Genomic DNA, 110,622 nt, shown 5'->3' on the forward strand with positions numbered 1-110,622 from the left:
GGTCCATCCGCGGCTTACACGGTTGCCATGACACGGCCGTTTCTGCCGGTTCGGCCGGGTGACTTCCACGACGTGCACGTTCTCGGCAAGCAGGTAGCGGGTCAGTCCGGCTCCGTAGGAGCCGGTTCCTTCCACCCCGATCGCGGCGATCGGGCCGAACCCGCGCAGCCAGGCCAGCAGCGCCTGGTAACCGGCGCGGGTCGCGGGGAACCGGCGGGTTCCCAGCACCCGGCCCAGGGCGTCGCGGGCCGCGGCCCAGTGGAAGTCGCGGTGGGTGTCCACTCCCGCGACGACCCCGCCCGGCTCGGGGGCGGGGTGGGATTCCGGCGTGTGGTTTGCCATGCTGATCGGTGTCGTTCCTTCTCGGAGGGTTCTGGGCGGGCAACGGCGCCCCACCGGACCGCGGCGAGCGGACAACACTGTGATCAGCGGCCTGCGGCTACAGGCTCCTATCAGGTCACAACCCCGCGCCCGGTGAGGACAAGCGGGGTCGCCGGACCGGCCGACAGATCATTGGCCAGACACCACGGTCGGTGGCATTTCGAGTCAGACCGGACCGGTGACCCCGCACCCCCACATCCTCACAGTGGCATTGGGTGCATCCCACGCACCGAACGCCACATTGGGTGCATCTGACGCACCCAATGCCACATTGGGGCGCTAGCCCCCGCCATCAACCACACCCGCACCGCTGCACCCACGCATCGAAGGCCCCAGCCGCAGCACCCAACCATCGAGACACCCCGCCGCACCCGGTGCACCCGGCGATCAAGGCACCCAGCCGCACCCGGTGCACCCAACCATCGAGACACCCAACCGCAGCCGATGCACCCGCTATCGAGGCACCCAGCCCCTCCCCCGCACCCCGATACGAAGCGCATCTGCGGTTCGGGGGTGCTTGTCAAGGCATCTTTCCCGCCTTGACAAGCACCCCCGAACCGTCAGCACAATCAAGCTTCGGGGTGCCCCACGCAACCACAAGCCGATGTCGCCGCCAGGCGACGAGGCCACCCGTCAGTCAGTCACAATCGGAGCCCACTCCGGCCCAGTCTCGCCCAACTTCGGATCGAGCTTCGTGAACAACGGAGTCGGCTTCTCCAACGGCCGCCCAACCTCAACCGGCTTCGACTCCCACCGAGCCTGCTCCCCGGCGTAATCCCCGGTCAAAATAGGATTAACCCGATCCGGCACATCAAGATCCGGAACCTCCTGCAGCTCAGGCTGCGCAGCCCAAACCCCAGTCCCGCCAAGCGCCTCATGCACCTTCTGCGCCGAGTGCGGCAGGAACGGCGTCAGCAACGTATTAGCGTCACTGACCACCTGCAACGCCGTGTGCAACACCGCGTCCCGCCGATCCGGGTCGTCCTTGAGCTTCCAAGGCTCCTGATCCGACAGATACCGGTTCGCCGCCGTGACCACCCGCATCGCCTCAGCCGCAGCCAGCTTGAACCGCGACCGGGCAAGATGCCCGCCAGCAGTCTCGAACGCCTGCCGAGACAAGGACTTCAACTCCTCATCCGCGGGCGCAGGCGCAGTCGGAGCAGGGATCGCCCCATTGTTCTTGTGCGCCATCGAGATCGACCGGTTGACGAGGTTCCCCCACTCGTTGGCCAGCTCGAAGTTGGTCCGCCGCACGAACTCGTCCCACGTGAAGTCCGTGTCCTGCGTCTCCGGCCCGGCCACCGAGATGAAGTACCGCAGCGCGTCCGGCCCGAACTCGCGCAGGAAGTCGTGCACGTAGATGACCGTGCCCCGCGAAGTCGAGAACTTCGACCCGCTCATGGTCAGGAACTCGCTGGACACGATCTCGTCCGGCAGGTGCAGCTTGCCGTACTTGCCGGGCTCGCCGCCGCGGTCGCCGCCGCCGTTCTGGCCGAGCAGCAGCGCGGGCCAGATCTGGGCGTGGAAGGTGATGTTGTCCTTGCCCATGAAGTAGTAGGCGCGCGCGTCGGGGTTGGCCCACCACTCCTGCCAGGCGTCCGGCGTGCCGTTGCGGCGCGCCCATTCGACGCTGGCGGAGAAGTAGCCGATGACCGCGTCGAACCACACGTAGAACCGCTTGAGCGGCTGGTCGCGCCAGCCGTCCAGCGGGATCTTCACGCCCCAGTCGAGGTCGCGGGTGATCGGCCGCGGGCGCATGTCGTCGATCAGGTTCTTGGTGAAGTTGAGGACGTTCGGGCGCCAGTCGGTCTTGGTGCCCAGCCAGTCGCCGAGGGTCTGGGTGAACGCGGGCAGGTCGAGGAAGTAGTGCTCGGTCTCGACGAACTTCGGCGTCTCGCCGTTGATCCGCGACTTCGGGTTGATCAGCTCGGCGGCGTCGAGCTGGTTGCCGCAGTTGTCGCACTGGTCGCCGCGCGCGCCGTCGTAGCCGCAGATCGGGCAGGTGCCCTCGATGTAGCGGTCGGGCAGCGTGCGGCCGGTGGACGGGCTGATCGCGCCGCGGGTGGTCTTCGGGACGACGTAGCCGTTGCGGTTGAGCGCGAGGAAGATCTCCTGCGTGACCGCGGCGTGGTTGCCGGTGGTGGTGCGGGTGAACAGGTCGTAGGAGAGGCCGAGGCCGCGCAGGTCCTCGTCGATCTGGCGGGTGTACTTGTCCGCGGTCTGCTGCGGGGTCATCCCCTCTTTGTCCGCCTGGACGGTGATCGGCGTGCCGTGTTCGTCGGTCCCGGACACCATGAGCACCCGGTTGCCGGCCATTCGCTGGTAGCGGGAGAAGACGTCGGACGGGACGCCGAATCCGGACACGTGGCCGATGTGGCGGGGGCCGTTGGCGTAGGGCCAGGCCACCGCGGTCAACACAGGGGTGCTCATACCTGTTTAGCCTACGGATGCGCTCCAGGGCGTTTCCTGGCGGTCGGGGAAGGGAGAGCCGGTGTCGGCGACGCGTCTGCTGGTGCTCGGGGTCGTGCGGATGTTCGGCCGCGCGCACGGCTACCAGGTGCGCCGCGAACTGCTGTCGTGGTCGGCGGACAAGTGGGCGAACGTCCAGCCCGGTTCGATCTACCACGCGCTCAAGAAGATGACCGCCGAGGACCTGCTGGAGAAGATCGACGTCGAACCGGGCGACGGCGGCCCGGACCGGGTCGCCTACCGGCTCTCGCCCGCGGGCGAGCAGGAGTTCCAGATCCTCATTGCGAAGGGCTTGTCCGATCCGGCCGCCAGCAACGCGGAACTGTGCGCGGCGGTGAGCCTGATGCCCGCGCTCCCGCGGAAGTACACGATCAGCCTGCTCAGGCAGAACCTGGTCCACTTCGAGGCGGAAGAGCGCCGGTCGCGGTTGAGCCTCGAGGACGACACCTGGGGCAAACCGGCGCACGTGACCGAACTGTTCCGGCTGTGGGGCGGGATCGCCAGCGCGAGCCGGGAATGGCTCACCGGGTTGATCACCCGGCTCGAGGCGGGCGAGTACGTGATGGCCGACGATCCGGGCTCGGCGTTCGGCCAACCGGCCCAGTAATCAAATTTGACTAACTCGCTCTTGCTCGGGCACAGTGTGCGCGTCAACTAGTCAAGCTTGACTAGTTGATCTTCTGGGAGGAGAGGGGTTTCCATGATCACGGCACGCGGACTCGAGCGGCGGTTCCGCCGCAAGGGCCGAGCCGGTGGCGAGGTGCACGCGGTGAAGGGGGTCGACCTCGACGTCGAGGCGGGCGAGCTGGTCGGGTTCCTCGGCCCGAACGGGGCGGGCAAGACCACCACGCTGCGCATGCTCACCACCTTGCTGAAACCGACCGCGGGCACGGCGACCGTCGGCGGGCACGACCTGCTCACCGACGCGGCCGGGGTGCGCCGCAACATCGGGTACGTCGCCCAGGGCGGCGGGACCGCGCCCGAATCGCGCGTCGGCGAAGAGCTGGAGCTGCAGGGCAGGCTGTACCGGATGAGCAAGGCCGACGCGATCGCGCGCGGCAAGGTGCTCGCCGGCCAGCTCGACCTGACCGGGCTCGAACAGCGCGCCACGAAGACGCTGTCCGGGGGTCAGCGGCGCAGGCTCGACATCGCGCTGGGGCTGATCCATTCGCCCGGCCTGGTGTTCCTGGACGAACCGTCCACCGGGCTCGACCCGCAGAGCCGGGCGAACCTGTGGGAGCACATCCGGCGCTTGCGCGCGGAGCAGGGCGTCACGATCTTCCTGACCACACATTACCTCGACGAGGCGGACGCGCTGGCCGACCGGCTGATCGTGATCGACGACGGCCGGATCGTCGCCGACGGGCATCCGGACGCGCTCAAGGAGCAGGTCTCCGGCGACGGCGTCGCGATCGAGGTCGATCCGGAATCCGCCGCGGCCGCCGCGGACCTGGCCCGGCAGCTGCCCGGCGCGCACGAGTTCGCGGTGCGCGAGGGCTCGATCAGGTTCCGGGTGCCGCGCGGCGACACCGCGATGCCGGAACTGCTGCGCGCGCTCGACGCCAAGGAAATCGCGACGACCTCGATGCAGGTCACGCGACCGACCTTGGACGACGTGTTCCTCGCGCTCACCGGCCGGTCGCTGCGCGAAGCCGAGCAGCCCGCGCCGGCGGGACCGGAGGTGTCCGATGCTGCGTGACACCTGGCTGATCTTCCGCCGCGACATGGCGGGCGCGTTGCGAAATCCGGCGTGGCTGCTGATCGGGCTCGCCCAGCCGCTGCTGTACCTGTTCTTCTTCGGCCCGCTGCTGGTGAAGTCGCTCAGCGCGCAGGGGATGTCCGAGGTCGACGGCTGGATGGTGCTCACGCCCGCGCTGATCGCGCAACTGGCGCTGTTCGGCAGTTCGTTCGTGGGCTTCGGGCTGCTGGCCGAGTTCCGGTCCGGCGTGGTCGAGCGGCTGCGCGTCACCCCGGTGCACCGGGCCGCGCTGCTGCTCGGGAAGGTGCTGGCGAACGCGTTGCAGGCGACCGTGCAATCGGTGCTGATCATCCTGCTCGCCTACCTGGTGTTCGACCTGAACGCGCCGTTCAGCGGCGTGCTGCTGAGCCTCGCGATCGTGTTCCTGCTCGCGCTCACGCTGGCGTCGTGCTCCTACGCGCTGGCGCTCACGCTCAAGAGCGAGGAGTCGTTCCCGGCGCTGCTCAACGCGGTGCTCATGCCGTTGCTGCTGCTGTCCGGGATCCTCATCCCGATCACCTCGGGACTGGCTCCGAAGTGGCTGTACACGATCTCGCAGATCAACCCGTTCCGGCACGTGGTCGACGTGGAACGCAACAGCTTCCGCGGCGACTTCTCGATGGACGCGCTGTTCACCGGCAGCGTGGTCGTGCTGGTCATGGCCGTTGTGGCGATTTGGTGGGGAACGCGCACCTTCCAGCGGGAAAACGCCTGATCAAAGCCCATCGACACGCCGGGAAAGGTCACCCCGCTCCGGAATTCCGGACGTAGGGTGGCCTTTCACCCGTCGTGGGGCTTGTCAGGGGTGCGAGGTGGCGGAACCGGAGAGTGGGCGCGGACTCACGCTCACTCATCGCGAGCAGGTGCTCGACTGGACGGCGGTGCGCGGCGCCGACGTGCGGTTCGCCTCGGTCACGATCAGTGAAAACGTCAACTGGAGCGATCCGGGCGCGGAGCGGATGCTCGCCGCGGCCCAGCACGCGGGCATCCACACCGGGGCCAGGCACTACGCCCGGCCCGGCGCGGTGCACGACCAGGCCGACCATTTCGTCCGGACGGCGAGCAGGCTCGGCGCGTTCGCGCCCGGATCGCTCGCCCCCGCGCTGGAGGTGGACGCGCAGAGCGTCGACGACCGGTTCGTGAAGGCGTGGATCAAGCACGTGCGGCACGCCGCGAAGATCAGCCGGGTGCTCGTGTACGCCGGGCACGACTGCTGGGCGCACCGGCTGCACCCGGACCGCTGGGCCGATTCCGAGGTCGTGCTCTGGCTCGTGCGGCACAACGGCATCCCCGGGCGGCCCGGCTGGTTCCATTCGCGGCTCGGGCTGCACCAGCACGCCTTCGCGCCGGACGTGCCCGGAGTCGACGGACCGGTGGCGCAGGACGCGGTGGTGTATCCGTTCGCCCTGTCCGATGTGCTGCTCTGATCACCTTCTCCGCTGGTCACCGCCGGTTTCCGGCACAATGGCGCGATGCGTTTCCAGCGGCTGCGGACCGACCTGACCCCTTCTCGGGCGCTCGTTCTGCTGTCCGCGTACGCGCGGGCGCACGGCCTGCCCGAACCCGCCGCGGTGTGCGGGAACTGGTTCGGATCGCGCGCGGTGGTGGCGCCGTTCGTGTCGGTGACTCCGCGACCGTTCCCGTCGGCCTTTTCCGCCTCGGGGCCTTCGGGCCGGATCGGCGGCGGGTGGTTCGGATTTCTGGCTTACGACCAGGCCGATCCGTCCGGCCGCTCCACCGGGGTTCCAACGTCGGCCTGGGGCTGGGCGGATCACGTGCTGCGCTGGGACGCGGCGGGCGGGTGCTGGTTCGAGTCGCTCGAAGGCGACGCGGACGCACAGCTCGCCGTGGTGGAACGTGCGTTGGCCGGGTCCGCGGAGTTGTCGTGGTCCGCTAGTGCGCTGGACCGGCCGTCCGGGCACGAGCAGGCGGTGAAGGCGTGCGTGCACGAGATCGAGGCCGGCGAACTGTTCCAGGCGAACGTCTGCTCGCGGTTCACCGGGACGTTCGAGGGCTCGCCCGCCGCGCTGTTCGCCGAGGGAGTGCGGCGGCTGGCTCCACAGCGGGCGGCTTACGTCACCGGTGAATGGGGTTCGGTGGTTTCGCTGTCGCCGGAGCTGTTTTTGGAACGCCACGGCCGCCGCGTGCGGTCGTCGCCGATCAAGGGCACGCTGCCCCGTCGCGGCCCGGCGGACGACGGGAACGCATCGCGGTTGCGGCAGTCGGCGAAGGACGTCGCGGAGAACGTGATGATCACCGACCTGGTGCGCAACGACCTCGGGCGGGTGTGCGAGGTCGGCAGCGTCGTGGTGCCGGAACTGCTCGCGGTGCACCCGGCTCCCGGGGTGTGGCATCTGGCGTCCACTGTGGAGGGTGCGCTCGCGGACGGGGTCACCGATGCCGGGTTGCTGGCGGCGACGTTCCCGCCGGGGTCGGTTACCGGGGCACCGAAGATCCGGGCGCTGGACCTGATCGCCGAGCTGGAACCGGCCGCGCGCGGCGTGTACACCGGCGCGGTCGGGTTGCTGTCGCCGTTGGCGGGGCTGGAGCTGAACGTGGCGATCCGGACCTTCGAGATCGCCGAAGGCCGGATCGCGCTGGGGGTCGGCGGCGGGATCACGGCGGACTCGGACAGCGCCGCGGAGTGGCAGGAGTGCCTGCACAAAGCGGCGCCGTTGGAGTCCTTGCTCGCCAGCCCCCGGGAGTGCTAGCGCCGCGGGTCGAGCAGCAGTTTTCCAGTCGTGCCACGGGAACGCAGCGCTTCGTGGGCCTTCCGGGCGTCCGCCAGCGCGTACTCGCCGCCCGCGATCGCGCGGAGCTTCCCGTCCAGCACCATGGTGAACAGATCGGCCAGCGCGGTGCCGAAAACGTTGCCCGGCAAGCGGAACACGTGCGGCAGCCACATCCCGGCGACGGTCGTGCTGTGGCCGAGCAGGTTGCGCAACTCGATCGGCTTCGGCGAGCGGCGGCCGGCCATCCCGTAAAACACCAGACGGCCGAACGGGGCGAGCGCGGCGATGCTCTGGTCGGTCGTCGTGCCGCCGACCATGTCGAGAACGATGTCGACCCGCTTGCCGCCGTTGGCTTCCCGCAGGACTTCGGTCATGTTCTCGGCACGCGAATCGACCGCGACGTCCGCGCCGAGTTCGATCGCCAGCTCGCGCTTTTCCTCGCTGCTCGCGGTCGCGATGACGCGACCCGCGCCCCACGCGTTCGCCAGCTGCACCGCGATCGACCCGACCCCGCCGGCCGCGGCGTGCACGACCACGGTCTCGCCGGGCTCGAGGTGGGCGTTCTTGCGCAGCATGATCCACGCGGTCGCGCCCTGGACCAGCATCGAAAGCGCGTTGAGGTCGTCGACGCCGTCCGGCACCGGGAAGGTCATGGCTTCGTCGGCCGCGACGCGCTCGGCGTACCCGCCGCCGTCGTTGAGCAGCGCCACCACGCGCTTGCCGTCCGCCGTGCGCCCGACGACCTCGCCGCCCGGCACGAGCGGCAGTTTGCTCGGGGCGAGATACGAGTTCTCCGCCTGATGCGTATCCGCGTAATTCAGCCCGACGCGGTCGACCTCGATCAGCACCTGCCCCGGCCCGGCCACCGGATCGGGCAGCTCGACCGGCTTCAGCACCTCGGGACCGCCGAACTCGGTCACCTGCACAGCACGCATCTTCGCGGCTCCTCTCGCTCTTCGTGAGACATTCTGCCATATGTCTCACCGATGGAACACTTTCTGCTAACGTCTCACTCATCGACACGCCACTGTCCACCCGAACCTCGCGACCCGACGCCGTCGCGGCCTTCCGCCTCGCCCGCGCCCGGTTCCTCGCCGGAGACCGCGTCGACATGCGCGACCTGGCCGCCGACCTCGGCGTCAGCCGCGCGACCCTGCACCGCTGGGTCGGCAGCCGCGATCATCTGCTGAGCGAAATCCTGTGGGCGGAGACGTCCTCGGTGCTGGATAACGTCAGTTATGCAGGCCGCGGCGGAGACGGCATCGCGGAGGCGATCGGGGCGTTCGTGCGGACGGTCAACGCTTCCTCGCCGTTCCGAGCCTTCCTGCGCCGGGAGCCCGAGCGCGCGCTGCGGTTGCTGACGACCAAGGCGAGCTTGGTGCAGTCGCGGACCATCGAGAAGGTGCAGGCGTTGCTGTCCGACGAGGTCGCGGCCGGGCGGCTGGAGTCTCCGTTGCCGGTAGCGGATCTGGCGTATCTGCTGGTGCGGGTCGGCGAGTCGTTCATCTACACCGACGCGATCACCGGCGAGGAGCCGGACGCGGAGAAGGCCTTAATAGCGGCCAAAATGCTGTTGCGCAGTCGCTAAAGTCTTCTGGTGACCGCTGTCCAGGCCATCGCCCGGATCCCCGCCGCTTCGATCGGCGAGCTGGTATCCCATCCGAAACTGCCGCTCGTCGCCGGGATCGACCAGGAGCGGCCCGCGGTGCATCTCTACTACGCTGAGAAAGTGCTGCGCGAAATCGGCGCGGTGGGGGCGGATTCCGCGGAGTACGGGAAGTTCGGCCGCTGGCCCGTCGTCGCCTGGCATCCGGAACGGCCGGAACTGGTCGTGCCCGGCAGCGGGGAAACGGTGCGCTGGACCCGGAACGGCACCTCCGTGCTGGATGTCGCCGTCTCTCTCGACGTGGCGTTCAGCCCGGACGGCCAGTCGCTGTGGACCTCGCCGACCCCACCCGAGCGCTACGACCGTTCGGACGTCATCGATCTCGACACCGGGGCCGTCACGCCTGCCCCGATGTGGGACGGCGGCATCGCCGCGCATCCGGCGGGAGGGCTGATCGCCACGAAGCAAAGCGACCAGGGCGCGAGCTTTGTGCTCTTCTCCCGTCCAGGCGACCGGCTGCGGTTCCTGGACCGGGCGCTGATTCTGGAGGCCAACTGCTGGGGCCTTCCGGTCTTCAGCTCCGACGGGCGGTACCTGGCGATTCGCGGCAACACCTACGAACACCAGGTCCTGGTATTCGAGTTCCCTTCGCTGCGCCGAATCCTGAAGACCTCGCTCAAAAGGTATTCCATCTCGTCCCAGCTCACCATCGCCTTCGGTGCACGGCCCGGCGCACTGTGGATCGGGACACCGTCCGGCACCTTGCTGGAGGTGGACGTCGAGCGCGACCGAACCAAGAAGCACAAACTGCTCCGCTCGGCAGTGACCGCGCTGGTCGCGACGTCGAACGGCGACCTCGTGGTCGCCGGAGACGGCGAACTCGCACTGGTGCCCGTTCCTTCTCCCCGCACCGTCGCGGATCCGGCCACCGTCGCCGAGTTCCTTGCCAGCACCAAGGAAATTCCCGACGACGGCCTGACGGAAGACCACGTCGTGCACACCGACGGTGTCGGCACTTGGCGGCCGGAGGAACTGGCCACGATCACTAAAACCGCGCCGGGCGACCCGCACTGGCTGCGGCTTCTAGCCGAAGGCAACGCCCGGAGGAGCTGACTCACTTCCGAGCCGCGAGCACCGCCGCATAAAGCTCCTTCGTAGACACCCCAGCCGCACCAGCCACCTCGGCCGCCACGGTCTTCAGTCGCTCCCCCGACGCGACCCGCTCCGCCACCTCCGGCACCAAATCCGACACCGACGCCTGCCGAGGCGTCGCGCCCTCCAGCACCACCGAGATCTCGCCGCGCACCCCGTCCGCTGCCCACTCGGCAAGTTCCGCGAGTGTGCCGCGTTTGACCTCTTCGTACGTCTTCGTCAGCTCCCGGCACACCGCAGCCCGCCGCGAACCGCCCAGTGCGGCGGCAGCGTCGGACAGCAGGGACGCGATCCGGTGCGGCGATTCGAAGAACACGACGGTCCGGCGTTCGCTCACTAACTCCGCGAACCACTTCGACCGCTCGCCGGGCTTGCGCGGCGCGAAGCCCTCGAAGCAGAACCGGTCGCACGGCAGCCCCGACAACGCGAGCGCCGTCGTCACCGCCGACGGGCCGGGGAGGCAGGTGATCGGCAGGTCCTCCTCGACGCAAGCGGCCACGAGACGGAAGCCCGGATCGGACACGCTCGGCATCCCGGCGTCGGTCACGACCAGCACCGTCTCTCCCCCGTGCAGTGCCTCCAGCAGCTTCGGCAACCGGGCGGTCTCGACGTCTTCGTAGAAGCTGACCACCCGCCCGGTTGGCGACACGCCGAGCGCGGAAGTGAGCCCGCGCAGGCGCCGGGTGTCCTCGGCCGCGATCACGTCCGCCGAGCCCAGCGCCTCGATCAGCCGGGCGGACGCGTCGCCGGGATCGCCCAGCGGGGTGGCGGCGAGGACGAGCCGTCCGGGCGCAGAAGTCATGGCAGTCAGCCTAACCAGACGCCGCCGGTGGATCAGGCCGTACTATCGGGCCCCGTGACCGCGCTGCTGACCCGTGCCGACGACGAGAGCGTGCGGCCGGACCCGGTCGACGCGCGCCGTCCCCCGACCGACCGCGAAGCCACCCTGCTCGGCCGGGCCATGCCCGGCGACCGGCTGCGCGGCTGGATCGTCACGATCGTGCTGACCGTGATCGGCGGCGTCGTCCGGCTGCAGAACCTTGGCCTGCCCACTGACCACGGCAGTCCCGTCTTCGACGAGAAGCACTACGTGCCCCAGGCCGCGCAGATGCTGCGCAACGGCGGGTACGAGGACAACGCCGGGTACGAGCTGATCGTGCACCCGCCGCTGGCCAAGGACTTCATCGCCTTCGGCGAGTGGCTCTTCGGCTACAACGGCTGGGGCTGGCGGCTGATGTCGGCGGTGGCAGGCACGTTGATCGTGCTGCTCACCGTGCGCGTCGCGCGCCGGCTGACCCGCTCGACGCTGCTCGGCGGCATCGCGGGCGTGCTGGTGATCTGCGACGGCGTGCTGCACCTGCAGTCGCGGATGGGGATGCTGGACATCTTCATCGCGTTCTTCGTGCTCGCCGCGTTCGCCTGCGTGCTCTGCGACCGCGACCAGGTGCGGCAGCGGCTGGCCGCCGCGGTGCGCGAGGGCTGGATCGGCGAATCGCAGTGGGGGCCGAAGCTCGGCTTCCGCTGGTGGCGGTTCGCGGCCGGGCTGATGATCGGCCTGACCTTCGGCGTCAAATGGTCGGCGCTGTACTACATCGCGGCGTTCGGCCTGCTCACCGTGTTCTTCGACGTCGCGGCCCGGCGCGCGGCGGGCGTGCAGCGGCCGTGGGTCGGGACGATCCGGCGCGACGTCGCGCCCGCGCTGTGGGCGATCCTGGTCGTGCCGGTGCTGATGTACCTGGCGGCGTACTGGGCGTGGTTCGCCAGCGAGACCGCGACCGACCGGCACTACACCGAGATCAAGAACCTCGACCCGGGCATGTTCGGCTGGATCCCGCCCGCGCTGCGCTCGCTCGGCAGCTACACCGCCAACGTGCTGCATTTCCACGAAACCCTGCTGACGCCCAAGGACAATCCGCATCCGTGGGAGTCGAAGCCGTGGACGTGGCCGATGGGCCTGCGGCCGATGCTCTACTACTACGACGGCGACGTCACCGGCTGCGGCGAATCGCGCTGCCTCGGCGCGACGATGCTGATCGGCACGCCCGCGATGTGGTGGCTGGCCGTCCCGATGCTCGGCTGGGGCCTGTGGCGCTGGTTCTTCCGCGCGGACTGGCGCTACGCCGCCGTGCTCACCGGCTACTTCGCCGGCTACCTGCCCTGGTTCACCAACATCGACCGGCAGATGTACTTCTTCTACGCCACGCCGATGGCCCCGTTCCTCGTGCTCGGGCTGGTGCTGGCGCTCGGGCAGATCCTCGGCAGCGCCAAACGCGGATTCGAACGCCGGGGCACCGGTCTGCTCGTCGTGTCGCTCTACGTCGGGCTGGTGGTCGCGAACTTCGCCTGGCTGTGGCCGATCCTCAACGGAATCCCGATCACGAACGCCCATTGGCAGGCGGAAATGTGGCTGCCTTCGTGGCGCTGAAGTAAGCGCCCGGCGGCACCCCCACCGCCCGGCGGAAGGCGGCGACGAACGCGCTGGCCGTCGCGTACCCGACCCGGTGCGCGACGGTCGTCATCGGCGTTCCCTTCGCCAGCAACGGCAAGGCCGCGCGCAGCCGGGCTTGCGTGCGCCAGGTCCCGAACGTCATCCGGCAGTCGCGGACGAACGCGCGGGCCAGCGTCCGCTCGCTCGCGCCGACTTCGCGGCCCAGCTCGGCCAGGCTGCGCGAGTCCGCGGGGTCGGCGAGCACCGCGTCGGCGACGTCCCGCGCTCGCGGATCGGCGGGCGCGGGGACCACGATCGGCGCTACGTCCATCGGCTCCAGCAGATCGAACGCGACGGCTTCGGCGCGGCGTCGGGCGGCGTCGCTGATTCCGTCCGCGGACAGGTGCTCCAGCAGCTCCCGCAGCAACGGCCGGACGATGACGATTCGCGGGGACGGCCAGTCGACCGGGCACTGTTCGGGATCGGCGTAGATGCCGCGCAGTTCGACGTTCCCAGCCGCGCCGGTGCGATGCCGGACCCCGGCCGGGATCCAGAGCGCGCGCGTGGACGGCAGCACCCACTGCGCGTCGCCGACCATCACCGCGGCGACCCCGCGCGCGGCCCAGACGAGCTGGTGCGCGGGATGTTCGTGCCAGGGGAACCAGGCTCCGGGCGCGATCGGGAGGTCACCGAGCAGCATCGCGCCGGTTTGACCGTACTGCGACATGAGGTGACAGCCTATCGTCTTCCGGTCAGCCAGGCCCGTCCCTAGCGTCGGGGCCATGCCGATGAACCTGATGCACCGCAAGCTCTGCAGCTCGGAGAAGTGGGCCGCCGCGGTCGCCGAGGTGCTGCCGGACTGGCTCGCCCGCTTCGAACTGGGCGACGACGTGCTCGAGATCGGACCGGGTTTCGGGGCCACCACGAGGGTGTTGATCGACGCTCTCCCACGGCTGACCGCGCTGGAAATCGACCCGGCGTCGACCCGGTTGTTGCGGGAGAAATACGGGGACCGGGCGGACATCGTGGAGGGCAGCGGCGCGGAGATGCCGTTCGAGGACGGCCGGTTCTCTGGGGTCGTGTGCTTCACGATGCTGCACCACGTGCCGACCGACGAGCTGCAGGACCGGATCTTCGCGGAGGCGTACCGGGTGCTGCGGCCCGGCGGCACCTACTGCGGCGTGGACAGCCAGCTCAGCTTCGGATTCCGGCTTCTGCACCTTGGAGACACGATGAACGTCCTCGACGCGGGCACGCTGCCGGGGCGGCTGGCGGCGGCCGGGTTTGAGCAGGTGCGGTTGGGGATCGAGCGCAAGCGGCTGGAGTTTTCCGCGGTGAAGCCGTCGTGAGCGGCTGCGCCGGTTAGAACCGGCTGCTGAGTCTCAGGACGTCGCGGACACTGACCGGCCTGTCGGCGTGGTGACCATGGTCTTTGTGGTGATCATGCGGCGACGGGCAGAGCAGGGTTTTCGATGGGATCCTGAGTTCGTCGCCGCGGTCGCCCGGGCGGCTCACGGCGATAAGGTCAACGTGGTGCGGTTCTGCCGCGAGCACGGCCTGTCCCGGGACGCGCACCTGGGCCGGACACACCGCCACCGTCTACTGGCAAGGCGACCGCGTCACCGTCATGACCGGTGGCACCCTCGTCCGCCAGCTCACCCTCGGCAGATCAGTACGCTACCAACGCCTCACCAGCCAAAGACTGTCCGGAAAGTCCTGAGACTGGCCTGTCCGTGAGGTCCTGAGACAGGACAGCCAGTTAGAACCGGACTAGCCGCTCACGAGACTCAGCGGGACGACCGGCGCGGCACGATCTGCGTGACCGGCCCGTCCAGTGCCTTGCCCTGCCTGCTCAGCCAGCCGTCGACCTCGCGCCGCACCGAGTTCAGTGTCGGGCGGCGGCGCGGCTCCGGGTCCAGCGACGCCGCCAGGATCCGGGCGTGCACCGAACGCTGCGGCAGGTGCGTGACCGGATCGGCCCGCGCCGCGGCCATCAGCGCGGCCATCGGCGTCTCGCGGGTGCCGCGCGGAGGCTGGCCAGACAGCGCGTAGCTGACCGTGGCGGCGAGCTGCCAGGCGTCCGACGCCGGGCTCGCCGGGGAACCCATCGCCTGCTCCGGCGCGACGAAATCGGGCGTGCCGATCATCATCCCGGTGGCGGTCATCTTGGAGTCGCCCTGGCTGCGGGCGATGCCGAAGTCGATGAGGTGCGCGATGCCCGCCGGGTCGAGGATGACGTTGGACGGCTTCACGTCGCGGTGCAGCACGCCCCGCTCGTGCGCCGCGACCAGCGCGCCCGCCATCGTGGACCACAGCCGGCCGGCGGCGACGTCGTCGATCGGGCCCTGTCCGTCGACCACCTCGGCGAGCGGGCGGCCCTGCAGGTACTCCATCACGAGCGCGAGCCCGTCCGGCTCCTCGACCAGGTCGTACACGCGGACGCAGTTGGGGTGGTTCACCACGGCCAGCGCCCGTGCCTCACGCTGCATGCGCTCCTCGGTGTCGCGGTCGGGCGCGTGCGCGATCTTGAGCGCGACAGTGCGGTTGAGCTGCGTGTCGACGGCTTCCCAGACCGTGCCGAACCCGCCGTGCCCGAGCTGGCGGACGCGCCGGTACCGGCTGCTGCCCGCGTTGCGCGAACCGGGCGGCGGCGGGATCGCGCCGGGCGCGGCGGCCAGCATCCCGGCGGGCGGCGGCTCCGGAGCGGACGCCAGCGCGGTGGCCGGGTACTGCTTGTTCTGCGGCGGCGGAGGCGGCGGCAGCTGCTCCCGGCGCGGCGGAGGCGGCGCGGCGGGCGGCTCGTCGCGGCGCGGCTCCGGCCGGTTGATCACCGACCACGGCGGCGGGCCGACCAGCGCGACCGGGATCAGTCCCAGGATGCTGAACGGCAGGAACCCGAGCCAGAAGTGCACGGCGGTGTTGGCCGACATGCCCGAACTCGCGACCGCCATGACCACGAAGGGAATCCAGAAGAACCGCGACGGCCACTTCGGCCCGCGACGGAACGCGGTGCGCGCCTGCAGCATCACGAACAGCAGCGAACCGACGGGCAGCACGGTGAAGGCGAGCAGGTACAGCGCGTACGACAGCTTGAGGCCGCGCGGGTAGAAGAGCGTCTCGAAGACGTTCGGCCCGCCGCCGAGGTAGGTCTTCTGCACGCCGATGAACGAGCAGTAGTTCGTGCTCAGCTTGGCGGTTTCGGAGGCGGACAGCCCGCTCGCGCTGCCCGCGTTGGCCGCGCGGAAGGTCTCCGAGATGCCCGAGGCCATCAGCCACGGCAGCACCAGCACGCTGACCACGCCGATGAGCCCGAACACGGTGAGCGTCGTCGCGTCGTACCGGTTGCCGGTCCCCTTGCGGACGATCGCCACGATCAGCGCACCGGCCGCCGGGAAGAGCGCGACGAGCGCACCCGCTGTGGTCGTCGCCCACACCCAGTCGCCGGGGCAGAACCCCGGGCCGAACAAGGTGTGCGCGAGCGAGAGCAGCGCGCTCGCGATTCCGCTCACCGGCTGGTTCCCCTCACTGTCAGTGTCGTCCTGGTGCCGCTGCGCGGCTGTTCCCCACGGTCCAGCTTAGGACGCACACGGCCTTCGCGGGGTTGCCGGGTCGCGCCGGGATCGTGATCCACTGCATCGTTCTCGCCTGACCTCGCTGACCTGCGTTCCGCCGGGGGAAAGGCCATCATGAGGGCAGATTCGGCCGTCGGAAGTCAAAGGAGACCTCGTGGGCGCGTACACCGAGACGTATCGACGCAGTCTGGACGACCCCGAGCGGTTCTGGCTCGAAGCGGCCCGGGCGATCGACTGGACGCAGCGGCCCACCCGCGCGCTCGACTCGTCCGCCGCGCCGTTCTACCGCTGGTATCCCGACGGCGAGCTGAACACCTCCTACAACGCGCTCGACCGGCACGCGGACGGCGGCCGCGGCGCGCAGGACGCGCTGATCTGGGACTCGCCGGTCACCGGACGCAAACGCCGCTACACCTATGCCGAGTTGCGGGACGAGGTCGCGACCTTCGCCGGCGCGCTCGCGTCGCTCGGGGTGACCCGCGGCGACCGCGTGATCCTTTACCTGCCGATGATCCCGCAGGCCGTCATCGCGATGCTCGCCTGCGCGCGGATCGGCGCGGTGCACTCCGTGGTGTTCGGCGGGTTCGCGCCGAAGGAACTGGCCGCGCGGATCGAGGACGCCAAGCCGAAGCTGATCCTCGCCGCGTCGTGCGGGATCGAGCCGACCCGGGTCGTCGAGTACAAGCCGATCATCGACGCCGCTCTCGAGACCACCGAGCACCAGCCGGAGCACGTCGTGGTGTTCCAGCGCGAGCAGGCGCGCGCGGAACTGTCCGGCGCCGACCTCGACTGGACCGAACTCGTCGCCGACGCCGACCCGGTCGATCCGGTTCCGGTGAAGGCGACCGACCCGCTGTACATCCTCTACACGTCCGGCACCACCGGGCGGCCGAAGGGCGTGGTCCGCGACGCGGGCGGGCACGCGGTCGCGCTGGCATGGTCGATGGGCGCGCTGTACGACGTCCACGCCGGGGACGTCTGGTGGACGGCTTCCGACGTCGGCTGGGTCGTCGGGCATTCGTACATCGTCTACGCGCCGCTGCTGGTCGGCGCGACAACCGTGCTGTACGAAGGAAAACCCGTCGGGACCCCGGACGCGGGCGCGTTCTGGCGGGTCATCTCCGAGCACGGCGTGCAGGCGCTGTTCACCGCGCCGACGGCGTTGCGCGCGGTCAAGAAGGTGGACCCGGACGCGGACGAGCTCAAGAAGTACGACCTGTCGCGGTTCCGCACCCTGTTCATGGCGGGCGAGCGGCTCGACCCGGAGACCTACCACTGGGCGCACGACATCCTCGGCACCCCGGTCGTCGACCACTGGTGGCAGACCGAAACCGGCTGGCCGATCGCGGCGAACCCGCGCGGGCTCGAACCGATGCCGGTCAAACCCGGGTCGGCGACGAAACCGGTGCCCGGCTGGGACGTGCGCATCCTCGACCAGGCGGGCGAAGAACTCCCGGCGGGCCGCGAGGGCGCGATCACGTTGAAACTGCCGCTGCCGCCGGGTTCGCTGCCGACGCTGTGGGGCGACGACGAGCGCTACCGCGAGGCGTACCTGTCGCGCTACCCCGGCTACTACCTGACCGGCGATTCGGGATACCTCGACGAGGACGGCTACCTGTTCGTCATGGGCCGCACCGACGACGTGATCAACGTGGCCGGACACCGGCTGTCGACCGGCTCGATGGAAGCCGTGCTGGCCTCGCACCCGGCGGTCGCGGAGTGTGCGGTGATCGGGGTCGCGGACCAGCTGAAGGGGCAGGTGCCGCGTGGTTTCGTCGTGCTGAAGTCCGGGGTGGAGGTGCCCGAGGAGCAGTTGCGGGACGAACTGGTGGCGCTGGTCCGCCGGGACATCGGGCCGGTGGCGGCGTTCCGGGACGTGTCGGTGGTCAGCGCGTTGCCGAAGACGCGCTCGGGGAAGATCCTGCGCAAGACGATGCGCGGGATCGCCGACGGACGCGACGAGGCGGTTCCGTCGACTATCGAGGATCCGTCGGTGCTCGACGCGTTGCGGGCGATTCTGCGACCCTGAGGACCCGCCAGGCAGGGCGAAAGTACGTGAGGGGAACCCTGAGGGAATCTGATTCCCTCAGGGTTCCCCTCACGTACTTCACCGGGACCACCCAGCCCCGCTGCCGGGAAACCCCGTCCCGGCGAACGGGACATCACGTGCCAGCCGCCCCTTTCGGGCGTTGTCAGCCCGCCCGGAGTGGTCTATACCTCTTGGAGTCCGCCTTCTCCGCGACGCGACCGGAGGTATGCCGTGAGGAAGACCCTGTCCAGGGCCGTGCTTGGGGTGACCGTGCTCGGGCTCGCCGCGGTGGGAGTGCCCGGGCCGGCCGCGGCGAGTCCCGCGCCCAGTGAACGGCAGGTCACCGACCTCGTACCGGTCCCGGTGCATGCCGTGGCGAAGGCGGACGCCACCTTCCGGCTCACTCCGCTGACGGTGATCCGCGCCGGGCACGGCACCGGCGACGTCGCCGGGTACCTGCGCGGCCTGTTGCGGCCCGCGACCGGGTTCCCGCTGCCGGTCGTCCCGGTGAGTCCGGGGCTGTCCGCGATCTCGCTCGACCTCGGCCACGCCGACCCGCGCGTCGGCGACGAGGGGTATCAGCTCGACGTCACGAAGAACGGCGTCCGGCTGCGCGCCAACACCTCCGCCGGGCTGTTCACCGGCGTCCAGTCGCTGCGGCAGCTGCTGCCGTCGGCGATCGAGGCGAAGACCGTGCAGCACCGCGCGTGGACGATCGCCGGCGGCAGCGTCCTCGACTACCCGCGCTTCGCCCACCGCGGCGCGATGCTCGACGTCGCGCGGCATTTCTTCACGCCGGCGCAGGTGAAGAAGTACATCGACCAGATCGTCCAGTACAAGATCAACACGCTGCACCTGCACCTCAGCGACGACCAGGGCTGGCGCATCGAGATCAAAAGCTGGCCGCGGCTGGCGACCGAAGGCGGCAAGACCGCGGCCTACGGCGACCCGGGCGGTTACTACACGCAGGAGCAGTACCGCGACATCGTCGCCTACGCCGCGAGCCGGCACGTGACGGTCGTGCCGGAGATCGACATGCCCGGCCACACCAACGCCGCCCAGTCGGTCTACGCGGAACTGAACTGCGACGGCGTCGCGGTCCCGCCGCGCACCGACATCGAGGTCGGTTACAGCTCGCTGTGCATCAACTCGCCCACCACGTACCGATTCGTGGAGGACGTGATCCGCGAACTCGCCGCGATCACGCCCGGCAAATACATCGGGATCGGCGGCGACGAAGCACATTCGACGCCCGCCGCGGACTACAAAACCTTCTACGAGAAGGTAAGCCCGATGGTCGCGAAGTACGGCAAGCTGATCACCGGCTGGCACGAAATCGCGAAGACTCCGTTGCCGACGTCCGCCGTGCCGCAGTACTGGGACCAGGGCGGCCCGAACGAGGACGTGGCCGCCGCCGCGGCGCGCGGGAACAAGTTCGTCATGTCGCCCGCCAACCACGCGTATCTCGACATGAAGTACACGGAATCGACGAAACTGGGCCAGGATTGGGCCGGTCTGGTCGAAGTCCGCGACGCCTACGAATGGGACCCGGCGACGCTCGTTCCGGGGGTCGAGGAGAAGTCCGTGGCCGGGGTCGAAGCTCCACTGTGGACGGAAACCATCCGGACCAACGACGACATCGAGTACATGGCCTTCCCGCGCCTGCCCGGCGTCGCGGAAATCGGCTGGTCGCCGCGAGCGTCCCGGACCTGGGACGGCTACCGGGACCGCATCGCCAAGCAGGCGCCGCGCTGGGAGGCGCAGGGAATCGACTTCTACCGTTCACCCCAGGTCGACTGGAAGTAACCCCTTCGCTCGGTCCACTTTGGACTTGATCCCTTTGCGATAGCTTTCGGGCAGCGCGGTCGACGTCAGCACGCGCTCGGCCAGCTCCAGCATCGGCGCCGGGTCAGGCAACTGCGCGTAATTCGCCGAAGCGACCAGGAAGGTCTCCGCGACGGTCGGTCCCTCGGCCCGCTCCACGACCTCGAGCGGACCGGCCGTCGGGACCGTACCCGGCCGCAGCACGCGCAGGTACCAGCCGCAGCGATTCGTGCTGATCATCGCGGGAACGACGTCCTTGCGCCCGGTCCGCATCGCGAGCTTGAAACACGGGTGCCGCGGCTGGGCGATCTGCACGAGTGCTTCGCCCCAGGCCCAGACGTCGCCGATCCGCGCGTCGGTCTCGAGCGCGCCTTCGACGGACAGGTTCTCGCCGAAGTCACCGTGCGCCACGGAGTACCCCTCGGAGGTCCACACCGGGTAGTGCTCGATCGGGTAGACGTAGACGGCTTTGTCGGGCCCGCCGTGCACGGAGAGGTCCGCTTGACGGTCACCGGTGAGGTTGAGTTCGGACAGTGCCAGCTCCGGAGCGGTGACCCGGGTTTTCCGGATGGCGCTCAGAACGGGCTGGTCCCGCTGGTGGCCGAGGACGGTCGGCTCGCCTGCGTAGACGTCTTTCAGCGACAGCATGGGATGAACCTAGCAAGGGGCCCCGACTATTTCGACGGGTCCGGGAAGCCAGAGGTCAGACTGCGCGCGTAGACCGTCTCCTCGATGCCCGGCTTCACGAATACCGAAAACTTCGCGTGGTACGGCGTCTCGAGGTGGGTGTACAGGTCCGCCTTCGCCTTGGGATCGCAGGTCCAGCCGAACTGCCGCATCTCGTCCGCGTCGAACGGAGGCCGCGGCTCGGGGTCGCTGACCGGCCACTTGCGGGTCGGGTTCGCCGGATCGTCGCCGTACTGCTTCAGGAACTTGTCCACGCAGGACTTCGACGCGACAAAGGAGAACGCGAGCCGTTCGGTGAGCCTGGGCTGGACGTCGAAATGGAACTCCTTGACCGGACAGGACGGCAGCGTCATCTGGAACCTGGCCGAGGCTTCTTCCCAGCTGACGCCGTCCTCACTGCCCGGATACGCCCGCGGGTCCGGCTGGCCACCGCATCCGGCGACTACCGCGACGGAAAAGAGAATCGCGGCTATCGATTTCTTTGTCATTTTCCCTGCGGCGATTACTAGTTCGGGTAACCGGTCGTCAGACTATAGGCGTACACCGTCTCCTCGGCACCCTGTTTGACGAACACCCAGAACGACGAGCCATTCGGTGTCCGGAAACCGTGGTACAGAGCGGAGCGCTGCTTCAAGTCATAGGTCCAGCCGTATCGCTCCGACTTGTCCGCTCCGAACGGCGGAAAGTTGTCGTCCCGAGGCCATTTCAGCCCCGGGTGAGCAGGGTCCGCACCGTACTTCGTCAAAAAGCCGTCCACGCAGGAATTCGCGGCCTCGAAAGTGAAAATGAGATGGTCCCGAAGCCGGGGCTGCACGTCGAACCGGAAAGCCTTGGTCGGACACGACGGCAACGCGATCGCGTACCGCGCAGCAGCCTCTTCCCAGCTCACTCCGTCCTCGCTGCCGGGATACGCCCGAGGATCCGGCGGCCCGCTACACCCGGCCGCCACCAGGGCGAGAAGAACGACAACAGCAGGCTTCTTCAACACTTCTGCTCGCAGAAATCAGTCAACCCCCGAACCACAAGGAAGCTTAATGGCGCGCTCAACCAGCCGTCAACAAACAAACGGCGGCACCCGGTGAGCGGGAAACACTCACCGGGCGCCGCCGTAGCGGACCTGTCCGGTTATCCGTTCAGCTCAGCCGACTCCTCGTCGCTGAGCAACCGGGACCGGATCAGGAACCGCACCCCCTCCGGAGCCTCCAAAGAGAACCCGCTCCCCCGTCCCGGCACCACGTCGATCGTCAGGTGCGTATGCCGCCAGTACTCGAATTGCGGACCGGACATCCATACCGGCACCGCGTCGATGCCCTCCACCGTCAGGTCGCCCAGATGGACGTCGCGAGCTCCGACCCGGAATTCGCCGGCCGGGTAGCACATCGGGGCGCTGCCGTCGCAGCATCCGCCGGACTGGTGGAACATCACCGGTCCGTGGACTGGCACCAGCCGCCGCAGGAGGTCGGCGGCGGCTGGGGTCAGGTCCACCCGCTGCGGCATCAGAAGAAGCCCAGCGCCTGGTCGGAGTAGGAGACCAGCATGTTCTTCGTCTGCTGGTAGTGGTCCAGCATCATCTTGTGGTTCTCGCGGCCGATGCCGGACGCCTTGTAGCCGCCGAAGGCCGCGTGTGCCGGGTAGGCGTGGTAGTTGTTCACCCACACGCGGCCGGCCTGGATGTCGCGGCCCGCGCGGTAGGCGGTGTTGCCGTCGCGGGACCAGACGCCGGCGCCGAGGCCGTACAGGGTGTCGTTGGCGATCTTCAGCGCGTCGTCGTAGTCGTCGAACTTCGCCACGGACACCACCGGGCCGAAGATCTCCTCCTGGAAGATGCGCATCTTGTTGTCGCCCTCGAAGACCGTCGGCTGCACGTAGTAGCCGCCGGACAGGTCGCCGCCGAGGTCGGACTGCGCGCCGCCGGTCAGGACCTTCGCGCCCTCCTGCTTGCCGATGTCGATGTAGGACAGGATTTTCTCGAGCTGGTCGTTCGAGGCCTGCGCGCCGATCATCGTCTCGGTGTCGAGCGGGTTGCCCTGCTTGATCTTCTTCACGCGCTCGACCGCGTCGCCGAGGAACCGGTCGTAGATGCCGGACTGGATCAGCGCGCGCGACGGGCAGGTGCAGACCTCGCCCTGGTTCAGTGCGAAGAGCGCGAAGCCCTCCTGCGCCTTGTCGTAGAACGCGTCGTTGGCCGCGGCGACGTCGTCGAAGAAGATGTTCGGGCTCTTGCCGCCCAGTTCGACCGTCACCGGGATGATGTTTTCGCTGGCGTACTGCAGAATCAGCCGCCCGGTGGTGGTCTCGCCGGTGAACGCGACCTTGCGCACGCGGTTGCTCGACGCGAGCGGTTTGCCCGCCTCGACGCCGAAGCCGTTGACGATGTTCAGCACGCCCGGCGGGATCAGGTCGCCGATGATCGACAGCAGCAGGTGGATCGACGCCGGGGTCTGCTCGGCGGGCTTCAGCACGATCGCGTTGCCCGCGGCCAGCGCCGGGGCGAGCTTCCAGACCGCCATCAGCAGCGGGAAGTTCCACGGGATGATCTGCGCGACGACGCCGAGCGGCTCGTGGAAGTGATAGGCGACGGTGTTGTCGTCGATCTGCGAGATGCCGCCCTCCTGGGCGCGCAGCGCGCCGGCGAAGTAGCGGAAGTGGTCGATCGCGAGCGGGATGTCCGCGGCGAGGGTCTCGCGGACCGGCTTGCCGTTCTCCCAGGACTCGGCGACCGCGATCTTCTCGAGGTTCTGCTCCATCCGGTCGGCGATCTTGAGCAGGATGTTCGCGCGCTCCTCGGGCGAGGTGCGGCCCCACGCGGGCGCGGCGCCCTCGGCCGCGTCGAGCGCCCGGTCGATGTCGGCCGCCGTCCCGCGGGCGATCTCGGTGAAGGTCTTCCCGGTCACCGGCGTCGGGTTCTCGAAGTACTGCCCGCCGGCCGGCGCGACGTATTCGCCGCCGATGTAGTGGTCGTAGCGGGTCTCGTAGTCGACGACGGAGCCGTCGGTGTTCGGTGCGGCGTATACGGCCATCTTGCCCTGCCTCGTTGCTGGTCGGTGACGGTCGGCGGCGACCGTAGGCCGGGCAACGTTGCGCCGACGTTGCAGCCTTGTGACCAGGGTCTCTACTCTCGTTGACGTGGCAGAGGCGCCCGAACCCGACCTGTTGCGCGATCCGGAGTCGTACGCGCGGCTGCTCCGGCATGTCCGCGAGGCGGTGCTGTCCGGGTCCACCTCGCCGCGTTCGCCGCGCTCGGTGGTGTCAGCGTCGTGGGAACGCTCGCTGGCCGCGCGCGTCGACCCGGACGCCGGCGAGGCCCCGCTGATCTGCGAGGCGGACGAGCTCTCCGACCTGCGCGCGGAACATCCGCTGGCCCCGGTGCTGCCGCTGTTGCGCGAGATGCTGGTGAGCATCGCCGACGACGCCGAGCACATGATGATCGTGACCGACGCGAACGGGCTCATCCTGTGGCGGGAGGGCGCGACCGGCGTGCTGCTGCGCGCGGACCAGGTCGCGCTCACCGAGGGCACGCGGTGGAGCGAAGAGGCGATCGGCACGAACGCGATGGGCACCACGCTCGCGACCGGGCAGCCGGTGCAGATCTACTCCGCCGAACACCTCGTCCGCCGCTATCACACGTGGACCTGCGCGGCGGCCCCCGTACGCGATCCGGACACCGGCGCGTTGCTCGGTTCGATCGACGTCAGCGGACCTCTGCGCACGGTGCATCCGGCGATGTTGTCGCTGGTCACGGCCACCGCGCAGCTCGCCGAGGGGCGGTTGCGAGCGCAGCTGGCGGTCCGCGACGAGAAGGTGCGGCGGGCGAACATGCCGCACCTGGCGTCGTTGCGCGGACGCCCCGGCGCGCTCCTTTCAGCGGGCGGACGGGTGCTGGCCGCCGAAGCGTGCACCCTTCCGTCCACTGTGGAGGTACGGAAAGGCGGCGGCACCGTGACGCTCCCGGACGGCCGGATCGCCACCGTCGACCCGCTCGACGAGGGCTACCTCCTGCGGATCGCCACGTCCGGCTCCGCGACCCGGCGGAAGTTGTCGCTCGAGTACCTCACCGATGGCCCTGGATCGACCACTGTGGACGGTCGGGACATCCCGTTCACCCTGCGGCACGCCGAATTGCTGACTCTGCTTGCGCTTCAGCCGCGCGGTTTGTCGGCGGAGAAGCTGGCGCTGCAGCTGTACGGCGAGACCGGCAATCCGGTGACCGTGCGCGCCGAGATCCACCGGTTGCGCACCCAGCTCGGCACCGGGGTGCTGCAGACGCGCCCGTACCGCCTCGCGGCCACGGTGGACGCGGATTTCCTGCGCGCCAAAGCAGCTCTGCGCGCCGGGGACGCCGCGGCGGCGGTCCGGTCGTTCCAGGGCCCGCTGCTCGCGGAGTCGGAATCGCCCGCGATCCTGGAGGAACGCGAGTCGATCAGCGCGCAGGTCCGGCAGCTCGCGTTGAACAGCCGGGACGCGGACACGTTGTGGGCGTTCTGGGAAACCTCCTGTGGTGTCGATGATCTGGCGATCCTGGACGCGCTGGCCTCGGTGCTCGAACCGTCGGATCCGCGGTTGGCGGCGGTGCGGACGCATCGGGCCCGGCTGGGTTGATTCTTACCGTGCCACAGCAGTCTCCCTGATCGCCTCGTCCACCGGAGCCGGGTAATTCAGCTCCAAATACAACTCCCGCAGCAACAAGCCGTCCATGTGCTGCACCGTCAGCCCCGGCTGTTTTCCGCTCAGCCCGTTGAGAAATCCGCCGAGCTTGAACGCACCGCGCACCGGCCAGGAGGGCATGGGCCGGACCCGGCGCGGTCGTCCCGCTGCTGCCGCCAGCCGGGCGAACATGTCCGCCCACTGGAGATTTTCCTCTGCTACCGGGACATCCGCGCCGGATGCTTGCTCCAGCGCGTCCACCGTCGCGACGCCAACGCCGCGCGCACTCGTCGCCGCGGTCCCGCCGGGAGGCGCGAAGAGCGGCGAGTTGGAACGGACCCACTTGACGATCGGCACCGACCACTGCGGCACCCGGTCCTCCGCAACGCCGAAGACAAACGGCACCTCGATCACCGCCACCTGCAACCCCGGCCCAGCCGTTTCGCGCGCGACGCGGGCCTGCTCCAGCCGACTACGCACGTACGGATGCTTCGCGGCCAACCCCCACTCAGGGTGTACGCGGTCGAAGTACGTGTAGTACGACCCGAGCACCGCCGCGCGCGTACAGCCTGCTTCGCGCGCCGCGCGCAACAACGCGGCGACAGGCGCGACATTGCCCGCGCGCAGCCGAGGCTCGACCGGTCCGCGTCCGACCGCACGGTCGTCCATGCCACCGGCGAAGACGACACCATCCTGTCCGTCGAGTGCTTCGCGCAGCTCGGCGTGCGAAGCCTTCGAGACGTCGAGCGTCCGGTCGACTCCTGCACGCGCCGTCCGCGCGACGGCGGTCGTCTCGTGCCCGCGGTTCCGCAGTTCGTCGAGCACGTGCTGGCCCAGCAGTCCGCTGCCGCCCACCACCAAGATCTTCATGGTCCGTTCCATTCGGGCTTGTCGTCAGCCGCACTGCATCAAGCAGCGGGCAGCGTCGAACCGGCCTGCCTTCAAATCGTCCGGCCGGATGAGCCAGTACAACATTCCGACGTCGCCCCACATCATGTCGGTTTCCTCGGCGCTGTCGAACTGGGCGAGCAGCACCCAGCGGGCCGCTTCCTCCTTGTGCCGCGGATCTTCCCACCCGCCCTCGAGCACTTCCGCCGCGATCTCGTTCTCCACGGCACCCTGGACTGGTGCGGCAAGGCCGCCGACCTGATGCCGCCGCGTGCCCTGGGCGACTTCCCACGTCATCTCCCCGAACACATCGGTGCCTGCCCGCCCAGGACCGAGGACCGTCTTGACCGCTTCGGCCAGAGACTCTCCGCTCGCGATCGTGGTGTGGTCCAGCAGGAAGTGCTCTCGTTCCGGCGCGGTGGCCACGATTTCCGCGACAACGTCCCGGCGCGGGTACGGATCGAGGCCGGACGGGGGCGTTCGTTCGGCGACGGGAGTGCCTGCGGGCACGAAGAGCACTCGGTACCCGTCGGCGTCGCGGGGCAGATCGTGCTGGTAGCGATCGGGGGTGTAGCGGCCGTCGAAGCAGAAGAACAACAGCGTTCCGGCCTCCGGCAGCGGGATGGTCACGAACTCGCGCGGCAGCGTCGCGCAGTCCACCGCGGCGACGAACGTCAGCGGCCCATGGTCCGCCCAGGCAGGCCATTCCACCGCTTCCGGCAACGCCGGGTTTCCGCCGAGCTGCCCCACCCGTGGACCGGTGCCGCGGGACACCAGCCGGATTCCGGGTTGAAACAACTCGATCCATTTGGCCGCCACCTCAGCGGGCAGCCGATCCTGAGCGAGAGCGCTGAGTCGATCTTTCCATGCCGTCACTCCGTCATGATGGCGCGGCACACCGACAAAAACGCTCGAGCAGCTTGCCCGGCAGAGGTCTTCGCCGCCCCTGCCGGGCGCCGCGATCAGGGGAAGATCACGTCCGAGCAGGAGTAGAAGGCCTCGCCGGAATCGGGCCAATGGCGTTGCCAGATCGAGTAAATCAAGTGCCGGCCGGTGCGCCCGGCGGGGATGTTCGCCTGGAGCTGATAGGCGTTGCCCGCGATCGGCGGGTTGTCCTGCTTGTAGAACGGGGTGTCTTCGAGGTCGGACCACTTGAGCGGTTTCGTCGGGTCGTAGCCCGGCTTGGTGACGTACAGCTCGAAGGTGCCCTCGTGCGCGGCGGTCAGCTGGTACTGGAAGGTGTACGGGCCGCCGCTCGGCAACGTGGTCGCCGGCCAGTCGTCGCGGGCGAGGTCGAGCCCCTTGTACTTGTCCCGGCCGGCGCTGCACAGCTTGCCGTCCGGAATGATCTCGCGGCTGCGGCCGCTGGCGTCGCCGATGTTGACCTCGTCCCAGTCGTAGATCGGCCAGCTGTCGCCGACCGCGATGGCGGCCTTGCACGCGGCGGACTGCGGATTCTCCGGACCCTCCTGGAAACACTGCATGATCCGGCTGATCGGGTTGCCCATCGAACCGTGCGCGAGGGCGGGGACGGCGGTGAACACCGAAACCGTCCCGAGCACGGCGGTCAGTATCCCGACTTTGACGGCGGAGCGGGAAAACTTCATCGCGGGTTCCTCTCATGAGAGGTCTAGACCACACCCAAGGGTAAGGGAGCGGCAGCGGCGCGCTGTAGACCCGAAAGTCGGACGCCCCCGAGGTAGACACCGTCTACCTACTTTGATAGACAGTGTCTACAAGATGAACCAGGGGTTACGGAGAGCGGAATGGGTTTCCACACGTTCGTCGCCGTCGGCGACAGCTGCGCGGAGGGGCTGGACGATCCCTACCCGGATCACAGCCGGTACCGCGGCTGGGCGGATTACGTCGCCGGGCGGCTCGCGCGCGACGAAACCGCTTTCCGCTACGCCAATCTCGCCGTTCGCGGGCGGCGGCTGGACCAGATCGCCGCGGAGCAGCTGCCTGCGGCCGAACGGCACGAACCGGATCTGATCGCGTTGTTCGGCGGCGGCAATGACGTGATGAGCCGCGGCTGGGACGCTCGCACGGTCGCTCGGCGCGTCGACACCGCGATCCGGCAGTGCACCCAGATCGCGCCCACCGTCGTCACCTTCACCTTGAGCGACATCGCGCATCGCATGCCGCTCGGCGGGCGGATGCGACCGCGGGTCACCGCGCTCAACGACGCGATCCGCGAGGCCTCGGTCAGCTACGGCGCGAAGCTCGTCGACCTGTGGCCGGACCAGGCCGCGCACGATTCGCGCTACTTCGGGCCGGACCGGCTGCACCTGTCGCAGGCCGGGCATCTGCGCGTCGCCGGGCACGTGCTCGACCGGCTCGGCGTCACGCACGACGGCAGCTGGCTGGAGCCGCTTCCCGGCGCTCCGGCGCAGGGCAGCGCGATCGCCGACCTGCGCTGGCTGTGGCAGGAGGTGCTGCCGGTCGGGATCACGCGGCTGCGCAACCGGCTCACCGGCCGGTCCCCTGGCGACGGCTTCCTGCCGAAGCGTCCGGAGCTGCTGCCGGTGGCCTTCTCCGAAGCTCAGGTATGAGCGCGCGACAGCGGTTGATCCGCACCGCAGCGGATCTGCTCGTCGGCTCCGGCGTCGAGGCCGTGACGTTGCGCGGTATCGCGAAGGCGGCAGGCGTGTCGCACGGTGCACCGCTTCGCCACTTCTCGGGACGCGCGGAGTTGCTGTCCGCCGTAGCGACGCTTGGCTTCACACAGCTGCTCCATCGCGGCGCACAGTTGCCCGACGGCACCCCGCGCGAACGCGTCACGGCCGCCTGTCACGCGTACGTCGACTTCGCGGTGGCGAACCCCGCCATGTTCGAGCTGATGTTCCGTCGCGACCTCATCGACCCGGAGGAGCCAGGGCTGGTCGCGGCCAGCAGCGCCGTCTTCGACACCTTCGCCGAACTAGTGCGGCTCGACCGCGCCGAAGCGGACGACGATCGACTGCGTCCGGGTACGGATCCTCGGCTGGTCGCGGCGTCGCTGTGGGCCGCGTTGCACGGTCTCGCGCAGCTGTGGTTGTGGGGCGGGCTGGCCGGAGCCAGCTTCGCGCCTTCGCCGGAATCGGCGTTGGCGGTGACGCTCGACGCGTATCTGGGGTGAAGCTCAGCGGAGAGCCCGGAATCCTCCCCACCCCTGGCTCTCCGCCGAACAGCGGGAATGGATGACCATTCAAAAACGACCGTAACCGCTCGATCGCGTCCGCGGAATCCGCCCTTCGCCGCAGCCTCGGGTAAACCCTGGCGGTAGGCGGCCTGCCGCGATCGCGGTACGGAATTGGGAAACCGCCGGTCAGGCAGGTAGTTTCGGGCGCGTGATGCGGATCCTGCGGGCGCGGCCGCTGTGCACGGATTCGCTGCTGGCAGCCGCGGTCGGACTATTCCTGTTTGCCGGAGCGGCGGTCCACCACGGCTCCCTCGGCGACCGGCCGGGGCTGTTCGGGCTGCTGCTCGCCGCGGCGGGCGCGGCACCGCTGGTGATCCGCCGGCGCTACCCGATCACCGTGCTGCTCGCGGTGACCCTGCTGGTCGGCGCGTTCGCACTGGCCGGGTACCGCGCGACGCTCGGCCGTCCTGACCTGCTGATCGCCGCGTACACCGTGTGGGCGCGCTATCCGGTTCGGCAAGCCTGGCCGCCGTCGCTGTTCGCGGTGGCCGGCTTCGAGGTCACGATGCTCGTCGGCGACAGTTCGAATCCGATCGGCGACACGGTGATCGCGGTGCTGCAAGCGTCCGCGACCGTCCTTATTGGACACTCGGTCTACCTCCGCGGGCTCGCCCTGCACGCGACCGCGGAACGGGCCGACCGCGCCGAACTGGCGGTCGTCGAGGAGCGGCTGCGCATCGCCCGCGAACTGCACGACGTTGTCTCGCACCATCTGTCGGTGATCTCCGTGCAGGCCAACCTCGCGCGGTACGTCTTCGAGTCCGCGCCGGACACCGCACGCGGCGCGCTCGACACGATCACCGGCACGACCACCGAGGCGCTGGACGAACTCCGCCGCCTGCTCAGCGTGCTGCGGCCGCCGCACCACGAGCCGGGCGAATACCGTCCACAGCCGGGTCTCGAAGAGCTTCCCTCGCTGGTCAGCCGGGTCCGCGAGGCCGGGCTGACCGTGCGGATGCGGGTCGCCGGAACGCCGCGGACGTTGCCGTCGGGGCAGCAGCTGTGCGCGTACCGGGTCGCGCAGGAAGCGCTGACGAACGTCTTGAAGCACGCGCCGGAATCTTTCGCGACGCTGGACGTCGAGTACCTGTCCGACGCACTGCGGCTGAGCGTCGCCGACTCCGGCGGCGGACCGCGCACCGACGGCAATCCCGCCGGTCACGGCCTCGTCGGCATGCGGGAACGGGCGCGTATGTACGGTGGCGAGATCGAAATCGGGCCTCGCGAACCGGCGGGGTTCGAGGTGGTGCTGACCCTCCCGTACTCGGACCGGACCGGCGGAGAACCGAAGTGACCAGTGTGCTCGTGGTGGACGACCAGGATCTCGTCCGCGCTGGCCTCGTCGCGCTGCTCAACGCCGCGCCGGGCGTCGAGGTCGTCGGCGAGGCGCGCGACGGGATCGAGGCCGTGCACGAGGCGGCGCGACTGCGGCCCGAGGTGATCCTGATGGACATCCGGCTGCCCGGTCTCGACGGCGTGTCGGCCACCGCCCGCATCCTCGCCGGGCCGGACCACCCGCGCGTACTGATCCTGACCGTCTTCGACCTCGACGAATACGTGTACCGCGCGCTGCGGGCCGGCGCGGCCGGATTCCTGCTGAAGGACAGCCCGCCGGAGACGCTGATCTCCGGCATCCAGGCGGTGGCGCGCGGGGACATGCTGTTCGGCCCGACGATCACGCGGCGGCTGGTCGAGGCTTACACGAGCGCGCCGCCCGCGGAGCCCGCGCCGGAACTGAGCGGGCTGACCGAACGCGAACGCGAGGTGCTCCGGCTGGTCGGCACGGGAATGCCGAACGCGGAGATCGCGGCCCGGTTGCTGGTCAGCGAGGCGACGGTGAAGACGCACCTCAACCGGCTGATGCCCAAACTCGGCATCTCCAGCCGGGCGCAGGCGGTCGTCGTCGCTTACGAAACCGGTTTGGTCCGGCCAGGGCGGTAGCCGAATTCGCGGCGCAGCACGCGTTCTCCTCGGCTCTCGTCCATCCAATGTGGACAGTAACCCTCGGCTGACAGCCGCGACCAGGCCGTTCAGACCCGAGCCGGCCACGGCTGCGACGAACCGGGCGCCCAGTGTCACTCCCGAACATCTGATCGAATATTGTCGTACCCCACGCCTACCGTGCACCCCATGCCGGTCCGCACGGGCCGCGCCTGCTGGAGAGGGGGGTCATGCCCGACCACGACACGTTGCTGGAGCGCGTGCGGAAGCTGCTGGCCAAGGCCGAGGACCCGGCCGTCACGCCCGCCGAAGCCGAGCTGTACAACACCAAAGCGGCGCAGCTGATCGCGCGGCACGGGATCGACAACGCGATGCTGGCCGCGTCCGGGCAAAGCGGCGACGACATCACGGTGCTGAAGCTGCCGATCTCCAATCCGTACAGCCGTGACAAAGCCAGCCTGCTCACCAGCATCGCGTACCCGTTGCGCTGCCGGACCTTGCTGCACCGGGTCGGCCAAGGGGTCGAAGAGGTCACCGTGTTCGGCTTCCGCACCGACCTCGCTCGGGTCGAGCTGCTGTTCACCAGCCTGTTGCTGCAGGCGAGCACGCAGCTCACCCGGGTGCGGCCGGAGGAACGGGTGTTCCGCGAATCGCTGGCGGCGTACCGGCGGACGTGGCTGCACGGTTTCGCGCGCGCGGTGCACGAACGGCTGACCGCGGCGGAGGAGAACGCCGCGCGGACGTACTCCGACGTCGCCGGCGGGAAGTCGGCGGAACTGGTGGTGCGGGACCGGACGGCGCTGGTGCAGCAAGCCTTCGACCGCGAGTACGGCGATCTGCGCTCGGCGGCTCCGCGACGGTTGTCGGGGTCCGGGTACCGGGAGGGGCACCGGGCCGGGACCCGGGCGAATCTCGACCCGGCGGCGCTGGGAAGGCGGCGGTCAGCGCTCCCGGTGCGCTGACCTGGAGGGTGTCGTGCTGCGCATCGAAGACCTCGCCGCCCGGCCGGAGCTGCGCGTTCCCGCGCTCCAGCTGGGATTCGTCGGCGGGGAGTTCCTCGGTCAGGGCCTCACCGCCGGGCTGGCGAGCTCGAGGCGGATCGCCCCGGAGTTTTTCCTGGTCCTCCTCGACGACAATGTTCCGGTAGCGCGGGCGGCGGCGATACCCGTCGCCTTCCCCACCTCAGAGCGGACTGAACTGCCTGACCACGGCTGGGACGGTGCTCTCGTCTGGGCCGCCGAAGACCACCTCGACGGACGGGAACCCACCACGCTGGTCGCGCTGGAGGTGTACGTCGCGGAATCCGCGCGCGGGCAAGGGATTGCCGCCCAAGCGCTCGTGGAGTTGCAGAACCGGGCGCGCCGGGCTGGGCTTTCCCGGCTGGTCGTGCCGGTGCGGCCCACCGGCAAACCGCCCTTGGAGTCCATTGTGGACTATCTCGGCCGAGGCACCGATCCGTGGCTGCGCAGTCACGAGCGGCTGGGCGCGAAATTCCGGAAGATCGCGCCGTTCGCGATGACCGTCACCGGCACGCTCGCGCAGTGGGAGCAGTGGACCGGCATCCGGCTCGAAGACGGCCACACCGTCGTGCCCGGCGGAATCGCCCCGGTGCTGGCGTCGACGGAACAGGATCTGGGCGTGTACGTCGAGCCGAACGTCTGGTACGAGCACCCGCTCTGACTACGCCTGCTCCCAGCCAGGCAGCCAAACCCCGTCCCCTGGTTCCTGCCCGGTCACCAGGTGATCGCGCAGCTTCCGCACGTCCGGATGCGCGGGCTCGCGCCGCCACAGCAGCGACATCGGGTACACCGGCGTCGGGTCGACCACCAGCACGCGGCGGAGGTCGTACTCGTCCGGCCAGAAGTAGCGCGAGCCAGCGCCCACGAACGTCGCCAGGTCCGGCGAGGTCGCCAGTTCGTCCAGCATCGTTTCGTTGCCGAAGACCGGACCGGACACGTCGATGGTCAGGTCGAACGCCTCGGCCAGCTCCGCGTAGTACGCGCCCCATTCCATGCTCGCCGACAGCCCCGGCATCCAGATCCGATGGCCGACGAGTTTCGCGATCGGCACCGACGGCAGGTCGGCGAACGGGTGGCGCGGGCCGACCAGCAGCTCGTGCGCGTCGTAGTCCACCACCCCGCTCGTCACGCCGCCCGGCAGGTCGCGCTTCGGCACCCCGCGGAACGCCGCGTCGACCGAACCGGCCGCGACCGCGGCGACGGCGGCGTCAAAGCTCAACTCGGCGCCGGTGGTCACGATCTCCAGCTCCACCTCCGGGAACGCCCGGTGGAAGCTCAGTGCCAGCTGCGCCGACTTGGTCCGCCGGTTCAGCACGTCCACCCGCAACGGCCGCTGCTCCGGGCGCACCGCGGCGAGCGCGCTTTTCTCGGCGTCGAGCAGTACCCGGGCGTGCGGCAGGAACGCCTCGCCGTCGCTGCTCAACCGGGCCCCGCGCGCGGTGCGGGTGAACAACTGCACCCCTAGCTCGCGTTCCAGCGCGCCGACGCGTTTGGACACTGCTTGCTGCGTGATCCCCAGCTCCGCGGCCGCTTCCTGGAACTGCCCTCCGTCCACGACGGCGACGAAGGTCCGCACGAATTCCAGCTCCACGGGCCAATCCTAAGCGCTCGCGCCGCCCGCCGTGGCGAGTCAGCCCAACCCCGCTACTTGTCTGAGGAGTTGTGCTACGCTCCGCCTCGATGTTCACGCGCTTCCTTCTCCTTCGCCGCCACGGCGGGGCCTGACCGGACCGGCCCCCCGCCGTGGGGCAAGCACGCGCGCCGGTCGGCTCCCGACCACTCGAAGGACCGCAGATGAACACCGTTTGGAACCGGCAGCGACCCTCTCGCATGCCGTCGTACCGCTACCGCGACGTCTACCAGCGCGTCGACGTCCCCAACACCGGCCGCGCCTGGCCCGGCAACCGGATCACGCAAGCCCCGCTCTGGGTGCCGGTCGACCTGCGCGACGGCAACCAGGCGCTGGCCGAACCGATGGACCCGGCGCGCAAACGCCGGTTCTTCGAGCTGATGATCAGCATGGGGTACAAGGAAATCGAGGTCGGCTACCCGTCCGCCTCGCAGACCGACTACGACTTCGTCCGGCTGCTCGCGGACACCGACCTGGCTCCGGAAGACGTCACCATCGTCGTGTTCACCCTGGCACGGCGGGACCTGATCGAGCGCACCGTCGAGTCCGTCCGCGGCATCCGCAACGACGTCGTGATCCACCTGTACACCGCCACCGCGCCGACCTGGCGCACGGTGGTCCTCGGCCACGATCGAGCGTCGCTGAAAGAACTGATCCTCGACGGCGCCCGCGACGTTCTGCGCGCGGCCGGCGACCGGCCGAACATCCGCTTCGAGTTCTCCCCCGAGGTCTTCAACCTCACCGAACCCGACTACGTCCTGGAAGTCTGCGACGCGGTCACCGAAACCTGGCAGGCGAGCCCGGACCGTCCGGTGATCCTCAACCTGCCGGCGACCGTCGAGATCGCGACGCCCAACGTGTACGCCGACCAGATCGAATACATGCACCGCAACCTCGCGCGCCGCGATTCGGTAATCCTCTCCGTGCACCCGCACAACGACCGCGGCACCGGCGTCGCCTGCGCCGAACTCGCCGTGCTGGCCGGTGCCGAGCGCGTCGAGGGCTGCATTTTCGGCAACGGCGAGCGCACCGGGAACGTCGACTTGACGACGCTCGCGCTGAACCTGCACGCACAGGGCGTCGACCCGATGATCGACTTCTCGGACATCGACGAGATCCGCCGCACCGTCGAGTACTGCAACCGGATCGAGGTCCACGCGCGGCATCCGTACGTCGGCGACCTCGTGCACACCGCGTTCAGCGGCACCCATCAGGACGCGATCAAGAAGGGGTTCGCCGAACATCACGCACGCGCCGCGGAAACCGGTGTGCCCGCCCGCGATCTGGACTGGCGCGTCCCGTACCTGCCGATCGACCCGGCCGACCTAGGCCGCGATTACGCCGCCGTGATCCGGGTCAATTCGCAGTCCGGCAAGGGCGGAATCGCTTATCTGCTGGAAAACGAGTACGGCATCGCGCTGCCGCGGCGGCTGCAGATCGACTTCGCGCGCCGCGTCCAAGGCCACACCGACGGCTCCGGACACGAGGTGACCGCGACCGAACTGTGGCAACTCTTCGAAGCCGCCTACCTCCAGCCGAACCCGGTAATCACGTTGTCCCGCTTCGAAAACTCAGCCGACGAGCACACCAGCATCACCCTGCGCGTCGACGGGATCGAGCACACCAGCACGCACACCGGAACCGGGCCGGTCGAAGCGCTCACCGCGGCGCTCGGCGAGCACGGGCGGAAGGTGGACATCGTGGCCTTGCACCAGACGAGCATCGGCTCCGGCAACGACAGCGAAGCGTTGACGCTGCTGGAATATCGCACTGACAGCGGTACACAATGGACAGCCGGACGCGACCGTTCGGTGCTCGCGGCCAGCCTCACCGCAGTGGTAAACGCGGCATAAGCTCAGCGGTGCGAGCGCGACCTGCGCTCGCACCGCCTCAGCCGTTACCGCGAAGAAAAGCCAGCACCGCCAGCACTCGCCGATTCCCGTCGTCCGTCGGCGGGAGGTCGAGTTTCGCCAGGATGCTTCCGACGTGCTTGCCCACCGCGGCGTCGGACACCACCAGCCGCCGGGCGATCGACGCGTTCGAGTGCCCCTCGGCGATCAGCGACAGGACTTCCCGTTCCCGCGCCGACAGCCGGGCGAGCGGGTCGGCCCGGCGGCGCAGCAACTGGCGCACCACCTGCGGATCCACCGCCGTTCCGCCGTCGACGACCTGGCGCAGCGTGGCGACGAATTCCTCGACGTCGACCACCCGGTCCTTCAGCAGGTAGCCGACGCCGCGTCCTTCGGCGGAGTCGAGCAGTTCGGCCGCGTGGTGGTGTTCGACGTATTGGCTCAGCACCACCACAGCCAGCTCCGGCCGCGTGCGCCGCAGTTCGACCGCGGCGCGCAGGCCCTCGTCGGAATGGCCGGGCGGCATCCGGATGTCGGTGAGCACCAGGTCCGGACCGTGCTCGCGCACCGCGGCGTGCAACCCCTCGGCATCACCGACCGCGGCGACGACCTCGAACCCGAACCGCTCCAGCAACCCGCACAATCCCTCGCGCAGCAGCACCTCGTCTTCGGCGAGGACGACCCGCATCGACTCTCCCCTCAGCACGGCAGCTCCACTCGCACGACGGTCGGCCCGCCGACCGGACTGCGCACCCACATCCGGCCGCCCAGCACGGCGACCCGGTCGCTCAACCCGGTGATCCCCGTGCCGCGCGACGGCTCAGCACCGCCCGCTCCGTTGTCCCATACCTCAATGGTAAGCACCCGACCGACAATTCCGGCGGTCACCGAGGCGCAACTGGCCGCGGAATGCTTGGCGACGTTGGTCAGCGACTCGGCCACCACGAAGTACGCCGTGGACTCCACCGACTCCGGCAACCGCACCGGCACCGACACGTCCACGGTGACCGGCACCGCGCATCCGTCGGCGAGCTCCTCCAACGCGGCAGGCAAGCCGAGTTCAGCGAGCGCGCGCGGATGGATTCCGTTGATCAGCTCGCGCAGCTCGACCATCAGCTTCTTGGCCTGGTCATGTGCGTCCGACACGGCCTTCGCTGCTGCGGAATCCGGCGGCAGATCGACCTTCGCGAGCCCGAGCTGCAGACTCAGCCCGACCAGCCGCTGCTGCGCGCCGTCGTGCAGATCGCGTTCGATGCGCTTGCGTTCCGCGTCGAACGCCGACAGCAGCCGGGTCCGCGATTGCGACACCTCGGTCAGCTCGCCGCGGAGCTTCTCGGCGGCCCCGTCGGTGAGCAGCGAACGCGCCAGCATCGCGTGCAGGCCAGCGAACCCGGACAGCAGATAGCCGGACAGAACGAGCAGCACCACCCCAGCCAACGCGTACGGCACCGCCCCGCCAGGGGTGGATACCTCAGTGAAGCCAACAGAAATCGTGTCATGCTCGTTGACGAGCAGCGGGCTCGCCACCAGAACCACCGCGAACAACGCGACCATGCCAGCCACCGAGTACAGCGCGGGAATCGCGGTGCACAACAGCACCGCGTACCCGAGTTCACGCCACGCCGCCGGTTCGGTGTAACGCGTCCGCATTCGGGGCCACCAGCCCGGTTCACTGATCGGTCCAAACGGGACGGTCACCGGGTTGAGGTCGACCATGCGCAACCGCTGCCGTTCAACCCCGGCGACCACCGCCGCCCACGCTGGGCCCGCGCTCAGGAACAGCAGCATGCCGCACACCGAGAACGCCGCGACGAGCCCCAGATCGGAAGTCTGTCCATGCACGACGCGGCTGACCAGCACCGCGAGCGGCAGCAGGCAGAACCCGAACGGAAGGCCGAACAGCAGCGTCATCGGGCCGGTGCTGAGCCCGTACAGCAGCGCCCGCCACGGCCAGGAGGAAATCAGGAATGTCCGATGCGACAAAGCATCCAGCACAGTACGCGGTTTCGAGGTTGTCGAGACGGTAGCCACGAGATCCAGATTAGCCAGCGTGCTGCCCGGTTTCGATCAGCTTGCCCGTAGTCTCGGAGGTAGGGCTAGGCATACCCGGCACGCGGTCCTGGCCTTGACTTCAAGTTAAGTTGAAGTTCTACCTTCGGCGTCGTGACCGAAACGACTGACGCCGGAGTGCGGCGCCCACCGAGATCTCTGCTGGCGACGTTGCTCGGCGTCAGCACCATGACCATCATGGCCAGTGCCACGATCACACCCGCGTTGCCAGGCATGCAGCAGCACTTCGCCGCGGAACCGCACGCGGAGCTTCTCGTCCGGCTGGTGCTGACGTTGCCGGGGCTGGCGATCATGGTGTCCGCGCCGTTGCTCGCCAAGCTGAGCGGCCGGACCGGACGTGTGCCGCTGCTGCTCGCCTGCCTCGCCCTGTACACCGTCGGCGGCGGGTCCGGTCTGCTGCTGGACTCGCTTCCCGCACTGCTCGTCGGACGGGCCGTGCTCGGCATCGGCATCGCCGGGATCATGACCACGTCCACCGCGTTGATCGCCGACCATCACGACCCCGAGGAACACGGCCGCGTGCTCGGATTGCAAGGCGCGGCAATGGGTTTCGGCGGCGTCGTGGCGCTGCTGCTCGGCGGCTTGCTGGCCGCGCTGGACTGGCGCGGTCCGTTCGCCATTTACCTGCTCGCGATTCCGATGCTGGCCCTCGTGCTGCGATTCGTGCCGGACGCGCCCGTCCAGCCGACCGATCCGGCGGACACCACCACGGCCGCGTCGCCGTGGCAGCCACGCCTGCTCGGGTTGTACGCGCTGATCTTCATCGGCGTCGTGGTCTTCTACACCGTTCCGACGCAGGCACCGTTCTGGCTGGCCGAAGTCGGCGGTGCGGGACCGGCGGTCGCGGGAGCCTTGATCGCCGCGGTCAATCTCGTGATGACCTTGGTGGGCCTGAACTTCCGCCGACTGCGGGCCCGTTGGTCCTTCCCCGCGCTGACCATCGCGATGTTCGCCGCGTTCGCCGTCGGGCTGGTCGTCCTCGGTACCGCGAGTGCATTGTGGACGGCCGCGCTGGGCATGGTCGTAGTCGGACTTGGCATTGGGCTGCAGAACCCGACCGTGAACGGCTGGCTGGTCTCCACCGCCTCCCCTGGGGTACGGACCAGGTCGCTGGGGTTGCTGACCTCCGCGTTGTTCCTCGGCCAGTTCTCATCGCCGCTGATCGCGCAGCCGGTGATCGATGCCGTCGGGATGGGGACGACGTTCGTCCTGGCTGGAGCGTTAGCCGCGGCCATCGGGATTGTCGTCGCTGTCATCCATCGGCGATGACACGTAGTCGACGACCTGCGCGTGCGTAGCGAACCAAACCCCGTCGTGCGAAGCGATGTGCTCCAGCAGCTCGGTGAGAATCGTGATGCGGGAACGATGTCCGATGATGTGCGGGTGCATGGTGAGTTGGAAAAGGCCGCCCTCGGCCAAGGCGAGGTCGAACTCGTCACGCCAGATCGGCAGCACTTCCCGCGGCGGGGTGTACGGGCGCTGCGAGCCGAAGCGGTTCATCGTGAAGTACGGCGCGTCGTCGCGGATCCATTCCACCGGAAGCTCGACGATGCCGGTCGGTTCGCCGTCGGCGAGGATCTCGTAGCAGTCGTTGTCCGCCATCAACGAGGAGTCGTAGGCGAGGCCCAGTTCGCGGATGATCGCGAGGGAGCTTTCGGAGAAGTCCCACGACGGCGTGCGGATGCCGACCGGACGCGTGCCGGTGAGCCGCTCCAGCGTGTCGGCGGCCCGGAAGGTGAGATCACGTTCAGCGGTGATCGGCAGTTGGGCGTTGCTTTCGTGGATCCAGCCGTGCAACGCGACCTCGTGCCCATCGTCCACATAGGACTGTGCCTCGCCGTCGTGCAGCAACGCCGACACCGCGGGCATGAAGAACGTCGACGGCACCCCGAACCGCTCAAGCAGCTTCAACACCCGCGGCACGCCGACCCGCGAGCCGTACTCCCCTTGCGAGAGCTTGCCCGGCAGCACGTGGCCGTCGCGCAACGAGATCGTCTCGTGGTCGGAGTCGAACGACAACGCCACGGCCACCCGCGCCCCGCCCGGCCAGGAGTCCGGCCGCAGCGGCCGCCCGGCACGCACGCGCTCGACGTGACCCCGCCAGGTTTGCTCGCTCCACTGCCACGGTTCGGTCATGCTTCCTCCCCCTGCGCCGCGAAGCTCCATCGTATCGCTGTGCCACGATGAGGCACATGCACGACGAAGAGCCCGAGAAGCCGGCCAGCGGGGTCCGGACGATGAACAGCGTCCTCAGCACGCTGCGAGTCTTCGAGGAAGTCGCCCAGCGACAGCCCATCGGCGTCTCGGAGCTGGCGCGGTGCACGGAGATCCCCAAGAGCACCGTGCAGCGTGGGCTGATCACGCTTCAGCAGGCAGGATGGTTGAAAGTCGTGGACGCCGAACGCTCGCGCTGGGGTGTCGCGCCGCGCGTGCTGGCGCTCGGTCTGCGCGACTGCGGGAAGCCGGACCTCAAGGAGCTGGCCGACCCGGTCGTCAAACGGCTCGCCGCGGAGACGAACGAGACCGTCATGCTGGCCGAACGCGACGGCGACAACCTCGTCGTCATCGCCACTCAGCACACCGACCAGGTCGTGCGGGTCGTGCTGGATGTCGGCACGCGCGTCCCGCTGCTGGCCACCTCCGGCGGCACGGCGATCATGGCGCGGCTCGACGAATCCGAGGTCGAGGAGCTGTTCACCCACGAACTTCCCGAGTTCGCCCAGGACCCGGCACCGGATTTCGTCGCCCTTCGCCGCGACATCGCCCTGACCGCGAAGCGCGGGTACGCGCTCAACGGGTCCTCGTCGTGGTACCGCCCGCAGGTGTCGTCGATCGGCGCGGCCATCACGGACCCGGCCGGACGGCCAGTGGCGACGATCACCCTCGCGATTCCCGACACGCGCTACACCCGCGCCCAGGAGAAGACCTTCGCGCCGCTGGTCGTGGCCGCAGCAGCCGAGGTCAGCCGCCTGCTCGCCGAAAGGTGACACGACGCGTGCCGCATTGCGGAATGACGCGTACCGTGTGGTGGCATGAGTGAGTTCCCGGAGACGACCCCGTTGCGCTTGCGCGACGTCATCTTCCGCAACCGCGTCTGGATGTCCCCGATGGCGCAGTACGCGGCGGGCCCGGACGGGCTGCCGACCGAATGGCATCTGGCGCACTACGGCCCCCGCGCGATCGGCGGCGTCGGGCTGGTCATGGTCGAGGCCACCGCGATCAGCTCAGGCAACCGGTGCACCGCGGCCGACCTCGGGCTTTGGAACGAGGAACAGGCGCTCGCGCACCGGAAGCTGACCTCGTTCGTCGCCGGCCACGGCGCGGTGCCCGCGGTGCAGCTGAACGCCGTCGGCCGCAAGGGATCGCACCAGGTCCCGTGGGTCGGCGACGGGCAGAACGGACCGGTGCCGGTCGCCGACGGCGGCTGGGAGCTGATCGCGCCGTCAGCGATTCCGTTCGGCGACCTGGCGATGCCCCGCCCGGCCACCGCGGCTGACCTGGACCAGGTCGTCGAGGATTTCGCGCACGCGACCCGGATGGCCGAGCTGGCCGGTTACCAGGCTGTCGAAATCCACGCCTCGCACGGCTATCTGCTGCACCAGTTCCTGTCGCCGCTGTCCAATCAGCGCACCGACGAGTACGGCGGGAGCCCGCGGAACCGGATGCGCTTCCCGCTGCGCGTGGCCCGCGCCGTGCGAGAGGCGTTCCCACAGGACAAGCCGGTGTTCGTCCGCATCACCGCCACCGACTGGGTCGAGGACAGCATCGCGCTCGACGACGCCGCGGAGTTCGCCAAGGAACTGGCGGCGATCGGGATCGACCTGCTCGACGTGACCTCCGGCGTGCTCGTGCGCGATCGAGGCGCCCGGCCGCCGAACCGGGAAGGCGTGAACGTCGAGTTCGCCGCCGCGCTCAAGGAAGCGTCCGGGCTGGCGGTCGCGCCGGTCGGACAGATCACCGACTTGGCGGCCGCGGGCCAGATCATCCGCGAGGGCAAGGCCGATGCGGTGCTGATGGGCCGTTCGCTGCTGCGCGACCCGTACCTCGCCCTGCGCAACCAGTCCAAAGACGCCTGGCCCGTCCGCTACCACCGCGCTTTCTGAGGGACTACCCGGTGAATCACGAAACCACCCGCCCAGACGGCACGAGAATCCATTACACCGCAACCAGTTCCGCCGACGGGCCCGCGCTGACGCTCATCCACGGCTGGGGCTGCGACCGCGGGGACTTCGACGTGATCGTCGAACACCTCCCGCCCGAGATCCGCGTGCTGGCCGTCGACCTCGCCGAACACGGCGACTCACGGTCGTCTCGCGACACGTGGACCATCGAGGAATTTGCTCGCGACGTAGCCGCTGTGCTGGCCGCCGAGTCGGTCGAATCCACTGTCGTAGCCGGGCATTCGCTTGGCGGAGCGGTCGCGGTCGAGACCGCCCGGCGGCTTCCGGACACGGTCACCCGGGTGATCGCGCTCGATGCGTTGCACTACTTGGGCTTGTTCCCCGCACAGAGCGAGGAAGACGTCCAAGCGTTGCTGCAGCCGTTCCGCGAGGACTTCACCGGTGCGATGCGCGGGATGGTCGAAGCGGGTTCGCCAGAAGGAACCGATCCGTCCTTAGTGGACTCGTATGTCAAGAAGATGGGCTCCGTACGTCAGCCCGCCGGTCTGCACGCGCTCGAAGGCCTCGCACGCTGGGACATGGACGCGGCACTGCACGAGATCGCCCAGCCGGTCGTGCTGTACGCCGTGCGCTCGATCATCGCCAAGGAGGCGATCGACCGCTACGCCGACCGGATCCGGATCGAACTGGTCGACCTCGGCAGCCACCACTTCCCCGTCGAATCCCCGGCGGAAACCGCCAAGCTCCTGGCCGACGAACTCTAGGCCCGTCGTCCGCCATCGACGGACAACGTCGTCCCGGTGACGTACGACGCGGCGTCCGAACAAAGCCAGACCACGGCCGCGGCGGCTTCTTCCGGAGTCGCGAGCCTGCCGAGCGGAGTGATCGCTTCCTGCCGGGCGATCACGGCGGGGTCGCCAGCCCACTTGTCGAACCCCGGCGTCCGCGTCGGTCCCGGGCACACCGCGTTGACGCGGATGCCGTCCGCCGCGTAGTCGACCGCCGCGACCTTGGTCAAGCCCACAATCCCGTGCTTCGACGCGACGTAAGCCGGCGCGTTCGGGATCGCGTACAACCCGCCGTTGGACGCGACGTTCACGATCGCGCCGCCTTTCAGATGCGGCAGCTCGTACTTCATGCAGAGGAAGGTCCCGGACAGATTCACCTGCACGACGCGCTCGAACTCGGCGAGCGTCAGCTGGTCGACGCGCTTGTGCGACGACAACCCGGCGTTGTTCACCGCGAAGTCGAGCCCGCCGTACGCCTCGACCGTCTGCTTCACCGCGGCCTGTACTGAAGACTCGTCGCCGATGTCGACCTGGACGGCCAGCGCCTCCCCGCCGTCCTTCTTGATCAACTCGACGGTTTCCGCCGCGGTTGCCGCGTCGATGTCCAGCACAGCCACCGCTGCCCCGGTGCGCGCGAACTCGATCGCCGCCGCCCGGCCGATCCCGCTGCCCGCCCCGGTGACGAGCCCGCGTCGCCGGCTCACGACAGCGACTCGTGGTTCGCCCAGGCCACGCGGTACGAATGCCGCGCCTGCCACTTCTCGATCACCTCGTGCAGTTCGGGTGCGGTGAAGCTTTTGGCCAGCGTGTCGAGGTCGGCGAGGGTGACCTGGACGATCGCCGTCGCGATCAGCGCCGGGATGGCGTCTTCCCCGGGGATCGGCAGGTGGCGGCGAGTTTCGACCGACTCGGCGAACCCGGTCGCCAGCATGGCCTGTTCGATATCGCTGAGGTACTGATCCAGCTCGCCATCGGGTAGCGGCTGGTCGAACGAAACAATCATCGTGTGTGTGATCATGGTTCAAGTTTTGCCCCGGTTCCGGTTGGACGTCCAAGACCGATTCGCTATTTGGCGATAACCTGGAGGCATGGCTGAACTGGAGACGCGCGAACTCGAGTACTTCCTGGCAGTCGCCAGCGAGCTGCACTTCGGCCGGGCCGCGGTACGGCTGTCGATCGCCCAGCCGGCGCTCTCGAAGGCGATCCAACGCATCGAAACCCGGCTCGGCGTGCAGTTGTTCGCCCGCTCAAGCCGCCACGTCGAACTGACCGCGGCCGGCGAGGCGCTCCAGGAACACGGACGGCACGCGCTCAACGCGGTCAGCGCCGCCGCCCGCAACGCCCGCCGCGCCGGCGAAAGCCACCTGCGCCTGGTGCTCAAACCGGGCGGCGACGCCGGACTGCTGTCCGGGATCCTCGCCGAATACTCCCATCATCCCGACGCCCACCAGGTCGACATCCTCTTCAGCGGCCCCGCCGACCGCGCCGACTTCCTCCTCAGCGGCCGCGCGGACGTCGGCCTCCTGTTCGTCCCGTTCGACGACCTGACCGGGCTTGCCCACGAAACCCTGCATGCCGAGGACCGCGTCGCCATCGTCCCCAGCACGCACCGGCTGGCTCAGCAGCCGTCGGTCCGGCTGTCCGATTTGGACGGAGAAACGCTGCCGTCGTGGAAGGGCGTGCCCGGCGTCGAGGGAACCGGCCCGGAGGTGGCTGACGTGGTCCAGCTGCTGCACCTCATCTCGCTGGAACGGATGGTCGGCGTACTCCCGCGGTCGCTGGTCGACCAGGTCCCGCCGGGCGTGGTCTGCGTGCCGATCGCGGACGCTCCGCCCAGCCAGCTGGTGCTCGCGTGGAACGAGCAGGACCGGCGGCCGCAGGTGGCTTCGTTCGTGAACGCGGCGGTGGATTCGGTCCGTTGACCCGCGGTTGAAGACCAGGCGCGCCGCCCCGAACACCGCAGCCCCCACGACCGCGGGTGCGAGGACGGCTGCCTGCCCGGTCACCCGCACCACGCTAGGGCGACCGAACCGGCGAAACATCCGCCCGCGGTCGATCGCGGGTAGCCGTTGGTCTAATTGCGTTCAATCCCGCGGCCAGGAGTGTCATGCTGGGTTGTGTGGAGGACATCATCGCAGCGGTCGGACCCCGGCTCCGCCACTTCCGGCGGCAACGCAACCGCACCCTGGACGAACTGTCGAACGCGACCGGCATCTCGATCAGCACCCTCTCCCGTCTCGAATCCGGCCAGCGCAAGGCCACCCTCGAACTGCTGCTGCCCATCGCCCGGGCGCACCGGGTCCCGCTGGACGAACTGGTCGGCACCGCCCCGCTGCAGCCGGTCACGCGCAGCGACCGGACCGTCGTGCCGCTCACCCAGCAGCCCGGGCAGTTCCAGTCGCTCAAGATGATCTTCGACGCCGCCCAGTGCGAACCCGATCCGCGCACGCATCCCGGCCACGAGTGGTTCTGCGTGCTCAGCGGCAAGGGCAGGCTCGTGCTCGGCGACCACGACGTCGTCCTGAAAGCTGGCGAGGTCGCCGAATTCGACACCCGGATCCCGCATTGGTTCGGCAGCACCGGCGAAGGCCCCGTCGAAATCCTCAGCATGTTCGGCAAACAGGGCGAGCGCATCCGCGTCCGCGCCAAGACCCGCTGACTACTCCACTTGGCGGCATAACCCCGGGCGTACGGGAAAACCTATGCCCGCACTGAGCTGCGCTTATCGGAACACACCCTCGAAAGTCGGTGCCTAGCACCAAAAATCCCGACTTAACATCCGTGTCCCGCGGACGGACACCCTTTTCCCTCCGCGCGTTTCCTTCGCCCACGACGAGGAGATGCATCGATGCGGAAACTCTTTGCCCTGCTCACTTCCGCCCTGGCTGCCGCGGCCGTCGTCGCCGGCAGCCCGCCGGTTTCCGCGGCTCCGGGCAGCGGGGTGGTGCCCGGGCTGACCGGTGCCGCCGCGAAAGCCGCCGCCGGGACCGCCGCGGACAAATTCCTCAAGCTGCGCCGCGAAAAAGCAGGCCGCTCCGTCAAACCGCGGATCGACGCGCAGCAGCACACCTTCTGGGGTCCCGAACCGCAATTGTCCAGCGGCGCGGACGGAATTCTGGTCACGCACAGTGTCGTCCCCGACCTCCGCCTCTCGAACAGCGCGGACGTCGTCTACGCCCCGACGGTCAAGCCCACCGGCCATTCCTGCATCGAGGTAGTCACCGCGTACGGACTCGACCAAGGCGGTCAGGTCTGGGCTTGGGACTGGTGCGGGACGGTCGGCCCGGCCAAGGTAGTCCCGCTGGACAGCTCGTTCCTCTCCAACTACACGTCCACAGTGGACGGACACCCGGCGTTCACCGTCCAGGAAGTCCAGACCGACGCGAGCGCCAACAGCTGGACCGCGTCGCTCTACAACGTGAAGACCGGCAAGTGGGACGACCTGTTCTCGCAAAGCGGCAGCGACCAGAGCACCCTCAACGAGGGCTGGGACATCTTCGAGCTGTACTCGACCGTCGACCCGTCGACCGGCCAGGCTTACTACTGTTCGGACGCCAAGGGCAAGGTCTTCGAATCCAGCCAGCTGCAGTTGCGCATCGGCGGCCAGTGGACCCCGGCGACGGAGTCGAACTCGCCATTGCAGCCGACCGCCAACCCGAGCCCGAGCGACTACAGCTGCTCGTCGCTGAACTTCGAGGTGCCGACGCCGAACAGCAACTGGCGCGTCACCGTCTAGGCCCCGGCCGGCAGGAGTGCGTGCCACCAGCGGTCGAACGCGGCACTGCACCCCTGCCGGTTGGCGTAATCACGCGCCACCTTCTGAGATATCTCGCCGGCCCGGTCCGCGACCGCCGTGCCTGCCCGGTAACACAACCGCAGCTCCTGCCACAGCGGCGCGTCCTCGATCGCCCGCACCACAATCCCGTCCTGCCGGTCCTCCCGAGTCGCCAACGCCGGCGCGACCGCCATGCCCTCGCGCACCAGATCCAGCAAAGTAGCCAGACACTGCGGCCGATGCGGCTGATCGAGCACGACCCCGCGTTGCCGGCAGACCTCCTGCAAGTACGCCGACCACCGGGTCGTCCACGGCGGATCGTCCGCCCAGGGATACCCGGCGAGCTCCGCCAGCGGTATCTCCGCGCGGGAAGCCAGCGGATGCTCTTCGGCCAGAATCACGAAAACCGGCTCCCGCGCCTGCACGACGACGCTCTCGACGTCGTCCGGAACAATCCGATCCGGAAGCGGCGCAAGGTAAACCAGTGCGAGATCAAGGTCCCCGTCCGCGAGCGCCGCCAACGTCCGGGCCTCGTCCTGCTCCTCGTGCACCCGGACCGCGGGACACCACGGCTGATCCCGCAACCACCTCGCCAACGCGAGATGCAGAAACCCGCTGTACCCGCCGAGGCGAACCGCCCCAGCCGCCTCCCGCCGCGCCCCGGCCCGCTCGGTCAACGCCGACATCCCAGCCAGCACCGCCCGCGCGTCCGCGACGACGTCCTCCCCGAGCGCGGTCGGCACGCATCCCGTCGGCGAGCGCGCGAACAAACTCCCGCCGACCGACCGTTCGACGCGCCGCAGCAACCCGGACAACGCCGGTTGAGAAACGTGCAACGCCTTGGCCGCGCGAACGAGACTGTGCGCGTCGGCGATGGCCACGAGCGCGCGCAGGTGGCGCAGTTCCAGCTCCATGACTCCTCCGGCCCCTCGCTTTGGCCACTGTAACGCCGAAGATCGTGGGGAATTACCGACGCGAGTCGGTACTCAGTCGCTCCCGGCGCAGCGCGTACAGCGCGATGCCGAGGCCAACCACGGTGAGGACCGCGGCCAGCAGATAAATCGACTGCGGCGCACGGGCGATCACCTGCCCGCCCAGCAGCCCCGCGACCGCGGCGGCCAACTGGAACCCGGACGCGTTGACCGCCACCGCCAACGTCGGAGCACTGCTGCCCGCGGCGATCACCCGTGCCTGCATTCCCGGGACAATCCCGAAGGCAAGCATCCCGAGCACGAACACCAACCCGATCATCACCGGTTTGACCGGGCTGCCCAGCCACGCCGCCGCCAGCGCGACCACCAGAGCGGCCAGCATCCAGGCCAGCGACGGCAGCAATGCCCGGTCCGCCCACCGCCCGCCGAGGTAGTTGCCCGCGACCGCGCCGACCCCGTAAAGAACCAGCAGCACGGGAAGCAGCTCGCTGCTGAATCCACTGACGTCGGTGAGCAGTGGCGCGATATACGTAAAAACGGTCACCACGCCCACATTGCCGAGCACGGTCAGGCCGATCGCCTGCCAGACGTTTCGATCGGCCAGTACCCGCAACTCCCCGCGCACCGACCCGGTCGCGGGCTGGGCCGGAACGAACCGCAGCACCAGCAGCAACGCGATCCCGCTGACCACGGCCACCGCCCCGAACGTCGCCCGCCAGCCAAGATGGTGACCGAGAACCGTGCCGAGCGGACTGCCCGCGACGATGCCCAGGTTCAGGCCCATGGTCACCTTCGCGATGGTCGAAACCGCCTTCCCCGGCGGAGCCATGGACACGGCAGTCGCGATCGCGACCGCGAAGAACGTCGCCACCACCAGCCCGGCGACGAACCGCGACACCACCGCGAGCACGTAGCCCGGAGCGAGCGCCGACCCGACATTGCCGGCCATGGACACCACGATCAGCCCGGCGATGAGCGGCTTGCGCGCCACCCGCGCGGTAGCCAGCGTGACCAGCGGCCCGCCGACGATCATCCCGATCGCGTAGGCGGTGACGAGCAGCCCGGCCGACCCGACCGAGACCGACAGCCCGGCGGCGACGTCGGGCAGGATGCCGGCGATCACGAACTCGCCGGTGGTGAGGCTGAAGACAACGAGCAGCAAGGAAAACACCGAGAGCGGCACGGCACCCCACAGTAGTTCTAGTTCGAATGATTCGAGCTAGAACTATCACAGCTCGAATCAGTTCCGCTAGACTCGGGCGCATGGCAGGGACTCCAGGCGTGGACCGCGACGTGTGCAAACTGGTCCACCATCTCGCGCACACGCTGGACGTCCACGTGCGTCGCGTGGCGGAGCAGATGGGCCTGACGCCGAGCCAGGTGATCGCGTTGCGCGAACTGTCCGAGCCGATCACCGCGCGCGAACTGGCCGCCCGAATGGTGTGCGAAGCGTCGAACGCCACCTTCGTCCTGGACCGGCTCGAAGAGCAGGGCCTGATCCAGCGTCAGCCACACCCCGCGGACCGCCGGGCCAAACAGATCGTGCTGACCCCGACAGGCAAACGCCGCCGCACCGAAGCACTACGTCACCTGGACGCACGCTCCCCGCTGACGCCGCTCAGCCCGGTCCAGCAGGAATCCCTGCACGAACTGCTCCGCGCACTGATGCCCGACAGCACGGCCTAGTTCACCGGAAAGCCGACTTTCGTCGCCCCAATAGGTCTGGACAACTCGACAAGTGGTCTAGACAATATGTGCTCAGGGGGCCGCATCGGACCGGAGGAACCGCAATGAAGCGTGCTCGTTTCCTCGTCGTGCTCCTGCTAGCCGCAGCCGGACTGGTCGTCGGCGGGCCAGCGCAGGCGGCGAACCTGCTCGCCAACCCCGGTTTCGAAGCCGGTTCGACCTCCGGCTGGACCTGCCCCGCAGGCGCGGCCGTGAAGACGCCAGTGCACTCGGGCAGCTACGCCCTAGCCGTCACCCCCGGCGCGTCTGACCAGGGCCAATGCACCCAAACAGTCTCCGTGCGCCCGAACACGACCTACACGGTTTCCGCCTGGGTCCAAGGCGCACCGGTCTACCTAGGCGTCACCGGCGGCTCGTCCACCTGGACTAACGCCTCCGCGTACAGCCAGCTCTCACTGTCCTTCACCACCATCGCAACCCAGACTTCCGCAGAGCTGTACCTGCACGGCTGGTACGGCGCCGGCACGTACTACGCCGACGACGTAGTCCTCGACGGCCCAGGCGGCGACACCCCGGGCGCCCCCGGCACCCCAGGCACGCCAACCGTCGGCACCGTCACCAACACGTCAATCGCCCTGAACTGGACCGCGGCCGCAGGCACCGTGACCGGCTACCGCGTCTACGAAGACAACACCCTGCGCGCCACCGTCACCGGAACCACCACGACGCTCTCCGGTCTGACCCCCTGCACCTCGCACAGCTACTCGATCACCTCCTACAACGACCAGGCCGAATCCGCCCACACCCCAGCGGTTTCCGCCACGACCGGCGGCTGCACCAGCACCGGCCTGCCCAAACACGCGCTGATCGGCTACGTCCACGCAAGCTTCGCGAACGGCTCGGGCTACCTGAAACTCGCCGACGTCCCCGCCGCGTGGGACATCATCGACCTGGCCTTCGCCGAACCCACGTCGGTAACTTCCGGCGACATCCGCTTCAACCGCTGCTCGGTTACCGAATGCCCCGGGGTAGAAAGCGACGCGGACTTCATCGCCGCGATCCGCGCGAAGCAGGCACAAGGCAAGAAGGTCCTGATCTCGATCGGCGGCCAAAACGGCGAAGTCCAGCTCACGACCACCGCCGCCCGCGACAACTTCGTCAACTCAGTCGCGGCGATCATCGACAAATACGGCCTGGACGGTCTGGACGTCGACTTCGAAAGCCAGTCCCTGTCCCTGAACTCGGGCGACACGGACTTCCACAACCCGACCACCCCGGTGATCGTCAACCTGATCTCGGCCTTGAAAACGTTGAAAGCCCGCTACGGAGCCAAATTCGTCCTGACGATGGCCCCAGAAACATTCTTCGTCCAGGTGGGCTACCAGTTCTACGGAGGCGCAGGCGGCGGCGACAGCCGAACCGGCGCGTACCTGCCGGTGATCTACGCCTTGCGCGACTCGTTGACGGTCCTGCATGTCCAGGACTACAACTCCGGCCCAGTCATGGGATTGGACAACCAGTACCACACTATGGGCGGCGCGGACTTCCTGATCGCGATGACCGACATGCTGAAGTCCGGCTTCAAAGTCGCGAACACCGGCCAGACCTTCCCGGGCCTCCGAGAAGACCAAATCGCCGTCGGCCTGCCCGCTGCGGTCAGTGCAGGCAACGGCTATGTCTCCCCGGCAGAAGTCCAAACCGCCGTGACCTGCCTGGCCCACGGATCGGGTTGCGGCTCGTACACCCTGCGCGGCGGGCCTTCACCTGCATTGCGCGGGTTGATGACTTGGTCGGTGAACTGGGATCGGTACTACGGCTGGGCTTTCCAGAACGCACACCGACCGTTCCTGGACGGTCTTGGCTGAGCCGTCGGCCAGGGGATCCGGTCTCGGACAGCGCGCCATCGCACTGATCTATACCGCCTATCGTGAAAATTGGCTTCCTTTACCGCGGGTGGAACGCCGAGCATTGACTGCGTGACAGTGCAATGCTGAAAGGCGCTCCATGCCCGGCGAGGTAAGCAGTTCCGTGTTTCCGACCGTGGACGTGCATGCGCACGCCTGGCTGCCGGAAGTCGAGGCGCTCGTGCGGAATCGTCCGGGATACGCGGCGTATGCGGATCTGGAAGAGCTGCGCGCGGGCCGGGAATCGAGCGCGGTGAGCAAACGTCGTTTCGCTGAGCGGCGGGAGCGGCTGATCGATCCGCGCACCCGGATCGAGGTGATGACCGAGACCCAGGTCGACGTTCAGGTCGTCTCGGTCTCGCCAACGCAATACCATTCCTGGGCGGATTCCGCGCTGGCGTGGGAGCTGGCCCAGGCCACCAACGAAGGCATCCGGACGCACTGCGCGGTCTACCCGGACCGGTTATGCGGTCTGGGAGTGGCTCCGCTGCGGCATCCCGGGGTCGCCGTGGCCGCCTTGGAACACGCTGTGCGCAGCGGACTGCGCGGCGTCGAGATTCCCTCCCACGCACCGGATCAGCCGGGCGGGACGGTCGAGCTGTCCGATCCCAGGCTGGACCCGCTGTGGAAACGCGCGGAAGAGCTCGAAGCCGTCGTCTTCGTTCACCCCTGGGGTTGCACCCTCGACGCGCGCTTGGACCGTTGGTATCTGTCGAATTCCGTCGGGCAACTGGTGGAGCACGCGGTCGCTGTGTCGCACTTGATCTTCGGCGGTGTGCTGGATCGGTTTCCCCGGCTGCGTCTGCTTATCGCACATGGCGGCGGATATCTGCCAGCTTGTCTAGGGCGCAATGACCACGCCTGGCTCAACCGTCCCGAAGCCAGCGGATGTCGTGAGTTGCCGAGCACGTACCTGCGCCGGATGTGGTTCGACTCGCTGGTGTACACCCCGGAGTCGCTGCACGCCCTGATCCGTGCGGCAGGCCCCACCCAGCTCGTGCTCGGCTCCGATTACCCATTCGACATGGGCGTCGACGACCCCGTGCGGCGGGTGAACGAGGCGGTGTCCGACCCCGTCGTCGCCGCGGCCATCAGAGGTAGGAACGCGGCGAACCTCAACCTGCTGCCGCGTTCCGCCGCGTCGCCCGGAAACCCTGCGCCCGGCCACCGGTGACCGGTGGGCAATCACCCGTTGGACAAAGGAGGATTTCGTGTCTATGACATTTGGACCCGGTCAGGTGCTGCGCACCCGGTGGTCGTCGGAGGACGACGCTGATCAGTTCACTGTGGACAATCCGGCCACCGGGAAGCCGGTCGCGGTGATCCAGGGCGCCGGTGTGCACCAGGTGGATCAGGCGGTCCGTGCCGCGGATGAGGCGCAGGGCGCGTGGAAAGCCCGCACACCACGGGAGCGCGGGCGGTGGCTCTGGAAAATCGCCCAGGCGGTGCGCGAGCATGGCGACGAGATCGCCGCGCTGGAGTCCAGCGACAATGGAAAGCCGGTGTCCCAGGCGCGCGAGTTCGACGTGGAAGCCGCTGTCGCGATCTTCGAACTGTTCGCCAGTCTCTGTGAAGCCATGCCCAACCAGGTGCGCGACGCGGGCAGCATTCTGGACGTCACCGTGCTGGAACCCTATGGCGTCATCGGTGCCATCGTGCCGTTCAACTGGCCGCCGCTGCACGCCGCAGGCAAGCTCGCCCCCGCGCTCGCGGCAGGAAACGCCGTGGTCATTAAGCCGCCCGAGCAGGCACCGCTGTCGGTGCTGCGCGTCGTGGAACTGGCGCAGTCCGTGCTCCCGGACGACGTCGTGCACGTCGTCCCGGGCACCGGCAAGATCGGCGCCGCATTGGCCGGACACAAGCTGGTCGGCAAGATCTCCTTCACTGGAGCTCCCGCCACCGGGACCGCAGTGATCAAGACGGCGGCGGACAATCTGACCCCCACCCTGATGGAACTCGGCGGCAAGAACGCGTTGGTGCTCTTCGACGACGCCGACCTGGACTCGGCGCTGCCCTGGGCGGTGGAGGGTGGCTTTTTCAACCAGGGCGAAGCCTGCACCGCCGCGTCTCGTGTCCTCGTGCACGCCGATGTTCACGACGAGGTCGCCCGGCGTTACGCCGCCGCAGTGAAACGGCTGAAAGTCGGCGATGGCGCCGACGCGGGTACCCACGTGGGTCCGATGGTGACACCGGCACAGCGCCAGCGGGTGCTGGACTATCTCGACATCGGTGTGGCCGAGGGCGCGACGATCGCGGCACAGGCGGCGCTGCCCGCCGATCCGGGCCTGGCGGACGGGTTTTACGCACCGCCGACCCTGTTCACCGGCGTGACCCCGGACATGCGCATCGCCAAGGAGGAGATCTTCGGCCCGGTCGTCTGCTTGATCCCGTTCCGCGACGAGGCGGAAGCGATCACCATCGCCAACGGTACGGACTTCGGTCTGGTGGCCGGGGTGTTCACCCGCGATTCCGAGCGCGCTCTGCGAGTCAGCCGGGCGATCCGCGCGGGCATGGTGTTCGTCAACCACTACAACCGCGCGTTCACCGGGACCCCGTTCGGCGGGGTGGGCGCCAGCGGCTACGGCCGCGAACACGCTCTGGAAACGCTGCACGAGTTCGGCTACAGCAAGAGCCTCCGGCTGCCCTCCGGCACCGCGGAGATCCCGCGCTGGGCACCGTCCCTGGAAGTCATCGACGCGAACGATTCCTGATTCGCCGCCCGGCGGTCACGTTCAGGTGATCAGGGCGCTCGCCTCCGCGAGGAGACCACGCAACCAGGCATGTCCGGAATCCGGATCGTGCATCGGATGCCACCAGAACGCCTCGACGATGGGTACCGCGTCGAATGGGCAGGGCAGAATCCGCACCCCCGCCGCCTCGGCCATCCCGGCGGCGAGCTTGCGTTGCATCAGCGCGAGACCACCGCTACGGCGAACAAGTTGCAGCATAGGAAGGAAGGACTCCGCGGTCGCGCACACGCGGGGCGTCACGCCGAGAAGTTCCATCTGCCGCCACGCCGGCGTCCGCCCCAACGGGTCGCCGAAGGTGGTGACCCAGGGCAGGCGGCGCAGATCGTCCATGGTCAGCCGGTCTCCGACTTCCTGGTTGCCGGCAGCGACGACGCAGACCCACTGGTCCTGGAACAGATCCATCGACTGCGGCAGATCGATGTACCCGTGCGGCATGAAAACGCCGTCCACGTTCCGGTAGAAGTCCGGGTCCCGGCTCAGCGCTTCCGGAGTCACCGCCTCGAAGCGAACCCCCGCACCGGGCGCCCGCTTTTCCAGCAACCCCACCAGATACGCACCGACGACGCTGATTCCGTAGTCCGAGGAAACGATGGTGAAAACCCGGCTGGAATTCGCCGGATCGAATTCCGGCTCCGCCGAGAACACTCGCTCGACCGCGGCCACGGCCACACTGACCAGCGGCCGCAACTGCTCCGCGAACGGGGTGAGCTGGTAGTGATTCCCGACCCGGGTCAGCAGATCATCGGAGAAATGGCGGCGCAACCGGGCCAGCGCGACCGACAACGTCGGCTGGGTACGGCCCAGACGGTGTGCCGCACCGGTGACCGTGCGCTCGGTCAGCAGCGCATGCAATGCGTGCAGGAGATTGTTGTCCAGGCTGTGCAGCTCAGCCGACTCAGAAACCACGATGAACTCCGACGGGCGACGGTGCGTTATCGCTTCACTCTATACTCCACATGGAGAGTATTTGCTTCCTTTGTTGTGAATGAGGGCGGACCATCGATCCCGTGGCCAGTGAGCCACCTCCAAGGCAAAGGATTACTCGTGGCGATGTCCGATTTGATCGATGTGCACGCGCATTTCACCCCGCCCACCACCCCCGAAGAACGGGAAGCACGATGGCGGTCGATGCGGGAGGCGCAATTCCTCGCGCCAGCGCCTTACCACTGGACTGTGGACGGGGCGTTGGACTACATGGATCGCGCCGGCGTCACGATGCAGTTCCTCAGCAACATCCCGAAGACGCCGGACGCCCTTCGCGCGTCTAACGACTACGGCGCGTCCCTCGTGTCGGATCACCCGACGAGGTTCGGTCTGCTCGCCGCACTGCCCACCGACGACCCGCCCGCCGCACTCGCCGAGATCGAGCGCGCCTCCCGCGACTTGTCGGCGGACGGATTCGCGGTGACCTGCGACTACAACGGCATCTCCCTCGGCGACGCAAGCCTGGAACCAGTGTGGGCCGAACTCGACCGCCGGCGCGCGACCGTGTTCGCCCACCCGGACGCCTATGCTCCCGCGTCCCTGGGCCGTCCGAGCCCGCTGCTGGAAGTCGCCTTCGAAACCGCGCGCACCATCGTCGACATGCTCTACGCGGGCATCTTCCGCAGATTCCCGAACATGCGTCTGATCGTCGCCCACTGCGGCGGCGCGCTGCCCGCCCTGTCCGGACGGCTGCGACTGCTGGGCACGGAAGCCTGGGTGCCGAACCCGAACCAGCTCGACCCCCGCGAGATCCGGGAGCACCTTGCCGGCCTGTATCTGGACACCGCCGCCACCGGCACCGCGCACTCTCTCGCCGCGGCTCTGGCCATGACCACCCCAGACCACATCGTCTACGGCTCCGACAGCGGCGTGCCATGCAGCACGGAGGCAACGCTGGAAGCCAACAGACTTGCCCTGGCAAGCTTCGACGGACTGCCGCGCGATCAACTCGAAGCTATCGGCGGCAACGCGCTACGCCTATTCCCCGAAGCCGCCGCCCGGCTCGGCCGGCAGGTTACGCCCGCCTGAGCAGACTCCGTGCACCCGAACACGGCGGAGACCGTATTGCTACTGCAGCACTGACGAATAGGGAGGCGAAAGGCGCTGCCGTACTTTGCTGTACGGGCACGAAAAAGGCCCTTCCCGGTTACCCGGAAAGGGCCTTTGACTTGCTGTGGAGCTGAGGGGAATCGAACCCCTGACCTTCTCGATGCGAACGAGACGCGCTACCAACTGCGCTACAGCCCCTCAGGAGCGTGAGCCCCTGTTGTTCAGTGCTTGGAAAGCTTAGCAGCGCCCTCCAGGCACCGAACAACGGGGGGTCACTCTCCGACCGCCCGGCGGTACGGGCCCGCGGTGGGCTCGGCGAGTTCCTCGAAAGCGGGGTCTTCGTCGTCCAGGTCGACCACGACTGCCTGCCGGCGAATGCGGGACATCGGGGACGGTTTGCGCTCCACGATGTCGCGCGGCACCTCGGGTGCGACGACCTCGACGTCCTCCTCTTCCTCCTCCTCCTCGAAGGAGTCGTACGCCTCGTAGGCAGGAGCGGGAGCCGTCGTCGCGTAGCGGGCCATCCGGCGCTGCCGGATCTCGTTCTCTATGCGGACCTGTCGGCGGAGGTACACGAGGTAGCCGACGAGGGCGATGTCCACCGCGGCGTGCGCCCACCACGCGAGCGAGATGGCGAATCCGGCGATCGCGGCCGTGACGACGGCGGCGATCAGCAGGATCACGACCACCCGCTGGCGGAACGCGTACTTGGCCTTGGCCGCGATCTCCGCTGCCTCCGGGTCGAAGCCGCCCCGGCCGGGCCGGTAACTGCGGCGTTCGCGGCGCGGTTCGGCGGCCCGTTCCGCGCGCGAAGGCTGCGGAAGCGGCTCCGGTTCGGGTTCGGGCTCGGCGTCCAGGTCAGCGTCGAGCTCCGCCTCGAGTTCGGCGAGGTCATCCTCCACCGAAGGATTCGCATGGTCGGACATGGCGTCGTCCTCCTGTCCCTCGTTGCGAGCACTGCCCCTTCGCACTACCCGGGCGGCCAGCGCGGAGGTTGGCGTCCGCGCGACTTGCTGGCGTTTGCGAGCCACCATGGGCACGAGAACGACGAGCCATGCCGCGGCGAGCGCGACGATGATCACCGAACTGGGCATCTCCCGTCACCTCCCCCGATCCTCTGCTGTAGTCACGCTAGCCACAACAGTCACACAGGAGGCGCAGACTCGCCGGGTTCGATCACGAAAATGCATCACCGCATTAGGTGAATCTCACATGATGTGGTAACGCGTGATCGCACTGGGACGCGTAGTCACCGTCAGGCCAGTTCGGCGCGTCCGGACGCCACCAGCCGGGACACCAGGCCGTTGCCGGTCTCCTCTTTCGTCACGGCGAAACACAGGTGGTCACGCCAGGCGCCTGCGACATCGAGGTACCGCTCGAACAGCCCTTCCTGCCGATATCCGGCCTTGGTGAGCACGCGGATGCTGGCGTTGTTCTCCGGCCGCACGGTCGCTTCGAGCCGGTGCAGGCCGGCGACATCGAAAGCGTGATCTGTCACGAGCGCGACGGCCGCGGTGGCCACGCCTCCCCGGACGATCTCGGACGACACCCAATACCCGATCCAGGCCGACCGGAGTGCGGCGCGGATCACATTACCGACAGTGATCTGCCCCGCGAACTTTCCGTCAACCGTGATCGTGAACGGCAGGCACTGCCCGCGCCGCGCCAGACCGCGCAGCGCCGCCCACTGCGACGGCCACGACCAGAACGCGTTGCGGTCCGCCCACGGCCCGATCCCGGTCGGCTCCCACTCCTCGAGGTGCTCGCGGTCGCGCAACCGGACGCGGCTCCACTCGCCGGCGTCGCGCAGCCGCACCGGGCGCACGGCGAGCACGCCTGCCGGGATCCGCAGGGGGCCGAGCGTGGCGGGCCAGCCGGGGTGCCGGTTTTCGACCGAGTCGGCGAGTGCGGCCACGGATCAGGCGCGCTGGGCGAGGAAGGTGACCTTGACCTGGTCGCCCGCGGCCACCTCGGTGAGATCCTCCTCGACGGTGATGAGGCAGTTGGCCTCGGCCAGCGACGCGAGCAGATGCGCACCCGACGTCCCGAGCGGCTGCACCAGGTACTCGCCGTTCGCCTCGTCGCGCAGCAGCTGGCCGCGCAGGTAGCCGCGGCGGCCCTTCGTCGAGGTGATCGACGAAAGCAGCCTCGCGCCGACCACCCGGCGGTGCGGGTTGCGCGTGCCGCGCGCGGTGCGGATCAGCGGCCGTACCAGCACCTCGAACACCACGAGCGCGCTCATCGGGTTGCCCGGGATGAGGAAGGTCGGCACCGAGTCCGGGCCGAGCCTGCCGAAGCCCTGCACCGAGCCGGGGTGCATCGCGACCCTCGTCAGGTCGATGTGCCCGAGGTCGGACAGCGCGGCGTGCACCTCGTCGCCGGAAGACCCGCCTGCCCCGCCCGCGACGACCACGATCTCGGACATCAGCAGCCGTCCTTCGACGACCTCGCGCAGCCGCTTCGGGTCGCCCGGCACGATGCCGACCCGGCTCACCTCGGCGCCCGCGTCGCGAGCGGCCGCGGCCAGCGCGTACGAGTTGACGTCGTAGACCTGGCCGACCGACGGCGTGCGGTCGATGTCCACGAGCTCGTCGCCAACCGACACGATCGAGACCCGCGGCCGGGGGTAGACCAGCACCTTCGCGCGGCCGACCGCGGCGAGCAGCCCGACCTGCGCGGAGCCGATGGTGTCGCCCTTGCGCACCGCGACGTCGCCGATCTGCACGTCCTCGCCGGTCCGGCGCACGTAGCCGGCCGACGGCACGGAACGGGTGATGGTGACCTTGGCCTGGTGGCCGTCGGTGTAAGCGGTCGGGACGACGGCGTCCGCGAGCGTGGGCAGCGGCGCGCCGGTGTCGACCCGCACGGCCTGGCCCGGCTGCAGCCGTCGCGGCTGACGCGAGCCAGCCGGGATTTCGCCGACGACCGGCAGCTGGACCGGTTCCTGTCCGGCGGTCTGCACGTCGACGCTCCGGACCGCGTAACCGTCGACCGCCGCCTGGTCGAACCCGGGCAGCGCGTGCTCGGCGACGACCTCCTCAGCGCAGAGCAGACCCTGCGCTTCGGAGATCGCGACGCGAACCGGACGCGGGCGCACGGCGGCGTCGAGGGTCAGCGCGATCTGCTCGTCGACCGAGCGGAAATCGCCGGTCTCGGCGGATTCTTCCGTCGAGGCAACGATTTCCGCCGATTCCGCCGCGGCGACGGCCTGAACCGTCGGTTCGGGCACGTCTTCGGTCGGGACGGCAGGGGTGGAATCGAGGGAGTCCGTCATGGGCGATCGTTTCCGATCCGTTCGGTCAGCCAGGTGCGCAGCGACGGCCCGTAATCCGGGTCCTCGAGCGCGAAATCGACGGCGGCGCGCAGGAATCCGCCCGGGTTGCCCAGGTCGTGCCGCCCGCCGCGGTGGACGACGATGTGCACGGGGTGCCCCTCCTGGATCAGCAGCGCGACGGCGTCGGTGAGCTGCAGCTCGCCGCCCGCACCGGGCTCGATCCGGCGCAGCGCGTCGAAAATCGCCCGGTCGAGCAGGTACCGCCCAGCCGCGGCGTAGGTCGACGGCGCGTCCTCCGGCTTGGGCTTCTCGACCATGCCGTGGACCTGCTTGACGTCCGGGTCGCCGGTGTCGGTGACGTCGAAGACGCCGTACGGGGAGATCTGTTCCTTCGGAATGTCGAAGGCGCAAAGCACGCTTCCGCCGTACTGGGCGCGGACGGCCGACATCCGGTCGAGGACCCCGGCGGGCAACACGAGGTCATCGGGCAGGAGAACGGCGACAGCGGTGTCTTCGTCGGTGAGGTTCGGCTCGGCCTGCGCGACCGCGTGCCCGAGCCCGAGTGCCTGCTCCTGGATCGCGACCTCGACGTCCAGCAGCTCCGGCCCGCGCCGGACCTTCGCCAGCAGCTCGGTCTTGCCCTTGTCCTCGAGCGTCTTCTCCAGGTCCGGCTTCGCCTCGAAGTACCGGACGACAGCTTCCTTGTCCGGCGAGGTGACGATCACCAGCCGCTTCGCCCCCGCACTCGCCGCCTCGCTCGCGACGATCTCGATCCCCGGCGTGTCGACCACTGGCAGCAGCTCTTTGGGCACCGCTTTCGTGGTCGGCAGGAATCGCGTGCCGAGGCCTGCGGCAGGCACGATGGCGGTTCTGAAGGTCTGGGTGGTTGAGGCGCCCGTCATGGGCGCAAAGCCTAACCTGGTCTCATGCACGAGCCGGGCAATGAGACCCCGAGCAAGGCGGAGTGGCGGACACGAATCCTTCGCGCCCGCGCCGAACTGCCCCCCGAAGCCCACGCTCGCGAGGCAGCCGCCTTGGCGACCGCAGCGTCGTCAATCCACGCGGAAACGGTGTGCGCGTACCTCCCTTTCGGCACCGAGCCCGGCCAAATCTCCCTGGTGAAAGCCCTGGCCGCGACGGGCGCGCGCGTCCTGCTGCCCGTCATCCCGGACACGCCGGGCCCGCTCGACTGGTCCGAGTACACCGGCCCGGACGCCCTGATCCCCGGACGCCTCCGCGGCGTCCTCGAACCCTCCGGCCCACGCCTGGGCACCGCCGCAGTGGCGTCGGCGCAGGTGCTGCTGATCCCCGCCCTGGCCGTCGACCGCCACGGCACCCGCCTCGGCCGCGGAGCGGGCTACTACGACCGCACCCTGACCGCCGCGCCCGACACCGCCCGCGTGGCCGTGGTGCGCGCAGAGGAGGTCGTCGAGCACCTCCCGGCCGAACCCCACGACGTGCCCATGACCGCCGTCCTGACGCCCTCCGGCCTTATCCGGCTGCCAACGGCTGCCGCTGCCAGGTGAGACCGCCACTCGGCGCGGCTCGGCGGGACGCAGCGTGGGTTCAGCGCGACACGGCTCCGCTCGGCGCCTCAGCGCGACAGAGCTCGGCTCAGCTGCTCCACGCGACGCCTCTCAACGGCTCAACGGCGCGACGGCTCCACACGACGCGGCTCGCTCGGCGGCTCCAGGCGGCACGACGCGGCTCGGCGCGGCGACGTGGCACGGCGCGGCTCGGTCCGGCCCGACTCGGCTCGGCTCGGCTCGAAAGTGGTCAAGACCACTCAATCGGCCAGCCGCGTCCGTTACCGCTGCCCGAACCCGATACCCACCGTCATGGCCCCACCGAACCCGATGGCCGCCACCATGACCCGCCGCCCGAATCCGATCGCCGCCATCCAGCCACGAACCACCCAAACCACGCATCCGCACACAACCCACACCAACACCCGCCCCTCACGACGACCAAAACCGCCGCGAGCAAGCCCGCCCACGAGGCCCCTCCAAACCCCGCCAACCAGCCCAGCAACGGCCCAGCCGACCGGATCAGCCGCAGTCCAGCCACCCACCAACCGCCACCTAGGACGTCCTGACCAGCACTAACCCGCCACCGCCCCTTCCTCGCCCGCACTGTGAGCAAGGGGTAATTGCGCTGAGGGAATGCTGTCCAGCACAATTGGGTTAGCACTCTTGTAGGTCGAGTGCCAGTGCATGAAGGAGCTTCAGTGCCCACGTACCAGTACGCCTGCAAGGAATGTGACCACCGCTTCGAGGCGGTGCAGTCCTTCTCCGACCCCAGCCTGACCGTCTGCCCGCAGTGCTCCGGCGCCCTGCGCAAGGTCTTCAGTTCGGTCGGCGTGGTCTTCAAGGGCAGCGGGTTCTACCGCACGGATTCGCGTGATTCGAGCAAGTCGAGCACCTCCGCGACCCCGGCCAAGACCGAGAGCGCCAAGTCCGACTCGTCGTCCACCACCTCCTCTTCGTCGACGTCTTCTTCGTCCTCGAACACATCCTCCACGACGAGCACGACAAAAACGGCTTCCACGCCCTCCTGACCCCCGAGTTATCCACAAGGGGCCAGTTGTCCACAGGTTCGCGAATCGGCTCTTCCGGCCGGTTCGCGACGTCCTTAACGTCGGATTCGTGCGGCATCCCGCCGTACCGGAACCGACGAGGGGACAACCGTGAACACCTTGCTCAGCCGCCTTCCCGCGCTGCCTGACGTCCGTCTGCCGCGCGGGCGGCGAGCCCGGATGCTCCGCCGGTGTCTCGCGGCGGCCTTGCTCTTGGCCGGCCTGCTCGTCCTGTTTCTCCCGCCCTCCGCACGGGGCGCACCCGCCACCTCGACGGTGGTCTCCGCACGCGACCTGCCCGCGGGCTCAGTCCTGCGCGCTGCGGACGTGCGGACCGTCGCGCTGCCCGACAACCTCCGCCCGTCCGGCGCGCTCTCGGCGACCGACACAGCGGTGGGCCGGCTTCTGTCCGGCGCGGCGCGAGCCGGCGAGCCCATCACCGACGTCCGGCTTCTGGGCAACAACCTCCCCGCAACGGGTGAACCCGGCGCGGTCACCGTGGCCGTCCGGCTCGCGGACGCGGCCGTCGCCGAGTTGCTTCAGCCGGGCCAGCGCGTTGACGTCGTCGCGGGCGCGGATACCACAAATTCCGCGTCTGTGCTGGCCAGAGGGGCTTCGGTGGTCACCGTCCGGCGTTCCGACGACACCGGGAACCGCACTTTGGGCCCGCCGCAGAAGGGTCCGCTGGTGCTGCTCGCGCTGCCGGCACAGGTTGCCACGCAGGTCGCTGCTTCCTCGCTCGAACGACCGGTAACGGTTACTCTCCGCTAACCCGACCCTGTTCCGACGGGCGACGGCTGTCTGAAGGCGGCCAGACGCCTGTCCCGAATCCCCTGGGAGCAGCAGTGCTGAAAGGTTTCAAGGACTTCCTGATGCGCGGCAACGTCGTCGACCTCGCGGTCGCCGTCGTGATCGGCGCCGCGTTCACCGCGATCGTCACCGCGTTCACCAACGGCCTGATCAAGCCGCTGATCAGCGCGATCGGCGGTTCCGACGCGGCGCAGGGGCTCGGTTTCCGGATCCTCAAGGCAAACGGCGCGACCTTCATGGACTTCGGCGGCGTGATCAACGCGGCGATCAACTTCGTGATCGTGGCGGCGATCGTCTACTTCCTGGTCGTCCTGCCCGTGAAGCACCTGCAGGAGCGGCGGAAGCGCGGCCAGGAGCCCGGTCCCGCCGAGCCCACCGACGTCGAGCTGCTCATCGAAATCCGCGACCTGCTGCGCGCGCAGCAGGGCAACGGCCCCTCCAGCCGCGACAGCTGAGGGGTCACCGATCGTGATGCGGGGGCCGGTTCTCGAGATACCACGAATCCGGAGTGGTCTCCGGGCCCCGGCCCCGCTCATCGGACGTGGTCTCCGGCAGGACGTCGCCGAAGATCTCGTCGACCCGGCGGCGGCGCTGGGCCTCGTCTGTGCGGGGACGTCGTTCCTCGTGCGGCATGGGTCCATCGTCCCACCTGTTGTTTGACAAGTGCAGAGAGACATCCGCCGCGAAACGGCCGGGCTCAGACCTCTTCGAGACCGGAAAGCTCGTCGATCACGTGCGGGACCAGCGAGGAGAGGGTCGCCATGCCGTCGCGCACAGCCGCGCGCGAGCCGGCCAGGTTGACCACCAGCGTGCTGCCCGAAACGCCGGCCAGGCCGCGGGAGATCCCAGCGTCGACCGCGCCCGCGGCCAGCCCCGAGGCGCGCAGGGCCTCGCCGATGCCCGGGATCGGGCGGTCGAGGACCCCGGCGGTCGCGTCCGGCGTGCGGTCGCGCGGCGACACTCCGGTGCCGCCGACCGTGATCACCAGGTCCGCCCCGCCGATCACCGCCGTGTTGAGCGCGTTGCGGATGCCCGCGGTCTCGGCCTCGACCACCACGACGCCGTCGACGATGAACCCGGCCTCCTCGAGCAGCTCGGTGACGAGCGGCCCCGAGGTGTCCTCGTGCTCCCCGTGCGCGACCCGGTCGTCCACAATCACCACGAGTGCCCGGCCCAGCCGCTGTGCGCTCCGTTCCATGCCGACACCGTATCCGGTTCGGGGCCCGCTTCGCCGCCACGGGCCCGGTGATTTCTGACGATTCGGTGACGTGGTCCCCGCAGGCCGCGCGCACCCCGGGCCGGGCCGCCTAGCGTCGGCGAGGTGCGAGTGCTCATCACCGGCGGAGCCGGGTTCATCGGGTCCCGGATCGCCGATCAGCTGGCCGACGACGGCGCCAAGGTCGTCGTGCTGGACAACCTGCTGTCCACCGCGCACGGCTCCACCACGCCGCCCGAATACACCCAGCGGCACCGTTTCCTCCGCGGTGACGTCACCGACACCGAGATCGTCGCCGAGCTGCTCGACGGCGTCGACGCGGTCTGTCACCAGGCCGCGGTGGTCGGGCACGGCGTGGATCCCTCCGACGCGCCCTCGTATGCGCTGAACAACGACTACGGCACCGCCGTGCTGCTGGCCGCGATGCATGCGGCGAAGGTGCGAAAGCTCGTGCTCGCCTCGTCGATGGTGGTCTACGGAGAGGGGCGCTACGCGTGTGCGGAACACGGTGTCGTTCCGCCGTCACCCCGCCGGCAGTCCGATGTGGACGCCGGACGATTCGAACCCGCTTGCCCGCGCTGCGGTGCCGAGTTGGGCTGGCAACTCGTGCCCGAAGACGCGCCGCTGTTGCCTCGAAGCACCTACGCGGCAACGAAACTGGCGCAAGAACATCTCGCGGGCGCATGGGCGCGGCAGACCGGCGGCACGGTCTGGGCGTTGCGCTACCACAACGTCTACGGCCCGCGGATGCCGCAGAACACGCCATACGCGGGCGTGGCGTCGCTGTTCCGTTCGGCATTGGAGCGCGGCGAAGCGCCGACCGTGCTTGAGGACGGGCGGCAACAGCGGGATTTCGTGCACGTGGACGACGTGGCCCGAGCGAACGTCCTCGCGCTCCGAAGCGACGGTCCGGAGGCAGATCTCACGCCGCTGAACGTCTGTTCCGGACAGCCGCACAGCGTCGGCGACCTGGCCCGGGAGCTGGCCCGTGCCTGCGGAGGGCCGGAGCCGCGGATCGTCGGCGGCGCGCGGCCCGCGGACGTCCGGCACGTGGTCGCCGACCCGGCTCGAGCACGGGAGCTGCTCGGGTTCCGGGCGGAAACGTCCTTTGCGGAGGGCATCGCCGCGTTCGCCACCGCGGAGCTGCGTGCCTCCGTCACCCGATGAGGTGAAGATCACGTTCCGGAATGAATCGGCCGTACCGGATCTTGATGCTGGGCATGCGTTCCATCGTGGTGGGGGACATTGAAATCCACGCGCTGACCGACGGACGGTTGCAGCTGCCGTCGTCGTTCTTCCCGGGACTTCAGGGCAAGCGCTCGGCGCCGAGCACCGTGCCCGTGGTCATCGGCGCGTTCCTGATCCGGACGGGCGGCCGCAGCGTGCTGGTCGACGCCGGTTTCGGACCGCGTGCGTCCGGCGAGCCGCATCTGCCGCAGCACTCCAAAGAGCAACTGCACCCCGTGGTCAGCGCCGCCGAGCCGGAGCACACCGGCGGCTTGCCCGCAGCGCTCGCTGAGGCCGGGATTGCCCCCGCAGACATCGACACCGTGGTGCTGACTCATCTGCACGCCGACCACATCGGCTGGGTCGCGCCGAACGGCGAGCCGTACTTCCCGAATGCCGACGTGCGGTACGGCGCGCCCGACTGGGCAGCGTTCATCGAGCCAGCGGGGCGGCACGACCGCGGCCGCGTAGCGCTGGAAGCCCTTCGCGCCCAGGGCAAACTGCGTCCGCTGCTTGACGGGGAAATGGTCGCTCCCGGCGTCACCGTCCGGCATGCGCCCGGGCACACGCCAGGTCATTACGTGCTGGAAGTCGCCGACCAGGACCGTCGTGCTGTCCTGATCGGCGACGTCTTCCAGATTCCGGAGCAGATGGCTGACCCGGCGATCGGTGCTGCGTCCGACGCCAATCCCGGACAGGCGGAGCTGACCCGCCGCCGTTGGCTCGGCGAGGTGGTCGGTACCGGCACGATCGTCGCGGCCGCGCATTTCCCGGACGAGCCGTTCTTCCGGCTCGCGGCCGACCACAGCGTGGAGCCGGTCGCGGCGGTTGCCGCTTCCTGACTGTCCACAATAGATGGCTCAGGAGGCCGCCAGCGGCAACCGCACCTCGAAGCGGCATCCTGGGCCGTGGTTCTGCACGCCGATCCGTCCCCGGTGTGCCTCCACCAGGCCCTTCGCGATCGCCAGGCCCAGCCCGCCGCCGCTGGTGGTGCCGCTGCGGTCAGGGGTGCGGGCTTGGGTGCCGCGGAAGGCGACGTCGAAGACCCGGCTGATCTCGTCGTCCGGAATCCCGCCGCAGCCGTCGTCCACGGCCAGCAGCGCCTGGTCGCCGTCGATGCCGATCTGCACGGCGACCGTGCCGTCCGGCGGAGTGTGCCGGATGGCGTTGGACACGAGGTTCCGCACGATCCGCGCCAGCTCCGGATCGCTGCCGGACACCACTGGCCACGCCGACGCGTTTTCCAGCACCCGTACGCGTTTGCGGTCAGCCACCGGTGCCTGCGCGGCGACCGCGTCGCTCACCACGTCGCGCAGCGGCACCGCCGACATGCTCAGTTCGAGTGCGCCCGCGGTGATCCGGGACAGCTCGAAGAGATCCCCCACCATGCCGGACAGCCGGGTGGTCTCGCCGCTGATGCGCTGGGCGTAGTCGGCCACCTCGGCGCGCTCCGAAACCACGCCGTCGGCCAGTGCCTCCGCCATCGCCTGGATCCCGGCGAGCGGGCTGCGAAGGTCGTGGCTGATCCACGCGACCAGTTCGCGACGCGACGCCTCCGCCGCGCGTTCGCGGTCCCGCGCCTCGCGTTCCCACACACTGCGCCGCGCGATGACCCGGCCCAGCACCATCGCCGCGGGCACCGCCACCAGTGCCACGAGCAGGCACACCAGCAGTTCCGTGGTCAGGGCCTCGGTGAACATGAAGCCGCTCACGCCGAGGATCCCGACCAGCATCGCGGCGACCGGGGTCAGCACGAGCGTGGTCATCGTCGTGGCCAGCGACCGGTGCCGCAGCAGGTAAAGCGCGAGTCCGCCCAGCGCTGCCACCGGCAAGGCGAACAGCAAGGCGAGCGGCAGGATGTGCAGGACGTGGACGAACATGTCCCACGCCGACTCGCCCGAGCCGATCACGGCTGTGTCCGGTCGTAGCGGTAGCCGACGCCCCACACCGTCGCGACGCGGACCGGTTTGGCCGGGTCACGTTCGATCTTCTCGCGCAGCCGGCGCACGTGGACAGTCACCGTGGACTGGTCGCCGAAATCCCAGCCCCACACCTTTTCCAGCAGGTCAGCCCGGCTGAACGCGACGCCGGGATGGGAGAGGAAGAACGCGAGGAGATCGAACTCGCGCGTCGTAAGCGGCAGCGCCGCGCCGTCGAGCGTCGCCTGGCGGGCGGTCATCTGGAGCCGGAGGTTGCCGTCCGTCAGTTCAGCCGTGGGCGGCTCGGGCCGCGGCATCCGGGCCCGGCGCAGCACGGATGCCACGCGCAGGGTGAGTTCCTTGGGGCTGAACGGTTTGGTGACGTAGTCGTCGGCCCCCAACTGCAGTCCGGCGATGCGGTTTTCCTCCTCGCCGAGTGCGGTGAGCATGACGATCGGCACCTGGCTCGTCTGCCGCAGCCGACGGCACACCTCCAGGCCGTTCAGCCCGGGCATCATCACGTCGAGCACCACCAGATCCGGCACGCGCTCGGCGAACCGGGCGAGCGCCGCCGTGCCGTCGCCGGCCAGGTCGACGGTGAAACCGGCGGTTTCGAGGTAGCGACGGACGACGTCGCGCACGGTCTCGTCGTCGTCTACCACGAGCACGCGACCCGCTTGGTCCTCCATGCCTCACCTCACCAGTTCGTCAGCAGCAGGTGGTTGACCGCGAGCGCGACCACCGCCTGTCCGGCCAGCCACCAGCGGCGGTGGCCCGCCGGGAGCAGCGCCGTGGCCGGGATCAGCCACGCGCCGAACGGTAGCCAGATCCGTTCTACCTCAGCCTTCGACAGGCCGGACGAATCAGCGAACACGATCGTGAGCAGAGCCGCCACCACGATCAGCAGCACCGGATCGCGCAGGATCGTCCGGCGGGAAGGCAAGAAGACCGCGTTGGCCACTCCCCGGCGAGCCGCTGCGACTACTGCGGGGCCGCACGCGACCGCCACCGCGGCCAGATCGGCCCACACCCAGTAGGAATACGGCCGCACCAGCGCAACGCCCTGGTAGTAGCGCTCGACCACGAGGTGGTAGCCGTCGAACCACCAGAAACCGGCGAGCGCGAACACGGCGACCACTGCTAGCGCACCGAGGGCAGCGACGAGAGTGGCCCGCCATTGCCTGCCGAGCACGGCGACGGCCAGCGCGACCAAGCCGAGCAAGACGAGGCCGTAGGAGAGGAAGATCCCGAACCCGATGAGAATCCCGGCTGCCAACGCCGTGGGCCACGCGTAACCGCGCTGTTCCCGGAAGCCCACCGACGCCAGGGCGAGCAGTGCGATGCCGGTGGCGGTCACGCCGGCGAAGAGGCCGTCCGCGGATACGCCCAGCCACACCGCGCCTGGGCTGAGCACGGCGAACGGAAGCGCCGCGCGGGCGGCGTCGGGGCGGCCGAGCAGGGCGATCGTCGCGGGTACCGCCACCGCGACCAGCGCGGCCACCAGCACGACCGCGGTCGACGCCCAGGCACCGCCGTGGAGGCCGAGCCGGTCGAGCCAGACGAAGACGAGGGTCGCGCCGGGCGGGTGGCCGGACACGTGAGTGGTCCACGAGTTCGGCTGGAAGTCGAGGATGCGCGAGGAGAATTCGCGGAGGAACCGCGGGATGTCCGTGATGCCGGGGACTTCGTGCAGGTACTCCTGCACAGTGGTCAGCCGGCCGGTGAAGCCGCGCGTCCAGCCGTCCACCATGGCGAGCGAGAAGATCCAGGCGAGGGAGGCCAGGTAACCCGCGGCCAGGGCGCGCCGCCATCGCAGCCGGGCGGCCAGGGTCGGGCCGTACAGGACGACACCGGCGGCGATCAGGACGGCGAACACCGAGCCGGGGCCGACGTGTGGCAGCCAATGCGCGAACAACGGCGGCGCGAACGCGTAGATCACCACGTCCGAACCTGGCCGGTTGTAGTACACGCCAACCGCGGTCGCGGCGGCGATCACCACGAGGGTGACGCCGACCGTCACGAGATCGGCGCGGAACCGGGGACGGACGGGAACCGGGGGCGGCGGCTCGGCGAGCCGGGCAGCCTTCGTCGACTCGCTCATCGCCGGTCACGATAACCCCGCGGGCGGGCGTCCGGCAGGGTTCCGGCGGATCCGTGAGAAGTCGGTAAGATCTGGGCGAAAGTCAGGATTTGGTAAGCACAGCAAGGGTTCTGCACTGTCCTTTCCAGACCTACCGTACGCCTCGTGAACGAATTCGGAGCGGACGTCGTCCTCCCCTGCCTCGACGAGGCGGCCGCGCTGCCCGGCGTGCTCGCCGGTCTGCCGGCGGGGTATCGCGCGATCGTCGTGGACAACGGGTCGCGCGACGGTTCCCCCGATGTCGCGGCCGCGCACGGCGCGAAAGTCGTCGACGAGCCGCGGCGTGGTTACGGTGCCGCTGTCCACACCGGGTTGGAGAACGCGACCGCCGACATCGTCTGTTTCGCAGACGCCGACGGATCACTCGATCTGGCCGAGTTGCCGCGTCTGGTCGCCGCGGTTGTGGATGGGGCTGACCTCGCGGTCGGGCGCCGGGTGCCGGTTTCCCGGGCGGCTTGGCCGTGGCACGCAAGAGCAGGCAATGCCGTCCTCTCGCTGCTCTTGCGGTCCCGTGGGCTGCCAGTGCGGGACATCGCGCCGCTGCGGGCGGTGCGTCGTCGGGAGTTGCTGGCTCTCGACGTCACGGACCGGGCTTTCGGCTACCCGCTTGAGCTGTTGGTGAAGGCTCAGCGTGCGGGCTGGACGGTCCAAGAGTTCGACGTCACTTACCGGGAACGGGCGCGGGGCACGAAATCGAAGGTGTCCGGTTCGATGCGCGGCACGTTGCGAGCGGTGCGGGACTTCGGGCGGGTGCTCGCCCGATGACGTTCTGCCTGCTTGTAGTCGCGAAAGCCCCGGTGCCGGGCTTCGCGAAGACTCGGTTGTGCCCGCCGGCGACGCCAGAACAGGCCGCGGAGATCGCCGCCTCCGCGCTGTTGGACACGCTGGACGCTGCGTTCGCCACTGACGGCGCGATCACCGTCGTGGCGATGACGGGCGACCTCTCGGAGGCGGCGCGAGGCGGCGAAATCGGCCGGGCGTTGCGGAAGGCGACCGTGATTGCGCAGCGGGGCTGGGATTTCGGCACCCGGCTGGCCAACGCGCACTCCGACACCGCCGCGGTGCATGCCGGGTTGCCCGTGCTGCAGATCGGCATGGACACGCCGCAGGTCTCCCCCGTATTGCTGGCTTCGGCGATCAAGCCGGTCGTCGACGGAGACAGCCGCGCAGTGCTGGGCAGCGCGGAAGACGGGGGCTGGTGGGGACTCGGGCTGGCTGATCCGCGGCAGGCGCAAGTGCTCGCCGGAGTTCCGATGTCGCGTCCGGACACCGGATTCCGCACCCGAGCGGCATTGGAAGGAAACGGGCTCCGCGTCGTCGAGCTGCCGACACTGTCCGATGTGGACACCATGGAGGACGCGCTGCGGGTGGCCGCGATCCGGCCGGACACCAGGTTCGCCGCCGCGGTCGACGCGGTGGGAGTGGTGGCATGAAACTCGCGACTGGGCGGGAATTCGATCGCGGGCTGCTCGGCCATCACTGCTGGCTGGAGCTCGCCAACGGCGACCGGATCGAGCTGCCGGTCGGTCGTTGGGCGGACGGTTGCGGTGCGGGCGACGCCGTGCTGCTGGACGCGTGCGCGGGTCCGACGCTCGACGTCGGCTGCGGACCCGGTCGGCTTACCGCTGCGTTGACGCGTCGAGGCGTGGTGGCCCTCGGCGTGGACAGTTCGCCGGTCGCGGTGCGGCTGACTCGACGGCGCGGAGCGAGTGCGTTGCAGCGCAACGTTTTCACTCGCCTTCCTGGCGAGGGACGATGGAGTCACGTGCTGCTGGCTGACGGCAACATCGGGATCGGTGGTGATCCCGATGCGCTGCTGCGGCGGGTGCACGAGTTGCTCACGCTAGATGGCGACGTGCTCGTGGAACTGGAGGAGCCCGGCCAGGGAGTGCGCCGCGACCACGTCCGCTTGCGGCCGGATCCCGCTGGTGGGCGGTGGTTCACCTGGGCGTGGGTCGGTGTCGACGCCATTGCGGAAATCGCGGTGCGGACGGGTTTTCGAGTGGCGTGGACGACCAGTCGCGGCCGCCGCTGGTTCGCGAAGCTGGCACGCGCATGAAACGGCTGGCAGCCGCGTGGCGCGGGCTCGACGCTCGGGTTTCCGCAGCACAGGCAAAGATCGGCGAACGGGCCCGTGCCGTCGATCGCCGGGTGCCGAGGGCGGAGCAGTTCAAGGGCGGTGCGCACGGCGAACGCGCGACCGCCCGGGTCGGCAGCCTGCTCGGGCTCGCGTTCCTGATCTGCTTCATCACCGGTCTGCTGAGCCATTTGATCCAGCATCCGCCCGAGTGGTTCTTCTGGCCGAGCCGTCCGGTGTGGCTGTATCGGGTGACGCAGGGCGCACACGTGCTGTCCGGGATCGCGGCGATTCCGTTGCTGCTGGCCAAACTGTGGAGCGTCTACCCGAAGCTGTTCGAGCGGCCGCTGGTGCGCTCGGTGCCGCACGCCGTGGAGCGGCTGTCGATCCTTGTCCTGTCCGGCGCAGCGTTCTTCGAGCTGAGTTCGGGACTGCTGAACGTCGCGCAGAATTACCCATGGAATTTCTACTTTCCTCAGGTGCACTATGCGGTGGCATGGGTCGCGATCGGATCGATCTTCGTGCATGTCGCGGTGAAGCTCCCGGTGATCCGGCGGGCGCTGACGCGGGAGCGTGCGCCCGCTCAGCAGTCTGGCCCTGGGTTGTCGCGTCGGGGATTCCTGACCACCACGGGGATCGCGACCGGAGTTGCCGTGCTGGCGACCGCTGGGGCGACCGTTCCGGCGCTGCGGAACGTCTCCGGGTTGTCGTGGCGATCGGACAAGGGCACGCAGAAGCTGCCGGTCAACCGCACGGCCGTGGCAGCGCGGGTCACGCGGGCAGCGCAGGATCCTGGATGGCGGTTGTCCGTGGTGACTCCGGCGGGGACTCGGCAGTTCACGCTGGCCGAGCTGCGGGCGTTGCCGCAGACCACTGTGGACTTGCCGATCGCGTGCGTCGAAGGGTGGAGCCAGATGGCGACCTGGCGCGGCGTCTCGTTCCCGGACCTGCTGCGCGCGAGCGGGACTTCGCCCGGCGTGGACGTGCGGGTGTCGTCGCTGGAGAAGACCGGCCTGTACGGCGTCAGCGTGTTGCCCGGCGAGCACACGGCCGACCCGCTCACGTTGCTGGCGCTGGAACTGAACGGTGAGGTGCTGAATCTCGACCACGGGTATCCGTGCCGCGTGATCGCACCCAGTCGGCCAGGCGTGTTGCAGACGAAGTGGGTCGAGAAGCTGGAGGTGCGGTGAAGACCGCGCGAATTCTGCTGGTGCTGCCCGGATTAACGGCGTTGGCGTACGGGATCGTGCTGTTCCTCGAGTACGCGGCGCCGGCGTGGCCGGACAGTTTCACGACGTTGCTGTGGATCGGCGGCGGTCCGATCGTCAACGACGCGGTGTTCGCTCCGATCGCGGGCGTAGTCGGTCTGCTGCTCGCTCGATTCCTGCCGCTGCCGTGGCGTGGGCCAGTGCAGGTCGGCGCGGCGTTGACCGCGGTGCTGGGTTTCGTGGCGTTCCCGCTGCTGTGGCGTGCTTATGGCGTGCCGCCGAAGCCCGGTCTGCACGACGGGAACACATGGCTGGGGCTGCTGGCGACGCTCGCCGTGGTGTGGAGTGCCGTGCTGGTCGTTTCGCTCGTCCGGATTGTCCGGGTACGGCGGCAGGCGGCACGGAAAATTCGGCCGCGCGCACGTAGTTGACCTGGGTTTTCTTCCGGTACCGGAATTTTCCCGCGGATTCGGCGTTTGGGACAGCGTGCGCGTGGGCACCTCACCGCACGCGGAGAGGCTCTCCGTGCCGAGTCGGAGGCGGCACGGAGAGCCTCTTCGTGTTTTCGTGTGCGAGCCGGTTTTCGCGCGCTGGGCATGAAAAACGGCCACGCGCGACCGGCTCTTGTGCTCCGGTCGCGCGCGGCCTGCAAAGGTTCGGCCCCAGCGCGGATAGGGGGTCGAGCCGTGGCTGGTCTCGGCCGCGCCTCGGCGGCCGAGCGAACTAGTTGGCCGGTACCGCCTGTCCGCCCAAGGTGACCTGCACCGTGCGTCCGTCGGCGAGGGTGAAGGTGGTCTGGTCGTTCGGGGCGCGGGTGCGGATCGCGGCGACGAGCGTGTTGGCGCTGTCGATGACGCGGTCGTCGATCTTGGTCACCACGTCGCCGGACTTCAGGCCCGCCTTCTCCGCCGGGCTGCCCGGCGTGATGTCGCCGAGCTGAGCGCCGCCCTGGGGCGCGTCGGTGACCTTCGCGCCGATGAACGTCTGGGTCGCGTGCCCGGTCTTGATGATGTCCTGCGCGGTGCGGCGCGCCTGGTCGATCGGGATGGCGAAGCCGATGCCGACGTTGCCGCCCTCGCTGCCGCTGCCCTGGCCGCGGCCCGAGTTCGGGCTGTAGATGGCCGAGTTGATGCCGATGACCTGGCCGTTCATGTTCGACAGCGGACCGCCCGAGTTGCCGGGGTTGATCGCGGCGTCGGTCTGGATCGCGTCCATCACCGTGGTCTGGTCGGTTTCGTCGCCGCCTGCCTGCACCGGGCGGTGCAGGGAGCTGACGATGCCCGAGGTGACCGTGCCGGTCAGCTCGTACGGCGAACCGATGGCCACCACCTGCTGGCCGACCCGCAGGTCGTCGGAGCGGCCCAGTTCGACCGGCTTCAAGTTGCTGACGCCGGACACCTTGACCACGGCGATGTCCGTGGTCGGGTCACGGCCGACGACCTTCGCCGCGGCCTTCTTGCCGTCCTGGAACACGGCCTGGATCTGGCCGCCGTTCGCGGCGACCTGGACGACGTGGTTGTTGGTGAGGATGTAGCCGTCGCTGCTGATCACGAAGCCGGAGCCCTCGCCCGCTGCGGTCCGGCCGGACACCTGCAGCTCGACCACGCTCGGCGACAGCTTCTGCGCCACCGATTCGACCGAACCGGCCGGCACGTTGCCGGTCTGCTGCGCGGGTTTCGGCGCGTCGAGCGCGCTCACCGACGAACCGGACCCGCCGGTCAGGTACCCGACGGTTCCGCCCGCCACGCCGCCGATCACGAGCGAGATCGCGGCGACGCTCGCGAGGAGCTTGCCCGCCGACCCCTTCTTCTCGCGCTGCGCGGGGACGCCGTACACCGAGGTTCCCGGTGCGCCGTAAGGATTGGCCGGAGCTCCGGCGGGCGGAGTGTGCGTGCCGCCGGGGTATTGGCTGCCGTAGGGCTGCTGAGCGCCGGGGATCGCGCCGCTCTGGGGCGCGCCAGCGTGCGGTGCGGCCGCGCCTTGGGCCGACCACGGATTCGGCGTGCTTCCAGCCGGAGCAGCGGCCCCATACGTCGGAGCGGCGCCGTACTGCCCCGCAGGCGCTCCGTACGCACCGGAAGCGTCGCCGCTCGCCGTGCCAGTGCCGGACGTCCCCGCCGAGCCCTCAGCGGCCGAACCGTACGCGGCGGTCGAACCAGTGGCGCTGGAAGCCGACTGGTTCGCGTCGCCGCCGGAAGAGGGTTGGTCCGGCTGAGCCGGGGTCTGCTGCCAGGCCGCCTGGCCTTCGGCGCCCGGCTGGGCGCCCGGGTCCTGGCGACCCGCCGCGGAGTCGGGCACGTGGGGGTCGTTCTCGGTCATGTCCTCACCTAAGCGGCTGGGCCTGAGAGGTTCCTGAGTCGAACCTGTGTTTCGTAGATGAGTATGCCGCGAGGTCCGGTCAGCCTGCCGAACGAAGCCGTTCCGCGATCTGTTCCGGGGTGGCGTCGTTGATCCAGACCGCCATGCCCGACTCGGATCCGGCCAGGTACTTCAGCTTGTCCTTGGCCCGCAGCACGGAGAACAGCTCCAGGTGCAGCCACGACAGCTCCCGGTCCCGCCGCACCGGAGCCTGGTGCCAGCCCGCGATGTAGGGCAGCGGCCGGTCGTACAGCGCGTCGCACCGGCGCAGGACGTCCAGGTACACGCGGGAAAAGTCGTCGCGCTCGGCGTCGGTGAGCGACGGGAGGTCCGGCGTCTGCCGGTGCGGCACGATCTGGATGTGCACCGGCCAGCGCGCGGCAGGCGGCACGAAAGCCGTCCAGTGCTCGCCGGTCGCGATCACGCGCTCGCCCGATTTCCGTTCCGCGGCCAGCACGTCGCCGAGCACCGAGCCGCCGTGTTCGCGTGCGACCGCCAGCATCCGCTCGGTCTTCGGCGTGACGAACGGGTAGCCGTAGATCTGGCCGTGCGGATGCGAGAGCGTGACGCCGATTTCCTCGCCGCGGTTCTCGAACGGGAAGACCTGTTCCACGCCAGGCGTCGCCGCGAGCGCAGCGGTGCGGTCGGCCCAGGCGTCCACCACGAGGCGCACCTGTTCCGGGATCAGCCGGGAGAACGCGCCGTCGTGGTCGCTGGTGAAGCACACGACCTCGCAGCGGCCGAGGCCCGGCGCGGTCGGGACGAGGCCCAAGCCGTCCACAGTGGACGGTTCGCCGGTCGCCTGCTGCGAGAACGACGGGAACCGGTTCTCGAAGACGACCACGTCGTAGTCGGCTTCGGGGATTTCGCTCGGTTTGCCCGGCCGGGTCGGGCAGAGCGGGCAAAGGTCGGCGGGCGGCTTGTACGTGCGCGTCTGGCGGTGCGCCGCCATCGCGACCCACTCGCCGGTCAGCGGGTCGCGGCGGATCTCCGAGGCCGCCGCGACCGGCGGCAGGTCCCGGGTGTCCTCGGCGAGCCGTTCGCGGTCGTCGGTGTGGTCGAAATAGATGATCTCCCGGCCGTCGGCCAGGTACCGCACAGTGCGTTTCACGCTTCTTCTGCCTCGAGGTTCTCCGCCGTTTCGGCGATCATGAGTTCTCCGACCCGCTCCGCGAGGTCTTCCCGCGCGCGGTCGTCCAGTCCGTCGTCGGTCACCACGACCTGTGCTTCTTCCAGGTCCGCGATCGTGGAAATGCCGACGGTGCCCCACTTTGTGTGGTCGGCGAGCACCACCAGCCGCCGTCCGGCCTCCACCAGCGCGCGGTCGGTTTCGCTCTCGGTGAGGTTCGGGGTGGTGAACCCGGGCCCCACCGCCATGCCGTGCACGCCGAGGAACACCAGGTCGAGGTGCAGTGTCCGCAGGCTCTGCACGGCGACCGGTCCGACCAGCGCGTCCGAGGGGGTGCGCACTCCGCCGGTGAGGACCACCGTGCGGTCCGGCTGTCCCGCGTTGCGCAGCACATCGGCGACCTGGATCGAGTTGGTGACGATGGTGAGGCCCTCGACGCCGTCGAGCGCGTGCGCGAGCGTCCAGGTGGTGGTGCCCGCGGACAGGCCGATCGCGGTGCCCGGCTTGACGAGGGTGGCCGCCAGTTCGGCGATGGCTTCCTTCTGTGCGCGCTGGCGCACCGATTTCGCCTCGAACCCCGGTTCGTCGGTGCTCTTGCCGACCAGCGACGTCGCGCCGCCATAGACCTTCTCGACCAGGCCGCGGCCCGCGAGCACGTCGAGGTCTCGGCGGACCGTCATGTCGGAGACGCCGAGCCTCGCGACGAGGTCACTGACCCGGACCGCACCGGTCCGGCGTGCTTCCTCGAGGATCACCGCCTGTCGCTGCCGCGCGAGCACCGCCACTCCCCAAGCACACCCATCAACTGCACAAAATCCTACACGATTCAACATCAGGTGTGCGCGACGTGCAGATCAAGCGTCCCCCTGCCGGGCGACAGCCATGCGTGGCGGACCGCTCAGGCGACGGGCGCCCCTGGTAGCCGGATGGTGAGCAGAGCGCCGCCTTCCGGTGCCCGGTTGGCGTAAACCGTGCCGCCGTGCCGTTCGGCGGCGTGCTTCACGATCGCCAGCCCGAGGCCGGATCCGGGCAGGGTGCGCGCCTCCGAAGAGCGGTAGAAACGGTCGAACACCTTGGGCAGGTCTTCCTCGGCGATGCCCGGTCCGGAGTCCGCGACCTCGACCACCGCGGTGCCGTCGCCGAGCGGACGCAGCGTGACCCGCACCCGCGAACCCTGCGGCGAGAACTTCACCGCATTGTCCAGCAGGTTCAGCACCGCCCGCTCGAGCGAGCTGTTGTCGCCGGTGAGCACCCACGGCTGCAGCGCGACCTCGAACTCGATCTCGCCCGCCCGCCGGCGCGCCCGGTCGAGTGCGCGCTCGACCACGTCCATCAGGTCGACGCGTTCGGCCTGCTCGCGCGGTTCGTCCTGCCGCGCCAGCTCCACCAGGTCGCCAATGAGCTGGGTCAGCTCGTCGAGCTGGCCGCGAATGTCGGCCTCGATGTCGGCACGGTCCTCGTCCGGCAGCGACGGCGCGCCCGGGCGGCTGGCCGACAGCAGCAGTTCCAGGTTGGTGCGCATGGAAGTCAGCGGGGTTCGCAGCTCGTGCCCGGCATCGGCGACCAGCTGCCGCTGCCGTTCCTGCGAGTCCGCGACCGTGCCGAGCATGATGTTGAAGCTGTGCGTGAGCCGGGCGAGCTCGTCATCGCCGCTCACCGGGATCGGGCGCAGGTCGCCGGTCGCGGCTACCCGTTCGGCAGCTGAGGTCAGCCGGTCGACGGGGCGCAATCCGGCGCGCGCGACGGCTGTGCCCGCGCCCGCGGCCACCACGATCCCGGCACCGCCGACGAGGAACAGCACCACGGACAGCTGGTTTAGCGCGCGCATCGTCGGAGCCATCGACTGAGCCAGCACGATCGCCTGCCCGTGCCCGAGCGGCACCGCGACCACGCGCATGCCGGTGGCCGCGTCGGTGCGCAGCGACTGCGGAAGCACGCCGGTCGCGACGCGCATCTCGGACGGGCCGACGGGCGGCCGCGTGCCCGGCTGCGGATAAATCAGGTCGCCGGTGAGGCCGTTGAGCTGGCCGATCTGCAGGTCAGCGCTGGCCAGCAAGGCTCCCGGGACCTCGCGCAACTGGTCGGTCGGCACCTGGGGCGAGTTCGCCGCGGCTTGTGCGCGGGCCAGCAGGTTGTCGTCGAGCTGAGTGAGGAGGTTGTTGCGCACTACGAGGTACGCGCACAGGGACACGAGCGCCACCGCACCCGCCACGCACGCCGCGGCCAGCAGCGTGACGCGGCCGCGCAGCGAGAACCGCCGGGTGGTCCACCGGGTGCCCCGCGGATCCGGGACCTCCCCCTCCGGCGCGGCGTGCGCGCCCGCCGGGTAGTCGGTCACGGCGGGGTCTCGCGCAGGACGTACCCCACTCCACGCACCGTGTGGATCAGCCTCGGTTCGTTGTCCGCTTCCGTCTTGCGGCGCAAATAGCCGACGTAGACCTCCAGCGCGTTGCCCGACGTCGGGAAGTCGTAACCCCATACTTCCTCCAGGATCCTTCCGCGGGTCAGCACGTGCTTGGGGTACGAGAGGAACAGCTCGAGCAGCGCGAACTCGGTGCGGGTGAGACTGATCTCGCGACCGCCGCGGCGGACCTCGCGAGTGCCGGGGTCCAGCGTGAGGTCGGCGAACGACAGCACCTCCGACGTCTCGCCTTGCTGAGCGTCCGGCGCGGCGCGGCGCAGCAAGGCGCGCAAACGGGCGAGCAGCTCCTCCAGGGCGAACGGCTTGGGCAGGTAGTCGTCGGCACCGGCGTCGAGGCCGGAGACCCGGTCGGAGACGGTGTCGCGGGCGGTCAGCACGAGAATCGGCAGGTCGTCGCCGGTGCTGCGGAGCCGGCGGGCCACTTCGAGCCCGTCGAGGCGCGGCATCATCACGTCGAGAACCATCGCGTCCGGACGGTTGGCGAGGATCGTCTCCAACGCCTGCGCACCATCGCTCGCGAGCTCCACGGTGTAGCCGTTGAACTCCAAAGACCGCCTGAGCGATTCACGGACGGCACGGTCGTCGTCCACTACGAGGATGCGCATGCCGTCAGTCTTACGCAGAGTGCTGAGACCCGCCTAAGAACACACGCAGAACACACAAAGAGCATTTCCGGACGACCGCGGACAGGGCGGCACATTCGCACTGGCCGCGCCGGGGGTCGCGGACGCGGAAATCACAACGAGCGCTCTTCCGGCGGCCGGGCGACCGGGGCGTTCCAGTGTCGCCAGAGAGCGAGCACGCGGATCGCGACCACGACCACCGCCGAGACGGTCGTGACCGCGCCGGCCGGGAGGTGCAGCGCGTGCCCCGCCCAGACGCACACCGCGCCGGTCAGCGCGGCCATCGCGTAGATCTCCTTGCGCAGCACGAGCGGGATCTCCCGTAGCAGCAGGTCGCGGACCGCGCCGCCACCGATGCCGCTGGTCATGCCGATCAAGCACGCGGCGTACCCGGTCGCGCCCGCGTTCAGCGCCAGCGTCGTCCCGGCCGTGGCGAACACTCCGAGCCCGACCGCGTCCGCGAGCAGCACGGCGTGGCGCAGCCGGGCGACCTGCGGGTGGAAGGCGAACACCACCAGCGCCGTCACCGCGCAGACGGCCAGGTACGGCCAGTTGCGCAGGGACGTCGGAGGATGGATGCCGAGGAGCACGTCGCGGATGATGCCGCCGCCGAGTGCCGTGGTCAGGCCGACCACGACGACCCCGAACACGTCCAGCCGCGCCCGGACCGCGGCCAGCGCCCCGGACGCCGCGAACGCCACCAGCCCGAGGAACTCGAGCGCGGTCAGCAGCATGTGCTGGTTCTACTGGTCGAGAAGCCCGCCGCGGTAGGCCAGGAGCGCGGCCTGCACCCGGTTGGCCGCGCCGATCTTCGACAGCACCGCCGAGACGTACCCCTTCACCGTCGCCTCGGACAGGTGCAGCCGCCCGCCGATCTCGGCGTTCGACAGGCCCTGCCCGATCAGCGCGACGACCTCGCGTTCGCGTTCGGACAGCGAGGCCAGGAGCTTGCGCGCCGGCTGCGCGGCCCGCTGCTCGTCGCGGTGGCTCTGCACCATGCGCACGGCCACGCCCGGATCGAGGACGGCACCGCCCTTGGCCAGGTCGCGCACGGCCCGCAGCAGCGCCGCCGGGTCGATGTCCTTCAGCAGGAAGCCGTTGGCGCCGAGCCGCAGCGCGAGGCTGACGTACTCGTCGATGTCGAAGGTGGTGAGCATGGCGACGGTCGGCGGATCGGGCAGCGCGAGAATGGCCCGGAGCGCGCGAATGCCGTCGTCAGGGGCGCGCATCTTGATGTCGAGCAGCGCGACGTCAGGGTGATAGCGACGGGCGACCTCGACCGCCGATCTGCCGTCGCTCGCCTCGCCCACGATCTCGATGTCCGACGCCCCGGACATCATGGCGCGCAGCCCCGACCGAACTAGTTCCTCGTCGTCGGCGAACATGAGCTTGATCAACGAAGCCCTCCGGCAAACCGTGGGTTGGAGGCGGCTCCCCGCACCCGTTACGGAAGATTACCTACTGTTGTTCACGGTTTCGAAACCAGACACGACCAGGTGACGCGGCTGGTCCACCGGAGCGGCCGAGAACAGCAGTCGACCCGGTTGCTGGTCACCCACTTGAGTGACTTCTTCGGATGGGCGCCGCCGAGTTGCGTAACCGATCCAGATGGAGCGGATGTTCATCGGCTGGTTCGGGAGGCTTGCTGCCTGGAGTCCTCGCGAAAAAGGTGACCGCCGGGCGCGCCGCCACTGCTACGGTCGCGGCGATGTTCCAGTTCATCGTTCTCTTCAGCTGACGGTCCTGCGACCCGCCCCTCGCAGATCCAGCACCGGCCCGGGCGGGTCTCAACGCGCCGTTTTCGGCGCAGGACCCCGTCAGCCGCGCGCCTCGACTCGCGCTGTGCCCTGGAGAACGACGTGTCACCTGAACACCCTTCCTACTGGACCGCGCTGCGCCAGCCCCACGTGGTGCGCTCCTTCCTGCCGAGCATCCTTGGCCGATCGTCGTTGGCGATGTCCGGGCTCGCGCTCGTATTCCTCCTCGAATCCAGCAGCGGGTCGTTCGCCGCCGCCGGAGCCGTCACGGCCACGCTGGGAATCGCCAACGTCGTCGCGACACCCTGGCGAGCGCGCGCCGTCGACCGATTCGGCCAGGCAACCGTCTTGTCCACGCTGGGCGCGGTCCACACGATGGCGCTCGTGGTGTTCGCCGTGGATCCGGGCGCGCCCTTGCCTTTCTTGCTGGGTCTTGGCACCGTCGCCGGGTTGTCGCTCCCGCCGTTCGGATCGACGATGCGTGTGGTGTGGTCGGCGGCGCTCGCCAGCGGACCGCTGCGCACTCGAGGACTGAGCCTGGACGCGGTCGCCGAAGAACTGATTTTCGCAGTCGGGCCGTTGACTTCCGCGATCCTCACCGCGCTCGCGGATCCGGCGCTGGCGCTTTACGTCTCGGCCGGCCTCGTCGCCACGGGCAGCGGCCTTTTCGTGCTCAGCCCGCTGTCCCGGCAACAGCGCGGGCACCGCACCAAACGAACCGCGGAAGCACCGAAACCGTTGCGGTCGCCCGGATTTCTGCCGGTGGTGGTCGCCATCATGGCTCCGGGAATCATCCTCGGCGCGGTCGAGATCGTGGCACCGGCCATGGGCGCGGCCGAGGGTTCCGCAGTTCTGCCCGGCGTCGTCCTGGCCCTGTTCGCTGGGGCCAGCGCGCTCGGCGGCTTGCTGTACGGCCGCCTCAATCCGCGAATGTCGGTCGAACGACAACTGCTCGTTCTCGGCGCAGCGCTGATCGGCGTCAGCGCGACCGCTGGGCTCATCGGGTCCACGCCAGTGCTGGTCGTCGGCATCGGCATAGCGGGCGGCTTCATCGCACCGCTGCTCATCGTCGGCTACCTCGCGGCTGATGCGCGCACTGATCCCACCGTGCGGACCGAGGCGAGCAGCTGGATCAACACCGCGGTCAACCTCGGTGCCGCTGCCGGCTCGGGTCTCCTCGGCGCGATGGCGGAATCCGCGGCACCCGGCACCGCCCTCGCGATCTGCACCGCGGCGGCAGCGGTCGTCTTGCTCGTCAGCGCGCCACGACGCCGTCGCGCAGTGCCGTGAACAGCTGATCGAGACGGACGCGGTGGTTCTTCGCCACCGCGCGGTCTGGCTGGCCCTCGATACGGCGGCGGACGGTTTCTACGAGCACCGTGCTGTAGCCAGCGATAAAGAAGGCCGCGAGCAAAAACTCGTCGCCGTCGAAGGCGGGGTCTTGGGCTAGCTCCTCGGCTAGGACGGACTGGAGTTCGGAACCGATGGATCGCGCGCGGGCGATCAGCGCGGGGGAACCAGCGACCGTCCGGAAAAACGGTACGGAATTGGCGCTGATCCCGGACAGCGGCGCACGGTCGTCGCACAGGCGGAAGCACAGGCCCTGCAAGGAGGTCAGGATATCGGCGTCCGGCGCGCGGTCTCGGACTGCCGCGCGCAGCAGATCCACGGCGTCGGCCGCTCGGTCCAGGAAAAGGTCTTCCTTTCGCGCGAAGTGGTTGAAGACCGTCACGCTGGAAACCCCGGCCTCCCGCGCGATCTCGGCAACGGTCACGGCTTCGTACCCGCGCTCCACGAACAGCCGGTTCGCGACCGCCAGGATCCGGGCGCGCGTCTGCGGGCCCCCGCGTTCGCTGGTCCTGGGCATCCGGAACCACTTCCTTGTGTCACTAAATTTAGTTAGTTAAGATACTACCAGGCAGAGGGGAGCCCAGTCATGACCGAGCGCGCATTTCCCGCGCCGTCGACGATCAGCGAGCAAGCACGGTCTTGGCTCGATCTCGACGCCGGCGAGTTGACCTATCCGGCTGCCGACGACACGGATGGCTGGCTCGCGATGGCGGCTCGGGCGAATCAGTCGACAGCCCAGCGGTTTCCGGTCACTGGACTGCCGGTGCACGTCGAGGACTTCGAGGTCGACGGAGCCGCCGGGTACGCCGCGCGGCCGCTTGGGGTCGATGACGACGCCGTCTTCCTGTGGATGCATCCCGGCGGACTCCTGGTCGGCGGCGGGGACGCGTGCCGGGCGACAACGGCCAGGACCGCCTTGTCGACCGGCATGCTCGTGTGGGGCGTGGACTACCGACTGCCGCCGCTCTATCCGTATCCGGCGGCGCTGAATGATGCGATGTCCGTGTACCAGCACGCGCTGCGGGAGCGTGATCCGTCGCGGGTGTTCGTCGGCGGCGATTCCGCGGGAGGGAACATCGCGGCCGCGCTTTTGTTGTGCGCCAAGGACGCCGGGGTGCCGATGCCGGCCGCGCTGGTGCTCAACACGCCGCAAGTCGACCTGACCGAATCCGGCGACACCTTCCAGACACTGGACGGCGTCGACAACATCCTCCGCAGTCTGGCTCCCACGAACGCCCTCTACGCAGCGGGTGCCGACCTGCGGGATCCGTACCTGTCCCCGATCTTCGGTGACGTTTCCGGCTTCCCGCCCACCTTCCTCCGGAGCGGTACCCGCGATCTGTTCCTGTCGAACACGGTCCGGATGCATCGGAAATTGCGCGCCGCCGGCGTGGCAGCCGAACTGCACGTGTTCGAGGCGATGCCGCATGGCGGGTTCGGCGGCGACAGCCCGGAGGACTTGGACGCGGCGGCGGAGCAGCGGCGGTTTCTCGCTCGGAGTTGAGAGAACTTTTTTGCCGCAATACTTTCGAGATCCGATGCCGTCAGGTTATCGCCGGATAGCGAGCCAGTCTTGGACGCCGGGTCCGCACGCAGGCAAAACTCGAGGCATGACCACCGCTATCCATCGCCCTCTTCCCGGCTCCGATACCCGTCGAGCAGCAGCTTCGTAGTCAGCTCGATGTGATCCCGCAGGGCTTCGACCGTGCCCGCGACGTCTCGTTCGATCGCGCGTTCGCAGATCAGCCGGTGTTCCGCCGCGACGTCGCGGTGGTTGTCCTCGCTCGAGGCGCGGGCCCAGCATCGGTAGACCTCGGCCGATTCGCGCAGCTGGGTCGCCACCGTGCGCAGGTGCTGGTTCGGGCAGCCCTCCAGCAGGACCTGGTGGAACCGGGCGTGCGCGGACAGCCAGCGCTCGTTGATCGCGTCTGATTCGTCGGCGAACGTGGTGCGGGCGAGATTGTGGTGCACCGCGAGCAGGTCGGATTCCCATTCGATGCTGCCGTGCGCGAGGGATTCGCGGACCACGTGCGTTTCGACGACCACGCGCGCTTCGGTGAGGTCTTGCAGGGTGTCCGGGGAGACGTCGATGACCCGGAACCCTTGCTGTGGCGCGAAAGTCGCGAGCCCTTGGCCGACCAGCCGGGGCAGCGCTTCACGCAGGACGCCGCTGCTGGCGTCGTAGTCCCCTTTGAGCGCTTCGACGCGCAGCCGGGTTCCGGGCGCGTGCCGGCCGTTGAGGATGTCGGCGCGAAGACGCAGGTAGACGTCCTCGACGCGGGTCGTGCTTCGAGCGCCAGTCATGTCGCAGATCGTACCTGGTTCCGCATACTCGCCAGAATCTCGAGATTTAGTTGACTTATCGAGATTCGGCGGTGTTCACTGGCCGGGAAGCAGCGGAAGGACGCGGAGAATGCAAACGACGACACGGGCCGGCCGGATGTGCCTGGTGCTCAATGACAGGGCGATCGACGTCGAAGGGGCGAGCGGCGGGCGGTTCCCGGCCGATCCGCTCGCGGTTTTCGAGCGCTGGAGCGAGTTCGCGGAGTGGGGGCGGACGACGACCGACGGGCCGGCCGCGCCCGAGGGTCTCGCGGGGAGTCCTTCGCCGAAGCCGCGGCAGATCTTCGCCATCGGGCTGAATTACCGCGAGCACGCGCAGGAAGCCGGGCTCGAGCTTCCGGAGTCGCCGGCCACTTTCACGAAGTTCGCCACGTCCCTCACCGGGCCGGACACGGAGCTGAAGCTGCTGAGCGAGTTCGTCGACTGGGAAGCGGAACTCGTGGTCGTGATCGGCCGCCGGGCGGAGAAAACCGCGGCCGAGGACGCCTGGCTGCATGTGGCGGGATTGACCGTGGGACAGGACTTTTCCGAGCGAGTCGTCCAGGCGGCGGGGCCGGTGCCGCAGTTCTCGCTCGGCAAGTCGTTCCCGGGGTTCGCCCCCACCGGGCCGGTGCTGGTGACCGCGGACGAGTTCGCCGACCCCGACGACCTCGCGATCGAGTGCCTGGTCAACGGCGAGAGCGTGCAGAAGGCGCGCACGTCGTCAATGGTCTTCTCGGTCGCCGAGCTGATCGCGCGGCTCTCGGCGGTGTGCCCGCTCCTTCCCGGCGACCTGATCTTCACCGGCACGCCCTCGGGGGTCGGGCATTCGCGGTCCCCGCGGCGCTACCTGCGGCCGGGCGACGAGGTCGTCACCCAGATCGAGGGCATCGGACAGCTCCGGCAGACCTGCGTCGCCGGGTGAAGGGAGCGATTCCATGGCACTGCACAGATTGAAGTCGCTGACCGTCGGAGTGCCCGACGTCGCGGGCACCTCCGGCTACTACGCCGACTTCGGGCTCACGCAGCTCGCACCGGGCAGGTTCGCCACGGTCGAGGGCGGCGAGCAGTTCGTGCTCGCGCACTCGCGGGTCCGCCGCCTGCTGGGTTTGACCGTCGCGGTCGACGACGCCGACGACCTCGGCCGGATCGCCGCGAACCTCGACCGGCTGGGCGTTCCGGTGCGGCGCGAGGCCGACACGCTGCACGCCCGGGAGCCGATCGCGGACATCGCCGTCGAAGCGGTCGTCGCGCCGCGGCTGGTCCGCGCACCGGTCGCGGCGACTCCGTACAACGGGCCTGGCCGGTTGGACCGCGCCAATACCCGCGCGCCCGTGCTCTCCCGGACCGGGCCGGTGCGGCCGCTCGCGCTGGGGCACGTCGTGATCGGGACGGTCGAGCAGGAATCGACCCAGCGGTTCTTCACCGACGGCATCGGGTTCAAGGTCAGCGACGTGGTTCCGGGCCGGGCGGCGTTCCTGCGGTGCTCCACCGATCACCACAATCTGCTGGTGCAGCAGGCTCCGCTCAATTTCCTGCACCACACGTCCTGGCAGGTGTCCGATGTGGACGAAGTCGGCCGCGGAGCGATGGGCATGCTCGCCGAGCATCCGGAACGGCACGTCTGGGGTCTCGGCCGCCACCACATCGGGTCGAATTTCTTCTGGTATCTCAAGGATCCCGCCGGGAACTTCGCCGAGTACTACTCCGACATGGACGCCATCGTCGACGACCAGCTCTGGACGCCGCGGTCGTTCGAGGGCATGCGGTCGCTCTACGAATGGGGTCCGCCGCCCCCGCCGTCGTTCATCAACCCGGAGGACCTGGCGGCGCACATGACCGGCGCGCACGCCGAAGGCAGCTGAGCGGAAAGGCTATCATCTTGCGTTACATCGCCATGGAAGAAGCGTTCGCGCTTCCCGAACTGCAGGCCGGATACCCAGCGCCCAAAACGGAAACCGCCGCGCGGTGGGTCGAGGACTGGGGGAAACGGTTGTGCGACTACACGACATACCGGCTGCCGGAAATGGACGCGAACGGCATCGACGTTCAGGTGCTTTCCCTGACCGCACCCGGTATTCAAGGGCTGACCGATGCCGACCAGGCGGTCAAGGATGCTCGGATCGCCAATGACCATCTAGCCGAAGTAATTGCCGCGCATCCGGATCGGTTCCGCGGCCTGGCCGCGTTGCCGCTCCAGAGTCCGGAGGCGGCGGTGACGGAACTTCACCGCGCCGTCGGTGAACTCGGGCTCAGCGGGGCTCTCGTCAACGACCACACCAACGGCACCTACCTCGACGACCCGCGCTACGAACCGGTGTGGTCCGCCCTCGAAGAACTGAACGTGCCGCTTTACCTTCACCCGGGCGCTCCCCCAGCCGAACCCTGGAACGTACTCGACGGACGTCCCGAACTGCGCGGTCCATTGTGGAGCTGGGCGGCCGAGACGAGCGGACACGCGCTCCGGCTGGTTTTCGGCGGCGTCTTCGACCGGCATCCGGGGGCCACTCTCATCCTCGGTCACCTGGGCGAGTTCCTGCCGTTTCAGCTCGCGCGTCTCGATTCGCGCTACGATCGGCAGGAACTCCGGACTCTCGCGCGGAAACCGTCGGAATACTTCGGCGACAACATCCTGATCACCACCAGCGGGGTTTGTTCCCCGGCCGCGCTCGCCGGGGCGGTACTGGCCGTCGGAGCGGACGCGATCATGTTCGCCGTCGACTATCCCTTCGAAGACACTGCAGAGGCCGTCCAGTTCCTCGAGCAGGCACCGATCAGCAACCGCGACCGGGAGAAGATCAGCCACGGCAACGCCGAACGGGTGCTACACCTTTCCACGGACAAGGCGAGCACATGAAGATGCCGTGGCGAGCCATCGCGATCGGGCTGGCCGTCATGACGCTGGAGGGGTACGACCTCGTCGCTTTCGGCGCGACGACGCCCCTGCTGCTCCGCCACCAGCCGTGGCAGCTTTCCCTTCCCGAGCTGGGCACGTTGGGCAGCCTCACGCCGGTGGGCATGCTTTTCGGCGCACTGCTGGTCGGGCCGCTCACCGATCGGCACGGGCGCCGCCGGACGACCCTGCTCAGCATCGCGATCGTCTCGCTGGGCATGTTCGCTTGTGCGTTCGCGCCCAATCCGGAATTGTTCGGTGCCAGCAGGCTCCTCGTCGGATTGGGAGTCGGCGCGGTCTACCCCGCGATGGGCCCGCTGATCTTCGAACTCGCGCCGCCGAAACGGAAGAACCTCAGTTCGGCAATCGTCCAATGTGGAGTTACCATAGGCGGTTCGCTGGCCGCGGTCGTGGCCGCGGCGTTCCTGAGCGGAGACAACTTCCGGCCCGAGTACCTCGTCGGCGGCGCGGTCGGGTTGCTGCTGGTGCCGATGACGTACCGGTGGCTTCCCGAATCACCGGTATACCGGCGAGAGCCGACCGGAGCACGCGGCCTGCGCGTCGTGTTGCGCCCGCCGTATACCGGAACGACCGTGCTGTTCTGCGCCATGGTGATCTGTTCGTTCTTGCTCATTTTCGGGATCAACACCTGGCTGCCGCAATTGATGCAGACCGCGCGGTATCCACTGGATTCCTCGCTGATGTTCCTGACCCTGGTCAATGTCGGCGCGACGGTCGGCGGTCTCGCGATCGCGGCGCTCGCCGACCGGGCGGGATCGCGAATCCCCATCATCGCGTGCTTTGTCGTCGCCGCAGGAGCAATGGCTGCCTTGAGCGTTCGGTCGCCATTGCCGGTGCTGTCAGTGATCGTGCTGATCGGCGGCGCGGGCGCGTTCGGCGTGCAGGGGCTGATCAATGTGTACGTCGCCCGCACTTATCCAGCGCACGCCCGGGCCAGCGCGATCGGCGTCGCGCTGGGAATCGGCCGGATCGGCGCGATCGCCGGGCCGGTGCTCGGCGGATGGGTCCTTGCCGCCGGGTTCGCTCCACAGTGGAATTTCCTGCTTTTCGCGGTGCCGGCGATCCTCGGGGCGATCCTCACCGTCGTCCTCGGAAGTTTGCGCCGCACCGCCGAAACCCCCGCGTCGCGACCGGTCGAAGAACCGGCTTGAACGAAGGAACAGTCATGGACACGTACGACATCGCGGTCGTGGGCTGCGGTCCGGTCGGCCTGACCCTCGCGCGGCTGCTCAGCGCGAAAGGACTGCGGGTCGCCGCGATCGATCCGAACCGGATCGTCTGCCACCATCCGCGGGCGACTCATCTCGACGACGAATCGATGCGCACGCTGCAAACGCTGGGCGCGGCCGATCTGGAGAAGCGGTTCCTGCGGCAGACCGGATGGACGCTGCAACTGCCGGACGGCACGCCATTCCTCGAATTCGCCCACGCCCGGGAAGAATCCGGACAGGGCTGGCGCACAGATTACCAGTTCCACCAACCGGATTTCGAATCCCGGCTGCGCGGTCTGCTCGCGAACGACCCGAACGTCGACCTGTGGTTCGGCTGGCCCGTCACCGAAATCACCCAGGACGCCGACGCCGTCCACCTCACCGTGACCGGCCGGGGCCAGGTCAGGACGCTGACCGCGGCGTACGCCGCCGGCACGGACGGGGCGAATTCGTTCGTCCGGCGGCTGATGGACGCCGAGGTCGAAGATCTCGAGGGAACGCAACGTTCGCTCATCGTCGACATCCATCCGTTCCAGCACCCGCCGGCACTGCCCCAGGAATCCGGATTCATTCTGTGCCAGGGACAACGGCCGATCACCTACGTGCCGATCTTTCCCCCGATGCTGCGGTTCGAATTCATGCTCCTCGACGGAGACGACGCCGCCGCGCTCGAACGTCCGCAGGCGGTGTACGACGCGCTCAGCCGCTGGGTCGAACCGGGCAGCTACCGCATCATGCGCGCCGACACTTACGAATGGCACGCGCGGCTCGTGCACGGCTGGCGTTCCGGCAGGCTGCTCCTCGCCGGCGACGCCGCGCACGAAATGCCGCCGATGCTCGGGCAGGGCATGTGTTCCGGACTCCGCGACGCGGCGAATCTCGCCTGGAAACTCGCCGCCGTCGTCCAGGGCGGCAGCCCCGACAGCCTGCTCGACACCTACGAGAGCGAGCGCGCCCCGCACGTTCGCCCTTACATCGCCGAGTCCGCCCGGCAGGCCAACCTCATCGAGTCCTTCGGCGTCGGCGACACCCATCCGGAACTGACGGAGCCGCAGACTCTCGAACCGCTCCGGCCGCCGCTCGGCCCAGGCCTGAGCACCTCGGTCAGCCGGCTCAGCCCGCAGCCGCGGGCCGCGGACGGCACGCGGCTCGACGACGTCACCGGATACAACTTCGTCGTCGTCGGCAAACAGGCCGTCTCGGCGGAGATCGCGGAACTGTGGCGGAACCTCGACGTCGCGGTGGTCGCTGATGGCGGCCTGGCGGTCGAGGAATGGTTGGCCGCGAATTCGGCCACCGCGGCCATTATCCGCCCGGACCGGTACGTGTTCGCCTTCACCGCCGACACAGCGGAACTGGAGACGGCGACGAAGGAACTCGCGCGACGGATGGAGGTGCGCGTATGAAGCCTTACGGCACCGGGATGATCTGGGGCGAAGGACCCCGCTGGCATCAGGGCGCGCTGTGGCTGTCGGACACCCAGGGCAGTCGACTGTGGACGGATCACGGCGGGACCTGGAGCGCCACCAAGCTGGACTCACCGGCGAACGGACTGTGGTTCTTGCCCGACGGCAGGCTGGTCGCGGCCATGATGCACGAGAAACGCATCGGCGTCTGGGCGGACGGGCAGTTCTCCACCTACGCGGATCTCAGCGCCGTGGCTGGTCCGCTCGGCGATCTCGTCGGTGACGAGCAGGGCAATCTGTACGTCGACGACGTCGGGTTCGTCCCTGGTGAACCGCCGCGACCAGGCCGTTTGGTGCGGGTCGGCGTCGATGGCTCAGCCACTGCCGCTGCCGAGAACCTCGACTTCCCCAACGGTCTCGCCTTCATCGACGGCGGGCGCACCCTGGTCGTCGCCGAGACCGCGGCGCAACGGCTGACGGCCTTCACCGTCGGCCCGGACGGCACGCTGACCGACCGGCGGCTTTACGCGGACCTCGCCCGCTTGGTCGGCCCCGACGCTCGTCCCGACGGAATCTGGCCTGTGCCGGACGGGATCTGGGTGGCGACGACGACTGGACACGCAGTCGTGCTGGTCCGGGACAACACAGTGCGCGAGACGATCAAGACCGGCACCGCGTTCCCGATCGCGTGCTGCACCGATGGCGGAAACCGGCTGTTCGTCACCCTCGCCGACACCGGCGGACGGCCGCTGTTCGAGGCCCTCGCCGCCAAGGATGTGCGGACCACGGTCGCGGAATGGGAGCTCGAATGACCGCGCGGATTACCGATTTCGCCCGGTACGCGTCGGCCCGCACCGGACGCGACCTGACCGGCGGATACCGGACGTTGTGGGAATGGTCGGTGCAGGATCTCGACGGGTTCTGGTCCGCGGTGTGGGACTACTTCGGGCTGCCGGCGCGTCCGGAGGGACAACCGGCGCTGGCGACTGAGGCGATGCCGGGCAGCGTTTGGTTCCCGGGGAGCACGTTGAACTATGCGGCCGAGGTCTTCCGGGATCGCGACGAGGACGCCACTGCGGTGATCGCCGTGGCCGAGGACGGGGCACCGGTCGAGCTGAGCTGGGGTGAGCTGCGCCGTCAAGTCGGCTCGGTCGCGGCGGCGCTGACTGAATGGGGAGTATCGCCGGGCGACCGGGTGGTGGGCTACCTGCCCAATTCGGTCGAGGCGATCGTGGCGTTCCTGGCGACCGCGAGCCTCGGGGCGCTCTGGGCCGGATGCGGGTTGGACTACGTCGGATCGGCCGCGCTCGCGCGGTTCGCGCAGCTATCGCCGACCGTGTTGATCACCGCGACCCAATCCCGGCACGGTGGCCGCGTCGTCGAACGCAGCGCCGACGTGGCGGCCTTGCGCGCCGGACTGTCCACTTTGGTCGCGACTGTAGTGATCGACGACGCGGTGCCCGGCGCGATCCCCTGGTCGTCAATCGTCAATGGCGACGCTGTCTTTGCACCCGTGCCCGTTCCGTTCGAGCACCCGCTGTGGGTTCTCTTTTCCTCCGGGACCACCGGCCGTCCTAAAGGGATAGTGCACGGACACGGCGGCGTAGTCCTCGAGCAGCTGAAACATTCCGCCTTCCACCAGAACCTGCGGCCTGGCGACCGGATCCTCTGGTACACGACGCCGAGCTGGATGCTGTGGAACTCACTCGTCGGCGCGCTCCTCACCGGAGCGACCGCGGTGTGCTACGACGGCAGCCCGACGTTCGGTCGCCCGGACGCATTGTGGCAGCTGGCCGCTCGACTGCAGGTCACCACGCTCGGCACCAGTCCCGGTTACCTCGCGTCGTGCCGCAAGGCCGGGGTCCGGCTCGGTGACCATGACCTGCGCGCGCTGGTACGACTCGGCGTCACTGGCTCGACGTTCCCGGCTGACCTGCACCGCTGGGTCGAGGGTGAACTCGGGCCGCGAGTGCAGGTGGTTTCCAGCAGCGGCGGGACGGACGTCGTCACCGCCTTCGCGAGCGCGGCGCCCACCACGCCGGTGTGGGCGGGCGAGTTGTCCGCCCCTTGCCTCGGTGTCGCGCTCGATTCGCTGGGGAACAACGGGGAATCCGTGCGCAACACGGTCGGCGAGCTGGTCGTGCGGCGGCCGATGCCGTCCATGCCGGTGGGGTTCTGGAACGACCCCGATGGCAGCCGGTACCGAGCCGCGTACTTCGACACGTTTCCGGGGCTGTGGCGGCACGGCGATTGGACGACCATCACCGACCGCGGTTCGGTGATCATCCACGGCCGTTCGGACGCGACGCTCAATCGGCACGGCGTGCGCATGGGCAGCAGCGATATTTACGGGCCGGTCGAGGAACTTCCGGAGGTCGCGGAGGCGCTGGTTGTCGGCGTTGAGCTGGACGATGGCGGGTACTGGATGCCGTTGTTCGTCACGCTGACCGACGAGGCCCGTCTCGATGAAGCGCTGCGACACCGGATTCTCGCGGCCATTCGCCGAGGTGCTTCCGCGCGGCATGTTCCCGACGAGATCCTCGCGGCGCCAGGGATTCCGCATACTCGGACGGGGAAGAAGCTCGAGGTTCCGGTGAAGCGGTTGTTGCGCGGCGAAGAGCTGGACAGCGTGGTTGATCCTGGGAGCGTTGATCGGCCGGATCTTCTTGACTGGTATCGGCAGGTCGGCATGACTACGCGGGAAGGCTGAACGGGACCGGGGTGTGCTGCTCCCAGATCTTCCGTGAAGCTTCTTCCGGATAGGGAACGGTCTTCGACTCGACGTCCAGCACGCGGGTCAGCCGTTGACCGGGACGATAAGCGGCCCACCCCGGATCGCCAGTGGCTGCGAAGCTGACCCAAGCACGCCGAAGCTCCTCGGACGCCTGAAGCGTGGTGGCACCAGGCATCTCGCCGAAGACCTGGCGGCCGACCGGACTGTCCAGAGTTCCGAAGGCGAGACACACGTCGAGGCTGTGACACGCACCCAGACCGGGCGCGGACAGACACAGTTCGAACAGGTACGACCGGCCGCCAGCCAGAGCGTTGACTTCGGCCAACTGCTGGCTCGGCATCCGGAAAAGCGCGTCCGAGTAGACCGTCTCCATCAACTCCTCCGGGCTGGCGTCCGGGTAGCCAGCGCGGTAGCCGTCAGGCGACGGGGCAAAGAGGTCGAGCGCCCGTTGCGCGTCGTCGGAAGTGAACGTGCCGACTCGACCGGCCATCACGGAGAACAGGCGGAACTCGTCGCGGGTGTGGCCGACGAGGAGGTCGACGCCGTCCGAGAGGGCTGACCAGGGCGTCTGTGGCAGGGAATTCTCGTCCAGCACAGGACAAACTCCGGCCCCGATTTGCGCCATCGGCCCCCAGCGGTCGCGTTGGCCGGACAGGCTGGCGTTGAACGCGGTGAGCCTCTCTGCCAGCTGCCACGGGTCGACTTTTCGGAGGTCTTCCCCGTTCGCCAGCGCCGCGGTGACCTGCTTGGCGAGCGAAGGGAGGACGAAGGCACCGGGTACGGAATGCGCGATGGCGCGTTGGAACAGGCCTTGCGCCGTCACGAGCAAGGACGCGACCGACCCCGCTCCCGCGGACTGACCGGCGACGCACACTCGCGCGGGGTCGCCGCCGAAGCGGGAAATGTTGCGCTGCAACCATTCCAGAGCGGCGATCTGGTCGAGGAACCCGCGGTTGGCCGGCGCGCCGTCGATGAGCGCGAACCCTTCGACGCCGACCCGATAGTTCACGCTCACCACGACCAACCCGGCCGCGCACAGCAGCGTCGGGTCGTAGCTCGGGTCACTGCTCACCGAGATGACGTAACCGCCGCCCGGTAACCAAACCAGCACGGGCAGTCCTGCCGCACCCGGGTCGGGCGTTGCGACGTTGAGGGTGAGCCAGTCCGTTTCGTGCGCCGACTCCACCTGGACCGGCCCGGATTGCGGAGGCAGTGGACCAAACTCGGTCGCCTGTCGCGTGCCCTCCCAGGGCGAGACCGGGACCGGCGCGGCGAACCGGAGATCGCCCACCGGCGGCTGGGCGTACGGGATCCCACGGAACTCCGCCATCCCCGCTCGCCAGCGGCCCGCCACGGCCCCCTCGACCGTCCGGACCACTGGCTGCGTCTTGTCGTCCATTCTCGTTCCCCCTCCGGTTTCAAGTCAAGTGTATTATGTCACTTGTATTGGAACGAGGGAAAGGGCTGCCGTGCCGAAGAAGGTCGACCACCGCGAGCGCCGGGAAGCGATCGCGCGCGCGTTGTGGCGAGTCGTGGCGCAGCAAGGCTGGAACCGCGCGACCATGCGCGAGGTCGCCCGGGAGGCGGACGCGTCGCTCGGACAGGTTCAGCACTACTTCTCGACCCGGACGGCGATGCTCACGTTCGCGATGGAGTTCGCCGCGGAGCAGACGTCGCACCGGGTCGCCGAGGGACTCGTCGACGTCACACATCCCCGCGAGGTGCTGCGGGTGACGCTCACCGAGATGCTGCCGCTGCACCCCGACGCCCGCGCCACCAGCCGGATGAGCGCCGCGTACGTCCTCGAAGCACTGCACGACCCCGAGTTGCACGCGAAGCTGCGCGACGACTTGCGCGAGAAACGAGCACTCGTCGAACAGATGATCCGGCAAGCCATCGCGGACGGGCACATCGCCGACGACCGGGACCCGGCTGTCGAGACGAACCTTGTCCTTGCGCTGACTGGATTAACGCCGCTGCTTGAACTGGACGTGATCGATCCTCGTGCCGCACGCGTGGCGATCGATCGGTATCTGGATCAGCTTTTCGTTTAACCCGCGCCGGTCAAGCAGTGCTGCACGAGCGGGCCACTCGAACGCGGCCGGCTACGGCCGAATCGTTTGCAGCGCTTCCCCGTTCTCGGCGATGAACCAGAACGACCATCCGTTGCGGTTGTTGTGCACATTGGGGTTGAGTGCTTGGACAACCCCCATCGCGGCACCGCTCGGGCTCTTGTACGAGCACCCGGCGAGCACGCCGCTCGTAATGTCGACTCGCTTAGTAGCTTTGTGGTAGAGCGCCTCGATGCGCTCGCCTCCGTAGTCGGCGTAGATGGACACGCCGTCATCAGCAGGTTCCTGCCCAGCGGCGGCGGGCGTTCCGACCTCACGGACGAAATGGTCGAGCAGACGTCGCACCGCCTCACCGCCTGAGACCTGCCACGCACGTGCGAGCAGCATGACTCGGTCGTAGTCGCTGTCCACAAGGTCCAGTTTTTTCAATTCTCATTCCTCTCTGGTTGCTGAGAAGATAGTAGTATGCTCTACTAGGTTGCGCAAGCGGCGACAGTCCGAAGCCGCTGTCCGATGAGTGAAGGGCTCCTACCCCATGACCAAGCCTCGTGCGACGTCGTCCCGCCAGCGGACTCTGCTTGTCCTGGTCGCAGTGCTCACTGGAGTGATCGCCTGCCTGGTGGCCGGAATCGTGGCGGCCGCAGTGGGCACCCGAACGGAAGTCGTGCTGGCCGCTGGGGCAGGCGCTTTTGTGGTGACCGTCAAGCTCGTGCTCCACATCCTGAAGGAGCTCCGGCAGCTGTGAGCAATCATTGATGCGCACCGCGAAGAGAATGGACCTCACAGCAGAGAAGCGGCCGCTCTCATCCGACTGGAAGCGAGGGCTTTTCGCGAGCCAGAGGGCACGCCAATCACCATGTTTTGTGCCCCCCGGCAGGATTCGAACCTGCGACACCGGCTGTCGCAGAATCACGCCCATGTTAGCTCCATTTGTGTTTTGTCGTAACGGAATCTGTCCCGCAGAGTCTCAGTCGGACATCGTTGTATCGAGTTGAATTCTGATGGTTTACTGACACTAATGGCCCCTCGACTCGCCGATCTTCGGCTCGGCGTCGAGCAACGTCTCCAGCAGAGCCGCGGCCCGCTCGTTCGTCACCTGCATGCGCCAGTAGCGCTTCTCGACCATCTCCTTGGTGTTGCCCAGCTGGCTGGCCGCCTCCTCGACCCGGCCGCCCTGATCGGCCATGTGCGTACCGACGGTGGATGCGCCCGGCGAACTCGGCCAGCAAACCCGAGTGGGTCGCCTGCACGCAGGCGCGCGCGGGCCAGTCGTGGCAGGTCGACGGCCTCGACTTCCAGCCCGCGTGGTCGATGAGCGGCAACGCCGCCGGTGACGCAGACGCGCTCAACGCGGAGTCACCGCGCTGCCCGGCTTGGAATACGACTGGCTCAAGAGGGCCGATGGCGCGCGTCTGCAGCAAGAAAGCCGACGGCCGGGTTTGAACTGCGGACGCGCACGCCGCGTTGTTCCGCCGTCTCGGCATCCCGTTCGGCGGCTACGTCTACGCCCAGCCCAGCGACGGTGCCGCCGAAGCCCGCGTGCTGTGGGCGGAGTGCAAGCGGCTCGGCTGGACCGGGGTCGCGCCCGGCTGCGACATCGAGAGCGACCCGAAGATTCACATCTGGTCGAACGCTGAGGCCAAGGACCACGGCCGCGCGTACTGCTCGCAGATGCGCCAGCTCGGCGTCCGGCAGGCGGTCTACATGAACGCGTCGCTGGAGCAGGCGACCCGGCCGGATCTCTGGCCGGAAGTCCCGGTCGTCTGGGTCGCCCGATACGGGCTCAAACCGGAGACCCCAAGGAACGGCGTGCAATACACCGGCCACTAAGACATCCATCAGTACCGCGACGACGGCGCACTCCCCGGCTCGGCCGGAGCCGTCGGCTGGAACCAGTCCTACACCAACGCTCAACTCATCAGCGCGGAGGCTCCCGACATGGACGCTACCCGAGCCCGGCAGCTGGCCGAGCTGCATTCCTGGCTTAGCCCGCTTTCGCTTGAGATCGGGCCGAACAACGCGGACGGCATCGCCCCGCGCTCAAACGCCAAGCCGCTCAACGACATGCTCGCCAACGTGTACGGATGCTCTTCTTCGCGTCGAACTACATCGCGGCGCCGGACGGCAACCCGATGCCGTCGATCCTGTCCATGGTCGCCAAAGGCCGTCGGCGCGGGCCTCGACGATTTCCGCGCGCAGCTGCGCGCCGACGTCGTGGCAGTGCTCGGCGACGACAACGCCGAGCAGGCCGACGAGATCGTGGACAAGCCCGCCGCTCGGCTCGGCACGAAACCGGCGGTCGCGCAGTGACCGCGCCGGATCAGCCGAGCCGCGCCGGCACCGAGCCCGCGAGCATCGCCGAGGCCGTGCGCCTGGTCCTCGTCGCCGTCGTCGCCATCGGGTGGTGGGTGATCCCGGACCAGACCATCAACGTGATCGTGTCCGCGGTCGGCACGATCCTGTCCGTCGTGAGCAGCGTGCTCGTCCGCCGCCCTGTCGTGCCGGTCGCCAAGCTCGACCAGGACTAACCGGGCATGGAACCGCCTCGCCGCGCAACCGAGGGGGAAGCGCGGCGGGGCGGAACTGAGCAGATGGCGGGTCGGTGCGCCCGGCTAGGGCGTGGCCGACGGGGTGCCACGTTGCTTGGCCGCAGAGAAGAGGCGACAGCCAAGGTCGAGGCCAAGGCTGGTGTTGAGCGCGGTGCCGAAGGAGATCGCTCCTTCATCGGTCCGGTTATGGAAGACGGCGTCGTGTGATCCGGGCGCGTCGTGCAGACGCTGGGGACGCGGGTCGAATCCGTAGCGCTGGGCGATGGTCCCGATGATGGTGAGGGCTTTCTCCTAGTCCGCGTCCGGCAGGTTCCCGGTCACCCCGTGGTCGCCCAGGCTTGCCTGTTCGCCGTCGTTGCCGACGCCGGGGAATCGTGCGCCGCACGCTGCTCGCGAGCCGTTGCCAAGCGGCGTCCAGGGCGTCAGTTTGGGGATGGCGGCGGTGAGGGCTTGGCGGAGTTCGGTGTCGAGTTGCTGGTATTGCTGGCGGGCTTGGTCGGTGTCGGGCAGGCGCATCAGTGCGGCCCAGACTTCTGCGGGGTCTCGGTCCACGTTGTCTCCTGGGAAGGGCGATTTCTCGACACTGCACGCAGTCAGGACTGCAGCGAACAGCCCAGCAATGAGCAGGACTGCTGACCTTGGCTGATCCAGTCGACGGCTCATCCGGGCCTCAGGACTTGGGCTCGGGCGTCCCGTTGGGCCAGACGCACGGCGAACTAGCTCCGATGCTCAGGCGCCCCAGGACCGTTCCCGTCACCGTGCCAGTCAGGCTCATGACGTAGCCGTCACCGTTATGGGCGTTAGCGAATTGGTCGCCCTGCCAGGTGTCGGTTTCGATTGTCCAGCCGTTGTCCGTCCACCACTTTTTTAGCTTTTCGTAGTAGGAACTATTTTGCGCGCGGTCCGGGCCGTCTACCCAGTAGGTGACGCCGACCCTGACTTGACCGGTTTCTTTGTCCGACGAGTCAGTGCAGGACTCTGCGGGAAATACGATTTCGGTCAGCTTGTACCCGACAGGGAAGGAGATCGACGCGGCAGCGTGAACGGCGTCCGCCGCCGCCTGCTTGGCCTGTTCGGACGTGAGGGTTGGCTGCATGGGGGCACCTCCGCAGGCGGTCATTGCGATCAAGACGGCGGCAAGCGTTGCGAGCCTCATCGGCTGCACAGGTTTTTTTTGATAGTTACGAGTCATGGTTTGCTTCCGGCAATTACCTTTCCTATCGACTTGAGTGAGGAAGAGTCTTTGTTCCAGTAGTCGCTGTGGGAGGTGGCGGGGTTTCCGGTGTCAGAATCGAAGGTCTGCCCGCCGAACCAGGGGGTGGTGGGGGCGGGTCCGAGGGGGTCGATTCCGTCGAGCGGGGAGAAGTCGAGGTTGGTGAGTGCGGGGATGGGGTCGGTAGTGGAGGCGGTGGAGTAGATGTGCTGGCCGACTTGGTTTTGAGGAGTTCCGTCGAGGTGGAGCTGATTGGCGTGGTCGACGCCGACTCCGGGGCTGGCGACCATGACGAGGTTGTTGGCGGGCAGGCCGAGGTCTCGGGCGGTTTGGCCGACGACGGTGGTGCCGTAGCTGTGTCCGATGACGGTGGTGTTCACCGGCCCGTGGTGCGCGGCCCCGAGCCCGTCCTGAAAACCGCGCAGCGCGGGTTCGGCTTTGTCGGCGAAGCTCGTGCTGGCCGCGTCCGGGAGGACGCTTTGCGGCGCGTCGTACCCCACCCACGTGATCACCGACGTGGACGGGGAACCCAACTGCGTGGCTTTGGCTGCCATGGCGTCGGAGCGTTCGATGTCGGTGTGCATGCCGTCGTTGAGCCCGGCAGTGGTGCCGGGGACGTAGGTGGCGACGTTGGCGGCGTGGTCGGGATCGCCGATGGCGACGATCGCCTGCCCGGAGTTCGCGGGGTTGATGCCAAGCAGGTAGGCGGGCGGCTGACCGGGCAGGGCCTGGTCGAGCCGGTGTTTGATCTGGTCCATTCCGGCGATCTTGCCGTTGAGCTCGTCGAGTTGCTTTTCCAGCGCGTAGTACTCCTTCTGTTGCTGCGGATCGCTGCGTTTCACCCCGTCGAGCCGGTGGCGGATGTCGTCGCGCTGCCGTTGCAGATCGGCGTAGTCGCGGTCGAGCACGGCCCGGTTCGCGCGGTCGCGGTCGACGGCGGGCAGTCCGTCTATCGCGCCGATCCGGCCGGGGCGGTCGCGGATCAGGATGTCCCGCTCGGCCGGGGAGAGGGTGGCCCACCACGCCGAGGCTTGCGATGGCGTCGCGTTGGGCGGAGGTTCGGGCGCGGTGAGGCCAGGAGCGTTTAATCCGTCGGCGGCCGCGGCGGCGACGGTGGACTCGTTCCCGGTGCCGAACTGGCCGGCGGCTGCTTTGTCCAGGACGGCGGCGAGGTCGCTGTCGATGTCTTCGGCGGTGCGCAGGATCTGCGCGACGTCGTCGGCCAGTTGCTGTTGTGCTCGTGCCCGGTCCTGCGGGTGCAGTTCCGGTGGCGGGTCACCTGCGTAGACGCAGACGATCGCGCCGTCGGCGGTGATCGCGAACCCGTATTTGCGGGCCAGCTCGTCGGCGTTCTTGATCGCGGCCTGCAGCGCGAGGATCGCGTCGGCGGCCTGCCCGACGGCTTTGCCGATCGCGGCGACTCCGGCGGCGTAGGTGTCCAGGCCCTGCATGTGGGTCTTGTGCTGGGCGGCCGCGCCCTCGGCGGCGGGACCGCTCCAGCCGTCCACCGGGAGCAGTTTGCCGTAGTCGTCGCCCTCGCTGACCAGAACCTGCACCTTCGCCCGCACGGCCGAGCAAACCTCGTCCAGCACGTTCGGGTTCCAGGCGCGCACATCGGCCAGTGACACCATCAGCGCGGCCCCCGCATCGTCGGAGCGACGGGGAACACCCCGGCCGCGCTGTGGTCGCCCTTCTCGTACCGGTCGGCTGCTGCACCAAGATTCTCGCCGAACCGCTGCGCCTGTGCACACCACTGCGCGAAGGTCGACGACAACGCTTCTTGGCAGCCCCCGGCCGCCGCCGCGGCCTTCCCGCCCCGCACCGCAGCCGAGACCCGCCCGACCAGACCGGCGCAATCCGCGCCGCGCAGACCGGCCGTTTTCTCCCCTGCGGACCGCCCCGCCGCTCTCAACGCAGCGGGCACACTCGTGAACCCCATCGGCCTCCCCTTCCCGTAACCGAGAGTCACGTTACGGGCACCGGGGCTCGGAGATCAACGGTGTCTACCCCTCAAACGGGGGGCTCGCCAGCGAACACGCGAAGGCCTACCTAGGCGCAGCTAGATAGAACTACTCAGGAGGAGGAGAAGCGACGCGTGGCACGACCTGATGTGCAGCGCCCAAGGACTCGTGAACGCTAGATCGCCGCCATGCGCGTCGCTCGACCGGCACATTTCACCGGACAACGGAACCGCCCCGCCACGCGCCTGCGAGAGGGAAGCATGCGGACGTGCGGCATGGGGTCGTGGTTATGTGCGGGATCGAAGGGTTAGCAGGGGCGAGAGCTCGATGGCGTTCTGGCCGCCGTGCGGGCGAATCGTCTCCTTGTGTTTCTTCAGGAGCCGACGGATCGTGGCATAGCACGTACTGTGTGCGTCGGTGACTGCCTGTATGGATGCGCCGCCTTCGTAGTCGAGAATGTTCTGTTCGATGTCGAGGTCGGTGCGCTTCACACCCTGTCGGATGGGCGGCAGCACGGCCCCTTCCTGCCGCAGCAATCGCCCGGTCCAGCTCAGCGACAGCCCGTGCTCCCGAGCGATCTCGGTGACCGACTCACCGGCTCGCCAGGATTCGATCATCCGGCGGTTTCGCTTGATCCGTTTCGCGCGCGCCTCGTCCGGCGTTTCCATCCGGTGTTCCTGTCATCGCAGTCTGTTGGATGGGGGCGGTGGTCTTCGGGATAGACCACCGTCCCCCGCACCCCGTCCGGTGGGGGCGCACCCGGTGCCGCAGCGTGTCGAGGGATCACCGCCGCGGTGCCGGGCTGTCTAGATGTCCAAACGGAAGCTTTCGCCGCACTCGCCGCATCGGTGGTCCGTGTGCTTGGCGGTCGCGCCGCAGGCTTTGCAGGCGAGTCGTATCCGGATTGGACGGCGCGGCGGACCAATGCGAGCGAAGCCCGGCGCTCGGCGCAGCCAGTCGGAGAAGAGGAACAGGGGATTGATCCCACATTCGTCGTCGGCGTGGTGGTCGCCGCGATCCACGACGAGTCGAACGGCACCTACGGAACGCCCCGGCTGCACGCCGAACTGCGCCACCGCGGGCGGCGGCACTCCCGCAAGCGCATCGCCCGGCTCCTGCGCGCCGCCGGCCGCGCCGGACGAGCTCCGAAACCGTGGCGCACCACCACCGTCCCCGACCCGGGCGCGCACACTCCGGCCGATCTGATCAAGCGGGACTTCTCCTGCAGCACAAGCGATATCAACACTCGCTGGTGCGGCGATATCACCTACATCCGCACCTGGGAAGGCTGGCTGTATCTGGCCACGGTGATCGACCTCGGTTCCCGCCGCGTTGTCGGCTGGGCCACCGCCGATCACCTGCGCACCGACCTGATCGCCGACGCGCTCAACAACGCCGTTGCCCAGCGCCGACCGGAACCCGGGGTGATCTTCCACTTCGATCGCGGCTGTCAAGGTGAATTCAACTGGTCGTCGCAACGCCTCGATCTCGGAGGTGTGCGGTGGGGCGTGGCGGGAAGCAGGTGCCGGAGGCTGCGGTGGGTGCCAGGCGGCAGTGGGCGGCGGATCGGGCGTTGCGGCCGCCGATGCGTTCACCGGGTCGTCCGGAGCCGTCTCGCGCGGTGCAGCGGGATTTCTGGCGTCTGATCGGATCGGGGGTGACAACGTTCGAGGCCGCGCAGGCAGTCGGCGTGTCGTGGCCGGTCGGGTCTCGGTGGTTCCGACACGCTGGCGGGATGCCGCCGATCAGTCTGGACGAGCCTACAGGTCGTTACTTGTCGTTCCTGGAGCGTGAGGAGATCGCGTTGCTGCGCGCCCAGAAGGTCGGAGTGCGCGAGATCGCCCGGAGGATCGGCCGTGACCCGGGGACAGTCTCGCGCGAGCTGCGCCGCAACGCGGCGACCCGCGGTGGCAAGCAGGTCTACCGGGCGCTGGTGGCGCAATGGAAGGCGCAGCAGGCGGCGAAGCGTCCGAAGACCGCGAAGCTCGCAGACAACGACAGGTTGCGCGAGTACGTGCACGAGCGGCTGGCCGGGAACGTCCGCCGACCCGACGGCACGGTCGTGACCGGGCCTCAGACCCCGGCGTGGAAGGGGCTGAACAAGCCGCACCGGCAGGACAGGCGGTGGGCGACAGCGTGGAGCCCGGAGCAGATCTCGCACCGGCTCCGGCGCGATTTCCCGGAGGATGAGTCCATGCGGATCAGCCACGAGGCGATCTACCAGTCGCTGTTCGTCCAGGGCCGTGGTGCGCTCAAGCGGGAGTTGGCGACCTGCCTGCGCACCGGCCGAGCGTTGCGGGAACCGCGAGCCCGGTCGCGGAACAAGCCGCAGGGACATGTCACCGCGGACGTCGTCTTGAGCGAACGGCCCGCCGAGGCCGCCGACCGTGCGGTCCCGGGCCACTGGGAGGGCGATCTGATCATCGGGACGGGCCGGTCCGCGATCGGCACGCTCGTCGAGCGCAGCAGCCGTTCCACGATCCTGGTGCATCTGCCCAGACTGGAGGGCTGGGGCGAGAAGCCACCCGTGAAGAACGGTCCGTCGCTCGGCGGCTACGGCGCCATCGCGATGAACGCCGCGCTGACGGCGTCGATGACGAGGTTGCCCGAGCAGCTGCGCAAGACCCTCACCTGGGACCGGGGAAAGGAACTGTCCGGTCATGCCCAGCTCGCGCTCGATACCGGGACGAGAGTGTTCTTCGCCGACCCGCACTCGCCCTGGCAGCGACCGAGCAACGAGAACACGAACGGCCTGCTGCGCCAATACTTTCCGAAGGGCACCGACCTATCCCGGTGGTCCGCCGAGGACCTCGAAGCCGTCGCCCTGGCGATCAACAACCGGCCCCGCAAGATCCTCGGCTGGCGAACGCCAACCGAGGTCTTCAATGACGAGCTACGCTCGAGCCAACAACCCGGTGTTGCAACGACGGATTGAACTCGCCCAATACACGCCTGCCCAGTTCGGTGCCCTCGCCGACGAGCACGGCGCGCGTTTGTCGGTGGGGCGCAAGGGACAGTGCTGGCCCAACGCCGTCGCCGAATCGTTTTTCGCTACCATCAAAGCGGAATTGCTCGACCGGCGCGGCTGGCCTACCCGGGTTGCCGCGCACAAAGCGATCTTCGGCTACATCGAAGGCTGGTACAACACCCGCCGACTGCACTCCAGCCTCGGCTACCTCAGCCCCAACACCTACGAACCCACCCACCGGATAGCCTGACCGCCTCAACGACCCTGTCCGTCAAAACGGGTCAGCCCCAGTCGGTCAGTGGCAATCCAACTGGACCTGCGCTCAGCGATCCTCGCCGCTCGTGCCGGCGACCCGGTCGAGGCCGACGACTATCTGGGCGAGGTACGCGCGTTCGCGGACGAGTTCCAGCCGCCCGCGGTCCCGTACTACGGCGTCGACGCCAGCACGACGAACATCGTCGTTCACTGGTGCGCGAAGCCGGTCGAGAACTACAACGGCACCGAAGCCGTCCGGCGTGCCTCCGCCGTCGAAGTTACGGACCCGCGTCGACCGGAACGGGTCGGGCACCACCACATCGACATGGCGCGCGCATGGATGCTCCATGGTGACCGAGAGCGCACTCTCGCAGAGTTGAACGCGGCCAGGGAAGTCGCACCGAACGCGACCCGTCACCACCCATCGGTCACCGAGACGGTGCGGGCGCTCGCCGCTTCCGAGCGGCGCACCACCGCGACTCTGGCTGGGTTCGCGCGATGGGCAGGCGTTCGGCTCTGACCAGAGCTAACCCGGTCGGTTGGCGGCGAGCAGTGACCGCGCGGACGCCACCTCGTACTCGGTGCAGCCAGTCCCCCCGCTGGTCGAGGTACGGCGTGTACGCCGAGCCGAGCAGTCGCGAGCCGCAGTCGGCGACCGGTTCCAGCACGTCGCCGTAGGCTTGCATGGTGCGGTCGCCGTACTTGGCGTATTGCCGCGTATGAACCCACTCGTGGTTGATCACGTCGATCATGTGCGAGCACGGAACCCGCGGGGAAATGCGCACCTGCATCGTGCCGTGCAGGTCGACCACGCCCCACAGATTGTCGGGCGGCTCGGCGATCGTCCAGGTGAAGCCGCCGCGACCGAGCTCGTCGAGCCGCCGGTTCATCACCGTGGCCTGGTCGCACGTCGGCGCTTTGCGATCGGTCGGCCTCAACCCGGCCGACCGTGCGACCGGGTCGACCGGTGGCGCGAAGCTGGTCAGACCGAATGCAACGACCAGGGTTGCCAGCAGCGCCCCGATCGATCGCGAGGTGAAGCATCTCGGTCTGTCGGAGTCGTCCCCCACGGTGTCCCCCTCGTCATGGTCCGGCAAAGGGGATCGCAGAGCGAAGCGGACCTGTTACGCGGGAAGCCGCGGGAGGTGCGGACCGTGTGCGGAGAGGTACGGTCGGGGGCCGAACCGTCACGCGCTGAATTCAGACAGTTTTCTGACTCTTGAGGCTTCCCGGTTCGAACCTTCTTGATCGAAATAGGATCTGACCTGCGGATGTGTGCCCCCGGCAGGATTCGAACCTGCGACACCGGCTTTAGGAGAGCCGTGCTCTATCCCCTGAGCTACGAGGGCCGTCGCGTGCTGCTGGCTACATCCTAGCGGGGCCCGTGGGCGGTGAAGTCAGGTACGCCAGTGCCATCTCCGCCGCTTCCTCTGCCCACGTCTCCCACGGGCGGTCGTCTGGCCAGAATCTGCTGGTCGCGGCGCGGTGGACGCATGCGCCGATGATCGTTCTGGCGGCCATTTTCAGGTTCTCGACCTCGGCCGAGGAGAGCGGCAGGGCTTCCAGCAGGGCGTCTTGGATCGCGGACAGGGCGGCCAGGCCGCGGTCTCGGCCGTCGGAGCGTTGGGCGCCCAGTAGTTCCGGGAAGATCCCGTCGTGTTCTTCGAAGGTCTGTGCCAGGGCTGCCACGAAGGCGGTGAAGATCGAGCGCAGGTCCGGGGGCGCTGAGCGGAGGGCGTCTCGGACGCTGGTTTCCAGCTGGGTCAGCAAGCGGTCCTTCACGGCGTGCAGCAGCTGTTCCTTGCCGTCGAAGCGGCGGTAGATCGTGCCGACCGACATGCCTGCCTGCGAGGCCACCGCGGCGACAGTAAACGACTCCAGGCCCTGCTCGGCCAGGACTTGTTCGGCTGCGGTCAGGAGTCTCTGCAGCGCGGCGCGGCTGCGGGCCTGTTGCGGCGGGCGGAAGCCCTCGCTGGTCTCGCTCACTCGCGGCACGTTACTGGTAGCGTCGCGGATATGCGAATGATAATTCCCGTTCGCATCTAGGAGGGGGAGCCATGGTCAGCATCGAGGTGCGCAACGCCTACGTCGACTTTCCGATCTTCGACGCCAAGACCCGGTCGTTGAAGAAGCGGGTGCTCGGGAAGGTCGGCGGGACCATCGCCGACGGGGCAAGGGTGCCGGTGATCGAGGCGTTGCGGGACGTGTCGTTCCGGCTTGGCGAGGGCGATCGGGTTGGGCTGGTGGGGCACAACGGGGCCGGCAAATCCACGTTGCTGCGGTTGCTGTCCGGGATTTACGAGCCGACGCGCGGCGCACTGAAGGTCGTGGGGCGGGTCGCGCCGGTGTTCGATCTGGGGGTTGGGCTGGATCCGGAGGTGTCCGGACGCGAGAACATCCTGATCCAGGGGCTCTTTCTCGGGATGAGCCGGCGGCAGATGACGAAACGGGTCGATGACATCGCGGAGTTCACTGAGCTCGGCGACTATCTCGAACTGCCGTTGCGCACCTACTCGGCCGGGATGCGGGTGCGGCTCGCGCTCGGGGTGGTGACCACGATCGATCCGGAGATCCTGCTGCTCGACGAGGGGCTCGGCGCGGTCGACGCGGCGTTTCTCGCCAAGGCGCGCGATCGGCTCAAGGACCTGGTGCGGCGGTCCGGGATCCTGGTGTTCGCGAATCATTCCGACGAACTGCTCGCGGAGTTTTGCGATACCGCGTTGTGGATGGACGAGGGGCACGTGAAGCAGCACGGTTCGCTGTCCGAGGTGCTGAGCGCTTACAGCGGGAAGGCCGCGGTTTAGAGCGGCAGCAACGATCCACTGCGCTTCACCGTGCGGACCACGGGGGCGGTTTCCATTTGCTGGATCCCGTCGAGCGCTCCGACGCGTTCGGTTAGGTATTCGTACAGGTGCGTCGCGTTGCGGCAGGCGATCGCGGCGACCAGGTTCGCCGGGCCGGTGGTGACTGCGGCGAATTGCACCTCTTCGTGTTCCGCCAAGGCACTTGCCACCGAGGTGACGGCTGAGGGGCGGACGATCATCCACAGTCGCGCTTCTGCCTGACAGCCCAAGGCGCGCAGGGAAATGTCCAGCTGATACGACAGCACCCCGGCTCGGCGGAGGGTTTCGATCCGGCGCTTCACGGTCGACTCGGACAGGCCCGACGCGGCGGCCAGTTCGCCGTAGCTGGCGCGGCCGTCGTCGGCCAGGACTTGCACTAACTGCCGGTCGGCGTCGTCGAAGGTGGTCTCCTCGGCGGGGTCGACCGGGACTTGCAGCGCGGCGATCTGCTCGTCGGACAAGGCCGACCATCGGCCTAGGCGCGTGAACCCGTGCAACATCTGGTGTGCGGACACGGACGTGATCCGGCTGCTCCGCGGGAGTTTGTCCAGCAGCAGCACGTCGGGTTCATCCACAATGGACGACTGTGTCGTGCACGCGATTTCCGTGCCGCCGGACAGCAAATGGACCCAAAACGTATCCGGGCGCTTGGCGAGCGCCGTCGCGATCGGGAGGCCGGACGCGGGCGCGCAGGCGAATCGGACCGTCCACAGTGCGTACCCGAGTCTCGCGCTCGCGACCGCGCCTACTACCCGGAGCACCCCGGCCTGTCGCAACCGCCGGTAGCGCCTGCCGATGGTGTTCTCCGAAACGCCGAGCACGTCGGCGATCCGCGCGAAAGCGGCGCGGCCGTCGAGATCCAGCGCGTGGATCAGCTGGCGGTCCACGGAGTCCAGCGTGACGGGTTTCATCACTCCACGATAGTTGATGACGGGATCCGCCACCAAAGGCCAGTTTGCTTGAGGCACGCCGACAGCGTGAGCACTCTTCAGGGAATGAGAAAGGGAGCTGTGATGCGCAAATGGGGGCCGTTGGCGGCGATCTGCCTCGGGTCGTTCATGTTGATCCTCGACACCACCGTGGTGACGGTTGCGTTGCCGGAGATGGCGCGCGGGCTGGGAGCGTCGCTGGCCAGCCTGCAATGGGTGGTCAACAGCTACACCTTGGTGCTCGCCGTTCTCGCGTTGAGCGCGGGCGCGATCGGCGACATCGTAGGACAGCGTCGGGTGTTCGTCGGTTCGGTCGCGTTGTTCGCGGTGGCGTCGCTGGGATGCGCGCTCTCACCGAATGTCGGCGTGCTGATTGGCGCGCGGGCGGTGCAAGGGATCGGCGGCGCGGCGATGATGGTGGCTGCGATGTCGTTGCTGGGAGCCAATTACGCGGGCAAGGAGCGAGGTGCCGCGTTCGGGACGTGGACGGCGGTGCTCGGTGGCGCTGGTGCGGCGGGCCCGTTTCTCGGTGGCGTTTTGACGCAGTGGGCGGGGTGGCAGGCGATATTCTTTCTCAATTTGCCGTTGAGCGTGCTGACTCTGCTGCTGACCCGGAAGTATCTGGCCGAGGCACCGAAACGACCGGCTGGCACCCGGATCGACTTCGGTGGCATGCTGGCTTTCGGAGTCGGTTCGGGTGCGGTGATCTACGCGTTGATCCAGCATGCGTGGCCGGTGTTCGCTCTCGCGGCCGTGGCGTTGACAGGTTTCGTTGTGGTCGAGCGACGAGTGAAGCACCCGATGCTCGATCTCGCACTGTTCCGCCGGGCATCATTCGTGACAGTGCTGGTCGTGGTTGTCGCGAGTTCTTTCGTATTCGCCTGCCTGGTTTACGTGTCGATCTGGCTGCAAACCGCGGTACACCTCAGCCCGACCGAGGCTGGGCTTGCGCTGATTCCGTTGGCGGCAACGTCTTTTCTCGCCTCGATCCTGATCGGCAAGCGGCTGCACGCGGTTTCGCCGGGCATCGTGCTCGGGCTCGGGGCCCTGCTGGCGGCTGCGGGCTGCGGCCTGGAGTGGATGCTGCTCGACCGCGATTCGACGTGGCTCAGCCTGCTGCCCGGGCTGATCGTGACCGGCGCTGGGATGGGGATCGCCGGACCTGCGGGCAGCACCGCGATTCTCAGCGCGGTTCCTGGGGACCGCGCGGGGATGGCGTCCGGTGCCATGGCTACGTTCCGGCAGCTCGGCCAGACGCTCGGCGTCGCCGTGCTCGGGCTGGTTTACGCCGCCGACCTCGGCGACGTCTTCCTGGTCACCGCCGGGCTCAGTCTCGTCGCCGCCGTGCTCAGCTGCCTTGTGCTGCCTCGAAACAATGCCGGTGCGCCGTCGCGAACTCGCGGAAGCTCCGCGGTCGCTGGCCGGTGACGTCCTCGACTGTGGACGTCACGGTTTCCGCGCCGCCGTCCAGGTATGTATTGCACACCTCGACCAGCGCCTTGGCATGGAACGACGACATTCCGGCTTCAGCCAGCGCGGAAAGTGCTTGCTCGTTCGACATTCCGCGGTACGTGATCGGACGGCCGAGCACTTCGGACAGCACTGCCGCGGCCTCGTCATACGTCAGCGCTTCGGGACCGCTGAGCGCGTACGCTTTGCCTGCGTGACCGTCCTCGGTCAGTGCCCGAAACGCTACGCGGGCAATGTCTTCGGCGTCTACAAAGGCGATCGGACCGCGGATCAGCGGGCTGGCGAAGAAATTCCCCGACCGGATGGTTCCGGCCCAGTTTCCCGAGAACGCCTGGAGATAGAAGTTCGCCCGGAGGAAGGTCCAGGACAGCGGCGAGGTTTCCAGCATCCGCTCGACCGGACGGTGCAGCCGGGCAATCGGGGTGAGTTCCTCGTCCGCCCGCCACAGCGACTGTTTCACCACGTGCGAGACCCCGGCGGACACGGCGGCTTCGACCACATTGGACTCGTTGCCGGTCTGTCCGGGGCTCATCGCGCCCAGCAGGAAAACCTTCGACACCCCGGCCAGCGCCGGTTGCACGCTGGCCGGATCGGACATTTCGACGGTGACCGCGTCGATTCCGTCCGCGGTGGCTTTCTGTGCTTTCTCCGCGGAATGGTAAGCGGCCCGGAACGGCACCTCGGCCGCGCGCAACTGCTTGACCAGCGCCGATCCCACGTTGCCGCTCGCACCCGTCACCAGGATCATGCGCTCCGCCTTCGCGCGTCGGGGGCGTGTAGGCGATTCAGTGTAGTGGATCAGCGGACGGCTATCCGGCGTTCGCTTCCGCTCGCCGCTGCACCAGTTCCTCGACCGCGGACGGCAGCGTGGTGTCGAAGTCGATGAGCTTCGCCCAAGTCGGCGTGACGACGATGCGGACCATGCCGTCCGCGTACAGGGAGCGGACTTCGGCTTCCCATTCGACGCGCTGTTCCGCCGTCATCTCGTAGGTGCCGTTGATCTGGAGGAACTCGTCGGGGATGTGGTCGACGTAGTCGAGTTCGGCGCGGCCGCGGACGAGCAGGATCTTCGGCGGGTGCGACTCGGTGTCGATGGTCAGCGCGACCATCGGGTTCGCCCGCAGCGCAGGCAGTTTCGGCGCGTTCTTGGTGGTGCACAGGACGACCTCGGTGCCGTTCCAGGTAAACGAGATCGGGACGCTGCGCGGAGTGCCGTCCTTCGCCACGTAGGCGAGCCGGGTGATGTCGCGGGCGAGCAGTTCACGGCTGAGCGGGCGGTTCAGGACTTCGGCGACTTCCTGCGGTTCCATCGTGGTCTCCTTCTCGGCTTCGGTCAGGTGCTGCGGGGACGGAGCCCGGACGACGTTCTCGACACTACCTCGACTGTGACCTGGGTCACTTTGATAACTACAACACTTGTACAACTGATTGACAGTTATCCGGCAGAGGGCGTTGAGTACTCCTCGAGCCTGGAAACGCGATCGGCCCGCGAAGCGGGGCCGGAGGGAGTGCTTGCCATGACCACCGCCGCCCCTGAGTTAACTCTGCGTGAGCTTCGTTCTCAGCGTGTACACAGCGAGTGTGCAGAACAGTGGTCAACCATGACGCCCTGGCACCGGAAGGCCTGATGACCGACCCTCACGACAGACGTGCCGCAGCGTCCCGAAGTGCTGCGGCGCGTGGTGTCGCTGCCCGTGCCGCGGCCCGGCGGCGGCGGGTCACCGGCCGGGTCGCGCTGGCGCTCGCGGCCGCGTTGACGCTCTCGCTGACCGGCTACGGCTGGGCTGCCTACCGCGGCGTCGTGTCCGGGCTGCAGGTTTCCGACGTGCTCGACGGGCAGTCGACCTCCAGCGGCGGCG

At 68.7% G+C, this 110,622-nt stretch carries 117 protein-coding genes, 2 tRNA genes and 1 pseudogene (1 of these 120 only partly in view); 63 read left to right on the plus strand and 57 right to left on the minus strand.

Annotated elements, in window-relative coordinates:
* Positions 1–342, minus strand: a 342-nt coding sequence (locus EIZ45_RS18540; protein ID WP_167756487.1) for a transposase, incomplete at its 3' end; no start/stop codon positions are given.
* Between the two features lie 672 nt (positions 343–1,014).
* Positions 1,015–2,811 (minus strand): methionine--tRNA ligase, encoded by a 1,797-nt coding sequence (gene metG / locus EIZ45_RS18545; RefSeq protein ID WP_167756488.1) that lies wholly within the window; start codon positions 2,809–2,811, stop codon positions 1,015–1,017.
* Positions 2,812–2,872: 61 nt separating this feature from the next.
* Between metG and EIZ45_RS18550 the strand changes: the two genes are divergently transcribed.
* From EIZ45_RS18550 to EIZ45_RS18570, 5 genes are all read left to right on the plus strand, one after another.
* Positions 2,873–3,457: a PadR family transcriptional regulator gene (locus EIZ45_RS18550; protein WP_134665080.1), complete on the plus strand. Its 585-nt coding sequence runs from the start codon at positions 2,873–2,875 to the stop codon at positions 3,455–3,457.
* Positions 3,458–3,550: 93 nt separating this feature from the next.
* Positions 3,551–4,549, plus strand: a complete 999-nt coding sequence (locus EIZ45_RS18555) for an ATP-binding cassette domain-containing protein (RefSeq protein ID WP_134665082.1) — start codon at positions 3,551–3,553, stop codon at positions 4,547–4,549.
* A complete protein-coding gene (locus tag EIZ45_RS18560) occupies positions 4,539–5,303 on the plus strand; it encodes an ABC transporter permease (RefSeq protein WP_134665084.1) in 765 nt (254 codons plus the stop codon). The genes EIZ45_RS18555 and EIZ45_RS18560 overlap by 11 nt, the downstream gene beginning before the upstream one ends.
* 97 nt (positions 5,304–5,400) lie before the next feature.
* Entirely contained in the window at positions 5,401–6,015 is a 615-nt protein-coding gene (locus tag EIZ45_RS18565; protein WP_037811190.1) for a glycoside hydrolase family 25 protein, read from the plus strand.
* Positions 6,016–6,060: 45 nt separating this feature from the next.
* Positions 6,061–7,299 carry an aminodeoxychorismate synthase component I gene (locus EIZ45_RS18570; RefSeq protein WP_134665086.1) on the plus strand — a complete coding sequence of 413 codons (1,239 nt, stop codon included), beginning with the start codon at positions 6,061–6,063 and terminating at the stop codon, positions 7,297–7,299.
* Here the strand turns inward: EIZ45_RS18570 and EIZ45_RS18575 are convergent.
* Entirely contained in the window at positions 7,296–8,255 is a 960-nt protein-coding gene (locus EIZ45_RS18575) for an NADPH:quinone oxidoreductase family protein (protein WP_037811187.1), read from the minus strand. The two genes, EIZ45_RS18570 and EIZ45_RS18575, sit on opposite strands and share 4 nt — an antisense overlap.
* 176 nt (positions 8,256–8,431) lie before the next feature.
* Here EIZ45_RS18575 and EIZ45_RS18580 point away from each other — a divergent pair, with 176 nt between their 5' ends.
* On the plus strand, positions 8,432–8,908 hold the full coding sequence (locus EIZ45_RS18580; protein ID WP_134665088.1) for a QsdR family transcriptional regulator: 477 nt from the start codon (positions 8,432–8,434) through the stop codon (positions 8,906–8,908).
* A gap of 9 nt (positions 8,909–8,917) precedes the next feature.
* Positions 8,918–10,039: a hypothetical protein gene (locus EIZ45_RS18585; RefSeq protein ID WP_205670051.1), complete on the plus strand. Its 1,122-nt coding sequence runs from the start codon at positions 8,918–8,920 to the stop codon at positions 10,037–10,039.
* A gap of 1 nt (position 10,040) precedes the next feature.
* On the opposite strand, the gene rsmI is transcribed toward EIZ45_RS18585, so the two are convergent.
* Positions 10,041–10,880: a 16S rRNA (cytidine(1402)-2'-O)-methyltransferase gene (gene rsmI, locus EIZ45_RS18590; protein ID WP_134665090.1), complete on the minus strand. Its 840-nt coding sequence runs from the start codon at positions 10,878–10,880 to the stop codon at positions 10,041–10,043.
* A 54-nt stretch (positions 10,881–10,934) separates the two neighbouring features.
* On the opposite strand from rsmI, the gene EIZ45_RS18595 reads away from it, so the two are divergent.
* Complete coding sequence (locus tag EIZ45_RS18595) at positions 10,935–12,503, plus strand: dolichyl-phosphate-mannose--protein mannosyltransferase (RefSeq protein ID WP_134665093.1); 1,569 nt, start codon at positions 10,935–10,937, stop codon at positions 12,501–12,503.
* Here the strand turns inward: EIZ45_RS18595 and EIZ45_RS18600 are convergent.
* Entirely contained in the window at positions 12,454–13,233 is a 780-nt protein-coding gene (locus EIZ45_RS18600; protein ID WP_238604200.1) for a helix-turn-helix domain-containing protein, read from the minus strand. The two genes, EIZ45_RS18595 and EIZ45_RS18600, sit on opposite strands and share 50 nt — an antisense overlap.
* A gap of 55 nt (positions 13,234–13,288) precedes the next feature.
* On the opposite strand from EIZ45_RS18600, the gene EIZ45_RS18605 reads away from it, so the two are divergent.
* The gene (locus EIZ45_RS18605; protein ID WP_134665096.1) at positions 13,289–13,855 is read left to right on the plus strand and encodes a class I SAM-dependent methyltransferase; all 567 of its coding nucleotides are present in this window, start codon (positions 13,289–13,291) and stop codon (positions 13,853–13,855) included.
* A 438-nt stretch (positions 13,856–14,293) separates the two neighbouring features.
* On the opposite strand, the gene EIZ45_RS18615 is transcribed toward EIZ45_RS18605, so the two are convergent.
* Complete coding sequence (locus EIZ45_RS18615) at positions 14,294–16,015, minus strand: serine/threonine-protein kinase (RefSeq protein WP_043832524.1); 1,722 nt, start codon at positions 16,013–16,015, stop codon at positions 14,294–14,296.
* Positions 16,016–16,232: 217 nt separating this feature from the next.
* Here EIZ45_RS18615 and EIZ45_RS18620 point away from each other — a divergent pair, with 217 nt between their 5' ends.
* Both EIZ45_RS18620 and EIZ45_RS18625 read left to right on the plus strand, forming a co-directional pair.
* Positions 16,233–18,107, plus strand: a complete 1,875-nt coding sequence (locus EIZ45_RS18620) for a propionyl-CoA synthetase (RefSeq protein WP_134665098.1) — start codon at positions 16,233–16,235, stop codon at positions 18,105–18,107.
* A 231-nt stretch (positions 18,108–18,338) separates the two neighbouring features.
* Positions 18,339–19,913, plus strand: a complete 1,575-nt coding sequence (locus tag EIZ45_RS18625; RefSeq protein ID WP_167756489.1) for a beta-N-acetylhexosaminidase — start codon at positions 18,339–18,341, stop codon at positions 19,911–19,913.
* Here EIZ45_RS18625 and EIZ45_RS18630 read toward each other — a convergent pair.
* From EIZ45_RS18630 to adh, 5 genes are all read right to left on the minus strand, one after another.
* Positions 19,890–20,579, minus strand: a complete 690-nt coding sequence (locus EIZ45_RS18630; protein ID WP_134665100.1) for an MOSC domain-containing protein — start codon at positions 20,577–20,579, stop codon at positions 19,890–19,892. The genes EIZ45_RS18625 and EIZ45_RS18630 overlap by 24 nt on opposite strands.
* 26 nt (positions 20,580–20,605) lie before the next feature.
* The gene (locus tag EIZ45_RS18635; RefSeq protein ID WP_134665102.1) at positions 20,606–21,106 is read right to left on the minus strand and encodes a hypothetical protein; all 501 of its coding nucleotides are present in this window, start codon (positions 21,104–21,106) and stop codon (positions 20,606–20,608) included.
* Between the two features lie 17 nt (positions 21,107–21,123).
* The gene (locus EIZ45_RS18640; protein WP_134665105.1) at positions 21,124–21,603 is read right to left on the minus strand and encodes a hypothetical protein; all 480 of its coding nucleotides are present in this window, start codon (positions 21,601–21,603) and stop codon (positions 21,124–21,126) included.
* A gap of 140 nt (positions 21,604–21,743) precedes the next feature.
* Positions 21,744–22,115, minus strand: a complete 372-nt coding sequence (locus EIZ45_RS18645) for a DUF779 domain-containing protein (protein ID WP_037811174.1) — start codon at positions 22,113–22,115, stop codon at positions 21,744–21,746.
* Positions 22,115–23,638: an aldehyde dehydrogenase gene (adh, locus tag EIZ45_RS18650; RefSeq protein ID WP_037811172.1), complete on the minus strand. Its 1,524-nt coding sequence runs from the start codon at positions 23,636–23,638 to the stop codon at positions 22,115–22,117. Before adh ends, EIZ45_RS18645 begins: the two co-directional genes overlap by 1 nt.
* A gap of 106 nt (positions 23,639–23,744) precedes the next feature.
* Between adh and EIZ45_RS18655 the strand changes: the two genes are divergently transcribed.
* Entirely contained in the window at positions 23,745–25,217 is a 1,473-nt protein-coding gene (locus tag EIZ45_RS18655; protein ID WP_240690728.1) for a helix-turn-helix domain-containing protein, read from the plus strand.
* Between the two features lie 3 nt (positions 25,218–25,220).
* Here EIZ45_RS18655 and EIZ45_RS18660 read toward each other — a convergent pair whose 3' ends face one another.
* The 3 genes from EIZ45_RS18660 to EIZ45_RS18670 form a co-directional block, all read right to left on the minus strand.
* Entirely contained in the window at positions 25,221–26,132 is a 912-nt protein-coding gene (locus EIZ45_RS18660) for an NAD(P)-dependent oxidoreductase (protein WP_167756490.1), read from the minus strand.
* 24 nt (positions 26,133–26,156) lie between these two features.
* Positions 26,157–27,026: a YwqG family protein gene (locus EIZ45_RS18665; RefSeq protein WP_134665109.1), complete on the minus strand. Its 870-nt coding sequence runs from the start codon at positions 27,024–27,026 to the stop codon at positions 26,157–26,159.
* An 86-nt stretch (positions 27,027–27,112) separates the two neighbouring features.
* Positions 27,113–27,757 carry a lytic polysaccharide monooxygenase gene (locus EIZ45_RS18670; RefSeq protein ID WP_134665111.1) on the minus strand — a complete coding sequence of 215 codons (645 nt, stop codon included), beginning with the start codon at positions 27,755–27,757 and terminating at the stop codon, positions 27,113–27,115.
* A 159-nt stretch (positions 27,758–27,916) separates the two neighbouring features.
* Between EIZ45_RS18670 and EIZ45_RS18675 the strand changes: the two genes are divergently transcribed.
* The 6 genes from EIZ45_RS18675 to EIZ45_RS18700 all read left to right on the plus strand — a co-directional run bounded on the left by EIZ45_RS18675 (position 27,917) and on the right by EIZ45_RS18700 (position 32,952).
* A complete protein-coding gene (locus tag EIZ45_RS18675) occupies positions 27,917–28,702 on the plus strand; it encodes an SGNH/GDSL hydrolase family protein (RefSeq protein WP_134665113.1) in 786 nt (261 codons plus the stop codon).
* Positions 28,699–29,268, plus strand: coding sequence for a TetR/AcrR family transcriptional regulator (locus EIZ45_RS18680; protein ID WP_009083495.1), 570 nt, complete (start codon positions 28,699–28,701; stop codon positions 29,266–29,268). The genes EIZ45_RS18675 and EIZ45_RS18680 overlap by 4 nt, the downstream gene beginning before the upstream one ends.
* A 214-nt stretch (positions 29,269–29,482) precedes the next feature.
* A complete protein-coding gene (locus tag EIZ45_RS18685; protein ID WP_134665406.1) occupies positions 29,483–30,625 on the plus strand; it encodes a sensor histidine kinase in 1,143 nt (380 codons plus the stop codon).
* On the plus strand, positions 30,622–31,272 hold the full coding sequence (locus tag EIZ45_RS18690) for a response regulator transcription factor (protein WP_134665115.1): 651 nt from the start codon (positions 30,622–30,624) through the stop codon (positions 31,270–31,272). The genes EIZ45_RS18685 and EIZ45_RS18690 overlap by 4 nt, the downstream gene beginning before the upstream one ends.
* 230 nt (positions 31,273–31,502) lie before the next feature.
* On the plus strand, positions 31,503–32,234 hold the full coding sequence (locus EIZ45_RS18695) for a DUF2786 domain-containing protein (RefSeq protein ID WP_037811165.1): 732 nt from the start codon (positions 31,503–31,505) through the stop codon (positions 32,232–32,234).
* A gap of 13 nt (positions 32,235–32,247) precedes the next feature.
* Positions 32,248–32,952: a GNAT family N-acetyltransferase gene (locus EIZ45_RS18700; RefSeq protein WP_134665117.1), complete on the plus strand. Its 705-nt coding sequence runs from the start codon at positions 32,248–32,250 to the stop codon at positions 32,950–32,952.
* Here the strand turns inward: EIZ45_RS18700 and EIZ45_RS18705 are convergent, their stop codons facing one another.
* Complete coding sequence (locus tag EIZ45_RS18705) at positions 32,953–33,882, minus strand: LysR family transcriptional regulator (protein WP_134665119.1); 930 nt, start codon at positions 33,880–33,882, stop codon at positions 32,953–32,955. It abuts the gene before it with no gap.
* Positions 33,883–34,085: 203 nt separating this feature from the next.
* Between EIZ45_RS18705 and EIZ45_RS18710 the strand changes: the two genes are divergently transcribed.
* Positions 34,086–35,774, plus strand: a complete 1,689-nt coding sequence (locus tag EIZ45_RS18710) for a 2-isopropylmalate synthase (RefSeq protein WP_134665121.1) — start codon at positions 34,086–34,088, stop codon at positions 35,772–35,774.
* 37 nt (positions 35,775–35,811) lie between these two features.
* Here EIZ45_RS18710 and EIZ45_RS18715 read toward each other — a convergent pair whose 3' ends face one another.
* Positions 35,812–36,459 carry a response regulator transcription factor gene (locus tag EIZ45_RS18715; RefSeq protein ID WP_134665123.1) on the minus strand — a complete coding sequence of 216 codons (648 nt, stop codon included), beginning with the start codon at positions 36,457–36,459 and terminating at the stop codon, positions 35,812–35,814.
* An 11-nt stretch (positions 36,460–36,470) separates the two neighbouring features.
* Positions 36,471–37,802, minus strand: a complete 1,332-nt coding sequence (locus tag EIZ45_RS18720; RefSeq protein WP_134665125.1) for a sensor histidine kinase — start codon at positions 37,800–37,802, stop codon at positions 36,471–36,473.
* 132 nt (positions 37,803–37,934) lie between these two features.
* On the opposite strand from EIZ45_RS18720, the gene EIZ45_RS18725 reads away from it, so the two are divergent.
* A complete protein-coding gene (locus EIZ45_RS18725; RefSeq protein ID WP_134665127.1) occupies positions 37,935–39,110 on the plus strand; it encodes an MFS transporter in 1,176 nt (391 codons plus the stop codon).
* Here the strand turns inward: EIZ45_RS18725 and EIZ45_RS18730 are convergent.
* Positions 39,063–39,977, minus strand: a complete 915-nt coding sequence (locus tag EIZ45_RS18730; RefSeq protein WP_134665129.1) for a polysaccharide deacetylase — start codon at positions 39,975–39,977, stop codon at positions 39,063–39,065. The two genes, EIZ45_RS18725 and EIZ45_RS18730, sit on opposite strands and share 48 nt — an antisense overlap.
* A 56-nt stretch (positions 39,978–40,033) precedes the next feature.
* Between EIZ45_RS18730 and EIZ45_RS18735 the strand changes: the two genes are divergently transcribed.
* The 3 genes from EIZ45_RS18735 to EIZ45_RS18745 are packed head-to-tail and all read left to right on the plus strand — an operon-like array spanning position 40,034 to position 42,726.
* Positions 40,034–40,828: an IclR family transcriptional regulator gene (locus EIZ45_RS18735; RefSeq protein ID WP_205670052.1), complete on the plus strand. Its 795-nt coding sequence runs from the start codon at positions 40,034–40,036 to the stop codon at positions 40,826–40,828.
* A 45-nt stretch (positions 40,829–40,873) separates the two neighbouring features.
* On the plus strand, positions 40,874–41,944 hold the full coding sequence (locus EIZ45_RS18740; RefSeq protein ID WP_134665133.1) for an NADH:flavin oxidoreductase/NADH oxidase: 1,071 nt from the start codon (positions 40,874–40,876) through the stop codon (positions 41,942–41,944).
* Positions 41,945–41,955: 11 nt separating this feature from the next.
* Positions 41,956–42,726 (plus strand): alpha/beta fold hydrolase, encoded by a 771-nt coding sequence (locus tag EIZ45_RS18745; RefSeq protein ID WP_043832495.1) that lies wholly within the window; start codon positions 41,956–41,958, stop codon positions 42,724–42,726.
* On the opposite strand, the gene EIZ45_RS18750 is transcribed toward EIZ45_RS18745, so the two are convergent.
* Together EIZ45_RS18750 and EIZ45_RS18755 are read right to left on the minus strand one after the other, a co-directional pair.
* Entirely contained in the window at positions 42,723–43,454 is a 732-nt protein-coding gene (locus EIZ45_RS18750; protein WP_235146731.1) for an SDR family NAD(P)-dependent oxidoreductase, read from the minus strand. The two genes, EIZ45_RS18745 and EIZ45_RS18750, sit on opposite strands and share 4 nt — an antisense overlap.
* Positions 43,451–43,768: a hypothetical protein gene (locus tag EIZ45_RS18755; RefSeq protein ID WP_134665135.1), complete on the minus strand. Its 318-nt coding sequence runs from the start codon at positions 43,766–43,768 to the stop codon at positions 43,451–43,453. The genes EIZ45_RS18750 and EIZ45_RS18755 overlap by 4 nt, the downstream gene beginning before the upstream one ends.
* Positions 43,769–43,838: 70 nt before the next feature.
* On the opposite strand from EIZ45_RS18755, the gene EIZ45_RS18760 reads away from it, so the two are divergent.
* From EIZ45_RS18760 to EIZ45_RS18770, 3 genes are all read left to right on the plus strand, one after another.
* On the plus strand, positions 43,839–44,672 hold the full coding sequence (locus EIZ45_RS18760) for a LysR family transcriptional regulator (RefSeq protein WP_134665137.1): 834 nt from the start codon (positions 43,839–43,841) through the stop codon (positions 44,670–44,672).
* Positions 44,673–44,869: 197 nt separating this feature from the next.
* Positions 44,870–45,409 carry a helix-turn-helix domain-containing protein gene (locus EIZ45_RS18765; protein WP_205670053.1) on the plus strand — a complete coding sequence of 180 codons (540 nt, stop codon included), beginning with the start codon at positions 44,870–44,872 and terminating at the stop codon, positions 45,407–45,409.
* A 189-nt stretch (positions 45,410–45,598) separates the two neighbouring features.
* Positions 45,599–46,486, plus strand: a complete 888-nt coding sequence (locus EIZ45_RS18770) for a hypothetical protein (protein WP_043832490.1) — start codon at positions 45,599–45,601, stop codon at positions 46,484–46,486.
* Here EIZ45_RS18770 and EIZ45_RS18775 read toward each other — a convergent pair.
* Both EIZ45_RS18775 and EIZ45_RS18780 read right to left on the minus strand, forming a co-directional pair.
* Positions 46,483–47,439, minus strand: a complete 957-nt coding sequence (locus tag EIZ45_RS18775; protein WP_134665139.1) for a LysR family transcriptional regulator — start codon at positions 47,437–47,439, stop codon at positions 46,483–46,485. The genes EIZ45_RS18770 and EIZ45_RS18775 overlap by 4 nt on opposite strands.
* A gap of 52 nt (positions 47,440–47,491) precedes the next feature.
* Positions 47,492–48,640 carry an MFS transporter gene (locus tag EIZ45_RS18780; protein ID WP_134665141.1) on the minus strand — a complete coding sequence of 383 codons (1,149 nt, stop codon included), beginning with the start codon at positions 48,638–48,640 and terminating at the stop codon, positions 47,492–47,494.
* A gap of 80 nt (positions 48,641–48,720) precedes the next feature.
* Here EIZ45_RS18780 and EIZ45_RS18785 point away from each other — a divergent pair, with 80 nt between their 5' ends.
* The 4 genes from EIZ45_RS18785 (at position 48,721) to EIZ45_RS18800 (ending at position 53,758) form a co-directional block, all read left to right on the plus strand.
* On the plus strand, positions 48,721–49,143 hold the full coding sequence (locus EIZ45_RS18785) for a MarR family winged helix-turn-helix transcriptional regulator (protein ID WP_134665143.1): 423 nt from the start codon (positions 48,721–48,723) through the stop codon (positions 49,141–49,143).
* Between the two features lie 104 nt (positions 49,144–49,247).
* Entirely contained in the window at positions 49,248–51,008 is a 1,761-nt protein-coding gene (locus tag EIZ45_RS18790) for a chitinase (RefSeq protein WP_134665145.1), read from the plus strand.
* A gap of 163 nt (positions 51,009–51,171) precedes the next feature.
* Entirely contained in the window at positions 51,172–52,221 is a 1,050-nt protein-coding gene (locus EIZ45_RS18795) for an amidohydrolase family protein (RefSeq protein ID WP_240690729.1), read from the plus strand.
* 43 nt (positions 52,222–52,264) lie between these two features.
* Positions 52,265–53,758 carry an aldehyde dehydrogenase gene (locus EIZ45_RS18800; protein WP_134665408.1) on the plus strand — a complete coding sequence of 498 codons (1,494 nt, stop codon included), beginning with the start codon at positions 52,265–52,267 and terminating at the stop codon, positions 53,756–53,758.
* Positions 53,759–53,779: 21 nt separating this feature from the next.
* On the opposite strand, the gene EIZ45_RS18805 is transcribed toward EIZ45_RS18800, so the two are convergent.
* A complete protein-coding gene (locus EIZ45_RS18805; protein WP_240690730.1) occupies positions 53,780–54,703 on the minus strand; it encodes a LysR family transcriptional regulator in 924 nt (307 codons plus the stop codon).
* 144 nt (positions 54,704–54,847) lie between these two features.
* Here EIZ45_RS18805 and EIZ45_RS18810 point away from each other — a divergent pair, with 144 nt between their 5' ends.
* A complete protein-coding gene (locus EIZ45_RS18810) occupies positions 54,848–55,810 on the plus strand; it encodes an amidohydrolase family protein (RefSeq protein ID WP_134665151.1) in 963 nt (320 codons plus the stop codon).
* A 146-nt stretch (positions 55,811–55,956) separates the two neighbouring features.
* Here the strand turns inward: EIZ45_RS18810 and EIZ45_RS18815 are convergent.
* The 5 genes from EIZ45_RS18815 to EIZ45_RS18835 form a co-directional block, all read right to left on the minus strand.
* A tRNA-Ala gene (locus tag EIZ45_RS18815) sits at positions 55,957–56,029 on the minus strand.
* Positions 56,030–56,103: 74 nt separating this feature from the next.
* A complete protein-coding gene (gene glpR / locus EIZ45_RS18820; RefSeq protein WP_134665153.1) occupies positions 56,104–56,925 on the minus strand; it encodes a gephyrin-like molybdotransferase receptor GlpR in 822 nt (273 codons plus the stop codon).
* 161 nt (positions 56,926–57,086) lie between these two features.
* A complete protein-coding gene (locus EIZ45_RS18825) occupies positions 57,087–57,746 on the minus strand; it encodes a GNAT family N-acetyltransferase (RefSeq protein ID WP_037811141.1) in 660 nt (219 codons plus the stop codon).
* A gap of 3 nt (positions 57,747–57,749) precedes the next feature.
* Positions 57,750–59,105 carry a gephyrin-like molybdotransferase Glp gene (gene glp / locus EIZ45_RS18830; protein WP_238604176.1) on the minus strand — a complete coding sequence of 452 codons (1,356 nt, stop codon included), beginning with the start codon at positions 59,103–59,105 and terminating at the stop codon, positions 57,750–57,752.
* Positions 59,102–60,007, minus strand: coding sequence for a UTP--glucose-1-phosphate uridylyltransferase (locus EIZ45_RS18835; RefSeq protein ID WP_134665155.1), 906 nt, complete (start codon positions 60,005–60,007; stop codon positions 59,102–59,104). The genes glp and EIZ45_RS18835 overlap by 4 nt, the downstream gene beginning before the upstream one ends.
* Positions 60,008–60,031: 24 nt before the next feature.
* Here EIZ45_RS18835 and EIZ45_RS18840 point away from each other — a divergent pair, with 24 nt between their 5' ends.
* From EIZ45_RS18840 to mscL, 4 genes are all read left to right on the plus strand, one after another.
* On the plus strand, positions 60,032–60,631 hold the full coding sequence (locus EIZ45_RS18840; protein ID WP_134665157.1) for a 5-formyltetrahydrofolate cyclo-ligase: 600 nt from the start codon (positions 60,032–60,034) through the stop codon (positions 60,629–60,631).
* Positions 60,632–61,332: 701 nt separating this feature from the next.
* Complete coding sequence (locus EIZ45_RS18845) at positions 61,333–61,662, plus strand: FmdB family zinc ribbon protein (RefSeq protein WP_078870386.1); 330 nt, start codon at positions 61,333–61,335, stop codon at positions 61,660–61,662.
* 129 nt (positions 61,663–61,791) lie between these two features.
* Positions 61,792–62,451 (plus strand): SAF domain-containing protein, encoded by a 660-nt coding sequence (locus tag EIZ45_RS18850; RefSeq protein WP_240690731.1) that lies wholly within the window; start codon positions 61,792–61,794, stop codon positions 62,449–62,451.
* Between the two features lie 74 nt (positions 62,452–62,525).
* Complete coding sequence (gene mscL / locus EIZ45_RS18855) at positions 62,526–62,945, plus strand: large-conductance mechanosensitive channel protein MscL (RefSeq protein ID WP_037811136.1); 420 nt, start codon at positions 62,526–62,528, stop codon at positions 62,943–62,945.
* 4 nt (positions 62,946–62,949) lie between these two features.
* Here mscL and EIZ45_RS46130 read toward each other — a convergent pair whose 3' ends face one another.
* Both EIZ45_RS46130 and EIZ45_RS18860 read right to left on the minus strand, forming a co-directional pair.
* Positions 62,950–63,123, minus strand: coding sequence for a hypothetical protein (locus EIZ45_RS46130; protein ID WP_162836035.1), 174 nt, complete (start codon positions 63,121–63,123; stop codon positions 62,950–62,952).
* Positions 63,124–63,187: 64 nt separating this feature from the next.
* Entirely contained in the window at positions 63,188–63,688 is a 501-nt protein-coding gene (locus tag EIZ45_RS18860) for a molybdenum cofactor biosynthesis protein B (RefSeq protein ID WP_009083558.1), read from the minus strand.
* A gap of 123 nt (positions 63,689–63,811) precedes the next feature.
* On the opposite strand from EIZ45_RS18860, the gene EIZ45_RS18865 reads away from it, so the two are divergent.
* Entirely contained in the window at positions 63,812–64,873 is a 1,062-nt protein-coding gene (locus tag EIZ45_RS18865) for an SDR family NAD(P)-dependent oxidoreductase (protein WP_134665159.1), read from the plus strand.
* A gap of 53 nt (positions 64,874–64,926) precedes the next feature.
* A complete protein-coding gene (locus tag EIZ45_RS18870; RefSeq protein ID WP_240692031.1) occupies positions 64,927–65,775 on the plus strand; it encodes an MBL fold metallo-hydrolase in 849 nt (282 codons plus the stop codon).
* 18 nt (positions 65,776–65,793) lie between these two features.
* Here EIZ45_RS18870 and EIZ45_RS18875 read toward each other — a convergent pair whose 3' ends face one another.
* The 3 genes from EIZ45_RS18875 to EIZ45_RS18885 are packed head-to-tail and all read right to left on the minus strand — an operon-like array spanning position 65,794 to position 68,953.
* Positions 65,794–66,843 carry a sensor histidine kinase KdpD gene (locus EIZ45_RS18875; RefSeq protein WP_037811134.1) on the minus strand — a complete coding sequence of 350 codons (1,050 nt, stop codon included), beginning with the start codon at positions 66,841–66,843 and terminating at the stop codon, positions 65,794–65,796.
* Positions 66,840–67,541 carry a response regulator transcription factor gene (locus tag EIZ45_RS18880; protein WP_037811133.1) on the minus strand — a complete coding sequence of 234 codons (702 nt, stop codon included), beginning with the start codon at positions 67,539–67,541 and terminating at the stop codon, positions 66,840–66,842. The genes EIZ45_RS18875 and EIZ45_RS18880 overlap by 4 nt, the downstream gene beginning before the upstream one ends.
* A gap of 8 nt (positions 67,542–67,549) precedes the next feature.
* Complete coding sequence (locus tag EIZ45_RS18885) at positions 67,550–68,953, minus strand: hypothetical protein (protein ID WP_037811132.1); 1,404 nt, start codon at positions 68,951–68,953, stop codon at positions 67,550–67,552.
* A 144-nt stretch (positions 68,954–69,097) separates the two neighbouring features.
* Between EIZ45_RS18885 and EIZ45_RS18890 the strand changes: the two genes are divergently transcribed.
* Genes EIZ45_RS18890 through EIZ45_RS18910 form a run of 5 tightly spaced genes read left to right on the plus strand, consistent with a single transcriptional unit; the run spans position 69,098 to position 72,708 of the window.
* Positions 69,098–69,757 (plus strand): glycosyltransferase family 2 protein, encoded by a 660-nt coding sequence (locus EIZ45_RS18890; RefSeq protein WP_134665163.1) that lies wholly within the window; start codon positions 69,098–69,100, stop codon positions 69,755–69,757.
* Positions 69,754–70,425, plus strand: coding sequence for a DUF2064 domain-containing protein (locus EIZ45_RS18895; protein WP_134665165.1), 672 nt, complete (start codon positions 69,754–69,756; stop codon positions 70,423–70,425). The genes EIZ45_RS18890 and EIZ45_RS18895 overlap by 4 nt, the downstream gene beginning before the upstream one ends.
* On the plus strand, positions 70,422–71,051 hold the full coding sequence (locus EIZ45_RS18900; protein ID WP_037811130.1) for a class I SAM-dependent methyltransferase: 630 nt from the start codon (positions 70,422–70,424) through the stop codon (positions 71,049–71,051). Before EIZ45_RS18895 ends, EIZ45_RS18900 begins: the two co-directional genes overlap by 4 nt.
* Positions 71,048–72,259, plus strand: coding sequence for a molybdopterin-dependent oxidoreductase (locus EIZ45_RS18905; RefSeq protein WP_238604169.1), 1,212 nt, complete (start codon positions 71,048–71,050; stop codon positions 72,257–72,259). The genes EIZ45_RS18900 and EIZ45_RS18905 overlap by 4 nt, the downstream gene beginning before the upstream one ends.
* Positions 72,256–72,708 (plus strand): hypothetical protein, encoded by a 453-nt coding sequence (locus tag EIZ45_RS18910; protein ID WP_037811128.1) that lies wholly within the window; start codon positions 72,256–72,258, stop codon positions 72,706–72,708. Before EIZ45_RS18905 ends, EIZ45_RS18910 begins: the two co-directional genes overlap by 4 nt.
* A 292-nt stretch (positions 72,709–73,000) precedes the next feature.
* Here EIZ45_RS18910 and EIZ45_RS18915 read toward each other — a convergent pair whose 3' ends face one another.
* The 7 genes from EIZ45_RS18915 to EIZ45_RS18945 all read right to left on the minus strand — a co-directional run bounded on the left by EIZ45_RS18915 (position 73,001) and on the right by EIZ45_RS18945 (position 80,206).
* Entirely contained in the window at positions 73,001–74,596 is a 1,596-nt protein-coding gene (locus EIZ45_RS18915) for a S1C family serine protease (protein WP_134665167.1), read from the minus strand.
* A gap of 79 nt (positions 74,597–74,675) precedes the next feature.
* On the minus strand, positions 74,676–75,746 hold the full coding sequence (gene galT, locus EIZ45_RS18920; RefSeq protein WP_037811124.1) for a galactose-1-phosphate uridylyltransferase: 1,071 nt from the start codon (positions 75,744–75,746) through the stop codon (positions 74,676–74,678).
* Complete coding sequence (locus EIZ45_RS18925) at positions 75,743–76,543, minus strand: DeoR/GlpR family DNA-binding transcription regulator (RefSeq protein ID WP_106961260.1); 801 nt, start codon at positions 76,541–76,543, stop codon at positions 75,743–75,745. The genes galT and EIZ45_RS18925 overlap by 4 nt, the downstream gene beginning before the upstream one ends.
* Before the next feature lie 119 nt (positions 76,544–76,662).
* Positions 76,663–78,102: a HAMP domain-containing sensor histidine kinase gene (locus tag EIZ45_RS18930; protein WP_134665169.1), complete on the minus strand. Its 1,440-nt coding sequence runs from the start codon at positions 78,100–78,102 to the stop codon at positions 76,663–76,665.
* On the minus strand, positions 78,099–78,791 hold the full coding sequence (locus EIZ45_RS18935) for a response regulator transcription factor (RefSeq protein ID WP_037811118.1): 693 nt from the start codon (positions 78,789–78,791) through the stop codon (positions 78,099–78,101). Before EIZ45_RS18935 ends, EIZ45_RS18930 begins: the two co-directional genes overlap by 4 nt.
* Positions 78,792–78,922: 131 nt before the next feature.
* Positions 78,923–79,543, minus strand: a complete 621-nt coding sequence (locus tag EIZ45_RS18940) for a trimeric intracellular cation channel family protein (protein WP_134665171.1) — start codon at positions 79,541–79,543, stop codon at positions 78,923–78,925.
* Between the two features lie 9 nt (positions 79,544–79,552).
* A complete protein-coding gene (locus tag EIZ45_RS18945) occupies positions 79,553–80,206 on the minus strand; it encodes a response regulator transcription factor (RefSeq protein ID WP_009083595.1) in 654 nt (217 codons plus the stop codon).
* A 462-nt stretch (positions 80,207–80,668) separates the two neighbouring features.
* Between EIZ45_RS18945 and EIZ45_RS18950 the strand changes: the two genes are divergently transcribed.
* Positions 80,669–81,856: an MFS transporter gene (locus tag EIZ45_RS18950; RefSeq protein ID WP_205670054.1), complete on the plus strand. Its 1,188-nt coding sequence runs from the start codon at positions 80,669–80,671 to the stop codon at positions 81,854–81,856.
* Here the strand turns inward: EIZ45_RS18950 and EIZ45_RS18955 are convergent.
* On the minus strand, positions 81,822–82,433 hold the full coding sequence (locus EIZ45_RS18955) for a TetR/AcrR family transcriptional regulator (RefSeq protein ID WP_134665175.1): 612 nt from the start codon (positions 82,431–82,433) through the stop codon (positions 81,822–81,824). The genes EIZ45_RS18950 and EIZ45_RS18955 overlap by 35 nt on opposite strands.
* A 69-nt stretch (positions 82,434–82,502) precedes the next feature.
* On the opposite strand from EIZ45_RS18955, the gene EIZ45_RS18960 reads away from it, so the two are divergent.
* Positions 82,503–83,420: an alpha/beta hydrolase gene (locus EIZ45_RS18960; protein ID WP_134665177.1), complete on the plus strand. Its 918-nt coding sequence runs from the start codon at positions 82,503–82,505 to the stop codon at positions 83,418–83,420.
* 116 nt (positions 83,421–83,536) lie between these two features.
* Here EIZ45_RS18960 and EIZ45_RS18965 read toward each other — a convergent pair whose 3' ends face one another.
* On the minus strand, positions 83,537–84,220 hold the full coding sequence (locus EIZ45_RS18965; RefSeq protein WP_134665179.1) for a GntR family transcriptional regulator: 684 nt from the start codon (positions 84,218–84,220) through the stop codon (positions 83,537–83,539).
* 109 nt (positions 84,221–84,329) lie between these two features.
* Between EIZ45_RS18965 and EIZ45_RS18970 the strand changes: the two genes are divergently transcribed.
* Genes EIZ45_RS18970 through EIZ45_RS19000 form a run of 7 tightly spaced genes read left to right on the plus strand, consistent with a single transcriptional unit; the run spans position 84,330 to position 92,479 of the window.
* Positions 84,330–85,163: a fumarylacetoacetate hydrolase family protein gene (locus tag EIZ45_RS18970; RefSeq protein WP_134665181.1), complete on the plus strand. Its 834-nt coding sequence runs from the start codon at positions 84,330–84,332 to the stop codon at positions 85,161–85,163.
* Positions 85,164–85,176: 13 nt separating this feature from the next.
* A complete protein-coding gene (locus EIZ45_RS18975) occupies positions 85,177–86,103 on the plus strand; it encodes a VOC family protein (protein WP_134665184.1) in 927 nt (308 codons plus the stop codon).
* 17 nt (positions 86,104–86,120) lie between these two features.
* Positions 86,121–87,095 carry an amidohydrolase family protein gene (locus EIZ45_RS18980; RefSeq protein ID WP_134665186.1) on the plus strand — a complete coding sequence of 325 codons (975 nt, stop codon included), beginning with the start codon at positions 86,121–86,123 and terminating at the stop codon, positions 87,093–87,095.
* Positions 87,092–88,303, plus strand: a complete 1,212-nt coding sequence (locus tag EIZ45_RS18985; RefSeq protein ID WP_240690732.1) for an aromatic acid/H+ symport family MFS transporter — start codon at positions 87,092–87,094, stop codon at positions 88,301–88,303. The genes EIZ45_RS18980 and EIZ45_RS18985 overlap by 4 nt, the downstream gene beginning before the upstream one ends.
* A gap of 14 nt (positions 88,304–88,317) precedes the next feature.
* Complete coding sequence (locus EIZ45_RS18990) at positions 88,318–89,769, plus strand: bifunctional 3-(3-hydroxy-phenyl)propionate/3-hydroxycinnamic acid hydroxylase (RefSeq protein WP_134665188.1); 1,452 nt, start codon at positions 88,318–88,320, stop codon at positions 89,767–89,769.
* Positions 89,766–90,581: an SMP-30/gluconolactonase/LRE family protein gene (locus tag EIZ45_RS18995; RefSeq protein ID WP_167756491.1), complete on the plus strand. Its 816-nt coding sequence runs from the start codon at positions 89,766–89,768 to the stop codon at positions 90,579–90,581. The genes EIZ45_RS18990 and EIZ45_RS18995 overlap by 4 nt, the downstream gene beginning before the upstream one ends.
* Entirely contained in the window at positions 90,578–92,479 is a 1,902-nt protein-coding gene (locus EIZ45_RS19000; protein ID WP_240690733.1) for an acetoacetate--CoA ligase, read from the plus strand. The genes EIZ45_RS18995 and EIZ45_RS19000 overlap by 4 nt, the downstream gene beginning before the upstream one ends.
* Here EIZ45_RS19000 and EIZ45_RS19005 read toward each other — a convergent pair.
* Positions 92,463–93,902: a carboxylesterase/lipase family protein gene (locus tag EIZ45_RS19005; protein ID WP_134665194.1), complete on the minus strand. Its 1,440-nt coding sequence runs from the start codon at positions 93,900–93,902 to the stop codon at positions 92,463–92,465. The genes EIZ45_RS19000 and EIZ45_RS19005 overlap by 17 nt on opposite strands.
* A 70-nt stretch (positions 93,903–93,972) precedes the next feature.
* On the opposite strand from EIZ45_RS19005, the gene EIZ45_RS19010 reads away from it, so the two are divergent.
* The gene (locus EIZ45_RS19010) at positions 93,973–94,557 is read left to right on the plus strand and encodes a TetR/AcrR family transcriptional regulator (protein WP_134665196.1); all 585 of its coding nucleotides are present in this window, start codon (positions 93,973–93,975) and stop codon (positions 94,555–94,557) included.
* 51 nt (positions 94,558–94,608) lie between these two features.
* Here the strand turns inward: EIZ45_RS19010 and EIZ45_RS19015 are convergent, their stop codons facing one another.
* Entirely contained in the window at positions 94,609–95,004 is a 396-nt protein-coding gene (locus EIZ45_RS19015) for a hypothetical protein (protein WP_051171969.1), read from the minus strand.
* A 106-nt stretch (positions 95,005–95,110) separates the two neighbouring features.
* On the opposite strand from EIZ45_RS19015, the gene EIZ45_RS19020 reads away from it, so the two are divergent.
* On the plus strand, positions 95,111–95,320 hold the full coding sequence (locus EIZ45_RS19020) for a hypothetical protein (protein WP_043830743.1): 210 nt from the start codon (positions 95,111–95,113) through the stop codon (positions 95,318–95,320).
* 270 nt (positions 95,321–95,590) lie between these two features.
* On the opposite strand, the gene EIZ45_RS46135 is transcribed toward EIZ45_RS19020, so the two are convergent.
* Positions 95,591–95,761 carry a hypothetical protein gene (locus tag EIZ45_RS46135; RefSeq protein ID WP_158691397.1) on the minus strand — a complete coding sequence of 57 codons (171 nt, stop codon included), beginning with the start codon at positions 95,759–95,761 and terminating at the stop codon, positions 95,591–95,593.
* 17 nt (positions 95,762–95,778) lie between these two features.
* On the opposite strand from EIZ45_RS46135, the gene EIZ45_RS19025 reads away from it, so the two are divergent.
* From EIZ45_RS19025 to EIZ45_RS19040, 4 genes are all read left to right on the plus strand, one after another.
* Positions 95,779–96,018: a hypothetical protein gene (locus EIZ45_RS19025; RefSeq protein WP_134665198.1), complete on the plus strand. Its 240-nt coding sequence runs from the start codon at positions 95,779–95,781 to the stop codon at positions 96,016–96,018.
* Positions 96,019–96,039: 21 nt separating this feature from the next.
* Positions 96,040–96,405, plus strand: coding sequence for a hypothetical protein (locus EIZ45_RS19030; RefSeq protein ID WP_051171967.1), 366 nt, complete (start codon positions 96,040–96,042; stop codon positions 96,403–96,405).
* 108 nt (positions 96,406–96,513) lie between these two features.
* Positions 96,514–96,885, plus strand: coding sequence for a hypothetical protein (locus EIZ45_RS19035; protein WP_051171965.1), 372 nt, complete (start codon positions 96,514–96,516; stop codon positions 96,883–96,885).
* Entirely contained in the window at positions 96,882–97,103 is a 222-nt protein-coding gene (locus EIZ45_RS19040; RefSeq protein WP_037811091.1) for a hypothetical protein, read from the plus strand. The genes EIZ45_RS19035 and EIZ45_RS19040 overlap by 4 nt, the downstream gene beginning before the upstream one ends.
* 84 nt (positions 97,104–97,187) lie before the next feature.
* On the opposite strand, the pseudogene EIZ45_RS19045 reads toward EIZ45_RS19040, so the two are convergent.
* The 5 genes and pseudogenes from EIZ45_RS19045 to EIZ45_RS19065 form a co-directional block, all read right to left on the minus strand.
* Positions 97,188–97,787, minus strand: a pseudogene (locus tag EIZ45_RS19045) (LppA family lipoprotein).
* A 7-nt stretch (positions 97,788–97,794) separates the two neighbouring features.
* Positions 97,795–98,316: a hypothetical protein gene (locus tag EIZ45_RS19050; protein ID WP_200864272.1), complete on the minus strand. Its 522-nt coding sequence runs from the start codon at positions 98,314–98,316 to the stop codon at positions 97,795–97,797.
* The gene (locus tag EIZ45_RS19055; protein ID WP_134665200.1) at positions 98,313–99,968 is read right to left on the minus strand and encodes an alpha/beta hydrolase; all 1,656 of its coding nucleotides are present in this window, start codon (positions 99,966–99,968) and stop codon (positions 98,313–98,315) included. Before EIZ45_RS19055 ends, EIZ45_RS19050 begins: the two co-directional genes overlap by 4 nt.
* Positions 99,968–100,276: a type VII secretion target gene (locus EIZ45_RS19060; RefSeq protein WP_037811085.1), complete on the minus strand. Its 309-nt coding sequence runs from the start codon at positions 100,274–100,276 to the stop codon at positions 99,968–99,970. Before EIZ45_RS19060 ends, EIZ45_RS19055 begins: the two co-directional genes overlap by 1 nt.
* Before the next feature lie 309 nt (positions 100,277–100,585).
* On the minus strand, positions 100,586–100,966 hold the full coding sequence (locus EIZ45_RS19065) for a hypothetical protein (RefSeq protein WP_037811083.1): 381 nt from the start codon (positions 100,964–100,966) through the stop codon (positions 100,586–100,588).
* A 333-nt stretch (positions 100,967–101,299) separates the two neighbouring features.
* Between EIZ45_RS19065 and EIZ45_RS19070 the strand changes: the two genes are divergently transcribed.
* The 3 genes from EIZ45_RS19070 (at position 101,300) to EIZ45_RS19080 (ending at position 103,516) form a co-directional block, all read left to right on the plus strand.
* A complete protein-coding gene (locus EIZ45_RS19070; protein ID WP_134736060.1) occupies positions 101,300–101,944 on the plus strand; it encodes a DDE-type integrase/transposase/recombinase in 645 nt (214 codons plus the stop codon).
* A gap of 89 nt (positions 101,945–102,033) precedes the next feature.
* Positions 102,034–103,233: an IS30 family transposase gene (locus EIZ45_RS19075; protein ID WP_134665204.1), complete on the plus strand. Its 1,200-nt coding sequence runs from the start codon at positions 102,034–102,036 to the stop codon at positions 103,231–103,233.
* Positions 103,184–103,516: an integrase core domain-containing protein gene (locus EIZ45_RS19080; RefSeq protein WP_134665206.1), complete on the plus strand. Its 333-nt coding sequence runs from the start codon at positions 103,184–103,186 to the stop codon at positions 103,514–103,516. The genes EIZ45_RS19075 and EIZ45_RS19080 overlap by 50 nt, the downstream gene beginning before the upstream one ends.
* A gap of 72 nt (positions 103,517–103,588) precedes the next feature.
* On the opposite strand, the gene EIZ45_RS19085 is transcribed toward EIZ45_RS19080, so the two are convergent.
* From EIZ45_RS19085 to EIZ45_RS19100, 4 genes are all read right to left on the minus strand, one after another.
* Positions 103,589–103,834 (minus strand): hypothetical protein, encoded by a 246-nt coding sequence (locus tag EIZ45_RS19085; protein ID WP_167754140.1) that lies wholly within the window; start codon positions 103,832–103,834, stop codon positions 103,589–103,591.
* 115 nt (positions 103,835–103,949) lie between these two features.
* Positions 103,950–104,459, minus strand: a complete 510-nt coding sequence (locus EIZ45_RS19090; protein WP_134665210.1) for a hypothetical protein — start codon at positions 104,457–104,459, stop codon at positions 103,950–103,952.
* 338 nt (positions 104,460–104,797) lie between these two features.
* A tRNA-Arg gene (locus EIZ45_RS19095) sits at positions 104,798–104,870 on the minus strand.
* A gap of 16 nt (positions 104,871–104,886) precedes the next feature.
* Entirely contained in the window at positions 104,887–105,507 is a 621-nt protein-coding gene (locus EIZ45_RS19100) for a TetR/AcrR family transcriptional regulator (RefSeq protein ID WP_134665212.1), read from the minus strand.
* 71 nt (positions 105,508–105,578) lie between these two features.
* Here EIZ45_RS19100 and EIZ45_RS19105 point away from each other — a divergent pair, with 71 nt between their 5' ends.
* Positions 105,579–106,325: an ABC transporter ATP-binding protein gene (locus EIZ45_RS19105; protein WP_037811079.1), complete on the plus strand. Its 747-nt coding sequence runs from the start codon at positions 105,579–105,581 to the stop codon at positions 106,323–106,325.
* Here the strand turns inward: EIZ45_RS19105 and EIZ45_RS19110 are convergent.
* Positions 106,322–107,275 carry an Lrp/AsnC family transcriptional regulator gene (locus tag EIZ45_RS19110; protein WP_037811078.1) on the minus strand — a complete coding sequence of 318 codons (954 nt, stop codon included), beginning with the start codon at positions 107,273–107,275 and terminating at the stop codon, positions 106,322–106,324. The two genes, EIZ45_RS19105 and EIZ45_RS19110, sit on opposite strands and share 4 nt — an antisense overlap.
* A gap of 102 nt (positions 107,276–107,377) precedes the next feature.
* Between EIZ45_RS19110 and EIZ45_RS19115 the strand changes: the two genes are divergently transcribed.
* Complete coding sequence (locus EIZ45_RS19115) at positions 107,378–108,721, plus strand: MFS transporter (RefSeq protein ID WP_037811076.1); 1,344 nt, start codon at positions 107,378–107,380, stop codon at positions 108,719–108,721.
* On the opposite strand, the gene EIZ45_RS19120 is transcribed toward EIZ45_RS19115, so the two are convergent.
* Positions 108,642–109,511 carry an SDR family oxidoreductase gene (locus EIZ45_RS19120; protein ID WP_134665214.1) on the minus strand — a complete coding sequence of 290 codons (870 nt, stop codon included), beginning with the start codon at positions 109,509–109,511 and terminating at the stop codon, positions 108,642–108,644. The two genes, EIZ45_RS19115 and EIZ45_RS19120, sit on opposite strands and share 80 nt — an antisense overlap.
* A 61-nt stretch (positions 109,512–109,572) precedes the next feature.
* Complete coding sequence (locus tag EIZ45_RS19125) at positions 109,573–110,073, minus strand: pyridoxamine 5'-phosphate oxidase family protein (RefSeq protein ID WP_043830726.1); 501 nt, start codon at positions 110,071–110,073, stop codon at positions 109,573–109,575.
* A gap of 317 nt (positions 110,074–110,390) precedes the next feature.
* On the opposite strand from EIZ45_RS19125, the gene EIZ45_RS19130 reads away from it, so the two are divergent.
* Positions 110,391–110,622, plus strand: the start of a protein-coding gene (locus EIZ45_RS19130) for an LCP family protein (protein ID WP_134665216.1). Its footprint extends 1,010 nt past the window's final position; 232 of the gene's 1,242 nt are visible here — the first part of the coding sequence; it begins with the start codon at positions 110,391–110,393; its stop codon lies off the right edge, out of view.

The sequence above is a fragment of the Amycolatopsis sp. CFH S0740 genome (assembly GCF_004522315.1).
Taxonomy (GTDB): Bacteria; Actinomycetota; Actinomycetes; order Mycobacteriales; family Pseudonocardiaceae; genus Amycolatopsis; species Amycolatopsis nivea.

Coding starts and splice junctions, on each gene's coding strand:
- metG (WP_167756488.1), bottom strand. CDS start 2,811: ATGAGCACCCCTGTGTTGACCGCGGTGGCCTGGCCCTACGCCAACGGC.
- EIZ45_RS18555 (WP_134665082.1), top strand. CDS start 3,551: ATGATCACGGCACGCGGACTCGAGCGGCGGTTCCGCCGCAAGGGCCGA.
- EIZ45_RS18560 (WP_134665084.1), top strand. CDS start 4,539: ATGCTGCGTGACACCTGGCTGATCTTCCGCCGCGACATGGCGGGCGCG.
- EIZ45_RS18570 (WP_134665086.1), top strand. CDS start 6,061: ATGCGTTTCCAGCGGCTGCGGACCGACCTGACCCCTTCTCGGGCGCTC.
- EIZ45_RS18575 (WP_037811187.1), bottom strand. CDS start 8,255: ATGCGTGCTGTGCAGGTGACCGAGTTCGGCGGTCCCGAGGTGCTGAAG.
- EIZ45_RS18580 (WP_134665088.1), top strand. CDS start 8,432: ATGCGCGACCTGGCCGCCGACCTCGGCGTCAGCCGCGCGACCCTGCAC.
- rsmI (WP_134665090.1), bottom strand. CDS start 10,880: ATGACTTCTGCGCCCGGACGGCTCGTCCTCGCCGCCACCCCGCTGGGC.
- EIZ45_RS18600 (WP_238604200.1), bottom strand. CDS start 13,233: ATGTCGCAGTACGGTCAAACCGGCGCGATGCTGCTCGGTGACCTCCCG.
- EIZ45_RS18605 (WP_134665096.1), top strand. CDS start 13,289: ATGCCGATGAACCTGATGCACCGCAAGCTCTGCAGCTCGGAGAAGTGG.
- EIZ45_RS18630 (WP_134665100.1), bottom strand. CDS start 20,579: ATGCTGTCGCTGAAAGACGTCTACGCAGGCGAGCCGACCGTCCTCGGC.
- EIZ45_RS18635 (WP_134665102.1), bottom strand. CDS start 21,106: ATGACAAAGAAATCGATAGCCGCGATTCTCTTTTCCGTCGCGGTAGTC.
- EIZ45_RS18645 (WP_037811174.1), bottom strand. CDS start 22,115: ATGCCGCAGCGGGTGGACCTGACCCCAGCCGCCGCCGACCTCCTGCGG.
- adh (WP_037811172.1), bottom strand. CDS start 23,638: ATGGCCGTATACGCCGCACCGAACACCGACGGCTCCGTCGTCGACTAC.
- EIZ45_RS18660 (WP_167756490.1), bottom strand. CDS start 26,132: ATGAAGATCTTGGTGGTGGGCGGCAGCGGACTGCTGGGCCAGCACGTG.
- EIZ45_RS18670 (WP_134665111.1), bottom strand. CDS start 27,757: ATGAAGTTTTCCCGCTCCGCCGTCAAAGTCGGGATACTGACCGCCGTG.
- EIZ45_RS18675 (WP_134665113.1), top strand. CDS start 27,917: ATGGGTTTCCACACGTTCGTCGCCGTCGGCGACAGCTGCGCGGAGGGG.
- EIZ45_RS18680 (WP_009083495.1), top strand. CDS start 28,699: ATGAGCGCGCGACAGCGGTTGATCCGCACCGCAGCGGATCTGCTCGTC.
- EIZ45_RS18685 (WP_134665406.1), top strand. CDS start 29,483: ATGCGGATCCTGCGGGCGCGGCCGCTGTGCACGGATTCGCTGCTGGCA.
- EIZ45_RS18695 (WP_037811165.1), top strand. CDS start 31,503: ATGCCCGACCACGACACGTTGCTGGAGCGCGTGCGGAAGCTGCTGGCC.
- EIZ45_RS18710 (WP_134665121.1), top strand. CDS start 34,086: ATGAACACCGTTTGGAACCGGCAGCGACCCTCTCGCATGCCGTCGTAC.
- EIZ45_RS18715 (WP_134665123.1), bottom strand. CDS start 36,459: ATGCGGGTCGTCCTCGCCGAAGACGAGGTGCTGCTGCGCGAGGGATTG.
- EIZ45_RS18730 (WP_134665129.1), bottom strand. CDS start 39,977: ATGACCGAACCGTGGCAGTGGAGCGAGCAAACCTGGCGGGGTCACGTC.
- EIZ45_RS18735 (WP_205670052.1), top strand. CDS start 40,034: ATGCACGACGAAGAGCCCGAGAAGCCGGCCAGCGGGGTCCGGACGATG.
- EIZ45_RS18740 (WP_134665133.1), top strand. CDS start 40,874: ATGAGTGAGTTCCCGGAGACGACCCCGTTGCGCTTGCGCGACGTCATC.
- EIZ45_RS18755 (WP_134665135.1), bottom strand. CDS start 43,768: ATGATCACACACACGATGATTGTTTCGTTCGACCAGCCGCTACCCGAT.
- EIZ45_RS18760 (WP_134665137.1), top strand. CDS start 43,839: ATGGCTGAACTGGAGACGCGCGAACTCGAGTACTTCCTGGCAGTCGCC.
- EIZ45_RS18770 (WP_043832490.1), top strand. CDS start 45,599: ATGCGGAAACTCTTTGCCCTGCTCACTTCCGCCCTGGCTGCCGCGGCC.
- EIZ45_RS18775 (WP_134665139.1), bottom strand. CDS start 47,439: ATGGAGCTGGAACTGCGCCACCTGCGCGCGCTCGTGGCCATCGCCGAC.
- EIZ45_RS18785 (WP_134665143.1), top strand. CDS start 48,721: ATGGCAGGGACTCCAGGCGTGGACCGCGACGTGTGCAAACTGGTCCAC.
- EIZ45_RS18790 (WP_134665145.1), top strand. CDS start 49,248: ATGAAGCGTGCTCGTTTCCTCGTCGTGCTCCTGCTAGCCGCAGCCGGA.
- EIZ45_RS18800 (WP_134665408.1), top strand. CDS start 52,265: ATGACATTTGGACCCGGTCAGGTGCTGCGCACCCGGTGGTCGTCGGAG.
- EIZ45_RS18810 (WP_134665151.1), top strand. CDS start 54,848: ATGTCCGATTTGATCGATGTGCACGCGCATTTCACCCCGCCCACCACC.
- glpR (WP_134665153.1), bottom strand. CDS start 56,925: ATGCCCAGTTCGGTGATCATCGTCGCGCTCGCCGCGGCATGGCTCGTC.
- glp (WP_238604176.1), bottom strand. CDS start 59,105: ATGACGGACTCCCTCGATTCCACCCCTGCCGTCCCGACCGAAGACGTG.
- EIZ45_RS18835 (WP_134665155.1), bottom strand. CDS start 60,007: ATGACGGGCGCCTCAACCACCCAGACCTTCAGAACCGCCATCGTGCCT.
- EIZ45_RS18840 (WP_134665157.1), top strand. CDS start 60,032: ATGCACGAGCCGGGCAATGAGACCCCGAGCAAGGCGGAGTGGCGGACA.
- EIZ45_RS46130 (WP_162836035.1), bottom strand. CDS start 63,123: ATGCCGCACGAGGAACGACGTCCCCGCACAGACGAGGCCCAGCGCCGC.
- EIZ45_RS18860 (WP_009083558.1), bottom strand. CDS start 63,688: ATGGAACGGAGCGCACAGCGGCTGGGCCGGGCACTCGTGGTGATTGTG.
- EIZ45_RS18870 (WP_240692031.1), top strand. CDS start 64,927: ATGCGTTCCATCGTGGTGGGGGACATTGAAATCCACGCGCTGACCGAC.
- EIZ45_RS18880 (WP_037811133.1), bottom strand. CDS start 67,541: ATGGAGGACCAAGCGGGTCGCGTGCTCGTGGTAGACGACGACGAGACC.
- EIZ45_RS18885 (WP_037811132.1), bottom strand. CDS start 68,953: ATGAGCGAGTCGACGAAGGCTGCCCGGCTCGCCGAGCCGCCGCCCCCG.
- EIZ45_RS18895 (WP_134665165.1), top strand. CDS start 69,754: ATGACGTTCTGCCTGCTTGTAGTCGCGAAAGCCCCGGTGCCGGGCTTC.
- EIZ45_RS18900 (WP_037811130.1), top strand. CDS start 70,422: ATGAAACTCGCGACTGGGCGGGAATTCGATCGCGGGCTGCTCGGCCAT.
- EIZ45_RS18905 (WP_238604169.1), top strand. CDS start 71,048: ATGAAACGGCTGGCAGCCGCGTGGCGCGGGCTCGACGCTCGGGTTTCC.
- EIZ45_RS18915 (WP_134665167.1), bottom strand. CDS start 74,596: ATGACCGAGAACGACCCCCACGTGCCCGACTCCGCGGCGGGTCGCCAG.
- EIZ45_RS18935 (WP_037811118.1), bottom strand. CDS start 78,791: ATGCGCATCCTCGTAGTGGACGACGACCGTGCCGTCCGTGAATCGCTC.
- EIZ45_RS18940 (WP_134665171.1), bottom strand. CDS start 79,543: ATGCTGCTGACCGCGCTCGAGTTCCTCGGGCTGGTGGCGTTCGCGGCG.
- EIZ45_RS18955 (WP_134665175.1), bottom strand. CDS start 82,433: ATGCCCAGGACCAGCGAACGCGGGGGCCCGCAGACGCGCGCCCGGATC.
- EIZ45_RS18960 (WP_134665177.1), top strand. CDS start 82,503: ATGACCGAGCGCGCATTTCCCGCGCCGTCGACGATCAGCGAGCAAGCA.
- EIZ45_RS18965 (WP_134665179.1), bottom strand. CDS start 84,220: ATGACTGGCGCTCGAAGCACGACCCGCGTCGAGGACGTCTACCTGCGT.
- EIZ45_RS18970 (WP_134665181.1), top strand. CDS start 84,330: ATGCAAACGACGACACGGGCCGGCCGGATGTGCCTGGTGCTCAATGAC.
- EIZ45_RS18975 (WP_134665184.1), top strand. CDS start 85,177: ATGGCACTGCACAGATTGAAGTCGCTGACCGTCGGAGTGCCCGACGTC.
- EIZ45_RS18985 (WP_240690732.1), top strand. CDS start 87,092: ATGAAGATGCCGTGGCGAGCCATCGCGATCGGGCTGGCCGTCATGACG.
- EIZ45_RS18990 (WP_134665188.1), top strand. CDS start 88,318: ATGGACACGTACGACATCGCGGTCGTGGGCTGCGGTCCGGTCGGCCTG.
- EIZ45_RS18995 (WP_167756491.1), top strand. CDS start 89,766: ATGAAGCCTTACGGCACCGGGATGATCTGGGGCGAAGGACCCCGCTGG.
- EIZ45_RS19000 (WP_240690733.1), top strand. CDS start 90,578: ATGACCGCGCGGATTACCGATTTCGCCCGGTACGCGTCGGCCCGCACC.
- EIZ45_RS19005 (WP_134665194.1), bottom strand. CDS start 93,902: ATGGACGACAAGACGCAGCCAGTGGTCCGGACGGTCGAGGGGGCCGTG.
- EIZ45_RS19020 (WP_043830743.1), top strand. CDS start 95,111: ATGACCAAGCCTCGTGCGACGTCGTCCCGCCAGCGGACTCTGCTTGTC.
- EIZ45_RS46135 (WP_158691397.1), bottom strand. CDS start 95,761: ATGGCCGATCAGGGCGGCCGGGTCGAGGAGGCGGCCAGCCAGCTGGGC.
- EIZ45_RS19025 (WP_134665198.1), top strand. CDS start 95,779: ATGCGCCCGGCGAACTCGGCCAGCAAACCCGAGTGGGTCGCCTGCACG.
- EIZ45_RS19035 (WP_051171965.1), top strand. CDS start 96,514: ATGGACGCTACCCGAGCCCGGCAGCTGGCCGAGCTGCATTCCTGGCTT.
- EIZ45_RS19050 (WP_200864272.1), bottom strand. CDS start 98,316: ATGACTCGTAACTATCAAAAAAAACCTGTGCAGCCGATGAGGCTCGCA.
- EIZ45_RS19055 (WP_134665200.1), bottom strand. CDS start 99,968: ATGGTGTCACTGGCCGATGTGCGCGCCTGGAACCCGAACGTGCTGGAC.
- EIZ45_RS19060 (WP_037811085.1), bottom strand. CDS start 100,276: ATGGGGTTCACGAGTGTGCCCGCTGCGTTGAGAGCGGCGGGGCGGTCC.
- EIZ45_RS19065 (WP_037811083.1), bottom strand. CDS start 100,966: ATGGAAACGCCGGACGAGGCGCGCGCGAAACGGATCAAGCGAAACCGC.
- EIZ45_RS19075 (WP_134665204.1), top strand. CDS start 102,034: ATGCCGCCGATCAGTCTGGACGAGCCTACAGGTCGTTACTTGTCGTTC.
- EIZ45_RS19080 (WP_134665206.1), top strand. CDS start 103,184: ATGACGAGCTACGCTCGAGCCAACAACCCGGTGTTGCAACGACGGATT.
- EIZ45_RS19105 (WP_037811079.1), top strand. CDS start 105,579: ATGGTCAGCATCGAGGTGCGCAACGCCTACGTCGACTTTCCGATCTTC.
- EIZ45_RS19110 (WP_037811078.1), bottom strand. CDS start 107,275: ATGAAACCCGTCACGCTGGACTCCGTGGACCGCCAGCTGATCCACGCG.
- EIZ45_RS19115 (WP_037811076.1), top strand. CDS start 107,378: ATGCGCAAATGGGGGCCGTTGGCGGCGATCTGCCTCGGGTCGTTCATG.
- EIZ45_RS19120 (WP_134665214.1), bottom strand. CDS start 109,511: ATGATCCTGGTGACGGGTGCGAGCGGCAACGTGGGATCGGCGCTGGTC.
- EIZ45_RS19125 (WP_043830726.1), bottom strand. CDS start 110,073: ATGGAACCGCAGGAAGTCGCCGAAGTCCTGAACCGCCCGCTCAGCCGT.